This is a genomic window from Qipengyuania sp. (assembly GCF_965277845.1).
Classification (GTDB): domain Bacteria; phylum Pseudomonadota; class Alphaproteobacteria; order Sphingomonadales; family Sphingomonadaceae; genus Qipengyuania.
Genome location: NZ_OZ255844.1, coordinates 2130521 through 2241565, shown reverse-complemented (window position 1 = coordinate 2241565; position 111045 = coordinate 2130521). Strand labels below are relative to the sequence as shown.

General features: G+C 61.5%; 107 protein-coding genes, 3 tRNA genes, 1 other RNA gene and 1 pseudogene (1 of these 112 running past the window's edge). 40 read left to right on the top strand and 72 right to left on the bottom strand.

Annotated elements, in window-relative coordinates; all coding sequences use genetic code 11:
- Positions 1 to 81: 81 nt before the first annotated feature.
- From ACQY4G_RS11030 to ACQY4G_RS11010, 5 genes are all read left to right on the top strand, one after another.
- Positions 82 to 1194 carry a DUF1611 domain-containing protein gene (locus ACQY4G_RS11030; RefSeq protein ID WP_421990932.1) on the top strand — a complete coding sequence of 371 codons (1113 nt, stop codon included), beginning with the start codon at positions 82 to 84 and terminating at the stop codon, positions 1192 to 1194.
- Positions 1160 to 2818, top strand: a complete 1659-nt coding sequence (locus ACQY4G_RS11025) for an ATP-binding cassette domain-containing protein (protein WP_421990930.1) — start codon at positions 1160 to 1162, stop codon at positions 2816 to 2818. The genes ACQY4G_RS11030 and ACQY4G_RS11025 overlap by 35 nt, the downstream gene beginning before the upstream one ends.
- A complete protein-coding gene (locus tag ACQY4G_RS11020; protein WP_421990928.1) occupies positions 2815 to 3684 on the top strand; it encodes an alpha/beta hydrolase in 870 nt (289 codons plus the stop codon). Before ACQY4G_RS11025 ends, ACQY4G_RS11020 begins: the two co-directional genes overlap by 4 nt.
- Complete coding sequence (locus tag ACQY4G_RS11015) at positions 3681 to 4853, top strand: OprO/OprP family phosphate-selective porin (RefSeq protein WP_421990926.1); 1173 nt, start codon at positions 3681 to 3683, stop codon at positions 4851 to 4853. Before ACQY4G_RS11020 ends, ACQY4G_RS11015 begins: the two co-directional genes overlap by 4 nt.
- A gap of 133 nt (positions 4854 to 4986) precedes the next feature.
- A complete protein-coding gene (locus tag ACQY4G_RS11010; RefSeq protein WP_421990924.1) occupies positions 4987 to 5904 on the top strand; it encodes a hypothetical protein in 918 nt (305 codons plus the stop codon).
- Positions 5905 to 5953: 49 nt separating this feature from the next.
- Here the strand turns inward: ACQY4G_RS11010 and ACQY4G_RS11005 are convergent, their stop codons facing one another.
- The 3 genes from ACQY4G_RS11005 to ACQY4G_RS10995 all read right to left on the bottom strand — a co-directional run bounded on the left by ACQY4G_RS11005 (position 5954) and on the right by ACQY4G_RS10995 (position 9030).
- The gene (locus ACQY4G_RS11005; protein ID WP_421990922.1) at positions 5954 to 7114 is read right to left on the bottom strand and encodes a tyrosine-type recombinase/integrase; all 1161 of its coding nucleotides are present in this window, start codon (positions 7112 to 7114) and stop codon (positions 5954 to 5956) included.
- Entirely contained in the window at positions 7111 to 8103 is a 993-nt protein-coding gene (locus tag ACQY4G_RS11000) for a tyrosine-type recombinase/integrase (protein WP_421990920.1), read from the bottom strand. Before ACQY4G_RS11000 ends, ACQY4G_RS11005 begins: the two co-directional genes overlap by 4 nt.
- A 705-nt stretch (positions 8104 to 8808) precedes the next feature.
- Positions 8809 to 9030 (bottom strand): hypothetical protein, encoded by a 222-nt coding sequence (locus tag ACQY4G_RS10995; RefSeq protein ID WP_421990918.1) that lies wholly within the window; start codon positions 9028 to 9030, stop codon positions 8809 to 8811.
- Between the two features lie 343 nt (positions 9031 to 9373).
- Here ACQY4G_RS10995 and ACQY4G_RS10990 point away from each other — a divergent pair, with 343 nt between their 5' ends.
- Positions 9374 to 9637 carry a DUF6437 family protein gene (locus ACQY4G_RS10990; RefSeq protein WP_421990916.1) on the top strand — a complete coding sequence of 88 codons (264 nt, stop codon included), beginning with the start codon at positions 9374 to 9376 and terminating at the stop codon, positions 9635 to 9637.
- Positions 9638 to 9702: 65 nt separating this feature from the next.
- On the opposite strand, the gene ACQY4G_RS10985 is transcribed toward ACQY4G_RS10990, so the two are convergent.
- From ACQY4G_RS10985 to ACQY4G_RS10940, 10 genes are all read right to left on the bottom strand, one after another.
- Positions 9703 to 10101 (bottom strand): single-stranded DNA-binding protein, encoded by a 399-nt coding sequence (locus ACQY4G_RS10985; RefSeq protein WP_421990914.1) that lies wholly within the window; start codon positions 10099 to 10101, stop codon positions 9703 to 9705.
- 269 nt (positions 10102 to 10370) lie between these two features.
- A complete protein-coding gene (locus ACQY4G_RS10980; protein WP_421993636.1) occupies positions 10371 to 10640 on the bottom strand; it encodes a hypothetical protein in 270 nt (89 codons plus the stop codon).
- Positions 10641 to 10963: 323 nt separating this feature from the next.
- Positions 10964 to 11905 (bottom strand): DUF2493 domain-containing protein, encoded by a 942-nt coding sequence (locus ACQY4G_RS10975; protein WP_421990912.1) that lies wholly within the window; start codon positions 11903 to 11905, stop codon positions 10964 to 10966.
- Positions 11906 to 12176: 271 nt separating this feature from the next.
- On the bottom strand, positions 12177 to 12905 hold the full coding sequence (locus tag ACQY4G_RS10970; RefSeq protein ID WP_421990910.1) for an RES family NAD+ phosphorylase: 729 nt from the start codon (positions 12903 to 12905) through the stop codon (positions 12177 to 12179).
- On the bottom strand, positions 12877 to 13254 hold the full coding sequence (locus ACQY4G_RS10965; protein ID WP_054588554.1) for an MbcA/ParS/Xre antitoxin family protein: 378 nt from the start codon (positions 13252 to 13254) through the stop codon (positions 12877 to 12879). The genes ACQY4G_RS10970 and ACQY4G_RS10965 overlap by 29 nt, the downstream gene beginning before the upstream one ends.
- A 39-nt stretch (positions 13255 to 13293) precedes the next feature.
- Positions 13294 to 13722: a hypothetical protein gene (locus tag ACQY4G_RS10960; RefSeq protein WP_421990909.1), complete on the bottom strand. Its 429-nt coding sequence runs from the start codon at positions 13720 to 13722 to the stop codon at positions 13294 to 13296.
- An 11-nt stretch (positions 13723 to 13733) separates the two neighbouring features.
- Positions 13734 to 14663, bottom strand: coding sequence for an ArdC family protein (locus ACQY4G_RS10955; protein WP_421990907.1), 930 nt, complete (start codon positions 14661 to 14663; stop codon positions 13734 to 13736).
- 169 nt (positions 14664 to 14832) lie between these two features.
- Positions 14833 to 16803: a ParB/RepB/Spo0J family partition protein gene (locus tag ACQY4G_RS10950; protein ID WP_421990905.1), complete on the bottom strand. Its 1971-nt coding sequence runs from the start codon at positions 16801 to 16803 to the stop codon at positions 14833 to 14835.
- A gap of 99 nt (positions 16804 to 16902) precedes the next feature.
- Positions 16903 to 21138 carry a strawberry notch-like NTP hydrolase domain-containing protein gene (locus ACQY4G_RS10945; protein ID WP_421990903.1) on the bottom strand — a complete coding sequence of 1412 codons (4236 nt, stop codon included), beginning with the start codon at positions 21136 to 21138 and terminating at the stop codon, positions 16903 to 16905.
- 78 nt (positions 21139 to 21216) lie between these two features.
- Positions 21217 to 22032, bottom strand: coding sequence for a DUF7146 domain-containing protein (locus ACQY4G_RS10940; protein ID WP_428483109.1), 816 nt, complete (start codon positions 22030 to 22032; stop codon positions 21217 to 21219).
- 232 nt (positions 22033 to 22264) lie between these two features.
- Between ACQY4G_RS10940 and ACQY4G_RS10935 the strand changes: the two genes are divergently transcribed.
- Both ACQY4G_RS10935 and ACQY4G_RS10930 read left to right on the top strand, forming a co-directional pair.
- On the top strand, positions 22265 to 22855 hold the full coding sequence (locus tag ACQY4G_RS10935) for a lytic transglycosylase domain-containing protein (protein WP_421990899.1): 591 nt from the start codon (positions 22265 to 22267) through the stop codon (positions 22853 to 22855).
- Positions 22831 to 23055 (top strand): DUF5818 domain-containing protein, encoded by a 225-nt coding sequence (locus ACQY4G_RS10930; protein WP_421990897.1) that lies wholly within the window; start codon positions 22831 to 22833, stop codon positions 23053 to 23055. Before ACQY4G_RS10935 ends, ACQY4G_RS10930 begins: the two co-directional genes overlap by 25 nt.
- Positions 23056 to 23064: 9 nt before the next feature.
- Here ACQY4G_RS10930 and ACQY4G_RS10925 read toward each other — a convergent pair whose 3' ends face one another.
- From ACQY4G_RS10925 to ACQY4G_RS10885, 9 genes are all read right to left on the bottom strand, one after another.
- Positions 23065 to 24318, bottom strand: coding sequence for a tyrosine-type recombinase/integrase (locus tag ACQY4G_RS10925; RefSeq protein WP_421990895.1), 1254 nt, complete (start codon positions 24316 to 24318; stop codon positions 23065 to 23067).
- Between the two features lie 178 nt (positions 24319 to 24496).
- Positions 24497 to 24573, bottom strand: a tRNA-Met gene (locus tag ACQY4G_RS10920).
- An 80-nt stretch (positions 24574 to 24653) separates the two neighbouring features.
- On the bottom strand, positions 24654 to 25337 hold the full coding sequence (locus tag ACQY4G_RS10915; protein WP_421990893.1) for a Crp/Fnr family transcriptional regulator: 684 nt from the start codon (positions 25335 to 25337) through the stop codon (positions 24654 to 24656).
- A gap of 27 nt (positions 25338 to 25364) precedes the next feature.
- The gene (locus ACQY4G_RS10910; protein ID WP_067688243.1) at positions 25365 to 25895 is read right to left on the bottom strand and encodes a 2'-5' RNA ligase family protein; all 531 of its coding nucleotides are present in this window, start codon (positions 25893 to 25895) and stop codon (positions 25365 to 25367) included.
- A complete protein-coding gene (gene mltG / locus ACQY4G_RS10905) occupies positions 25892 to 26863 on the bottom strand; it encodes an endolytic transglycosylase MltG (protein WP_421990891.1) in 972 nt (323 codons plus the stop codon). The genes ACQY4G_RS10910 and mltG overlap by 4 nt, the downstream gene beginning before the upstream one ends.
- 1 nt (position 26864) lies before the next feature.
- A complete protein-coding gene (gene fabF, locus ACQY4G_RS10900; protein ID WP_421990889.1) occupies positions 26865 to 28124 on the bottom strand; it encodes a beta-ketoacyl-ACP synthase II in 1260 nt (419 codons plus the stop codon).
- 92 nt (positions 28125 to 28216) lie between these two features.
- Positions 28217 to 28453: an acyl carrier protein gene (locus tag ACQY4G_RS10895; protein ID WP_006834437.1), complete on the bottom strand. Its 237-nt coding sequence runs from the start codon at positions 28451 to 28453 to the stop codon at positions 28217 to 28219.
- Positions 28454 to 28577: 124 nt separating this feature from the next.
- On the bottom strand, positions 28578 to 30395 hold the full coding sequence (gene aspS, locus ACQY4G_RS10890) for an aspartate--tRNA ligase (protein WP_421990887.1): 1818 nt from the start codon (positions 30393 to 30395) through the stop codon (positions 28578 to 28580).
- A 120-nt stretch (positions 30396 to 30515) separates the two neighbouring features.
- Positions 30516 to 31421: a cupin-like domain-containing protein gene (locus ACQY4G_RS10885; protein WP_421990885.1), complete on the bottom strand. Its 906-nt coding sequence runs from the start codon at positions 31419 to 31421 to the stop codon at positions 30516 to 30518.
- A gap of 164 nt (positions 31422 to 31585) precedes the next feature.
- Between ACQY4G_RS10885 and rnd the strand changes: the two genes are divergently transcribed.
- Positions 31586 to 32788, top strand: coding sequence for a ribonuclease D (rnd, locus tag ACQY4G_RS10880; protein WP_421990883.1), 1203 nt, complete (start codon positions 31586 to 31588; stop codon positions 32786 to 32788).
- Positions 32789 to 32795: 7 nt separating this feature from the next.
- The gene (locus ACQY4G_RS10875; protein WP_421990881.1) at positions 32796 to 33692 is read left to right on the top strand and encodes a LysR substrate-binding domain-containing protein; all 897 of its coding nucleotides are present in this window, start codon (positions 32796 to 32798) and stop codon (positions 33690 to 33692) included.
- A 13-nt stretch (positions 33693 to 33705) separates the two neighbouring features.
- Here ACQY4G_RS10875 and ACQY4G_RS10870 read toward each other — a convergent pair whose 3' ends face one another.
- Together ACQY4G_RS10870 and pgsA are read right to left on the bottom strand one after the other, a co-directional pair.
- Complete coding sequence (locus ACQY4G_RS10870; RefSeq protein ID WP_421990879.1) at positions 33706 to 34683, bottom strand: hypothetical protein; 978 nt, start codon at positions 34681 to 34683, stop codon at positions 33706 to 33708.
- Positions 34684 to 34996: 313 nt separating this feature from the next.
- Positions 34997 to 35590, bottom strand: a complete 594-nt coding sequence (gene pgsA, locus ACQY4G_RS10865) for a CDP-diacylglycerol--glycerol-3-phosphate 3-phosphatidyltransferase (RefSeq protein ID WP_067688223.1) — start codon at positions 35588 to 35590, stop codon at positions 34997 to 34999.
- 114 nt (positions 35591 to 35704) lie between these two features.
- Between pgsA and ACQY4G_RS10860 the strand changes: the two genes are divergently transcribed.
- Positions 35705 to 37042, top strand: a complete 1338-nt coding sequence (locus tag ACQY4G_RS10860) for an MFS transporter (protein WP_421990877.1) — start codon at positions 35705 to 35707, stop codon at positions 37040 to 37042.
- 19 nt (positions 37043 to 37061) lie between these two features.
- Here ACQY4G_RS10860 and ACQY4G_RS10855 read toward each other — a convergent pair whose 3' ends face one another.
- Complete coding sequence (locus ACQY4G_RS10855; protein WP_421990875.1) at positions 37062 to 37256, bottom strand: hypothetical protein; 195 nt, start codon at positions 37254 to 37256, stop codon at positions 37062 to 37064.
- A gap of 136 nt (positions 37257 to 37392) precedes the next feature.
- Between ACQY4G_RS10855 and ACQY4G_RS10850 the strand changes: the two genes are divergently transcribed.
- Positions 37393 to 39060 (top strand): thiamine pyrophosphate-binding protein, encoded by a 1668-nt coding sequence (locus tag ACQY4G_RS10850; protein ID WP_421990873.1) that lies wholly within the window; start codon positions 37393 to 37395, stop codon positions 39058 to 39060.
- 3 nt (positions 39061 to 39063) lie between these two features.
- On the opposite strand, the gene ACQY4G_RS10845 is transcribed toward ACQY4G_RS10850, so the two are convergent.
- Positions 39064 to 39813: an SDR family oxidoreductase gene (locus tag ACQY4G_RS10845; protein ID WP_421990871.1), complete on the bottom strand. Its 750-nt coding sequence runs from the start codon at positions 39811 to 39813 to the stop codon at positions 39064 to 39066.
- 71 nt (positions 39814 to 39884) lie between these two features.
- A complete protein-coding gene (locus ACQY4G_RS10840) occupies positions 39885 to 40292 on the bottom strand; it encodes an EVE domain-containing protein (RefSeq protein ID WP_421990869.1) in 408 nt (135 codons plus the stop codon).
- Positions 40293 to 40523: 231 nt separating this feature from the next.
- Here ACQY4G_RS10840 and ACQY4G_RS10835 point away from each other — a divergent pair, with 231 nt between their 5' ends.
- The 7 genes and pseudogenes from ACQY4G_RS10835 to ACQY4G_RS10805 all read left to right on the top strand — a co-directional run bounded on the left by ACQY4G_RS10835 (position 40524) and on the right by ACQY4G_RS10805 (position 46732).
- On the top strand, positions 40524 to 42134 hold the full coding sequence (locus ACQY4G_RS10835) for a putative bifunctional diguanylate cyclase/phosphodiesterase (RefSeq protein WP_421990867.1): 1611 nt from the start codon (positions 40524 to 40526) through the stop codon (positions 42132 to 42134).
- A gap of 47 nt (positions 42135 to 42181) precedes the next feature.
- Positions 42182 to 42991: a diaminopimelate epimerase gene (gene dapF / locus ACQY4G_RS10830; RefSeq protein WP_421993634.1), complete on the top strand. Its 810-nt coding sequence runs from the start codon at positions 42182 to 42184 to the stop codon at positions 42989 to 42991.
- Positions 42988 to 44163 carry a MiaB/RimO family radical SAM methylthiotransferase gene (locus ACQY4G_RS10825; RefSeq protein WP_421990865.1) on the top strand — a complete coding sequence of 392 codons (1176 nt, stop codon included), beginning with the start codon at positions 42988 to 42990 and terminating at the stop codon, positions 44161 to 44163. Before dapF ends, ACQY4G_RS10825 begins: the two co-directional genes overlap by 4 nt.
- Positions 44160 to 45086: a signal recognition particle-docking protein FtsY gene (ftsY, locus tag ACQY4G_RS10820; protein WP_067688202.1), complete on the top strand. Its 927-nt coding sequence runs from the start codon at positions 44160 to 44162 to the stop codon at positions 45084 to 45086. The genes ACQY4G_RS10825 and ftsY overlap by 4 nt, the downstream gene beginning before the upstream one ends.
- Complete coding sequence (locus ACQY4G_RS10815; RefSeq protein WP_421990863.1) at positions 45086 to 45733, top strand: inner membrane-spanning protein YciB; 648 nt, start codon at positions 45086 to 45088, stop codon at positions 45731 to 45733. Before ftsY ends, ACQY4G_RS10815 begins: the two co-directional genes overlap by 1 nt.
- A 68-nt stretch (positions 45734 to 45801) precedes the next feature.
- Positions 45802 to 45990: pseudogene (locus ACQY4G_RS10810) on the top strand (hypothetical protein); the annotation flags it as partial.
- 292 nt (positions 45991 to 46282) lie between these two features.
- A complete protein-coding gene (locus tag ACQY4G_RS10805) occupies positions 46283 to 46732 on the top strand; it encodes an SRPBCC family protein (protein ID WP_421990861.1) in 450 nt (149 codons plus the stop codon).
- Here the strand turns inward: ACQY4G_RS10805 and ACQY4G_RS10800 are convergent.
- The 10 genes from ACQY4G_RS10800 to ACQY4G_RS10755 form a co-directional block, all read right to left on the bottom strand.
- Positions 46729 to 48675 carry a potassium transporter Kup gene (locus ACQY4G_RS10800; protein ID WP_421990859.1) on the bottom strand — a complete coding sequence of 649 codons (1947 nt, stop codon included), beginning with the start codon at positions 48673 to 48675 and terminating at the stop codon, positions 46729 to 46731. The two genes, ACQY4G_RS10805 and ACQY4G_RS10800, sit on opposite strands and share 4 nt — an antisense overlap.
- Positions 48676 to 48778: 103 nt before the next feature.
- The gene (locus ACQY4G_RS10795; protein WP_421990857.1) at positions 48779 to 49435 is read right to left on the bottom strand and encodes a tetratricopeptide repeat protein; all 657 of its coding nucleotides are present in this window, start codon (positions 49433 to 49435) and stop codon (positions 48779 to 48781) included.
- Entirely contained in the window at positions 49432 to 49806 is a 375-nt protein-coding gene (locus ACQY4G_RS10790) for a cytochrome c-type biogenesis protein (protein ID WP_421993632.1), read from the bottom strand. Before ACQY4G_RS10790 ends, ACQY4G_RS10795 begins: the two co-directional genes overlap by 4 nt.
- A gap of 29 nt (positions 49807 to 49835) precedes the next feature.
- Positions 49836 to 50360, bottom strand: coding sequence for a DsbE family thiol:disulfide interchange protein (locus tag ACQY4G_RS10785; protein WP_067688192.1), 525 nt, complete (start codon positions 50358 to 50360; stop codon positions 49836 to 49838).
- The gene (locus tag ACQY4G_RS10780) at positions 50357 to 52312 is read right to left on the bottom strand and encodes a heme lyase CcmF/NrfE family subunit (RefSeq protein ID WP_421990855.1); all 1956 of its coding nucleotides are present in this window, start codon (positions 52310 to 52312) and stop codon (positions 50357 to 50359) included. Before ACQY4G_RS10780 ends, ACQY4G_RS10785 begins: the two co-directional genes overlap by 4 nt.
- Entirely contained in the window at positions 52309 to 52779 is a 471-nt protein-coding gene (ccmE, locus tag ACQY4G_RS10775; RefSeq protein WP_421990853.1) for a cytochrome c maturation protein CcmE, read from the bottom strand. Before ccmE ends, ACQY4G_RS10780 begins: the two co-directional genes overlap by 4 nt.
- Positions 52776 to 52919, bottom strand: a complete 144-nt coding sequence (locus tag ACQY4G_RS10770; protein ID WP_421990851.1) for a hypothetical protein — start codon at positions 52917 to 52919, stop codon at positions 52776 to 52778. Before ACQY4G_RS10770 ends, ccmE begins: the two co-directional genes overlap by 4 nt.
- The gene (gene ccmC, locus ACQY4G_RS10765; RefSeq protein WP_067688184.1) at positions 52916 to 53638 is read right to left on the bottom strand and encodes a heme ABC transporter permease CcmC; all 723 of its coding nucleotides are present in this window, start codon (positions 53636 to 53638) and stop codon (positions 52916 to 52918) included. Before ccmC ends, ACQY4G_RS10770 begins: the two co-directional genes overlap by 4 nt.
- 59 nt (positions 53639 to 53697) lie before the next feature.
- Positions 53698 to 54762: a Leu/Phe/Val dehydrogenase gene (locus tag ACQY4G_RS10760; RefSeq protein WP_421990849.1), complete on the bottom strand. Its 1065-nt coding sequence runs from the start codon at positions 54760 to 54762 to the stop codon at positions 53698 to 53700.
- A 52-nt stretch (positions 54763 to 54814) separates the two neighbouring features.
- A tRNA-His gene (locus ACQY4G_RS10755) sits at positions 54815 to 54891 on the bottom strand.
- A 194-nt stretch (positions 54892 to 55085) separates the two neighbouring features.
- On the opposite strand from ACQY4G_RS10755, the gene ACQY4G_RS10750 reads away from it, so the two are divergent.
- From ACQY4G_RS10750 to ACQY4G_RS10740, 3 genes are all read left to right on the top strand, one after another.
- Positions 55086 to 55721 carry a prolyl hydroxylase family protein gene (locus ACQY4G_RS10750; protein WP_421990847.1) on the top strand — a complete coding sequence of 212 codons (636 nt, stop codon included), beginning with the start codon at positions 55086 to 55088 and terminating at the stop codon, positions 55719 to 55721.
- A gap of 67 nt (positions 55722 to 55788) precedes the next feature.
- Complete coding sequence (locus tag ACQY4G_RS10745) at positions 55789 to 56145, top strand: GFA family protein (protein ID WP_428483067.1); 357 nt, start codon at positions 55789 to 55791, stop codon at positions 56143 to 56145.
- Positions 56146 to 56213: 68 nt separating this feature from the next.
- The gene (locus ACQY4G_RS10740; RefSeq protein ID WP_421990843.1) at positions 56214 to 56531 is read left to right on the top strand and encodes a TraR/DksA family transcriptional regulator; all 318 of its coding nucleotides are present in this window, start codon (positions 56214 to 56216) and stop codon (positions 56529 to 56531) included.
- A 65-nt stretch (positions 56532 to 56596) separates the two neighbouring features.
- Here ACQY4G_RS10740 and rpmE read toward each other — a convergent pair whose 3' ends face one another.
- The 12 genes from rpmE to rpsB form a co-directional block, all read right to left on the bottom strand.
- The gene (gene rpmE / locus ACQY4G_RS10735; RefSeq protein WP_067688169.1) at positions 56597 to 56824 is read right to left on the bottom strand and encodes a 50S ribosomal protein L31; all 228 of its coding nucleotides are present in this window, start codon (positions 56822 to 56824) and stop codon (positions 56597 to 56599) included.
- Between the two features lie 95 nt (positions 56825 to 56919).
- The gene (gene fabZ, locus ACQY4G_RS10730) at positions 56920 to 57372 is read right to left on the bottom strand and encodes a 3-hydroxyacyl-ACP dehydratase FabZ (RefSeq protein WP_421990841.1); all 453 of its coding nucleotides are present in this window, start codon (positions 57370 to 57372) and stop codon (positions 56920 to 56922) included.
- Positions 57373 to 57394: 22 nt separating this feature from the next.
- On the bottom strand, positions 57395 to 58081 hold the full coding sequence (locus ACQY4G_RS10725; RefSeq protein ID WP_421990839.1) for an OmpH family outer membrane protein: 687 nt from the start codon (positions 58079 to 58081) through the stop codon (positions 57395 to 57397).
- Positions 58081 to 60780 (bottom strand): outer membrane protein assembly factor BamA, encoded by a 2700-nt coding sequence (bamA, locus tag ACQY4G_RS10720; RefSeq protein ID WP_425061750.1) that lies wholly within the window; start codon positions 60778 to 60780, stop codon positions 58081 to 58083. Before bamA ends, ACQY4G_RS10725 begins: the two co-directional genes overlap by 1 nt.
- Before the next feature lie 171 nt (positions 60781 to 60951).
- A complete protein-coding gene (rseP, locus tag ACQY4G_RS10715; protein ID WP_421993630.1) occupies positions 60952 to 62097 on the bottom strand; it encodes an RIP metalloprotease RseP in 1146 nt (381 codons plus the stop codon).
- Positions 62097 to 63245, bottom strand: coding sequence for a 1-deoxy-D-xylulose-5-phosphate reductoisomerase (gene dxr / locus ACQY4G_RS10710; RefSeq protein ID WP_421990837.1), 1149 nt, complete (start codon positions 63243 to 63245; stop codon positions 62097 to 62099). The genes rseP and dxr overlap by 1 nt, the downstream gene beginning before the upstream one ends.
- Positions 63245 to 63958 carry a phosphatidate cytidylyltransferase gene (locus ACQY4G_RS10705; RefSeq protein ID WP_067688150.1) on the bottom strand — a complete coding sequence of 238 codons (714 nt, stop codon included), beginning with the start codon at positions 63956 to 63958 and terminating at the stop codon, positions 63245 to 63247. Before ACQY4G_RS10705 ends, dxr begins: the two co-directional genes overlap by 1 nt.
- Positions 63945 to 64628, bottom strand: coding sequence for a polyprenyl diphosphate synthase (gene uppS / locus ACQY4G_RS10700; RefSeq protein WP_067688147.1), 684 nt, complete (start codon positions 64626 to 64628; stop codon positions 63945 to 63947). The genes ACQY4G_RS10705 and uppS overlap by 14 nt, the downstream gene beginning before the upstream one ends.
- Before the next feature lie 24 nt (positions 64629 to 64652).
- Positions 64653 to 65210, bottom strand: a complete 558-nt coding sequence (gene frr / locus ACQY4G_RS10695; protein ID WP_421990835.1) for a ribosome recycling factor — start codon at positions 65208 to 65210, stop codon at positions 64653 to 64655.
- A 12-nt stretch (positions 65211 to 65222) separates the two neighbouring features.
- Positions 65223 to 65948, bottom strand: a complete 726-nt coding sequence (pyrH, locus tag ACQY4G_RS10690; protein WP_067688141.1) for a UMP kinase — start codon at positions 65946 to 65948, stop codon at positions 65223 to 65225.
- A gap of 326 nt (positions 65949 to 66274) precedes the next feature.
- Positions 66275 to 67201 (bottom strand): translation elongation factor Ts, encoded by a 927-nt coding sequence (gene tsf / locus ACQY4G_RS10685; RefSeq protein WP_421990833.1) that lies wholly within the window; start codon positions 67199 to 67201, stop codon positions 66275 to 66277.
- A gap of 110 nt (positions 67202 to 67311) precedes the next feature.
- Complete coding sequence (rpsB, locus tag ACQY4G_RS10680; protein WP_067688135.1) at positions 67312 to 68064, bottom strand: 30S ribosomal protein S2; 753 nt, start codon at positions 68062 to 68064, stop codon at positions 67312 to 67314.
- A gap of 230 nt (positions 68065 to 68294) precedes the next feature.
- On the opposite strand from rpsB, the gene ACQY4G_RS10675 reads away from it, so the two are divergent.
- Positions 68295 to 68654, top strand: a complete 360-nt coding sequence (locus ACQY4G_RS10675) for a hypothetical protein (RefSeq protein WP_421990831.1) — start codon at positions 68295 to 68297, stop codon at positions 68652 to 68654.
- On the opposite strand, the gene ACQY4G_RS10670 is transcribed toward ACQY4G_RS10675, so the two are convergent.
- From ACQY4G_RS10670 to ACQY4G_RS10660, 3 genes are read right to left on the bottom strand one after another with little or no spacing between them, the layout of a single operon-like run.
- Complete coding sequence (locus ACQY4G_RS10670) at positions 68638 to 69450, bottom strand: CDP-alcohol phosphatidyltransferase family protein (protein ID WP_421990829.1); 813 nt, start codon at positions 69448 to 69450, stop codon at positions 68638 to 68640. The genes ACQY4G_RS10675 and ACQY4G_RS10670 overlap by 17 nt on opposite strands.
- Positions 69447 to 70199, bottom strand: coding sequence for a phosphatidylserine decarboxylase (locus ACQY4G_RS10665; protein WP_421990827.1), 753 nt, complete (start codon positions 70197 to 70199; stop codon positions 69447 to 69449). Before ACQY4G_RS10665 ends, ACQY4G_RS10670 begins: the two co-directional genes overlap by 4 nt.
- A 39-nt stretch (positions 70200 to 70238) precedes the next feature.
- Positions 70239 to 71381 (bottom strand): beta-ketoacyl-ACP synthase III, encoded by a 1143-nt coding sequence (locus tag ACQY4G_RS10660; RefSeq protein ID WP_421990825.1) that lies wholly within the window; start codon positions 71379 to 71381, stop codon positions 70239 to 70241.
- A 111-nt stretch (positions 71382 to 71492) separates the two neighbouring features.
- Here ACQY4G_RS10660 and ACQY4G_RS10655 point away from each other — a divergent pair, with 111 nt between their 5' ends.
- Entirely contained in the window at positions 71493 to 72203 is a 711-nt protein-coding gene (locus ACQY4G_RS10655; RefSeq protein ID WP_421990823.1) for a Crp/Fnr family transcriptional regulator, read from the top strand.
- A 157-nt stretch (positions 72204 to 72360) separates the two neighbouring features.
- Positions 72361 to 73326: a hypothetical protein gene (locus ACQY4G_RS10650; RefSeq protein WP_421990821.1), complete on the top strand. Its 966-nt coding sequence runs from the start codon at positions 72361 to 72363 to the stop codon at positions 73324 to 73326.
- Between the two features lie 345 nt (positions 73327 to 73671).
- Here the strand turns inward: ACQY4G_RS10650 and ACQY4G_RS10645 are convergent, their stop codons facing one another.
- A complete protein-coding gene (locus ACQY4G_RS10645; protein ID WP_421990819.1) occupies positions 73672 to 74802 on the bottom strand; it encodes a CaiB/BaiF CoA transferase family protein in 1131 nt (376 codons plus the stop codon).
- 177 nt (positions 74803 to 74979) lie between these two features.
- On the opposite strand from ACQY4G_RS10645, the gene ACQY4G_RS10640 reads away from it, so the two are divergent.
- From ACQY4G_RS10640 to ACQY4G_RS10620, 5 genes are all read left to right on the top strand, one after another.
- Entirely contained in the window at positions 74980 to 76104 is a 1125-nt protein-coding gene (locus tag ACQY4G_RS10640; protein WP_421990817.1) for an iron-containing alcohol dehydrogenase, read from the top strand.
- Positions 76105 to 76117: 13 nt separating this feature from the next.
- On the top strand, positions 76118 to 77743 hold the full coding sequence (locus tag ACQY4G_RS10635; RefSeq protein WP_421990815.1) for an AMP-binding protein: 1626 nt from the start codon (positions 76118 to 76120) through the stop codon (positions 77741 to 77743).
- A gap of 63 nt (positions 77744 to 77806) precedes the next feature.
- Positions 77807 to 79765 carry a flavin-containing monooxygenase gene (locus tag ACQY4G_RS10630; protein ID WP_421990813.1) on the top strand — a complete coding sequence of 653 codons (1959 nt, stop codon included), beginning with the start codon at positions 77807 to 77809 and terminating at the stop codon, positions 79763 to 79765.
- A gap of 9 nt (positions 79766 to 79774) precedes the next feature.
- Positions 79775 to 80299 (top strand): alcohol dehydrogenase catalytic domain-containing protein, encoded by a 525-nt coding sequence (locus ACQY4G_RS10625; RefSeq protein ID WP_421990811.1) that lies wholly within the window; start codon positions 79775 to 79777, stop codon positions 80297 to 80299.
- Complete coding sequence (locus ACQY4G_RS10620) at positions 80229 to 80750, top strand: zinc-binding dehydrogenase (RefSeq protein WP_421993628.1); 522 nt, start codon at positions 80229 to 80231, stop codon at positions 80748 to 80750. Before ACQY4G_RS10625 ends, ACQY4G_RS10620 begins: the two co-directional genes overlap by 71 nt.
- A gap of 13 nt (positions 80751 to 80763) precedes the next feature.
- Here ACQY4G_RS10620 and ACQY4G_RS10615 read toward each other — a convergent pair whose 3' ends face one another.
- The 4 genes from ACQY4G_RS10615 to ACQY4G_RS10600 form a co-directional block, all read right to left on the bottom strand.
- Positions 80764 to 81999 carry a cytochrome P450 gene (locus ACQY4G_RS10615; RefSeq protein ID WP_421990809.1) on the bottom strand — a complete coding sequence of 412 codons (1236 nt, stop codon included), beginning with the start codon at positions 81997 to 81999 and terminating at the stop codon, positions 80764 to 80766.
- Positions 82000 to 82004: 5 nt separating this feature from the next.
- Positions 82005 to 82907, bottom strand: coding sequence for an MBL fold metallo-hydrolase (locus ACQY4G_RS10610; RefSeq protein WP_421990807.1), 903 nt, complete (start codon positions 82905 to 82907; stop codon positions 82005 to 82007).
- Positions 82908 to 82924: 17 nt separating this feature from the next.
- Entirely contained in the window at positions 82925 to 85222 is a 2298-nt protein-coding gene (locus tag ACQY4G_RS10605) for a TonB-dependent receptor (protein WP_421990805.1), read from the bottom strand.
- Between the two features lie 101 nt (positions 85223 to 85323).
- Complete coding sequence (locus ACQY4G_RS10600; RefSeq protein WP_067688069.1) at positions 85324 to 85965, bottom strand: TetR/AcrR family transcriptional regulator; 642 nt, start codon at positions 85963 to 85965, stop codon at positions 85324 to 85326.
- A gap of 177 nt (positions 85966 to 86142) precedes the next feature.
- On the opposite strand from ACQY4G_RS10600, the gene ACQY4G_RS10595 reads away from it, so the two are divergent.
- Entirely contained in the window at positions 86143 to 87354 is a 1212-nt protein-coding gene (locus tag ACQY4G_RS10595; protein ID WP_421990803.1) for an alpha-hydroxy-acid oxidizing protein, read from the top strand.
- A gap of 256 nt (positions 87355 to 87610) precedes the next feature.
- Here the strand turns inward: ACQY4G_RS10595 and ACQY4G_RS10590 are convergent, their stop codons facing one another.
- Together ACQY4G_RS10590 and ACQY4G_RS10585 are read right to left on the bottom strand one after the other, a co-directional pair.
- On the bottom strand, positions 87611 to 88822 hold the full coding sequence (locus ACQY4G_RS10590; RefSeq protein ID WP_421990801.1) for a tyrosine-type recombinase/integrase: 1212 nt from the start codon (positions 88820 to 88822) through the stop codon (positions 87611 to 87613).
- 208 nt (positions 88823 to 89030) lie between these two features.
- Positions 89031 to 89116, bottom strand: a tRNA-Tyr gene (locus ACQY4G_RS10585).
- 190 nt (positions 89117 to 89306) lie between these two features.
- On the opposite strand from ACQY4G_RS10585, the gene rlmB reads away from it, so the two are divergent.
- A complete protein-coding gene (rlmB, locus tag ACQY4G_RS10580; RefSeq protein ID WP_428483066.1) occupies positions 89307 to 90047 on the top strand; it encodes a 23S rRNA (guanosine(2251)-2'-O)-methyltransferase RlmB in 741 nt (246 codons plus the stop codon).
- A gap of 52 nt (positions 90048 to 90099) precedes the next feature.
- Positions 90100 to 90909 carry a hypothetical protein gene (locus tag ACQY4G_RS10575; protein WP_421990799.1) on the top strand — a complete coding sequence of 270 codons (810 nt, stop codon included), beginning with the start codon at positions 90100 to 90102 and terminating at the stop codon, positions 90907 to 90909.
- Positions 90910 to 91009: 100 nt separating this feature from the next.
- Here the strand turns inward: ACQY4G_RS10575 and ACQY4G_RS10570 are convergent, their stop codons facing one another.
- The 8 genes from ACQY4G_RS10570 to ACQY4G_RS10535 all read right to left on the bottom strand — a co-directional run bounded on the left by ACQY4G_RS10570 (position 91010) and on the right by ACQY4G_RS10535 (position 100696).
- Positions 91010 to 91282, bottom strand: coding sequence for an HU family DNA-binding protein (locus ACQY4G_RS10570; protein ID WP_067688059.1), 273 nt, complete (start codon positions 91280 to 91282; stop codon positions 91010 to 91012).
- 254 nt (positions 91283 to 91536) lie between these two features.
- Positions 91537 to 93924, bottom strand: a complete 2388-nt coding sequence (gene lon, locus ACQY4G_RS10565; RefSeq protein WP_421990797.1) for an endopeptidase La — start codon at positions 93922 to 93924, stop codon at positions 91537 to 91539.
- A gap of 503 nt (positions 93925 to 94427) precedes the next feature.
- Positions 94428 to 94763, bottom strand: a complete 336-nt coding sequence (locus ACQY4G_RS10560) for a YbaB/EbfC family nucleoid-associated protein (protein WP_067688050.1) — start codon at positions 94761 to 94763, stop codon at positions 94428 to 94430.
- Positions 94760 to 96574: a DNA polymerase III subunit gamma/tau gene (locus tag ACQY4G_RS10555; RefSeq protein ID WP_421990793.1), complete on the bottom strand. Its 1815-nt coding sequence runs from the start codon at positions 96572 to 96574 to the stop codon at positions 94760 to 94762. Before ACQY4G_RS10555 ends, ACQY4G_RS10560 begins: the two co-directional genes overlap by 4 nt.
- 61 nt (positions 96575 to 96635) lie before the next feature.
- Positions 96636 to 96730, bottom strand: an RNA gene (gene ffs, locus ACQY4G_RS10550) — signal recognition particle sRNA small type.
- 124 nt (positions 96731 to 96854) lie between these two features.
- Entirely contained in the window at positions 96855 to 97133 is a 279-nt protein-coding gene (locus tag ACQY4G_RS10545; RefSeq protein WP_067688040.1) for an ETC complex I subunit, read from the bottom strand.
- Positions 97134 to 97149: 16 nt separating this feature from the next.
- On the bottom strand, positions 97150 to 99576 hold the full coding sequence (gene hrpB / locus ACQY4G_RS10540) for an ATP-dependent helicase HrpB (RefSeq protein WP_421993624.1): 2427 nt from the start codon (positions 99574 to 99576) through the stop codon (positions 97150 to 97152).
- Between the two features lie 103 nt (positions 99577 to 99679).
- Positions 99680 to 100696, bottom strand: a complete 1017-nt coding sequence (locus tag ACQY4G_RS10535; protein WP_291170761.1) for a polyprenyl synthetase family protein — start codon at positions 100694 to 100696, stop codon at positions 99680 to 99682.
- 65 nt (positions 100697 to 100761) lie between these two features.
- On the opposite strand from ACQY4G_RS10535, the gene ACQY4G_RS10530 reads away from it, so the two are divergent.
- Entirely contained in the window at positions 100762 to 101055 is a 294-nt protein-coding gene (locus ACQY4G_RS10530) for a chorismate mutase (protein WP_067688031.1), read from the top strand.
- A gap of 183 nt (positions 101056 to 101238) precedes the next feature.
- Here the strand turns inward: ACQY4G_RS10530 and ACQY4G_RS10525 are convergent, their stop codons facing one another.
- From ACQY4G_RS10525 to ACQY4G_RS10510, 4 genes are all read right to left on the bottom strand, one after another.
- Complete coding sequence (locus tag ACQY4G_RS10525) at positions 101239 to 102708, bottom strand: ATP-binding protein (RefSeq protein ID WP_421990791.1); 1470 nt, start codon at positions 102706 to 102708, stop codon at positions 101239 to 101241.
- Positions 102665 to 103342, bottom strand: a complete 678-nt coding sequence (locus tag ACQY4G_RS10520) for a response regulator transcription factor (RefSeq protein WP_115416396.1) — start codon at positions 103340 to 103342, stop codon at positions 102665 to 102667. Before ACQY4G_RS10520 ends, ACQY4G_RS10525 begins: the two co-directional genes overlap by 44 nt.
- A gap of 84 nt (positions 103343 to 103426) precedes the next feature.
- Positions 103427 to 103732: a PepSY domain-containing protein gene (locus tag ACQY4G_RS10515; protein WP_421990789.1), complete on the bottom strand. Its 306-nt coding sequence runs from the start codon at positions 103730 to 103732 to the stop codon at positions 103427 to 103429.
- 67 nt (positions 103733 to 103799) lie between these two features.
- Positions 103800 to 104516: an SIMPL domain-containing protein gene (locus ACQY4G_RS10510; RefSeq protein WP_291170755.1), complete on the bottom strand. Its 717-nt coding sequence runs from the start codon at positions 104514 to 104516 to the stop codon at positions 103800 to 103802.
- Between the two features lie 127 nt (positions 104517 to 104643).
- Between ACQY4G_RS10510 and ACQY4G_RS10505 the strand changes: the two genes are divergently transcribed.
- The 4 genes from ACQY4G_RS10505 (at position 104644) to ACQY4G_RS10490 (ending at position 109038) form a co-directional block, all read left to right on the top strand.
- Entirely contained in the window at positions 104644 to 106206 is a 1563-nt protein-coding gene (locus tag ACQY4G_RS10505; RefSeq protein WP_421990787.1) for an amidohydrolase family protein, read from the top strand.
- Between the two features lie 42 nt (positions 106207 to 106248).
- Positions 106249 to 108054: an ABC-F family ATP-binding cassette domain-containing protein gene (locus tag ACQY4G_RS10500; RefSeq protein ID WP_421990785.1), complete on the top strand. Its 1806-nt coding sequence runs from the start codon at positions 106249 to 106251 to the stop codon at positions 108052 to 108054.
- On the top strand, positions 108051 to 108620 hold the full coding sequence (locus ACQY4G_RS10495) for a uracil-DNA glycosylase family protein (RefSeq protein WP_421990783.1): 570 nt from the start codon (positions 108051 to 108053) through the stop codon (positions 108618 to 108620). Before ACQY4G_RS10500 ends, ACQY4G_RS10495 begins: the two co-directional genes overlap by 4 nt.
- Before the next feature lie 64 nt (positions 108621 to 108684).
- Positions 108685 to 109038, top strand: a complete 354-nt coding sequence (locus tag ACQY4G_RS10490) for a SnoaL-like domain-containing protein (protein ID WP_421990781.1) — start codon at positions 108685 to 108687, stop codon at positions 109036 to 109038.
- 84 nt (positions 109039 to 109122) lie between these two features.
- On the opposite strand, the gene ACQY4G_RS10485 is transcribed toward ACQY4G_RS10490, so the two are convergent.
- Positions 109123 to 109599, bottom strand: coding sequence for a DUF6456 domain-containing protein (locus tag ACQY4G_RS10485; RefSeq protein WP_421990779.1), 477 nt, complete (start codon positions 109597 to 109599; stop codon positions 109123 to 109125).
- Positions 109600 to 109695: 96 nt separating this feature from the next.
- Here ACQY4G_RS10485 and ACQY4G_RS10480 point away from each other — a divergent pair, with 96 nt between their 5' ends.
- Complete coding sequence (locus tag ACQY4G_RS10480; protein WP_421990777.1) at positions 109696 to 110268, top strand: helix-turn-helix transcriptional regulator; 573 nt, start codon at positions 109696 to 109698, stop codon at positions 110266 to 110268.
- Positions 110265 to 111045 carry the 5' portion of a glycosyltransferase gene (locus ACQY4G_RS10475; protein WP_421990775.1) on the top strand. The gene runs 413 nt beyond the window's last position, so 781 of the gene's 1194 nt are visible here — the first part of the coding sequence; it begins with the start codon at positions 110265 to 110267; its stop codon lies off the right edge, out of view. Before ACQY4G_RS10480 ends, ACQY4G_RS10475 begins: the two co-directional genes overlap by 4 nt.

Below are 111045 nucleotides of genomic sequence, written 5' to 3'. Positions count from 1 at the left end.
CTGATCGCAAACCTGACATCGCGCACAGTTGTCAGTTTGATGACAGAATACGGCTCTAGGTCGAGCCTAGGAGAAGAATAGATGTATGTTGATCCGCAACTGAAAGCGGTGGTGTCCGATGTGTGCACCCTCCCCCTCAACCACGCCCGGATTTCTGCGGCGAAGCGTGCGTTCGTCACGCGCCGGGTCGACTTGTCGGATGCCAAGAGGATCGATCCGGGGGCTACGCCGCGTGCTGGCGATCTATGCCTCGCTCGGCTGGTGCGTAAAGGACACCATCAGCGCCTCGAATTGACGACTGGCCGCAGGGCAAGAATGGAGCCGGGTGACGAGATCATCGTCGCTTTCGGCAATCGTTACGCCACAGATCAGTTTCACGGGGTCGTCCCGAGCCAGATGGGACCGTGCCATCTGGTCGCAGCAGGCGGGATTGCGGCCCAGATGCTCGATCGTCATGCTTCAACCCGTAAGCCTACCGAGATCGAAACAATTGGAACGCTTTGCCGCGCGGACGGCTCCCCGATCAATCTGGCCGACTACGCCATGGAAGCGCCGACGCCGCGGATTGCAGATCACAGCTTTGTCATTGCTGTTTTCGGGTCAGGCATGAATGCCGGCAAGACCACCAGCGTTTGCGAGATCGTGCGGACCCTGTCGCGTTCAAATCTCAGCACGGCAGCGGTGAAGATCACCGGCACCGGGGCTGGCGGCGATATCTGGCAGTATCAGGATTGCGGCGCGCAGCACGTGCTCGACTTCACCGATGCTGGTCACGCATCGACTATGGGTCTGGAAGCGGAAGCACTAGAACGCATCGCAGACCATTTGATCGGACAGGTTGATGGCAAAGTCGACTGCATTGTTGTTGAGATCGCCGATGGGCTGCTGCAACGCGAAACCCAGATGTTGCTGCGATCTGAGAAGTTTCGCAGCAAAGTTGGCAGCCTGGTTCTGGCCACGCCAGATCCTCTGTCTGCGCTGGGTGGCCAGCAGTTCCTCGACACGTTAGGATATCGGGTTGCAGCTTATACCGGCCGGATCAGTGCATCCCCGCTGTTCGTGAACGAATTGCGCGAAGCGACGCATGTTCCTGTGCTCACAAGCAGAGACCTGGAATCCATGGACAGCGCGCCGCTGATCCTGATGCAGCAATCGGTTTTTGATCAGCACGAAAGAATGGTCGGCGTTGCCTGATCTTTTCACACCTCATCGCCTGCGCTTGCTATTGGCCTTGATAGGCAATGGGTTGGTGCAGGTCGGGGCAATGGCCGGGATCGCGTTCCTTATCCGGGCGATGATCGATGGTGTTCGCTCCGCCGAACCGTTCAGTCCAGGTTGGATTGTTGCGGCAATTCTGCTCGCCAACCTATTGCTCGGCGTGTTCAAATGGCACGAAATGATCGCCGCGCAGCGACTGGGTGAAGACTACGCCATGGATATGCGCCAAAACGCGTTCCATCACCTGAGCACGCTGTCGGTCCATGCCCAGTCAAGTCTTCGCGGCGGAAGCCTGCAGCTGCGCTTTGTCAACGATCTGACTGCAATTCGCAGCTGGATCAGCAACGGGTTGGCGCGGCTGATAATATCGGCAACCATCAGTTTCGGAGCCATCGCCGCACTGTGGTTTATGGAACCGATGCTGGCAGGTGTGCTCAGCGTAGTTATCCTGGTCGCCGTGTCGGGCGCGCTCGTGATCGGACGGTCATTTGACGAGAAGATCCGCATGGCGCGCAAACGGCGCGGCCAGATTGCTGCGAACATCTCCGAAAAGATCACAAATATGCCTGTGATACAGGCGTTTGCGCATCTCAATCTGGAGCGTCGCAAGCTCAAACGGCAATCTCGCCGCCTTGCCGATGCGCAGGTCGGAAAGGCAGCAGTTACAGGCGTCTTTCGTGGCTTCATGATCTTTGTGGTGGGATCAGGGATCGCGCTCATGGTGCTGGCTGCCAGTTGGTCAGCGGGACCTCAGGGACCGGATGTCGGCTCGCTCGTCTCTGCCATTGGATTGTTTTCGCTGGTTTCGCCAAACCTGTTCAGGCTCGGCAAAGTATACGAGTATTGGAAAAGCTCCCGCATCGCACAGGAGAAGCTGGCTCGGTTATTCGACCTCGGGCCGTCGATCGAATCAGCGCCAGACCCCAAGAAGCCGCGCAAACGCTTTGCGGGAGTGCGATTGCATAACGTGTCTGTTGGTGACGCGCTTAAGAAGATCAATTGTGAGATCGGTCCTACCGACAGGGTGGTCCTCAAAGGCGGCAACGGTGCCGGCAAGACCACTTTGCTCAACCTGATCTTGCGTCTGATCGAGCCTGACAAGGGCCAGGTCCAGCTGAGCGGCAAGGACATTCGCGGGATCAGGACAGGCGATTTGCGGCGACAAATTTCGATTATCTCCCCCAGCCTGGGCGTTATGAAAGGAACGGTCGCCACTAACATAGCCTATGGCAGTTCCAAGGCTGATGCTGATGCAGTGGCACTTGCCGCATCGCGATGCGGCATGGAAGCGCACAACCCGGATTCCCCGTTCTACTTGGACCGACCAGTGAAGGAAGGTGGCCGTAATCTAAGCGCAGGCGAACGGATGCGGGTCATCATGGCGCGGGCGCTGGTCGCGTCGCCCAAAATGCTTTTGCTAGACGAACCAGAGACCCATTTAGATGCTGAGTCGCTCAAGATTTTGATCGAGTTGCTCGAAGGATATGAGGGTGCCTGGCTGGCGACAAGCCACAGCGACACTCTGGATGACATTGCCACCCGCCACTGGGTTCTTCGTCAGGGCACGATGAGCGAAACCAGCGGAGCTATGGCAGCATGAAGGCAGTATCAAACCACGACGCGCTGGCCAGTCGGTCAAAGGCCACCGAAAACAAACCGCCGCTCGCGCGTTCGCGCCCCTTGTCAATTATTGGATCTGACGAAGGGGTGATCGACTATGTCGCCTATGTTCCCGAAAAAGCGGGACCGGGTGCCCCGCTGCTCGTTTGCGTTCACGGTCTTCGGCGTAATCCTCAGGAACAGATATTTCGTCTTGCCAGATACGCAGAGGACACAGGAATAGTGTTGCTGGCACCGCATTTCTCCAAATCGCGGTTCAAGCGCTTCCAAACGCTGGCACCCGACACAAATGGAATCTGCCCCGAGGATGCGTTCGACCGAGTAGTTTTAGATTGGACAGAGCGATCCGGTTTAGGGGCTAAGAAATTTCTTATGTCCGGCTTTTCCGGTGGAGGCCAATTCGCACACCGCTATGCCATGCTTGGAAGGCGCAAGATTGACGCTTTGTCGATCACGTCACCGGGGTGGTACACCCTCCCCGATCCTGACCTGCCATTTCCCTTCGGAATTGGGGCGAGTGAAAGGCTCGGTGGTCGCAAGTTAAATCCTGAACATCTGCTCGAGATGCCGTCGCTTCTTATGATTGGGTCGCGCGATACGGCGCGTGAGGCCTCGCTCAACACCGATCCCTTGATCGACAAGACACAGGGCCTGAACAGGGTCGAGCGCGCCAGATGCTTTATCGACCACATGGAACAACTCGCTTGCAAACACGGGCGCGCGGATCCCTGGCAGTTTCGAGAGATTAAAGGCGCCCGGCACAATTTTTCGCGGTTGGTCGAGAAGCACAAAGCAGGAGAAATGCTTTTCAACTGGCTGAGCCAATCAACTCAACAAATTCGATGATGGGGTTAATCATGAAGAGAATTGCTACACTTTCCGCAGCGGCCTGCGTATTCGCCGCCCCTTCGGCTGCGTTCGCACAGGTCACTGCCGACCAAGATGGGATAACCATTGGCGATGAAGAAACCAACCTGAATATCGGTGGCCGTATCCATCTGGATGGCGTTTCTGTCAGTGAAGACGTTACGCCTTTCACCGACGATGTAGACTTCCGCCGCATCAGGGTCGACGCGACGCTGACTGTCGCCAAGGATTTCCGCGTCAAAGTGGACGCCGATATCGGCGGCACCAGTACTGGTTTCCGAAACGTTTGGGCGGCCTATACCGGCATCGAAAACGTCACTATCAAAGGTGGCAACTTTATCGCTCCCATGTTTGGCGAAAACATGATGAGCTCGAACAACATCAAACTGATGGAGCGTTCGCTTGGATCAACGCTTGCACCAAACTTCCTTATGGGCGGAGCAGTTACCTATCGCGGCGAAAACTGGTCTGCCAGCACGGGGTATTTCTTCGATCCGCTGGAGCAGAACCCCTTGCGTCCCGCCGATGTTGGAGAAAGCTTTGCCGGGCGCCTTGTGGTGGCGCCGATCAGAGAGCGCCGCGAAGTGGTTCATCTGGCTATTGGCGTAGAGCGCCGTGACCTCGATCCAGGTGCGATTTCGCGCAGCTCGGCCAGGCCGGAATTCGGGCTAAACGGGACAACATTGATCAGCACCGGAACGCTTGTCGGTGTAAACTCATACACCAACTACAATTTCGAAGCGGCCTATATGAATGGTCCTTTCCTTGTGAAGGGCAACTACATCATGCGCGACAACGACGCCCCGACGCTGGGCGACCCAAAGTTCAACGGTGGCAGCGTTGAGGCGGCATGGGTCATCACTGGCGAACGCCAGCGTTACGGGATGACCAACGGTACCTTCGGCGGCATCCGTCCTCGCGGCAAGCTGGGTGCTGTCGAAGTAGCGGCACGCTACAGTTTTCTGGACCTGACCGATGGTGCAGTGGCCGGTGGCGAGCAGGAAAATTGGTCACTCGGTCTGAACTGGTACATTACCCGCAACTTTAGATTGATGGGGAACTACATCAACGCCAAGACAAGTCCGGGCCGCAACGGCCTGAACGAATCTGTAGATGTTGTGATGACCCGCTTCCAGATTGCGTTCTGACGCATAGAATTGGCTTGCGGTAAGTCGAAGGGGCTGGCTTGATCGGCACAAAAGTTAGGGGCAGAAATTGATGCGGAGGACATTCTGGGACAAAGGTTTGGTTATCAGCACTCTCGCGATTACCGCTCTTTTCATGCCGTTCGAACATCTACGCGCCGAGCCGGTCCAGTCACCATCTACAGCCGAACCCGAACCGGAAGAAGAATCAAGTTTCGCAGATGGGCTCTTCGCCGAAGTCGAAGTGGGCCTGCGCTACGATTCGGAAGTTGCGGTCGACGAGCTTGATCTTGCGAGCCGACAATCTGACGAAGCGCTGCGTGCTCGGATAAGGCTGGGTTACGAGGCCGATATTGGCGAAGACACGGATGCCCGTGTTTCTTATGGCATATCGCAGACATGGTATGAAGAATTCACCACATTCGATCTGCAGACGCACACATTAGCTGCCTCGGTTTCACATGATTTAGGTCCCGCTCGGGCGGGACTTTCCTACCGCTATATCCATGCGAGACTAGATCGAGACGGTCTGTTGGACGTCCACCGGGTTGCCCCTTCACTGAGTGGTTTTGTCTCAAAAGGTGTTTTCGTCCGCGCCGAGGCGCTCTATCGCGACACCGACTTCGCAGGGCGTGTCGACCGTGACAATGAAGCCATGGGTGGTGGTTTCAATTTGTACTTCTTCATGGATGGGAACAAGCGATACTTTGCCGCGGGTTATGATTTCACGGACGTCGATGCTGTCGATGATCAATTCGATTACGTAGGCCATGCGTTTCAACTACGGTTTTCGCAGAAGTTTCCGATTGGATCGGGTAAAGGTCGACTAAGGGCTGGCTGGCGCTATCAACTGCGCGACTACCAAGCCGTCACCCCAGCGATTGGAATGGAGCGCGAAGACGATCGTCATCGTTTGAGAGCAGAATTGGAATTGCCAATTACGGACTTGCTCGGCGTTTCAACTCGCTATTCATACTACGACTATGAATCAAACTTGCCGAGCGCGGACTATCAGCAGCACCTGGTCGACATCGCTCTTCGGGCTGAATTTTGAACAGATATAGAAGGCACCGTCATCGCTTGATTCTGATGGCTCGCCCAATTCAATAGCCAATTTTCAACATAAGGTTCGCGCCGGTCGCATTTGAGGCATCGACCAGATACTGGTCATCCAAATGAGCATATTGTGAGGTCGTGCGGATATCTCTGTGTCCTAGCAGTTCAGCGATCATCGGAAGTGTCTCGGATGAACGAGCAGCGAGGCTAGCATAGTTGTGCCGCAGATCGTGCAATCTAACGTCCTCGATGCCGGCTTCGACCCTCAGCATGCGCCAGAACCATTCGATTGCAGAGACGGGCAGCACATCGAACTGGAAGACGCGCTCATGGCTCCCTTTGCGCGGCAAGCGATCAATGATTGCCCTCGCCTCTTTGCCGAGCCATACGACACGTGGTCCAGTCTTTGAATCGATCAGCTTGAGTTTGCGCCCCTGAACTTCGCCCCAGGTGAGGTTGAGAATTTCGCCGCGCCGACATCCGGTCAAAGCTAGAAGCGAAATGACCGCGACCTCGTTCGGTTTGGCAGCGCGATGCCGTGATAGCGCTTCTCCAAGACGGCCCATTTCGGCATGGCTCAGGAAGCGTTCGATCTTCCGTCCCTTGTTGCGCTTCACACCGCGAAGGGGATTTGAGTGCTCGGGCAGATAACCCCATGCCTCCGCCTTGCCGAACATGGCTTTCAGGATTTCCATAGCGCGGTTGGCAGCGCCCGGCCCTGCCGAGCGCGTTAGCGTCGCATGCCAGCGCACGGCATCAGCATGGCTAATCTCGTCGATGAACTTTCCGGCGAACGCATGTTCCAAGTGCGTTCGCCGGTAGATGTCGTGTATCTCAAGCGTGGATGGCTTCCAGGTCGGCGCCGCCACCTTCCAATAGTGCCGAAGAAAAGATGCATAGGTCGGCGTCTTCTTCCCGCGTTGCTTCTTGTCTGCCGGGTTCTGGCCCAGTTCGATCCTCAGGATAAGGCGGCGAGCAACATCCTTGGCGATCCGCTCGGAGAGGATGGCAGCATCGCCAATGGTGATGAGTCTCTGCTTTCCGCCGATCGTGCGCTGCAGGACGTAACTCTTCCTGCCAGACGGATGGATACGCTCGCCAAAACCGGGAAGGACGTAGTCGAACTTCGTGCGGCGCTTTCCAGCATCGCCCGGCACGACGCGCGCGAGCTCTTCGGCAAGGATACGCTTGAGGTCATAGCTGGTCATGAGGTCATTCCCATCGAATGTGCGAGGGTTGAACAGATGCGGTCGGCGCTTTCCGAAATCACCTCGTCCGCGAGATGCGCGTACCGCGCCGTCGTTTCGGGCAGCGCGTGACCAAGAAGCTTGCCGATAATCGCCAGCGGAATGTGCTGTGTGATGGCGACCGAGGCAAAGCTGTGGCGCAGATCGTGGAGCCGCACTTCGGGCAGCGCCGCCTTGCGCCTGATGCGGTCCCAGTATTGGCCGAGATTGATTGGAGCTTCGCGACGCATAGCAGGAAAGACCAGAAGTTCGTCGCCACGACGTTCCAGTCCATCAAGCACTGCGATGGCTTGCGGGTTGAGATAGATCGTCTTCGGGCCGGTCTTGCTGTCCGGCAGTTGCAGCCGAGGCGGCTGCACATAACGCCAGCGCAAGGTTGCGATCTCGGAGACCCGCGCACCAGTGTAGATGAGCATGAGCAGCGCCGGAATCACGAATGGATTGACCCCATCGTGTTCCGCCAGAACGCGTCCCAGCCTGCGATATTCATCGGCGGAGAGGTAGCGCTCGGGAAGATCGCGTTTGAAACGTGAGACGCCGCGGCACGGGTTTGTATTCTTCGCCCGGTAGCCGAGCTTTTCGGCATACTGCATCATCACCGACATGATGGGGATGGCGCGATTGAAGGACCCGCCCCGCTCCGCCATGCTGTCACGCCAGCGGTTGATGTCTCCTCGTTCGATCATATCGACCGGCAGGTCACCGAACCTTGGCACGAGCAGTTGATCGATACGCGAACGCGACGATCGCTGGGTCGCAGGCTTCCAATGCGGCGAATAGTCGAGCCAGAACTCTTCGGCATAATCAGCGAACAGTGGCACTCGCCTCTTCTCGGGCGCGGTCGGCAGGTCGGCAAGCGTTGCGTTGATAAGTAAACTGCGCGCGGCAGCGCGCGCGGCGGGCGCGCTCAGCGCACCTGCCGCCATACCCGCGCAACCAAGTGTCACCATGCGCTGCACACCTCTCGGCCTGTGCTTCACAATCCAGGTGAGATGTCCTGACTTACGCTTGCGAAGTCCGAAGCCGGGTAGCTCCGTATCCCAAGTAATACCGATCGGAAGCGACTTGCGGCGGGCAACGTGGCCGGTCAGTTTGAGACGGAGGGACTGCCTGCGACGGGCTACTGCTGCGCCTTGGCCTCCACCTGATCGCTCGCCCCTTCGGACAAGCAATGCCTCTGTTTCTTCGCGCTTTTTTGCCATTCCATGCAGCTACCGCTGCGTACGGTGTGCCTCAGTCTCCAATTGCGCGGGTGGTGACCAGCGATCCTGGCCGTTCCTTATCAATGGTCATTCCCAAACTTTGCCGCACGAGCGTGAGCAACCCTTTGCATTGGCCAATGCCAGGAAGCGGTCTTCTTGATGCTCCAACCTCAACAAGAGACCGTGCCAGCGCAAAAGGGACCGGCCAAGGACCATGTGTGAAGCGGGAGGAACGGGACGTGTCGGTCCTACCGCGCACGCTGGTCCGACCCGGTCGCGGTGCGCAAGTGCGTGCGGGGCCCGGAACAAAAACACCGCGCCCGCAGGAGCACCGCCGCAGGTGGTGCGGGACCGAGCGCGTCAACAGCCCCGCTCCACATCACGCCCAGGTCTTCCGCCAGCGAACACGAAAAAAGGGCAGGAACCGTCACCGGCTCCCGCCCTATTTGATGCTCAGTACTCGTCGAGCATGCCGCCATGCACCGTATGCACCACACGGCTCGCCAAGTGTGCTGGCAAGGCGTTGTAGTCACCTTCGTCTAGAGCGAAGTATCCAAGGTCGTCATCCTCGACGACGTGCTGGTCGAAGAAGCTGTGCAAGGCCCGCCGTTCGGCCGTGGCGAGTGCTTCGAAGTAGCTGTTCGAGTTCGATTCAAGATTGCCAAGTGTAGTCATGATTTCCTCCTGATGTCTGTCGGTGAGACGACAGGAGGAAGGCGGATGGGCGCGGTGCCGGCGGGTCAGGGATCGCCCGAACGGGCGACCGCGAAGCGGCGGTGGGGGCAACGATTTTGTCGAACCGCAGCGCAAGCGTAGGGGAGGCAAAATGGTGGGGCCCCGCCGTCCTTGACGCGCCGGTGCCGGGCCCGTCATCCTTGAAAGTCCGTGGGCCAGGCCCCTCCCCCGCCCGATGAAGAGCGCCCGCGCCAGTCATCTGCAAAAGGACTTTCCTACAGGGTCTTGCCTGCTCCATTGGGCCCCCGGGAGGAACGTAGAAGGGGAGTAAGGACGAACTCCAATGCCATCGAAACGAAGCGCTGTAGCTGCACTCCAGAAGCTGGAGGCCGACCGGCTGGCACTCGACCAGCGTCAGAAAGAACTCGAGAAACAGGCTGCACTTGAACTGGGCAGCGTAATCCTCGGAACGGGCCTCGAAACGTTCTCGAAGAAGGGCTTGGCAAGAGTGGCTGTAGAGCTTGCAAAGCTGGGGGAGGACGAGGCGTTGAAGCGGCTGGGCGCCTCCACACCTTCTCCTCGCTCTCAACAAATACCTGTGAAGTAGAACGAGGAAAGGGGCCCTGTCCGGCTTGGACAGGACCCCTTCGGGAGAGAGATCGACGGGAGAGTTCAGTCGATCTCGGGAGCATCCTTGTTGTCGTCGTTCTCGCCGGAGCCGTTGCCGCGGGAGAGGAAGTCGACCTTGTCGGCGAGGATCTCGGTACCGTATCGCGTGACCCCGTCCTTGTCTTCCCACTGGGTATAGTGGATGCGGCCTTGGACGGAAACCAGCTGGCCCTTGGTGCAGTACTGCCCGACGGTCTTTGCGAGGCCGTTGAAGCAGGTCACCCGGTGGAACTCGCTTTCCTTGGCGGTGTAGCCGTTCTCGTCCTTGTAGGTCTTGCCGTCCTTGTCCCGCGCTGGGCGATCGGTGACGACGGTGATCCCGGTGACATTGGTGCCGCCCTTGGTCTCGCGGGTGTCCGGATCGCGCGCGATGCGGCCGGTGAGGATTGTGATATTGGTCATGATGTAAGTTCCTTCAGTTCCTCAAACCGGAGACCATCTCCGGCTTGCGAACATCTGAAAGAAGCAGGGCATGGGAGGACTGCACCGCAGGAGCAAAGCTCCAAGGGGAACCGGTTCATGACGGGTGGTGCGGGCAGGCAGCGCAGCTGCCAACACGGCCGGAAAGGAACGGGTTGCGGCTCCTCAGCTGACCTGGTTCAGGACTGTTCGCGAAGAAAGCCGGATGGGTATCGGGTGTGGGTCTGAAGGTTGACGTGATCCCGCTGCAATCAGCCTTCGCCGTCGCTTTCCGATGCCGCCAGGAGATCCATGAAGTTGCGTGCTGCTTCCCGGTCTTCCTCGCTCTTGAACGCCACATCGAGATCGGGGGCGGACCCGAACATGTGCAGGAATGACCACAGTGCAAAGCGCTTGCCCCGGTCCTGCTCGAGGCCAAGGTCGACCCGGCAATGCTCAATGCCCGCCGCGAAAGTGTCAGGTGCTATCTCAGCCAGATTGGTCGAGGCAAAGTAGCGCAGGAGAAAATCATCGAGTTGCATCATTGGTCTTGTAGCTTGGAAAACCAAGTGCGGGAACGATAAGTGCCGCACCGAAGAAGCCAGCAAACACGTCCCTCCCAAACGACAGGGCTGCACCGGCGCTCAGGTCACTAGAGATGAGCAACAGAATTGTTCCAAAGCGTATCTATTCGGGCCTGTCGTTACTCTACAATCGACTCAATGGCATCAAGTGCTATGAAAGCTTCGCGACCCGAAGGGCTCGGAGCAGCAATGCAATGAGTTCTCTCCTTATGGGCGGCCTCACTTGAGGTCGCCCTTTTTTCGGCGATGGAGATGAAACCGGCCGAAATTAGGGTAAACCCCTAGGCTGTGCTTGCCGGGCTGGAACCCAGCGGTCCGCGACGATCAACAACCGTGATACGCTGCTTCTTGGCCTCGATCACCAGGCGCTCGGTCACGCCATTGCCCGGAAATGCCACAACGTAGCGAGGGCTAAGACCGAGCATTTGCTCGTTGCGCTTGAACCCCGCGCGAGCACCGAGACGGCGCTCAAGCCCAAATGTCAGCTGCTGTACTTCGTGGCGCTCAGCCCAGGATGCGGCGAGTCTGTCGGCTCCTTTGCCGTCGCCGCCGTGCACGAGAAACAGGTCCGGAACGACCTCGCGCACCTTGTCGAGCGTAGCCCAGATGTTGCCAGCGTAGGTCTTGGCATCGGCCTCGCTTTCGAAGCTATTGCGGCCACCAGCAAAGACGACGGGCGTACCCTCGGGCGAATGTGCAGCCTGACGACGTTCCTTGCGCATGCGCAGGAAATCGCGGGCATCGATCACAGCGGAAGTCATGGTCTTCGAATGGCGCGCACGCGATCCCGATACGGGCTTCCAGGAGGAACCGGTTTCATCGCGATAGAGAGCCGCCGCAACCTCGCGCATCTGCTCGAACAGCTGCATGCTGGCTTCGGCCGACTGGGCACGCAGGGTCTGCTCCTCGAGGTTCGACGAATGCACTTCGGAGCCGTCGGCGGATGCCAGAAGGGCACGGATTTCATCCGAGGCCCGGTCCACCTGGGTCGACTTGCGGCTGGCGGCGCGGTGGAAGAGATTGACGAAGCCCCAGGCGATATCCTCGGCGTCGGCTTCGAGTGCGGTGTCGGAAAACAGCGCGAAGAGATCCGACCAGACCGCTCCGAGCGTGTGAGCCATGGCGTCCTCGCAAGGGAAGTCAGCTTCGTTGAAAGGGGCAGGCGTGATCGAGAAACCGGATAGATCGAGGCCGGCAAGCTGGCTGGCGAAACTGTCGTACATATCGGTAGTCCTCCTGAAACCGGCGAATGCCGACAGAAGAATTTCCGCGCGGGCCTGTTCGCCGTGCCCAATGAGGACCGGGACAAGGGAACGCCGCACCGCGGCAGCGGGAAACCCCGCAAGGCAAGGCTGGCGCGGGCCACACGGGCCGCAGCCTTGCGCGGGTTGCGGTGGGACCTGACCGGTCCAGGGCACAAGGGCCAGCGAACAGGCTCGCGCGGGATAGCGTCGGGGTGGTGCTGGAGTTGTCTGGGAGAAATCCCGGATCGGGTCAGGAGCGCTCCGGGAGACCGAACTGCCCCGGCCTGAAGGCGAGCATTTCCACATGCGGAAAAGCCGCGATCGCGGTTAGTCGATCTCCCTCGTGGCGCAAGTGCCACCCCCGACCGTGATCCGGTTCCGATTTCGCAAAACCGGCGGGGTCGAGCAGTGCGAGGTTGATACCGTCCGGGTCACGCGCGGAACGCGCGCGGATGGCCTGACCACCCGCTTCGCGCACCGACGCAGCAAGGTCCTGGCAATGCGAATAGTTATCCGGGTCAAGCCAACGTGCGGAATCGGCCTCAAGCGGCGATCTGGTCGTATCGGTCAACCGCGTGACCGATACGGGTACGGAAAAGCTCAGATGCTCGCTTGTCCGGTTGCCCGGAACGAACCCCGGCGAGCGGCTGTAGAATTTGAGCCGCCAGTAGGCGGTCTCGGTGATAGCGGTGCCTTCGGCTTCGCTAGCGTAGAAAATCCCGGGTCGCTCGTTTGCCCGGCGAAAGCGACTGGCAACCGTGTGGCCATAGCGAAAGGGTGAAGCGAGGAGATAATGCAACCCGTGCGCGGTCTTCGGCAGATCCGGCTTTGCAGCATCGGCCAGTTCCTCAAGCCGCTGTTGCTCGGCAAGATCGGAGGTCAGACGATTGGTCGAGATGCGGTGCTGCGCTTCAACTACCCGCCACACGGTTCGGCGGTAGCGGCGGAACTCAGACGCGAGCGCGGTGGGCGTCCACATAGTCGCAAACGGTGATGAGACCCTTAAAGCTGTCGACGAGATCGATCGGGCGCGCATCGAGATCGAGATTGGCGGTCGTCAGCCATGCGCGCGCAGACATGTCATCGCTCCCGAGCAGAGCGTCGAGCGAGCGGAAAAGCCGCAGGAGGAACTGAGCGGCTTCGAATGACTTCGATGCAGGGTCGAGCTCCGCCTTGCCCGAGCGCAGGCGCGAGGCGGTCGATTCCGACACACCAAGGATTGCACCAAGCTTGGGGTTGGTGAGGCCCCAGAACTCCGCAATGCGCGCGATAGCAGAGGTGAGAACCTTGCCATCATCGGGCTGCAATTCGAGAGGCTTCGTCGCCATAACCTTCCCTTTCAAATGCAAGATATACACAATCTGCTTTCAAATGCAAGGTTGTTGGCGTTCGAAAATCGCCTCTCCATTCGAGAAGCGCCCGACCAGTCTGAGCTCGCCGAACATTCGTTCGAAACGCGGCGCCACCTGGGCGATCCAGTGGCGCGCGCGTGCCGCGCGCGGGTGATGGAAGTCGGCTTCCCAAAAGCGAGCGTCATCGCGAGGGGCGAGCCAGATCGCGGCAAGCCCGCAATAGGTCGATATCCCGCAATCGGCGAAGGCGTTGCGCAGAAGGATACGGTCCTCGCGACCGCGCAATCCATCGAAGGTCTCGAAGGAAGGAAAGGCTACCTTTGTGGTATCGATGATTTCGTCGACGAGGCACTCATAAACCCAGTCCGCATCGTCGTCTTCGCAGTCATCGAGCAGGCGAAAGGCTACCACGGAGCCGGTCGGATAGCTGACAGAACGTCCCATTTAGCCGCTCCTCAAGCTGCACTAGCAAGATCGACATCGATCTCGTCTTCAGTTGATTGGAATCCACCCAGTTCGAGCAGCAAGGTGGCTGCCTCCTCGGCCTTTGCTGCGGCGGTCAGGATCGCGCGCTCGTCCGATTTGAGGATCTTGAGCCAGGACGCGATATAACTCGCGTGATGATCGAGGTGGGTGACCGGGAGGCCCAGTTCGGCACCCAGAATGGCTGAGGACAGTTCGGCGATCAGTTCTTCGGCAGCATAGGCGTCGCTGCCGAAACGGTTCTTGAGATCGCGATCGAGCCGCGAGGAATGGCCCGTCCAGTGCGACAGCTCATGCGCGAGTGTCGCATAGTAGTGGTCATAGGCTTCGAAGAGTTCAACAGGCGGCATGGTGACGCGGTCGCGCAGCGGCTCGTAGTATGCTTGCGCGCCGTGATGCCGCAGGTTTGCCTCGATCCGGGCGAAGAAGGCATCGAGCCGCTCTTCGCGGCCTTCGGGCTCAAGCGCGGCAACCACTGGCTTGGGATGGTAGAACTCGGGAAGGCCATCGCACTGGTCGGCGTTGAATACCGAATAGGCCTTCAGCACGCGGCGGTTCTCCGTGTCCTGCCCGCCTTCAGCGGTTTCGACCTCCTTGGTGTAGCTCTTGTAGAAGATCGCGATGGTTGACTTCTCGCCTTTGCGGACCTGACCGCCGAGCTTCTGGCACTGGCGGTATGTCATCCAGTAGGGAGAGGCGTATCCGCAGGCATCGCCCACCATCCAGAGCCAGAAGGTATTCATGCCGCGATACGGCGTTCCGCAGGATCGTAGCGGACGAGAAACCGGCAGGCCACGCCACGGCTTGACCCAGGGCTTGGTGCCCTCTTCGAGTTTTTCAATGATGGCGGCAGTAATGCGCCCGGCTGGAGAAACTGAAGCGGTGCGGCGGGACTTGGTCATGGATCGTCTCCTGATCGCCGGAACGGACATGTCCGGGTTCAGGATGAACAAAGCGCCCTCCCCTCTGGGTCTCACCATCGTAGGCGACCTTCGGAAGGAAACGTGAAAAGGCGGCCCGTCCCGAGAGGGACGGACCGCCCGCCGAGTGACCTGGACCTGTCAGGAGGGGTCAGGCAGCCTGCTCGGCAATTTCGTTCGCGTTCTCGTCCTCAGCCGGGTCCGCGGCTTCATTCTCGACCGGTTCCTCAGGTGAACCGAAGCGCATGATCTCGGGCACCCAAGCTCCCGCTCGCGTTTTCACATCCGCCTCGCCGATGAAATTGCCGGAAAAGATACGCTCGGCTGCGCTCGCCAGTTCTGCCTTCTTCGAGCCTGCATACCGGCTGACGAGTTCGGGGCCGCCTGCTGCATCAAGCGCTTCGAGCGTGCGTGCCTTCGCCACGCGATCGAAATAGTTCGCCGCAGTTGGCCGCCACCAATGCGCCGTCTCGATCTCGAGCAGCGACCCGAGGATCTCGTGCAGCGGCGCCGAGCGATCGCCTTCACACGCAAGGCTTGCGACCAGCGTGCGGGATACGACATGGCCGAGCCAGGCCGAACGTGCTTCATCGCTCAATGCGCGGAAGCGTTCGAACCGCTCGACGTCGGTCTCACCGGAGCGCCAACTTTCGTCGAGCGAAGCGGCAAATTCGGCAAGCGCAGCGCTCGCTGGGGCGTCCTTCGCCTCGAAGCCGGCCACTGGTCCCGATGCAACCGAGCCGACCAGCGTCGATGCCTTCTTCGCGCGCCAGTCATGCCCATCGGCATCCGCGAGCGTGAAGACCATGAAGTCGAGCGCAAGCGCGGGATCGTTGGCCAGGTGGATCGCCAGGATATCGCGGCGCTGCATCGCAAGCTCGTCGAGCAGACGGTGCGAAAGCGCGCCGCTCTTGCGCTTGGTATCAGCCCCAGCATCCACTGGTTCGACTGCTCCGTCATCAGCGTTGACGACTTCAACTTCGGTGTAGAATTGCGGCACCAATGCCGGTTCGCCATTGCGAGATAGCACGAGGAACGCTCCAGCCTCCGACTTCAGCTCGTCGGCAAGCACCGGCGGTCGGTCGTTGAGATCACGCATCGCGCGGTCGATCGAGACCAGTTCCTCTTCCGCCTTGGCGATCTCGCTTTCGTCGCTGTCCTCATCCTCAAGGATGGCGGCCGTCCGATCGTAGTCGGCTTCAAGGTCGCTGAGCTCGCGAGCCTCGTCTTCGGTTAGCGGAGCCGGTTCGCATGGGAGCCGATTTAGGCCCTCGATGAGATCGTGGCTGACATAGTTGCCAAGCGTGGGTCGCACCCAGGCAAGTCCGTGTTCTTCCGCGACCTTCTTCGCAGCGTCATCCATCGCTTTCTGGGCGAGGTTTTCGAGCAGCGCGACATCGATCCAGCTCTCGCTGGCTTCGTCGTCGAACAGTTCGCGTTCGATGCGGCCACCTGCAGCAAGGTAGTTATCGCGCCCGACCAGAACCGCGCGCGGATCGGAGCCACGAACAGTGGCATCAAGCACCATGCGGCGGATCGTATCAGGCGTGATCTGATACCAGGCATCCTGCAGCTCGGCATAGACGTGTGCCTGGCGGTCGATGTCTGAAATCGCCCCATAGGCCTTGGCCATGTCGAGCGTGATCGCGCCTTCGGCGAGCGCTTCAAAGACACAAGGTGCGAGACCCGCCAGTCGCAGACGACCCTCGACAAAGCGGACCGTGAGACCAAACCGGCGGGCCACGTCTTCGGTGCTGGCTCCCGCCTCGATGATCGCAGCGAAAGCCTGCGCCTCGTCGGCCGGATTCATTGCGAGACGCTGGAAGTTCTCGGCGAGGCTCGCTTCGCGCACTTCGCTTTCTTCGCCTTCGATGACAAGGCAAGTGACCTCGTGGTTCTTGGGAAGCGTACCTTCCTCGGCCAGTGCCTGGAGCTGAGCCAGACGGCGACCACCGGCCTCGACTTCGAACTTGCCGCGCTTGGCTTTTCGCACGACGAGGTTCTGCAACAGGCCTCGGGTGGCGATGTCCGCACGCAATTGCAGATCGGCAAGGACGTCGCTCGACTTGCGCACATTGCGAGGGCTTGGGACGAGCTTCTTCAAGGGAATAGACTGAATCATGGATTGTCTCCTGATGGGTTGAAGAGCCACGCGAAGGTGCATGGCTCGACAAGCCACCGGCTCCCTCCCCTCTCTCTCACTTGGTCGTGGATTTGCCCTTCAGGCAACAATGGCCGGGAGAACAGAGGATGCCTTCGACACGGGGACGAAGAGGCGCGTGCGGTAACGAATGATCTCGGTGAAACAGCCCTTGGTCTTGTACCAGTCGAGGCGCTCAGGCGCGTAACCGGTGAGTTCGAGGCGCTGCTCGCCGCCGACCAGAGAGCGCTTGATGGTCAGTGCGTCATGACTGGTAAGCGGCTGGGGCGTCCCGCTTGCCAGAACCAGTCTTCCGAGCTCAGCCGGAGCCGGACCGGACACACCCTTCAGGCCGAACGTCTCGGCAATCTTGGCCAAGTCGATATCGAGGACTTCGCGCCCGATGATCGATCTGCCATCCTCGGCGACAAGTCGCGTCACCCGGACATGGTCGCCAGGCAGCCGCTTCCAGACCGGGAGTAATAGCCCCGTCGCCAGATGCGCTCGTTCGGTCACTGGCGAAGCCGCCGCGGCGCTTTCTTCCTGTGCCCAGAGTTGGGAGAACTCGGTCACGCCGACCTCTTCCCACAAGCTTTCACCGAGCGCGTCGAGCGTCCAGTTGGCGGACTTGAGCGGGCGGAGAAGGCGGCGACGTTCGATCACCGCGCCATCATCGGCAATGAGGCGCCGCGCCGGAACTGACAGGGCCACCTTGCCCGAACGCGCATTGCGCAGGGGGGTAGCCTGGGGTGATCCGATCTCGTGCATCCTCACGAGACGTTTCAAGCACAGCGGACGCAATTGGCGTTTCACTTCGAGCGAAACGAGGCGGGTTTCGGCCCCCGAAACAGGATCGGTGCGGAGAACTTCATCAGACAGCACCGCGAACCTGTCGACACGGACCGTTTCGAGCCCCAGATCGAGCGTGCCAGCCTCGCGTGCGGCCTCGATCCGCGCTTCAACAAGTCCAAGATACTCTTCGAAAATGCCGTTCTGCAGTGCGATCGGGAGCGCAAGTATGCGGTTGAGCCAGCGTTGGATGGACGGAAGGTTGTCGCTCAGGCCGCCATCAGGGTTCTCGAGCTTGAGTCCCGTCCTCTCGACGAATTCCCCGAAACGGGCCGCCTCGAGCTTTCCGTCGTAAAGCAGGTGGAACCAGCGCGAGAGCGCGTCCTTCGCATAATCGCTTTCGAGATTGTCGGCAGGGTCGAACAGGTTCTGTCCCCCCGTCTGACGCTGGCCGCGTGTGAGAGCGCCCAATGCATCGAGCCTGCGCGCGATGGTCGAGATGAACCGGCGTTCGCCCTTCACATCGGTAGTGACTGGGCGGAACAGCGGCGCAGAAGCCTGGTTGGTGCGGTTGGTGCGACCGAGACCCTGGATCGCGTTGTCCGCCCGCCAGCCCGGTTCGAGGAGGAAATGGACGCGCCGCTGCTGGTTCTGGGCATCGAGATCGGCATGGTAGGAGCGGCCCGTGCCCCCTGCGTCCGAGAAGACAAGAATACGTTTCGCTCCATCCATGAAGCACTGTGCTTCAGCGACGTTGGCGCTTGCGCTTCGACGTTCAAGCCGCTGCTGACCGTCGTGCCCCAAGACCAATCTGCGGGTGCGACCCGTGACTTCCGCCACGGCCTCGGTCCCGAAGTGCTCAATGATTGCATCGAGTGCGGTGGCGATGGGGGGCAAGGCACAGAGTCGCTCGATCAGCGCGTCGCGCGCGGCGATGGCCCGCGAGCAGAGAACGGGCTTGCCGTGCTCGTCGCTCATCGCTTCGGATCGCAGATTGCCTTCCTCGTCAGTGAAGACCTGCATTAGGCGCACGGGGAAGCTCTTCGCGAGATAGTCGATGACATATTCGCGCGGAGAGAGATCGATATCGAGCGCTTCTCGCTCCTCGTCCGAGAGATCGGCCAGGCGCCGGTCGAGCATCGCTTCGGCGGTCGAGACCAGCTGCACGACCACCGAATGGTCATCGCCAAGCGATGCTTCCATGGCAGGGATCAGGCTTGGCAGTTTCATCGAGAGCAGAAGCTGCGCAAAGAAGCGCTGCTTGGTACCTTCGAAGATTGAGAGCGCCGCGGCTTTGGCGTTGCGGTTGAGCGTATCACCGCTGTCCTCGTCGACCACCCTTGTGGCTTCGAGCGCTTCATCGAGATTGCGGTGAATGATCGCCCAGGCCTTGGCATAGGCATCGTAGTTCCGCACCTGCGCTTCTGTGAGCTGATGTTCGAGGATCTCGTATTCGACCCCCGCAAACGACAACGCACGGGCAAGGTAGAGTCCCTGGGCCTTGAGATCGCGGGCGACAAGTTCCATCGCTGCCACGCCGCCGGCGCGGATCTCGGTCATGAATGCCTCATGCGTTGGAAACGAGGTTTCGGGCCCCCATAGCCCAAGGCGGGCCGTGTAGCCGAGATTAGCAATGTCCGATGCGCCGGTCGCGGAAGCGTACAGAACACGTGCTCGCGGCAGATGGTTCTGAAGCCTGAGACCTGCCATCCCTTGCTCCGATCCTTTGACATTGCCGCGGGTCGAGGAAGAGCCAAGCGCATTGGCCATGGCATGCGCTTCGTCGAAGGCAATCACGCCTTCGAATTGCTCGGCGGCCCAGTCGAGGATCTGATCGAGCCTTGTGTCCTCGGCGCGTCCCGAGCGAAGCGTTGGATAGGTTACGAACAGGATACCCTCGGCCATCGTCACCGGACTTCCGAGCTTCCATCGGGAGAGCGGCTGGATGTCGAGTGGGAGTCCCCCGAGTGCTTCCCAGTCGCGGCGCGCGTCTTCGAGCAGTGCCTCGTTCTTGGTGATCCAGATGTGACGGCGTTCGCCCGAGAGCCAGCGATCCATAATGACGCCCGCGATTTGGCGCCCCTTGCCTGCGCCCGTGCCGTCACCGAGAAAAAAGCCTTGGCGGTAGAAGTGTCCGTCCTCCGCGAGTTCGACCGTCGTTCCATGTTGGCTCGGTCGAAACTGCCCGGGAAGGTCGCGGGCGAATGCCTCGCAAGCGTAGATCAGTGTTTCGCACTGTGCGGCCGAGAGCAGTTTGCCCTCCTGCCAGTTTGCGGGAAGCAAAGGGCGCGCATTTGGCACCGGCGCTGAGACAGAACCCATTGCCACCGACTCAACCAATGGCGTCGGGTGAACGGGTGCATCCTGCATGATGACGCGGCTCGGTCGGTAAGGCAGGTAGATACCCGCCTGCTCGGGAACGGGTGCGGGCTCTTCCAGGACTTGATAGTCGAGCGGGACCGCCGCGCTTGTTTCGACGGCTCTGGTCACGAAAGGAGCGACCGGCTTGCGCGAGGCAGAGCCGCTCACCGAAGTTGCGACCGAACGTACCGGAAGCCGATGGACCTTGGCCTGCAAGGGCACACGATTTGGCAAATGCACCAGGCAGGAATGGAGTTCGGCGAGATCGGCGAACTCTCCCGAAATCGTGGAACTGTCCTGAAGATCCGCCTTCTCGATCACGACCATTCTGACCGCGATCCCGGTTCCGCTTCGCGAGAATGCGCCCGACAGCCGGACGTTGAGGAGCAGCGAAGCCTGTTCCTGGTCTTCGACAAAGGTCGCGGCGTCAAAGCCTTCCGGGAGAATGGCCACGAGGCGACCTCCCACTGCGCATTTGCAGAGCGCACTGCGCAGGTGGCGTAATGCCGTACGGCCATCGACGCCCCGCTCGCGGCTTCGGGCGAAGGGAGGGTTCATCAAGATGACGCTGGGGCTCAAACCATGGGCTAGGTCGGCGATCAACTCGCCATCATGAGCGGATAGTTTGGCTCGAGGGTAGATATGCGCGAGCGCTTCGCGGCGCGTGCGATCGATTTCGTTGAGCGTCATATAGCAATCTCGAACGTCGCCCCAGAGCGCAAGTGCGCCATTCCCCGCTGACGGTTCGAGAATGTGATCGCGCGTGCCAAGGGACGCGGCCTTGGCCATCAGCCAGGCAAGGATCGGCGGTGTCGAAAACTGCTGCAGCTCGACTTGGCCCTCGCTGCGCACGTGGCGAGGCGGCAAGGCTGCCTCGAGCCAGTCGAACCGCGCTGCAGCCTCGTGGAAACCTGTCTCGAGGTCGATCCGCGAGAATTCGCGCAGCCAGAGCAAGGTCCCGATCTCGACCGCATTGTTGTAGTCGTCGATCGTCCAAGCACTGCCCCAGTCCTGCGCGCCGGTCTGAGCGGCGAAGAACTCGGCAATGTCAGGTCGGGTGAGGTGGCAACCATTCGCAAGTCGCCGGGAAATTTGTTCACCGATTGCGAAAGCGAGCGGAATTCTGCTCGATGTCTCGCGGCCTGGGAAAAAGTCTGACTGAAACATGGCTTGTCGTCCTCCTGATTGAGGCATCGGGACATGCGCCCTCTGCCGGGTCAGGAATTCGGGAAGCTCTCTCTCCTCTTATCGACACGCCTTTCGGCGCAGCCATGACTGGAGCTCGTCGTTCCAGTCGGTCCCGCGCGAATTGGGCCGTCGGATCTGGATGTTTCGCCCTTCACGGAGATAGGTATCGCGCCCTCGCTCAGCCGCGAGGTCGCCACCGGCGTCGTGATCGACGAAGAGATGGAGGTCGCTCACGCTCTCAGGGATGGCAACCAGGCCGAAGCGTTCATTGCCGAGCGTTGCCCACGTCGGGATACCGGTGAGCGCATAGGCCGACATCGCGCTCTCAATGCCTTCGGCGAGACCGAGCCTTCCCTCGGCGGGTGCGAACAGACGTACTGCCGCCTCGCCGAGTGACCCCAGTGCGCGTTTCGGCTTGGCAAACGATGCTTGGGTATGGCCGGAATGCGACAGGAAGGTCCGGTGAACAGCAATCGGACCTTCGTCGAGCCTGACTGCAGCGATCATCGCTGGCAGGAAGCGGGCGCGCCCCTTCGGTCCAAGCGGTGTGCGTGGATGAAACCTCAGCGCATGGGACGTTGCTAGGATGCCGCGTTCCTCGAGGTATGCCTTGGCAGGACCTCGGTGCAACGGTCGAGCATCTCGCCAGATGCGGAGCGCTGCAGCCGATGGCTTGGTAGAATAGCTCGGTTGGATCGGAAATTCGTCCGAGGAGCCTGAGAATAGCGCTGAAGTCTCAATCCCCTCTCGAGCGAGGGAAACGAGCACGCTCGCCTGATCGCAGCCGGCGAAACAATGTAGGAGGATCGCCTTTCGGCCAAGCGTGACACCGAGCGAAGGCGTGCGGTCATCGTGCGCTGGACAACGGGCCATGCCCTTGGTGCCAGACCACTTCCCGCCGCGGCTCTCGCAGAGCTTGCGAGCAGTTTCCTCTAGCGAAGGTCGGGAAAGGGTTGAGTTCGAAACGGACATACTGGCTCCATCGCCGCACAATTGCCCCTGCCGATTGTCCCCTCTCCTCTTGCCGGACGCGCACGGCGCTTTCCTACACCCCAATGTTCTTTTTATGTTCTGTCATCGGTCTAGGCAAGATAGAGAGAGCGAAATGAGGCAAATTTGGGTAACTGGCGTGTGTTGTGGGCTTGCAATTGCAATCCCCGCCATTGCCCAGGCGCAGGAGTTCCGGGTTTTTGATCACCGACTTAGCGAGGTCGAAAAACCGGCAGACATAGAATTCACGCACGATCCTTCATTGGCGTTCGTTGGGAACGGAAGAGAGATTTCATCCCCAGCCCATCGAAGTTTCAAAGAGACTCTCTACGAACCCCTCATCCGGCAAGCTGAAGTGCGGTATCGATTGCCTCCTCGCCTGCTTCAGGCATTGGTCTGGCAGGAATCCCGGTTCAATCCGATGGCGATCAGTCCGGCTGGTGCAGCCGGACTTGCGCAACTTATGCCTGCAACCGCACGAGAACTCGGCGTAACCAATCGGCACGATCCAGCTCAGAATATCGACGGTGGCGCGCGATATCTTAGGCAGATGCTCGACCGGTTTGGTGCGATCCATCTCGCACTGGCGGCCTATAATGCGGGGCCCGGCGCGGTATCGCGTGCAGGCGGAATACCAAGAAATCGAGAAACGCCGGGATATGTGAGGAGCGTTATCCAAAAATGGATGGCATACGGAGCACTATGAACACGAATCGGAAAAGGATCAGCGGACGGCTCGAGCATCTCCCGCGCGGGGCAGCGATCGTTACAGATGCAGGCGACCACTGGGTTCTGGAAGGCTACGAGCCATCGAACGATGACTTCGGTTTCGAGGTCACTGCCGAGGGTATCGTTGTGGGCTTTGATCGCCTTCGAGTTGAGTGGCTAGGCCAAGTGCCAGCGTAGCTCGCTAGATCACGCAGCTCTCAAAATCGCGACGTTGTCTGTGTTTCCGCGCATCGCATCGAGGAAGTTGGCCCAATCTTGAAGCATCGCGCGACGGGGCGCCAGATACTCTGCGGCATTATAGGCCCCGCGAACTTCGTTCTCCTCGCTATGAGCCAACTGAAGCTCGACCCAGTCTTCATGGTACTTTCGGATCCACATTGGCGGTTGGCCGACTTCGACAAGCTGTTCATTGGCCCATGTGCTCGCAAGACCTCTGAAGCCATGAACAGTCTGCCGACCGTGATAGCCCAGACGATACAAACCATAGATCATGGTGTTTTCGGATAGCGGCACTCCACGCTTCTGGCCGGGAAACACATAGTCACTTTGAGAACATGCGATCATGTCCTTGGCGAGCGAAGCGGCTTGCATTGACAATGGTACGATATGTTCACGGTGCATCTTCATTCGATCAGGGCCGATGCGCCAAAGCGGAGAGTTTCCGTCTAGATCCTCAAACTCGTGCTTCTTGGCGAAACGAAGTTCTTTCGTTCTAACCCATGTCAGAAGTGCGAAGGTGAGCGCTGCGCGAGTGATTTCGGAGCGTCGCTCCCCTTCTTCGTTGTATTGATCCAGCTTGTTTATGAACTCTGGCAACTGAGCGAGCGGCAGTTTGGCCATATGCTTTACTCGAGGGCGCGGCTTCAGAGCGCCGCGAAGATGAGCCGTGGGGTCCCCTTCGCAAAGGCCGCTCGCGATGGCGAACTGAAAAACTTGGCCAATGCTCTGCTTCGCACGCCGACTGATATCCAGAGCGCCCCGTTCTTCAATATTGCGGATCACGCCTAAAACTTCAGGCGGGGTGATCTCGTGCATCAACCTTTCGCCCAATACCGGAAACACGTCCCGTTCCATTCGAGACCAGACACGCTTCGCATGAGCTGGATCGAGGCTGCTCTTTCGATTCTTGTGCCACATCTCAGCAACAGCTTTGAAGGTTCTCTCTGGCTCGAAATCTCGACCAGGCTTGTGGACCATCGGATCCTTGCCTTCGGCCAAGGCAGCCTTTGCAAGCGTCTTCAACTCACGCGCAGCCGCGATTCCGACGTCAGGGTAAGCACCAAAGGAAAGCAGCTTCTCCTTCCCGCGATAGCGGTATTTTAAGCGCCAAAGCTTCGAACCGTTCCCTTTTACGAGGAGGAATAGCCCTTCACCGTCGGCAAGCTTGTAGGGTCGTTCTGCCGCCTTCGCATTCTTGATCTGAATCTCACTCAAAGCCATTGGGGGTATCGCTCCTTTTCGGTACTCCCCGAAAGTACCCCCAAAATACCCCCACTCCAAATCCGGCTTCAAGCGCATGCAAGCGAACGCAAGCGGACGCGAATCAGCCACATGACTTTGATTTCATTATTTTTTTCGGATCTATACGGAAGAATGCGAACCCATGCGGATTCGAGAATGGTAGCGGAGGAGGGACTCGAACCCCCGACACGCGGATTATGATTCCGCTGCTCTAACCACCTGAGCTACTCCGCCCCAAAGAGGCATGCCGGGGCAGACGCCCGCACGGCAGGCGGCGCATTTAGGGCGGTCGGCACGCATGGTCAACCGCGCAATTACGCCTTACGCGCGTTTTCCGCCGAGCCTTGCGCAGCCACCTCGTTCATACGCCTTACCTTGGCCGCGAGACCGCGATTGAGGGCGTGGGTGAGCGCCGTGTCGACCTCGGGCACGGCGCGTGCGTAATGGGCCAGCGCGTCGCGGTCGAAGGTCGCCACACGGGAGCGCTTGGCGACGATCACGGTGGCCGAAGCAGTCTGACCGGACACAAGGCTCATTTCCCCGAGAAACTCTTCCGGACCGCAGGTGCCGACGATCTTACCATCGCATTCGACATGCACCCCGCCGCGCGCAACATAGATCAGCGGCGGGTCGGGCTGGTGCTGGCGCATCAGCACCTCGCCCTCCTCGACATCGCGCCATTGCATAAGATCGCGCAGGTGCTGCTGGCGACCGGGATCGTCGATGCCGAGCAGCCGGTCGAACAGGCTGACTTCTTCCTCAAGCATCGCCCCGCGCCGGGCCCGGCGGCGCAGCACCCAGATCTGTACACCGTTCACCGCAACGAAAACAAAGCAGACGATCGCCCAGCCGATCTGGTCGGTGAGTGCAAAATGCCCGAGCGCCGCCAGCCCGGCAGTCAGCATCGCGTAACGCAACTGCCTGATAGTTGTCGTGGCCATGGCGACGACGGCCAGCAGGGCCGCGCCATAGGCCAAGATCGTGGTAAGTCCGGCCATGTTCCGGTCCCCCTGACTATGCGGCCCTTATGCCGCGCCGCGGCCCCTGAATGCAAATTCCTTTACCGGCTCCCACGGTCCGCCGCGATAACGGAACAGCGCGAGGCCGCGGAAGGCAAAGGGCCGCGGCTCGATCAATCCAGCCAGCGCCGATTGCAGCGCCTTGGCCTCCTTGCCGCTGACCTTGTTCTGGATGGTGACATGGAGCCGCGGGCGATGCTGGTCCTGCAGGGTGAGCATGCCGCGAAAATGCTCTGCGATCATGTCGCGCAGCGAGAGCATGTCGGGGCTCGACAGCTTGATAGCCGTGCCACGCCCTAGCGACATCAACCCCTCTACCCGCCCCTCGACCGGCGCAAATTCCGCGGCGATGCTCTTGAGGTAGGTGCCGGCTTCCCCCTCGCACATCGGCGGTAGCGCGTGGAACAGCGTGACATGCGCCTCGAGATAGTTGCGCTCGGGCGGAAAATGCTCGTTGCGCAGAGCGGTGAAGCGCGCGTGGAGATCGTGCGGCAATTGCGCGGTCACGATCAGTGGGGCGTCGGTGGCTCCGCTCACATTTCCCCGCGTTCGCGGCGGATTTCGAACCACTCGGCGACGTTGCGATTGTGCTCTTCCAGCGTTTCCGCAAAGGCGTGTCCACCGGTGCCGTCGGCGACCATGTAGCGCGCGCTGGTCTCGGCGGGATCGAGCACGGCAGCAATCGCCTCGCGCCCCGGATTGGTGATCGGTCCCTTGGGGAGGCCGACCATCGTGTAAGTGTTGTAGTCGTTGATTGCGGCAATTTCGGACTGGCGGATGCGGCGCCCAAGCGGCTTGCCCTTGGTGATCGGGTAGATGATCGTCGGATCGGCCTGCAGCAGCATACCGTCTTTCACCCGATTCGAATAAAGTCCGGCGACCATTCGTCGCTCGCTCGCCTTGCCGGTCTCCTTCTCGACGATCGAAGCTAGGATCACCGCGTCCCTGACATTGTCGACTGCGATATCGGGCGCGCGCTTGGGCCAAGCCTCTGCAAGGTAATTCTGCATCGCCGCCTGCATGCGGGCAAGCACCGCGCTACGGGCTTCGCCGCGCTCGAAATCATAGGTGTCGGGCAGGACAGAGCCTTCGACCGGAACGGGAATCTCGCCCGTCAAATGCTCTTCCGCCATCAACCGCTCGTGTACCAGGATCGAGGGCAGCCCCTCGGGAATGGTTACGAAGCGGCGGATGACCTCGCCGTGCTGGAAGGTGTCGAGAATGGCTGCATTGCTGGCACCGGCCGGTAGAAGGAACTCGCCCGCCATGATCGGGTCGGACGAGCCGAAGATTTTCGCCCGCAGCAGGAACCCGTCGGCATCGGAGATCAGACCTTCGTCGGCGAGTTTCTCCGCGACCGAAGTGAGGCTCGCGCCAGAGGGGACGATGAAGCTCGTGTCCTCCTCCACTTCGGCACTGCCCCACCAGCCGGAGAGGAACCAGATCGCCCCAATGGCGAGGGCCAGCGAAAGGACGCCTGCGAGGAGGCACCCGGCCTTCTTCACCTCAGTCGACCTTCTTGACGATCAGCGATGCGTTGGTGCCGCCGAAGCCGAAACTGTTGTTGAGGGCTGCTTTCACCTCGCGCTGCCGGGCTTTGAGCGGGACCAGGTCCACGCCCTCGGTGCCCTCATCGGGGTTGTGAAGGTTGAGCGTGGGCGGAACCACCTGATCGCGGATCGCGAGGATGCAGAAGATCGCTTCCACCGCGCCTGCCCCCCCGAGCAAGTGGCCGATTGCCGACTTGGTCGAACTCATCGACGCGCCGCCAAGGTCGTCCCCCATAACGCGCTTGACCGCGCCCAGCTCGATCGTGTCGGCCATGGTCGACGTGCCGTGCGCATTGACGTAATCGATGTCGCCCGGGGCCATCCCCGCTTTCTTGAGTGCCATGCGCATCGCCAGCTCGGCGCCCTTGCCTTCGGGGTGCGGCGCGGTGACGTGATAGGCATCGCCCGACAGGCCATAGCCGACCACTTCGGCATAGATCGTCGCGCCGCGTGCCTTGGCATGCTCGTATTCCTCGAGCACTACCACGCCTGCGCCCTCGCCCATGACGAAGCCGTCGCGATCCTTGTCATAGGGGCGGCTCGCCTCGGCCGGGCGATCGTTCATGCTCATGTTGAGTGCGCGCGCCTGTGCGAAACCGGCGACGCCCAGCGGGTTGATAGTGCTTTCCGCACCGCCCGCCAGCATCACATCGGCATCGTCGAGCGCGATCATGCGCGCTGCATCGCCAATCGAGTGTGCTCCGGTCGAGCAGGCAGTAACGACCGCATGGTTCGGGCCCATCAGGCCATATTTGATCGAAACCTGGCCGCTGATGAGGTTGATCAGGCGGCCATGGACGAAGTGTGGGGACACCCGGCCCGGTCCGCGCTCATGCAGGACGATCGATTCGCTTTCGATGCCCGGCAATCCACCGATACCCGAGCCGATTGAAACGCCGGTCCGCTGTTTGAGGTCGTCGTCCATCTCGGTGAGGCCGGCGTCTTCGAGCGCCTGTCCGGCGGCATCGATCCCGTATACGATGAACGGATCGACCTGGCGCTGCACCTTGTGGTCGACGCGCTTGTCGGGATCGAAGCCCCATTCGTGGTCCTTCGGCTTCACCTCGCAGGCGATGGTCGCCTTCTGGTTCGAGGCATCGAAGCGGGTGATCGGTCCCGCCCCGCTCTCGCTCGCAATCAGGTTCTTCCACGAGGTTTCGACATCGCCGCCCAGCGGGGTGACGAGGCCAAGTCCGGTTACGACCACACGACGCATGCTATTCTCCGCAAAAAGACAACAGGCCCGGCCCTGTTAGCGGGTCGGGCCTGTCCGAACCCGCACTGTAGCGGGCATGAAGGCAGCAGGGCTTAGCCCTTGTGCTCTTCGATGTACTTGGTCGCGTCGCCGACCGTGGTGATCTTCTCGGCAGCATCGTCGGGGATTTCCACGCCGAATTCTTCCTCGAAGGCCATGACCAGCTCGACGATGTCGAGGCTGTCCGCACCGAGATCGTCGATGAAGCTTGCTTCCTGGGTGACCTTGTCGGCCTCGACGCCGAGGTGCTCGACGACAATCTTCTGCACGCGGTCGGCAGTATCGCTCATTTTTGTCCCTCTCGAATTTGGGGGTTTATGAATTGCCTGTCGCCCTAATGAACGGCGCAGGCTTAGGCAAGGGCCACTGATTTTCCGCTGTATGGGGAGCGCTCAATGAATTTGATAGCTACCCTCAGTTCCCGGACCGATCGACCCGAGTCGCTTCGGCCCCATCGGGCTTGGGCGCATCGACCGTGCGGATGTGCACGTCACGCAACTGGCGCGGGCTGACGAGCGAGGGCGCGCCCATCATCAGGTCCTGCGCTTTCTGATTGAGCGGGAAGGCAATCACTTCGCGGATGTTCGGCTCGTCGGCGAGCAGCATCACGATGCGGTCGATGCCCGGGGCCGACCCACCGTGCGGCGGTGCGCCCAGCTTGAAAGCCTCGATCATGCCCGAGAAGTTTTCGTCGACATCCGCCTGGCTGTAACCGGCCATCTCGAAAGCCTTGTACATGATGTCCGGGCGGTGGTTACGGATGGCGCCCGAGGATAGCTCATAGCCATTGCAGACGATGTCGTACTGCCAGGCGAGAATTTCGAGCGGGTCTTTCGTTTCCAGCGCTTCCATCTCGCCCTGCGGCATCGAAAAGGGGTTGTGGCTGAAATCGACCTTCTTCAATTCTTCGTCGTACTCGAACATCGGGAAATCGACGATCCAGCAGAACTTGAAGCAATCTTCCTCAATCAGGCCCAGCTCTTCGGCAACGCGGGTGCGTGCGGCGCCCGCGAGCTTGGCGGCTTCCTTTTCCTTGCCCGCGGCGAAGAACAGGCCGTCGTTTTCGCCGAGGCCGAGTTCGGCGTAGAGCTTTTCCATGCCTTCGGTGCCGTGATTCTTGGCGATCGGGCCGCCGAACTCGCCGCCCTTGCGGGTGACGTAACCGAGGCCGGCAAAACCTTCGCGGCGGGCCCACTCGTTCATTTCGTCGAAGAACTTGCGGCTTTTCTCGTGCGTTTTCGGGGCGGGAACCACGCGAACCTTGCCACCCGTGCCGACAATCTTCTCGAACAGGCCGAAACCGCTCTTCTCGAAGTGACTGGTGACGTCGGAGATGATCAACGGGTTGCGCAGGTCGGGCTTGTCGGTGCCGTATTTCAGCATCGCTTCGGCATAGGGGATGCGCGGGAATTCACCGGCCGGAGTCACGCTCTTGCCGTTCGCGAACTCCTCGAACACACCCGCGAGCACGGGCTCGATCGCCTGGAAGACGTCTTCCTGCGTCACGAAGCTCATCTCGAAGTCGAGCTGGTAGAATTCCGGGCTGCGATCGGCGCGCAGGTCTTCGTCACGGAAACAGGGCGCGATCTGGAAATAACGATCGAACCCGGCGACCATCAGCAACTGCTTGAACATCTGCGGTGCCTGCGGGAGCGCGTAGAAACGGCCCGGGTGGAGGCGGCTGGGTACGAGGTAGTCGCGCGCGCCTTCGGGCGACGATGCGCCGAGGATCGGCGTCTGGAATTCGCTGAAACCCTGGTCGGTCATGCGGCGGCGCAGGCTCGTGATGACCTGGTTGCGCAGCATGATGTTGTTGTGAACGCGCTCGCGGCGCAGGTCGACGAACCGGTATTTTAGGCGCGTCTCTTCCGGATAGTCTTCGGCCGAGTTGACGATCAGCGGCAGGTCGTCCGCGCGGCTCTGCACGCTCACCTCGCGCGCGAACACCTCGATTTCGCCGGTCGGCAGGTTCGGGTTCACAGCCACATCGGCGCGCGCTTTCACTGTGCCATCGATCGTGACGACCGATTCCAGCTTGATCTTGTCGAGAACGGGGAGCGCCGGGCTGTCCTCGTCCGCGACGATCTGGGTGATGCCGTAATGGTCGCGCAGGTCGACGAACAGCACGCCGCCATGGTCGCGCTTGTTATGCACCCAGCCGGAAAGGCGGACGGTTTCGCCGACATTGTCCTTGGTCAGCGCAGCACAGGTATGGGTACGGTAGGCGTGCATGAAAAGCTCGATCTTTCTGCCGGAAATTGATTGGGGCCGCGCGCGCATTCGGGCGCCGCGCGAAAGCGCGCCCCTAACAGCCATCGGGGGCCGATTTGTCAAGATTCGTCTGGTTGGCGCCTAAGCCAGTCGGGCGCGGCGCAGGGCCCTAAGCGTACCCGCACGGACCCAGGGTCGGTCGCCCGGCTTCGGCGCCCTCACTCCGCATCGCGCGAGCAACCCGTTCATTGCCCAGGCATCGTCCTGCAGCAGGCTGTCGCGCGATCGCCAGGTAACCGACAGCGAAATCGACGGGCTGTCGCCTACCGTGACCGTATGCGCCGCCTTGAACGGCACGTAGAGCGCATCGCCCGGGCCCATGTCGAAGTGCAGGGCATGTTCGGCCAGCTGCGGCGTCCAGGGCAGGAGGTTGTCGCCGGTGCGATGAAAGCGTTCATTGTCTGCCGCCGAAGGCAGGCCGCATGCCTGCGGCAGCACGGTGAAACGCTTTTTTCCGGCGATCTGGAACAGAATATTGTATTCGGGATCGAAATGCAGCGGGGTTAGCAAACCCGGCGAGCTGGCGAAGAGGAAGGCGACGGGCTTGAGCAGTTCGCCCGTGTGCGGCGCGGCCACCGGCGCGATGCCGGCAAGGATCTCCGCGACAACCCGCTCGAATTCGGGCCAGCGTGCAAGATCGCGCAACATGATCCAGCGCTTCGTTTCGCTCAGCGAAGCAACCAGCGGCCCGAGCTTGGTGGGCAGATCGGAAAGCGGACGGAAGCGACCTTCGACACCATCCTCGCGCGCTTCGATCAGCGAGCGGTCACCACAATCGAAGATGTCCTCCAGCCGCGCCCACGCGAAGCAGCGCTCGGCCTCCAGCGCATGGTCGAGTGGCTGCGCCGTGTGCGGATAGGCAGCGCGCAGGCGTGCGCGATCGAACGGCCAGTCTGCCGCTTGCGCGTCGAATTGCTCGCGTGGATCGATCCGCCCCATGCGCAGCAGCGATAGCGCGCAAGCGTTAAGACTCGCTTGACCGCGCATGTGGCAGGTCTAAAGCGGCGCGCGTCGCGGCGGTGCATAGCCCCGCTCGCGCGATTGCAGGTCCGGCGGCAAACCCGCTAACCTGCGCCTGCGGGATGACCCCGCACTACCGATGGGCCTCGCCCGGGGGCGGCACTCCGCCCGACTGAACACGAAAAGACACGATGAAAATACACGATCTGATTACCGAGACCGAACCGCTCGCCGAATTGTGCGAGCGTCTGGCGAAAAGCGATTTCGTCTGCGTCGACACCGAATTCATGCGCGAGAACACCTATTGGCCCGAGCTGTGCCTGGTGCAGATCGGCAATGAGGAAGAGGCCGCGGCGATCGACCCGCTGGCCGAGGGTATCGACCTTACCCCGCTGTGGGACCTGATGTGCGACAATGACGACGTGCTAAAAGTCTTCCATGCCGGCGGGCAGGATGTCGAAATCGTCTACAATTTCACCGGTAAGACCCCCCAGCCGATCTTCGACACGCAAATCGCGATGATGGCGATCAGCCAGTCGGAACAGATCGGCTATGCCAATCTTGTCGAGAGCTGGCTCGGCCTGACGATCGACAAGGGTGCGCGCTTCACCGACTGGAGCCGCCGTCCGCTGACCGACCGCCAGATCGAATATGCGATCGGCGACGTGACCCATCTGGCGCAGATCTTCCCGCGCATCCTCAAGAAGCTGATCAAGACCGGTCGCGGAGCCTGGCTCGATGCCGAGATGGAAAAGCTCGCCGATCCGGAAAACTACGCCAACGACGCGGGCAAGGCTTGGCAGCGCATCCGCTCGCCGGGACGCAACCCTGCCGTGCTTGGCAGACTCAAGGCGCTCGCTGCCTGGCGCGAAAGCGAGGCGCAGCACAAGAACATTCCGCGCGGACGCATTATGCGCGACGAGACGCTGGCAGATATCGCCAGCCACCCACCCAAGAAACAGGCCGAACTTACAAAGGTTCGTGGCCTGTCGAATGCGTGGAAAGACAACGACATTGGCAAGCGTCTTATGAAAGTGCTCGAAAAGGCAGAGCCGCTGCCGAAGGACGAAATGCCCGACAAGCCTAAGCGCGGCGCGCCGCTGGGCAAGGAAGGCGCGCTGGTCGCAGACCTGCTCAAGCTACTGCTCAAGATCCGCGCGCGCGAGATCGACGTCGCCGCGCGGCTGCTGACCAAAGCCGACGAGATGGAAGCGCTTGCCGCCGGTGTGCGCGATCTCAAGATCCTCGAGGGTTGGCGCTACGACGTGTTCGGCAAGGATGCGCTCGAACTGGTCGAGGGCCGGCTCGCCTTCGCGGTCAAGGATGGGCGCCTGCTAATGACCCATGTCGACGAGGTTCACGCCGGCATGGTCGAAGCGCAGGCGGCGGAATAAGCAGGCAATGAGCACGTACCTCCCCACGCTCAAGCAGCTGCAATATCTCGTCGCGCTGCACGAGCACGGCCATTTCGGCCGCGCGGCGGAGGCCAGCTTTGTCTCGCAATCGACGCTGTCGGCGGGAATTCGCGAGCTTGAATCGCTGCTTGGCGTGACTCTGGTAGAGCGTAGCCGCCGCGTGGTGCGCTTCACGGCGCTGGGCAATCAGGTCGTCGACAAGGCGCACCGCATTCTGCGCGAGGCCGAGGAATTGGCGGACCTGGTCCAGGCCGCGGGCAAGCCGCTGGCCGGGCAGCTCCGCATGAGCGTCATCCCGACTATCGCCCCTTTCCTGCTGCCCCGTTTTCTGCCGCGCCTGCGCAAGGAACGCCCCGACCTCGAGCTGTTCCTGCGCGAGGAAACCAGCCAGGACGCGGTCGAATCGCTCCAGCACGGGCGCGTCGATTGCGTTCTGCTCGCCCTCCCCTTCGCGACCGGCGAGGTCGAGAAGGCGCATATCTCCGACGACGAACTCTACGTCGCGTTTCCCAAGGATGACCCGCGCGATCCGCCCGATCTCATACCGCCGAGCATGATAGACGAAGGCCGTCTGTTGTTGCTCGAGGACGGGCACTGTCTCAAGGACCACGCACTGGGCGCCTGCAACCGCCCGGAATTGCGCGCCTCTGCCACCATGATTGGCACCAGCCTGCACACGCTGGTGCAAATGGTCGACAACGACCTCGGCCTCACCATGCTGCCCAAAATGGCGGTAGATGCGGGCATATTGACCGGGACCGAGGTGGTCGCCCGCCCGCTCAAATCGAAAAGCGCCACGCGCGAGATCGCGCTGATCTGGCGCAAGAACTCGCCCCGGCGGGACGATTTCGAATTGCTGGCCGAAGAACTGCGTGCGGGATGAGCTTGCTATTGCCCTAACGAAAGGGCTGAACCTCTTCGCCAGCACCCAATAGCGGCTCGGTCGATCCCCTGAGCGACAGCCGCCACCCGGCCACGCTTTGGATCGCGAAGAGTGCCGATACGAGAAACTCGAGCATCTCGTCGTCATAGTGCGGCAGGAACTCGGACCAGTTGATGGGAAGCGGCGTGGGACTTCCGAGCGTGAGCCCAACTATGCCATAACATACGACCGATAAGCCGAAGAGCCACGCGCAGCTCACAGATGCCACCGGAAACTCCAGCGCATCGAGAAGGCGCCGACAGAGCGGCTGATGGGCGTGCAGCAATGGTAAAACAAAAAGCAGTGCTGCCGTCACCGCCAGGCCGGGGTAAACAAACAGCGAGTTGGAATAGACATTATGCAGGGTGAATTCCCCCTGCACGTTGATCGCGGCAAGCTCCTCGGGCGTGTCGAAGCCGAATAAGCGCTGGCCCCAGCTGATCTCTTCCCCACCCACGAACAGGAACAATAAGGCGAGGCCAATCAGCCAGCTACGCAACCTCGTACGTCCGCTCGCCCGAGCGGCGAGGACGAGGCAGGATGCGCTGGCAATCCCGTAAAGGATTGCCGAGCCGTACTCGAACGGTCCGTCCTCGTAAAAAAGTACCGTGAACGCTTGCGCATCGAGCATGGCGAAAACGGTGAGCAGCAATGCCGACATGACGAATAAGGCGTTCAAAGTCCGTTCGGCCAAGCTGGCCCTGGAAATTCGATCGAGGGCTGCGACCTGTCTGGATTCGAGCCGTTCGGCCACGCGCCACAACATCGCCGCGACGCGATCCCGGAAGATCCAGCCTGCGATTGCACCGGCCAGCGAGCACCAGATCACCAACCGACCGATCACCAACTTGGCGCCGTCCGCGCCAGTAAGCGCCATGACCGAGCTCTCGATCCAGAGACCGAGGACAACGGCTGCCGCCGAAACGGCCAAATTCGATGCGATGGTTCTCATCGGGTCTCCGGAAAACTTGCCCAGCAAGCAGGATCATCCGACAATACATAGCCGCACCCGGTGAATGTAGGGTAAATCCCGGATTTACCTATCTACAGGACTTCAGGTGTATTCGATAATGGGATGGCAGTACTCATCGAGACATACTTCTTCTTCGTTCTCACCCATTCCCAGCAACCGGTCTGAACCTGGGTTCTTCCACCTTTCCATCTTTCTGCTTCGCCACGGAAATGTCCCCGCCCCTCGACCATCGGATAGTACCGAAGGACCATCTTGCTCGCGATCGACGATCTTGGCGCGCGAGGATGGGGCTCTAGTCCATGTGCTTAAGACCGACGCGCAGATAGTCCCATCCGGTAATCACCGTCAGAACCGCAGCGGCCCATAGCGTCGTGAGGCCAACGGTGTGCGGGATATTCGCTTCGACTTCGCCGATCATCACCGTCCAGCGCGGCAGCCCTTGGCCGAGGATCAGCGAGCCCAGGGCGACCATCTGGAAGGTCGTCTTCCACTTGGCCAGCTTGGAGACCGGCACCGAGACCTGCAGCGGCCCGAGGAACTCGCGCAGACCGGACACGGCAATCTCGCGCATCAGGATGATAAGTCCTGCAATCACGTGCATGTCGCCCACATAGGGGCCGCGCAACACGCCTTGAGCGGCCAGCACCAGGATCACCGCGGCAACCATGATCTTGTCGGCGATCGGATCCAGGAAGATGCCGAGCTTCGATACGGTCCCGCTGGTGCGCGCCAGATAACCATCGAAATAATCGGTAATTCCCATCAGGCAGTAAAGCCCGAAAGCCAGCAGGTAGCCCGCCTCCCATCCCGGCCACCAGAGAAACCAGGCGAGCAATGGAATGGCGAAAATGCGCGAAAGGGTGAGGATGTTGGGCAGGTTCAGCATCTTGGCCGCATGCCCTAGCGGCAATCGTCCCGTCGCAAAAGCCGCTCTGTGCCCTTGTCCGCCACCACGTTGGCACTAGAGTCGGGCGCACGATTGGGTTTCGCCCGGGGGGTCATGCTTACATCCACTCATCTGCTGCGTCGCAGGCGGTTCCTGCCGCTGTTCGTGACGCAGCTGTTCAACGCCTTCAACGACAATCTCTACAAGACCACCATGGTCCTGTTCGTCGTTTACGCAGTGTATAATGACGAGAGTACCGAGGCGAGCTTCAGCGGGCTCGCCAGCGCGCTGTTCATCCTGCCTTTCTTCATTCTCTCCGCGCTGGCCGGGCAGCTGGCCGACATGCGCGACAAGGCCAAGATCATCCGTGTGGTGAAGGCCTGCGAGATCGGACTGATGGTGATCGGTGCGACAGGCCTATACATGGCCTGGCAGGGTATTCTGGTGCATGCGGTAGCGATCCCGCTGCTGCTGCTCGCGCTGTTCCTGACCGGGGTGCAGTCGACCTTTCTCGGCCCGATCAAATACGCAATCCTGCCGCAACATCTGAAGAAAGAAGAGGTACTTGCCGGGACCGGGCTGGTCGAGGCGGGCACGTACATAGCGATCCTTGCCGGTACCATTCTCGCCGGACCGCTGGCGGTCGACCATACCGGCTGGGCTGCGATCGGCATCATCGTGACCGCCTGCATCGGCTATCTCGTCAGCCGTCAGGTGCCCCCTGCCCCGCCGCTGGGCAAGGTCGAGCAGCTCGACTGGCACATTCTGCGCGCTTCGGTAAAGCTGGTACGCGACACGATGCACAATGCCGAAGTCTATTACGCCATTCTCGCGATCAGCTTCTTCTGGACCATCGGCGCGGTGCTGTTCATTCAATTCCCGCCGCTGGCCAAGAACACGATCATGGCCAGCCCCGAAGTCGCGAGCCTGTTTCTGGTGGTATTCTCCGTGGGTGTCGCGATCGGATCGGTGGCGGTGAATGCGTTGCTCAAGGGTCGTGTCTCGGCCCGCTTTGCGCCCGTTTCGGTAATTGCAATGGGATTGTTCGTGGTCGCATTCTACATCGTTGCCAAGATGTGGGAGGCGGACCAGCCCGCCAGCCTGCTCGGCGTTAGCGAATTCATCGCCTGGCCGATGGCCACGGTACTGTTGCTGTGCCTGCTGGGAATTTCGGTGGCGGGCGGCATGTTCGTGGTACCGCTTTATGCATTTCTCACCACGCGGGTCTCGCCCGACACGGCTTCGCGCACGATCGCGGCAAACAATATCGTCAATTCGGGGGCGATGGTGGCCGGCTCGCTGATCGCCATGGCACTGAGCGCGGCAGGCGTGCCGATCACCGAGCAGGTATTGCTCTGCGCGGCGATGTGCCTGTTCTCGGCCTGGCTGGCGAAGCGGCTGATCGCGGCGGAGAACGCAGCTGCCGAACTGGCCGCCGCCGCCGGAGCCTGAAGCCTGAAGCCTAAATCATCTAGATTATGAAGGCGAAGACCGCCGCGACGGTGGCAAAATATGTCGTTGCCGCACCGCGCACGTCGTCGGCGGTGAGGCGCCAGTCGGTCATGCCGCCAGCGGGCAGGTCGGCAAAGCCGCTGCGGCGTTGCGGGAGGCTTGCCCGGAACCAGTGGCGATGGGCTTCGCTCGTCAGAACCAATGCGCGTCTCATGATGTTGCGTTAACTAATTTTTAACCATTTGGTATCCTTTGGACTCGAAGCTGTCCCCCTTTGGCACGGATTGGGAAGAATTAACCATGATTGTCGTGATTGCGCCGCTCCGATTGCCGGGCTAACCGCCGCTGACATGACTGCGCCCGACACACCGCAAGCCGCCCAGCTCCTCGTCGACTGCCTGATCGCGCAGGGTTGCGACCGTATCTTCACCGTTCCCGGCGAGAGCTTCCTGCAAGTGCTCGACGGGCTCTGTCGGCAAGACACGATCGATATGGTTACCTGCCGACAGGAGGGCGGCGTCGCCTTCATGGCCTGTGCCGACGGAGCGATGACCGGGCGGCCAGGCGTGGCTTTCGTCACGCGTGGGCCAGGCGCCACCAATGCCAGCATCGGCGTGCATGTCGCGATGCAGGATTCACAGCCGATGATTCTATTCGTCGGCGACGTCGACAGCGAAATGCGCGACCGTGAAGGCTTCCAGGAAGTCGATTTTGCCGCCTTCTTCGGTCCGATAGCCAAATGGGCCGCACGAATCGACAGCGCCGACCGCATTCCGGAATACATCGCACGAGCATACGCGACCGCGATCTCGGGGCGTCCGGGCCCCGTTGTCCTGGCGCTGCCCGAGGACATGCTCAGCCGCGCGACCAACGCAACCCCGCGCGCGCGCGTCGAGCGGCCCGCACAGGCTCCCTGCCCCGACGCGATGCAGGCCATGATGGCGCTGCTTGCGGACGCCGCCTCGCCCATCGCAATCATCGGCGGCGCGGGCTGGAATGCCAAGGCCCGCGCGCATTTCCAGCTATTTGCCGAACGGCTCGGCATTCCCGTCGCGACGGCCTTCCGGCGGCAGGACGCAATTTCGCCGTCGAGCCCGGTCTACGCAGGCAATTTGGGCTACGGGCCCAATCCCAAGCTGATCGAGCGCGTAAAACAGGCCGATCTGATCCTGGCCATCGGCGCGCGGCTGGGCGAGGCGACGACCGATGGCTACACAGTGCCACCTCCGACTGCTACCGAGCGCAAGCTGGTGCATGTGCACCCGGATCCGAACGAGCTGGGCAGTGTCTATCCCGCCAATCTCGCGATCTGTGCCAGTATGGACGAATTCGCCGAAAGCGCCGCGCTGTGGGACGAAGGCGCGGTGATCGATTTCGACGCCGGGGCCGAAGCGCATGCGGAATGGCAGGCCTGGGCGACCGCACATCCCAATGATCACGCGCTCGACATGGGCCAGGCGGTGCAATTGATGCGCGACACGCTGCCCGCCGACACGATCATCTGCAACGGCGCGGGCAATTTCTCGAGCTGGTGGCATCGCTACTGGCGCTACGAAGGATTTCCTACTCAGCTAGCTCCTACCTGCGGGGCTATGGGCTACGGCGTTCCGGCAGCGGTCTCCGCCGCACTTCGCTTTCCCCAACGCACTGTCGTCGCCGTGGCGGGTGACGGCGATTTCCTGATGAACGGACAGGAACTCGCCACTGCCGTCCAGCACGATGCCGATCTGATCGTAATCCTGGTAGACAACTCGGCCTATGGCACGATCCGCATGCACCAGGAACGCGAGTTCCCGGGCGAAGACCGGATCAGCGCGACCCGTCTTGCAAATCCCGATTTTGCGGCCTTGGCGGAAGCCTTTGGCGGCTGGTCGGCTCGCGCCTCCACGACCGAGGAGTTCACGCAGGCGCTCGTTGCCGCCCAAGGACGCAGCGGCTTGCGACTGATCCACTGCACGATCGATATCGAACAGCTCGCCGCCAGCGGCGCGAGTGTGAGCAGGTTACGCGATCGCTAGGCGTCAGCGCATCGTCATTCCGCCATCGACCACATATTGCGAACCAGTGACGTAACTTGCTTGGTCGGACAGCAGGAACAGCGCCACCTGCGCCGCCTCGTCGGCCGACCCAAAACGGCCCAACGGTACCTGCTTCTCGATCTGCTCGGTTAGTTCTTCGACCTGTTCGTCGGGAATGCCCATGCCGTCGAAGAAATTGGTCTCGATCGGCCCGGGGGCAATCGAGTTCACGCGAATGCCGCGACCGGCGAGATCGGCCGCCCAGCTCCGCGCCAATGCAGTCACGGCACCCTTGGTAGCGGCATAGACGGCACCCTGTGGCTGGCCGAGATACGGCGAGACCGAAGCCGTCACTACCACCGAGCCGCCGTCTGCGACTACCGGAATCAACTCGGCCATCTGCAACACGGGCCCGCGCACATTCACGTTGGTCATACCATCGAACATCTTGGCATCGACACTCTCGTTGTCGCCGAACCTGCCGAACCCGGCATTCAGCCACACGCCGTCGATCGTGCCCATCTGCTCCTTGACCTTCGCACCCAACTCCTTGGCCGCCTGGGGATCGGACGCGTCGTTTCGCAATACCAGCGATCCTGACGGCAGCGCCGCGCCAGCCTCGTCGAGATGATCCTGGCTCGTGCCGGTCACGGCGACTTCGCCACCCTCATCGACGATCATCTTCGCACCGGCCAGGCCCATGCCGCTGGTGCCGCCGGTAATGAGGATACGCTTGCCTTCGAACCGCTTCATGTCTGGTCTCCGTTGCTGGGGTCATCTCGGCAACGGTGGACTGCACCAAGGCGTTCCTTCGGTCTGCCCGATCAAATGCCCGCCATGGCACAGATTACCGACCATTCGTCGGGCTTGATCTCCGCCACCGACAGGCGCGAGAGCTTGACCAGTTCGCAATCGGCAAGCTTCGGCTCGGCCTTGATCTGCTTGAGCGTAACCGGATGTGGCAACTTGCTCTTGGGCTTGACCTTCACCGCGGCCCACTTGCCTTCGGGATCGGTGGGATCGGTGATGCCCGCCACGCTCACTTCGCAGATGCCGACGATTTCGAGGCCCTCGCGCGAGTGGTAGAAGAAGGCCTGGTCGCCCACCTCCATCGCGGCGAGATTGTTTTTGGCGCGGTGGTTGCGCACGCCGTCCCATGTACCCTCGTTCTCGGCGACGAGATCGTCCCAGCTGTACTTGAAGGGTTCGGATTTCATCAGCCAATAACGCATCGCGGAATCTGCTCCGTCGGTTACTCCTCGGTACCGGTTCGGGTAGACCGATGCGCGCGCGCTGGCCACCCCGGCAAGACCCACGATTAACGTGTTTTTAGTCCTATTGCGGCTATCGCAGGGCAGTCCAAATACTCCAAGGGGGCGGGATTGGTCCGGAAAAGTTCAGATGCGACTGGAAATCGGACCGCGCGCCGAGGCAAAGAGGCTGCCCGCAGCGATCACGATATCGTGACTCTTGGGATCGCCTTTGCTGCGATTATCCTCTTCGTCGGCACGGCTGGCGTGGTCCTGCCCAACCTGCTTTTGGCATGGAACGGCGATGCACCCTCGCTCGATGTCGCGCTGACCAACGCTCTGCTCCTCAATATCGCGCTGATCCTCTTGGGCTGGCACCGCTACAAGGCGCTCAGCGAAGAGCTTAAGAGCCGCCGTGAGTCCGAAGAAGAGGCGCGCCGCCTAGCCGATATCGACCATCTGACCGGATGCCATAACCGCCGCAGTTTCACCGCCGTACTGGGACAATTGCTGGCCGAGCTCGAGCGTCGGGAAAACGCGCTCGCGGCAATTGCAATCGATCTCGACAGCTTCAAGCAGGTCAACGATCTGCACGGCCACCAGGCTGGCGACGAAGTCTTGCGGACAACTGCCGCGCGCATCCAGCGCCTGCTACCCGACGGGGGCGCACTGGCACGGCTTGGCGGGGACGAATTCGTTTGCGTCGTGCCCTATCCTCCCCAGGTTCCCGACCGCGTTGACCAATTGGCGACGCGAATGATCGAGCAGGTCGCACGGCCGGTGGAATATGCCGATTCCGCGATCGAGGTAACCATGTCGATCGGCATTGCCTCGAGCACCCAGATGGACGGTGTACGCAACGGCACGCCTTCCGCGCAAAAGCTGATGCATAAGGCGGATATCGCCATGTATCACGCCAAGAAGCAGGGAAAGAACCGGTTCTACTGGTTCGAACCGTCGATGGAGAACGAGCTGCGTTTCCGCAACGAGCTCGAGGCAGGCATCCGCCGCGGCATCGCCAATGGCGAATTTAGGCCCTATTACGAACAACAGATCGATATCGAGAGTGGCGAGCTGGTCGGTTTTGAAATGCTGGCGCGCTGGGAATCGCCCGAAATGGGCGTTGTCGGCCCGGATATCTTCATTCCCATAGCCGAAGAAATCGGTGTGATCGGAGAGATGAGCGAAGCGCTGATCGAGCAGGCGTTCGAGGATGCCAAACAGTGGGATTCTCAGCTCACGCTCTCGGTCAACATCTCGCCTGTGCAGATGCGCGATCCGTGGTTTGCGCAAAAGCTGCTCAAATTGCTCGTACGGCACAATTTCCCGCCCAACAGGTTGGATATCGAAATTACCGAGAGCTGTTTGCACGACAATGTCGGCATGGTCCGCTCAATGATCAGCAGCCTGCGCAATCAGGGCGTCTGCGTCAGCCTCGACGATTTCGGAACCGGTTACTCAAGCCTGGCACAGCTCCGCAGCTTGCCATTCGACAGGCTCAAGATAGACCGGGCCTTCATCGCCGAACTCAAGGAAGACGAACACGGCGCCAAGCTGGTGGACGCAATCCTCGCCATGAGCGACGGCCTGAAACTTCCCGTGACCGCCGAAGGGATCGAAAACGAATTCGTGCTCGAAGCGCTGAAGCGTATGGGCACGATGAAGGGCCAAGGCTATCACTATGGTCGCCCCGAGCCGGCGGCGCAGGTGCTCGAACGCCTGAACCAAAAGGGCCTTCTCTCCAAGGACAAGCTCGACAACGTGACCGAAGTCGACTTCACCGCACAGGAGACCAAGCGCGGCGAAGGCAAGCGCGCGGGCTGATACGCACACTGGACGCTGCCGCGTCGAGTGCATAGATGCGCCGCAGGATGCGCGTCGATTTCACCAAGATGCATGGGCTGGGCAACGATTTCGTCGTGCTCGATGCGCGTGCGCGCGCTGTTCCTGCAATCGATGCCGCGATTGCGCGGGCCCTGGCGGATCGGCGCACCGGCATCGGCTGCGACCAGCTGATCCTTCTCGAACTCAGCGAAACCGCCGATTTTCGCATGCGGATCTTCAATCATGACGGCGGCGAAGTAGAGGCTTGCGGTAATGCGAGCCGCGCGGTCGCGTTGCTGCATGGAGCTGACGCCAGCGTGGAGACGTCGGGTGGAGTGATCCATGTCGAACCGGCAAGCGGTGGAGCGAGCGTCGACATGGGCAAACCGCGCTTCGACTGGGACGCGATTCCCCTCGCCTACGCCATGGACACTGCGACGATGCCCGTCGGCTGGGACGGGCTCGACCAGCCCGGTGCGGTCAATGTCGGTAATCCGCATGTGGTCTTCTTCGTCGAAAATACCGACGCGGTTCCGCTCGACGAGGTCGGACCCGAGATCGAAAACGATCCGCTCTTTCCCGAACGCGTCAACGTCAATGTCGCTACCATCGAGAACCGGGAACACATCCGCTTGCGCGTGTGGGAGCGTGGCGTCGGCCTCACCCGCGCCTGCGGTACCGGGGCCTGCGCCACAGCGATCCACGCCATGCGCAGAGGACTGGCCGATCGCGAGGTGACCGTGACCCTGCCCGGTGGGGACCTCGTGATCGCATGGGGCGACGATAACCGCATTCGCATGACCGGCCCGGCGACCGAAATCTATCGCGGCAGCTTCGAATGGGACGACTTCGCATGAGCGAGGCACAGGTCATCTCGCTCGGCTGCCGGTTGAACATATCCGAAAGTGAGCAAATCCGCGCCATGCTTGCAAAGGAGCGCGACCTCGTGGTGGTGAACAGCTGTGCGGTGACCAGCGAGGCCGTGCGCCAGACCCGCCAGACGATCCGCCGCGCACGCCGTGCCAATCCCGATGCGCGCCTGCTGGTGACCGGCTGCGCTGCCGATATCGAGCGCGATCAGCTCGCCGCCATGCCCGAAGTCGACGGGCTGATCGCCAACACTTCCAAGCTCGACGCCCGTGCCTGGAACGTCCCGCCCGAGGCGCCCTCCGCCCCGCAGGACCGCACCCGCGCCTTTATCGCGGTGCAGAACGGGTGCGACCATGCCTGCACCTTTTGCGTCATCCCGCAAGGGCGCGGCCCCAGTCGCTCGCTGACCATCGCGCAGGTTCTGGCCGAGGTGGAACGTCATCTCGACCATGGCGCGCCCGAAGTGGTGCTGACCGGCGTCGATGTGACGTCATGGGGCCACGATCTGCCTGGCGCGCCTCCGCTCGGCGAGCTGGTGCGCGCGGTGCTCGACACTTTCCCCCAGCTCCGGCGGCTGCGGATGTCCTCGCTCGACGGGTTCGAAATCGACCCGCTGCTGTTCGAGCTTTTCGCCCATGAGCAGCGGCTGATGCCGCACCTGCACCTGTCGCTGCAGCATGGTCACGATCTGATTCTCAAGCGCATGAAGCGGCGGCATCTGCGCGGCGATGCAGTGGATCTAATCACCCGTCTGGCGGCGCTTCGCTCCGATCTGGCGGTGGGCGCGGACCTGATCGCGGGCTTTCCGACCGAAACCGACGAGCATCATGCGGCCAATCTCTCGATTATTCGCGAACTCAAAATAGTCCACGGGCACATTTTTCCCTATTCGCCTCGCCCCGGCACCCCCGCCGCGCGCATGCCGCAGGTCGAACGCGCCGAGATCAAACGCCGTGCGGCCCAACTGCGCACGGCCACAACGCAGGCGCGCGACGAGTGGCTGACGACGCTCGTCGATAAGCCGCACACTGTCCTCGCCGAGCGTGACGGGACCGGCTACACGCCGCATTTCGCCCGTGTTTCCGTACCCGAAGGCACGCCCGCCGGGTCGATCATCGCGGTCACGCCGACCAAGCACGAGAATGGCCTTCTAGAATGACAGAGAAGCAAAGCTGGACCGACCGGCTGTTCGGAGGATTTCGCAAAACCTCCGAAAAACTGACCAGCAACCTCACCGAAGTGGTGGGCACGGCCAAGCTAGACGATGCAACACTGGACGATGTCGAGGATGCGCTGATCCTGTCGGATCTCGGCCCGTCTGCTGCTGCGCGCATTCGCGAAAAGCTGCGCGCCAAGCGTTTCGGTCTCGAAATCAGCGAGTCCGAGCTGAAGGAAGCGGTGGCCGAGGAAATCGCCGCCATCCTGCGTCCCGTCGCCAAGCCGCTCGAGATCACTGCCTTCCCGCGCCCGCAGGTGCTGCTGGTGATCGGCGTCAACGGCAGCGGCAAGACCACCACCATCGCCAAGCTGGCGCATCTCTTCCAGGAAGACGATTACGCCGTGATGCTGGCGGCAGGCGATACCTTCCGTGCGGCGGCCATCGGCCAGCTCGCCACCTGGGCCGACCGCATCGACGTGCCGATCGTGCGCGGCCCCGAGGGCGGCGATCCGGCCAGCATCGTGTTCGATGCCGTCAAGAAAGCGACCGAGATCGGCACCGATGTGCTCATCGTCGACACGGCAGGCCGCCTCCAGAACAAGCGCGAGTTGATGGACGAGCTGGCCAAGATCCGCAAAGTTCTTGGCCGCCTCAATCCCGAAGCACCGCACGACGTGGTGCTGGTACTTGATGCGACCAATGGCCAGAACGCGCTCAACCAGATCGACGTGTTCAAGGAAGTCGCGGGGGTCACCGGCCTTGTCATGACCAAGCTCGACGGCACAGCGCGCGGCGGCGTGCTGGTGCAGGCGGCCGAGCAATACGGCCTGCCGATCCATGCGATCGGCGTGGGCGAGAAGATCGACGATCTGCGTCCCTTCGACCCCGACCTCGTCGCGCGCGTCATCGCGGGAGTGGCTTGATGACCGAAGACACCGCACCCAAATCCAAATCCGGCTGGCTCAACATCCTCGTCGACTATGGCCCGCTGCTGGTCTTCCTCGGGGTCTACAAGTTCTACCAGCCGCCCGAGACCTCGACCTTCGGCGAGATCGCGGCGGTGATCTACGGCACCATCGCCTTCATGATCGCGGCGGTGGTGGCACTCGTCTTCAGCAAGTTCAAGTTCGGCCATGTCAGCCCGATGCTGATCCTCTCAACCGCGCTGATTGTGGGGTTCGGCGGGCTGACCATCTGGCTGCAGGACGAGAAGTTCATCCAGATCAAGCCGACCGCGATCTATTTGCTGTTCGGCGCGCTGCTGATCGGCGGCTGGCTGCGCGGCAAGGCGCTACTCCAGATCCTGTTAGAGGCGGCCTTCGAAGGCCTGAACCGCGAAGGCTGGCTCAAACTGTCGCGCAATTGGGGCCTGTTCTTCGTGTTCATGGCCGGCCTCAACGAGATACTACGCCTGCAACTGAGCTTCGAAAGCTGGCTCTGGGCCAAGCTGTGGGTGTTCATGCCGCTCAGCTTCCTGTTCACCTTCACCCAGATTCCGATGCTGCTGAAGCATGGCCTGGCGCTGGAGGAAAAGGACGAGGTGATTAAGGACGAACCGCCGACGGCGTGAGACCCGTCGGGTCATACTTGAATGTCGATTGAAGTTCACCTGATCCCACACGAGGGGGCGCCAAAGCGTTGAGCGACGGCATTGCCAGCTTCAATCGTACCACGACCCCCGACCTCGAACCCGACGAAGACGAGGTCCGTTTCCACGTCGTAGCATCGGACGACGCGGAGCGGATCGTCGGGGGCTTGTCCGGGACGTGCTACTGGAACACGCTGCACATCGAATTGCTCTGGCTTTCTGAGGATTCACTTGGTTCGGGGATCGGCGCGCAACTGATCGAGCGAGCCGAAGCTCTTGCCCCTGGCGCAGGGCTACGAGCTCGCCCCGGTCGAGACAACCAGCTGGCAGGCCAAGCCGTTCTACGAGAAGAATGTCTATCAGCTCACTGCCACACTGTAAGGCAGACTGGCGGGTCATCCATGCCATTACCTGCGTAAGAGGCTTGGCCAGTCCGACGAAGTATTGACCTGAGAGCCCCCGGCGGCTCCATAACGAACCCCGTCGGTAAAACGGGCGATCAAACGCCGCAATCGGCGCATGGAGGCACATATGGCCGCAATACCTCGCCCCGATCACTCGGACCGTCCCTTCCGGATGTCATGCGAGCACGTTGTTCAGGCTACACCCGAACTGGTGTTCGCCGCCTTCACCAACCGTCTCGATCGCTGGTTCGCCCAGCCCGGCACGCTATTCCTGACGGCCGAACCGGGCCAACCCTATTTCTTCTACAATCGCGAAGATTGGGGACGCCATCCGCACTACGGCCGCGTTCTAGACTTGGTTGAAGGACGTCTGGTCGAAATGACGTGGATCACGGGCAATGGAACCGAGGTCGGTACTCAAGGAGCCGAGACCATCCTACGCGTCGAGCTTGAGCCAGTGGGCGATGCAACGCGCGTGCTGCTGACGCATGAAGGCTTCGTGACGCAGGCATCGTGCGACGGCCACGCGGAAAACTGGCCGCTTGCGCTCGATATCCTCGACGAGGCCTTGGCCTAGATTTCCACCTGGCTCCCGAGCTCGACCACCCGGTTGGTTGGCAGCCGGAAGAAGTCCATCGCGGTTGCGGCATTCCTCAGCATCCAGGCAAACACCTTCTCGCGCCAGATCGGCATCCCGGGCTTGTCGCTGGCGAGCAGCGTCTGGCGGCTGAGGAAGAAGCTGGTGTGCATCATGTCGAATTCACCGCCACACCGCTGCATCTTCTTGAGCCCCTGCGGCACGTCGGTTTCTTCCATAAAACCGTAGTGAAGAATGGCGCGATAGAAACCATCGCCGAGGTCGTGATATTCGCAGCGCTCTTCGGGATCGACATAGGGCGCATCGGCGATCAGAACGGTCAGGATCACCACGCGTTCGTGCAGCACCTTATTGTGCTTGATGTTGTGCAGCAGCGCGGAAGGCACGCCCGCCGTCTGGCTGGCCATGAAGATGGCGGTGCCGGGCACGCGAGTGGCAGAGTTTTTGGCGCTTTTGGCGAAAATCTCGATCGGCAGCGCTGTCTCGCTCATCCGGTCGCGCATCAGCTTGCGACCGCGCGCCCAGGTCGTCAGCAGAGTGAAGGCGATCAGGCCCACCACCAGCGGGAACCAGCCACCATCGGGCACCTTGAACAGGTTTGCGGCGAAATAGGCACCGTCGATGATCAGGAAGAAGATCACCACGGGCGCGGCGTACCACCACTTCCACTTCCACACGCCGACGAACAGCACGCCCATCAGCAGCGTGTCGATCGTCACCGCGCCCGTCACCGCGATGCCGTATGCGCTGGCAAGGTTGGAGGAGGTCTGGAAGGTCAGCACCAGGATGATGACCGCCACCATCAGCGCCCAGTTGACGACCGGGATGTAGATCTGGCCCGCTTCGGTTTCGCTGGTGTGGCGGATCGACAGGCGTGGCATGAAGCCCAGCTGCATCGCCTGATGTGTTATGCTGAAGGCGCCGGAGATAACCGCCTGGCTGGCGATGAAGGTCGCCACGGTAGCAAGGATCACCAGCGGGAGGCGGAATTCCTCGCTCGCCAGCAGGAAGAAGGGGTTCTTGACGACTTCCGCCGCCTGCTCCGACGGGAGCCCTGCGATCATCGCGCCCTGCCCGAAATAGTTGAGCAGCAGGCACGGCATGACGAAGCCGAACCACGAAAGGCGCATTGGCCCACGTCCGAAGTGCCCCATGTCCGAATAAAGCGCCTCGGAACCCGTTACCGCCAGCACCACCGCGCCCATCGCAAGGAAGGCGATGAAGCCGTCGGTCACGAAGAACATCACCGCGTAATAGGGGTTGAGCGCCCAGAGGATGTCCGGGTTCTGGATGATCTGGTTGAGGCCGAGGCCAGCCAGCGTCAGGAACCAGACGATCATAACCGGGGCGAACAGCGCCCCGACCTTGGCAGTGCCCCGTCGTTGAAGAACGAACAGGAAGACCAGCAGCACAAGCGCGATGGGTATGACGTAGGAGGACAATCCTTCGTCGACCACGGTCAGCCCCTCTACAGCCGAAAGGACCGAAATGGCCGGCGTGATCATGCTGTCGCCATAGAATAGCGACGTGGCGAACACGCCCAGCAGAACCACGAGCCAGGCGTATTTCGTCTTGCCGACATGGCGCGATAGCAGTGCGACGAGAGCAAGGCTGCCGCCCTGCCCTTTGTTGTCCGCACGCATCAGGATGGTGACGTACTGGATCGCAACCACCAGCAGCATCGACCAAAATATCAGGCTGACCACGCCCAGCACATGCATCCGGTCGATGGCAATGCTCGCCGCCCCGGAAAAGGTCTCCCGAAACGCATAGAGCGGGCTTGTCCCGATATCGCCGAAGACGATACCGATCGCACCCACGGCCAGAGCCGCGCGCGAACCGCTGCGGCCGTGCCCGCCATGCGAATTCACAGGCGGCACACCTTCGTTCAGCGGGGATGACGCGGGAGCGTTTTCTGTCATGCGGGAATGGGTTCCGACAACATCGTGTCTCTCGGCCTAAGTGGCGAAGTCGCGGGCGTTAGCAGCAAGGCTTCGCACTCGCAACAAATCGCGTATGGGGCTGTTATCCTTCGGTTTCTTCCGTGGAAGAAACGGGGCCTACCCCCAGCATCGCTTCCAGACGTTCGAGTCGCGCGGCAAGCGGCCCGCGCCAATCGGTGCCTTCGGGCGCATTTTCGAGCAATTCACGCCACAGTGCGAGGGTCCGTCCCGGCTCGCCTGCGCGAAGATAAGCGAGGCCAAGAAAATAGGTCGGTGCGGGATTGGCGGGAGCGACCTGCTCGGAGCGCGAATATGCATAAAGTGCGGCCGCAGTAAGCTGGCCGTTCGCATGCTCGACCAGCGCATTGCCCAGTGCCAGCCAGGCCTCGCTGTCTTGCGGATTCTCAGCCACGGCATTGCGGAGGAAATTGGCTGCCTGCGCGTGCTGGCCGCGCCGGGTAAAGGCATCGGCTGTGACGACGAAGCGCGAGGGCAGACGACCCTCGGGATAGAACTCGCGCCGCGCCTCGACCAGGAGTTCGCCGGTCTGCGAAGCCTCCTCGGCAACCGGCGCGGTAGGCGCGGCAGGCTGGCCGGGGTTTCCTTGCATCGCATAGCCTGCCAAACCGAACAGCAGAGCCGATCCGAACAGCATCCACAGACTGCGCGGGAGCTTGAGCAGATACACCGCAAGGCCGAATATCAGTGCCGCCAGCGCCAGGATCGGCAGCCAACTCATGCGCGCCTCCGGTACCTGCTGACGAGCACCCCGCCCGCGAGCGCCAAAAGCAGGATGGGTATGGCAAACAGCGGCCAGGTCGTCGCACTGACTACCGGCTTATAGCTCACATAGTCGCCATAGCGCTGCGTCAGCCAGCCGCGTATCTGGTCCGGGCTCTCGCCCGCGGCGATCCGGATGCGGACCTGGTGACGCATATCGCCCGCCATCGGCGCATCGCTATCGGCGATCGATTGCGACTGGCATTTCAGGCAGCGCAGCGTCTCCATGAGGTCCTGCGCGGCAGCCTCTTGCGCCGGATCGTCAAGCTGGCGGTAGGCATAGGGTGCCGGCGGCATGCTCTGCTGGGCGGCAAGCGGGAAGGCGAGCATCAAGATGAACGAAACGACGAGAGGGCGGATCACCGGGCCTTCTCCAACTCTGCCAGCAAACGTGGCACGTCATCGGCCCGGATATCGCCGATGTGCTGGTGACGGATCACCCCACTGCCATCGATGACGAAGGTTTCGGGCACGCCCGACGATCCGATGGCGAGTTGTACTTCGGACAGATCGTCACGTCCTATCCTGCTGTAGGGATTGCCGTGCTGCGCGAGGAAACGCGCGACGTCCTCGGGCCGGTCACGGATAGCGACGCCGACGATTTCGGCGCCCTGCTCCTTCAGACTTTCGAGATGCGGGGCCTCGGCGATGCATGGCAGACACCAGCTCGCCCAGATATTGAGCAGCCGCGGCTGGCCGTCTGCGAAACTTGCATTGGACACGCCCTCGACACCGTCCATCGCGGGCGGAAGCTCGAAATAGGGCAATTCCTCGCCGACCATGCGGCTCTGGACGAATTCGTCCTTGGGCTGCGTGAGCTGGTAGGCGGCAAGGCCGACGAACAGCGCGAAAGCGAACAGCGGGACCCAAAGACGCCAGCTCATGCGACCGCCTCCCGGTCGGCGCGCCGTTCAGCGATGCGCGAAGCGAGGCGCCGGTGTCGCAGATCGCTCAGGACCCGGCCGACCAACGCAAGGACACCCCCCAGCGCAATCAGCAGTCCGCCATACCAGATCAGCGTCACGAAGGGCTTCCACCATAGCCGCAATTGCCAGCGCCCATCGGGCGCGCGGTCGCCGACCACGGCATAGAGCTGGCCGTTCCAGCGGGTAGAGAGCGCGCTTTCGGTGGTTTGCTGCAGCGGCGCCCAAAAATTTCGCGATTGCGGGGTGAGGACCCGAGCCTCGCCTCCGCCATAGCTTGCCGCAAGCCGTCCTTCGATCGCGGTCCAGTTTGGACCGGCGACGGGTTCGACTCCCTGTAGGACCACCGTCCACGGCCCGACTGTGGCGCTGCCGCCTTCCTCGACCGCGGCCAGCCGTTCCTCGGTGAAGGCACTTTCGCTCGCCATGCCGAGCAGCGCAACGGCGACACCGAAATGCGCCACGATCATCCCCCAGGTGGACAGCGGCGTGCGCGAAAGCTTGCGCCCGCGCAGCGGCATCAGGCTCGCGACGGCCAGGCCGAGCCCGAATGCAAGACCCAGCAGCGGCAGGATGGCAATCTCGGAAAGCAGGCTCACCAGGACCAGCGCGGCCAGCACCAGCGCGGCAAACAGGGCGACTTCCTTGCCGATCCGGTCGATCCGGTCCTGCCGCCAACGCAGCAGCGGTCCCACCGCCATGACGGCGAACATCGGGATGGTGAAGATCGCCCCTACGGGATTGAAGTAAGGCGGACCGACCGAAACGCGCACGTCGAACGCCTCGGTCAACAATGGGTACAGCGTGCCGAGTAAGACGATGGCGAGAATCGCGCTCAACATGACGTTGTTGAACACCAGCGCCCCCTCACGGCTGGCCAGCGCGAACCGCTCCCCCTCCCTGATCGTATTCGCGCGCAGGGCGAATAGCAGCAGCGCCCCGCCGATGAAAATGCCGAGCAAGACGAGGATGAAGGTGCCGCGTTCCGGGTCGACCGCGAAGGCATGCACGCTGGTGAGGATGCCCGAACGCACGAGGAAGGTGCCCACCATGCTCATCGAAAATGCGACCACGCCGAGCATGATGGTCCAGGTGCGCAAGGCGTCGCGGCTGGCAAGGACGCTCGCCGAATGGAGTAGCGCAGTCGCGGCGAGCCATGGCATGAGCGAGGCGTTTTCCACCGGGTCCCAGAACCACCAGCCACCCCAGCCGAGTTCGTAATAGGCCCAATAACTTCCCGCGGTGATCCCGATAGTCAGCATCACCCAGGCGCCCAGGACCCAGGGTCGCATCGCGCGCGCGAAATTCGGCGTCACCTGTCGTGTAAGCAATGCGCCCACTGCGAAGCTGAAGGCAACCGACAGGCCGACATAGCCCAGATAGAGCGTAGGCGGATGGAAGACGAGGCCGATATCCTGCAGCAGCGGGTTTAAGCCCATGCCTTCCGCTGCCGGTGTCGGAAGGCGCTCGAAGGGGTTCGAACTCAGCAGCAGGAAGGCGTAGAAACCAAGCGAAACTACGCCCTGCGCTGCCAGCGTCGCATTCATCGTATTTTCCGGCAGGCGCTTTTCGACCGCGGCGATCAGTGCGCCGGCAAGGCCCATCACCATCACCCACAGCAGCATCGAGCCCTCATGATTTCCGAAACTACCCGAGAGCTTGAAGATCAGCGGTTTCATGGAATGGGAATTCGAGGCCACCAGCTTCACCGAGAGATCGGTGATCGCGAACAACCACACCAGCATGGCGAAGGAGAAAGTCACCAACACGCCCTGCACCACCGCGGCAGGGCGGATCAGGCTGGCAAGCTCGCTCGAAGCGCCCTGACGCACCGCCATGAAGCCCGCGATCATCTGCAATGCGGCTAGCGCCGCGGCAAGCCACAGGGCTGCAAGGCCGAGTTCTGCAATCATTCGAGACCGACCGTCGTTTCCTCGGCCATCTTAGCGGCCTGGTGCTGCTCCATTCCCTGCAGCTCGCGCGGGACGTAGTTCTCGTCATGCTTCGCGAGGAGGTTGTCGGCCACGAAAGTGCCATCGGCGCCGAGGCGCCCCTCGGCCACCACGCCCGAACCTTCGACGAAGAGGTCGGGCGCGATGCCGCTGAAACGGACCGGCACGCGCGAACCGTCATTGCCCGTAACGGCAAAGGTCAGCGTGATTCCGTCGGCGGCGGTGTGCAGCGAGCCTTCCTCGACCATGCCGCCAAGCCGTACTGCCTGACCCACTTCGGGCGGGTCGGCCAACATCTGCTCGGGGAGGTAGAAGTAGCTCGCCTGGTTGCGCAGCGCATAGGCCGCCAGAAGGCCCGCCCCGACCAGTGCGACCAAGGCAAGGACGACCAGAACGAGCCGCTGGTGCTTGGGTTTCAATGCGTTCATTTACGCCTGCTGTCCGCGCGGCGCCTTTCCGCACGCTTCATGTCGATCCACGCCCAAGCCACCATGGCAAGCGTGCCGACGATACCCACCGCATAGGCTGCGATAACGAAATCCCACTGGTCGAGCGCTTCCCTCATCATGCAGACTCCATCGCCCGGCGACGGAGGCGCGCCTCGGCCTGGATATCGGCAAGCAATGCGCGCATGCGGGCGAGGACCACGCCTCCGAACACAAGCGAGAAGCCCAGCACCGCGACCAGCAGCGGCGCCAGAAATTCGCCGTCGATGGCGCTCTTACCCATCGTTATGCTCGGAGGCTGGTGGAGCGAGTTCCACCACACAACGCTGCGGTTGATGATCGGGATGTTGATTGCGCCGAGCAGGCCGAAGATCGCCGGAATGCGCGCGGATACACCCTCACGCTCGGCTGCCTGTGCCAGCGCGATATAGGCGAGATAAAGAAAGGCCAGCACCAGCATGCTCGTCAGTCGGCCGTCCCACACCCACCACGTGCCCCAGGTCGGGCGCCCCCAGATCGAACCGGTGGCAAGGCAGATCACTGTAAAGACGAGCCCCGGCACCGCCGCGGCGCGGGCGGCAAGCGCGGCCAGTGGGTGCCGCCAGACGAGGAAGACGAGGCTGGCAATCGCAATCGCGCTCCATCCCCCCATCCCCAGCCATGCGGCTGGAACGTGAAGGAACAGAATTCGTACCGTTTCGCCCATCAATCGATCGGGCGGGACGTGAAACAGGCCCCAATAGAGCGCCGCAGCGCTCACCAGCAGGCCGCCGACCAACAACAGTGGGGTCAGCAAGCTGGCGAGCGTGAGGAAGCGTTTGGGGTTCGCGAAGCCGTGCATCGAAAATTACCGTTCCGCCCCGCTTTGACAGCGCTCACCCGGCGTCGCAAGAGCGCAGTTCAGCGACCGATCAGTTCCTGCGCCATGCGGTCGGCAACCTGATCCGGCGAGGCGCCGCTTCTGTCGCTTTCGTGCCAGATCTGCTCGAGCCGTCCCGGGATCAGCGCGATGCGCTTGCGCACTTCGTTGATGTCGCAAGGCGCCTTGTCCTTGCGGCACAGATATTCGAGCGTAACCGAGATGATTCCGCCTGCATTGATAACGTAATCGGGCGCATAGAGGATACCGCGCTCGGCCAGCATGGGCCCATGCTCGGGGCGGCGCAGCTGGTTGTTCGCACCGCCTGCCACGATCTGGCAATCTAGCCGCGCGATGCCTTCGTCATCGAGAATCGCGCCCAGCGCGTTGGGACTGAAGACATCGCATGCGACCGACATTATCGCATCGGACGCGGCCGTTTCCGCGCCGAGCTCGGCGGCCAGGGCTTCGGCGCGGTCGTGATGGATGTCCGACAGGGTCAGCTTGGCGCCGTCGCGGGCCAGCAAGCGGGCGACACCGCCGCCAACGCTGCCGGTACCCTGGAGCGCAACATGCACGCCTTCTACGCTGTCCTTGCCCAACTTATGTCGAATCGCAGCCTTGATGCCGAGGAAGATCCCAAGGGCGGTAAAGGGTCCCGGATCCCCGCCAGCCGCATCCTCACCCTCGACCGGTAGGCCCGAAACATACTGCGTGCGCTCGGCCACCGCTGCCATGTCGGCTTCACATATGCCGACGTCCTCGGCGGTCACATATTGCCCGCCCAGCGCTTCGACGGCATCGGCGAAGGCGGCGAGCATTTCAGGCGTCTTGGTCTTGTCCTTCCCGGCGAGAATGACTGCCTTGCCACCACCCATCGGCAGGCCGGCCATGGCGTTCTTGTAGCTCATGCCGCGCGACAGGCGCAGCGCATCGCGCATGGCATCGGCGGGTTCGGTATAGTGCCAGAAGCGCGTACCGCCCGCGCCTGGGCCGAGATGGGTGGAGTGCAGCGCGATGATCGCAGTCAGGCCGCGTTTCGCATCGCGAACCACCTGGACCAGTTCGTGGTCGTCGAAATCCGCTTCGGTCCAGAACGCCGTCATGCCTGCTTGCCCCCTAAGAGCGTTGAAGGACGGCCATCAAAAGGGGAGAAAATGGGGCGATCGACGGGGTTCGAACCCGCGACCTCCGGTACCACAAACCGGCGCTCTAACCAACTGAGCTACGATCGCCACATGCCCCCGGAACCGCCCGGGAAAGGGGGGCCTGATACGCTTGCGCGCGGCAGCGTCAACCCGCCCAACGCAACGGCGCGTGCCTGTTGCACAATGAGGGTCGATTGGGAAGCGAAAATCGCAATCACCCGGGCTCTGCGCAACATTCTTTCGTAGTTGCCGGAGGCTGCAAGCACGCTATCCTCGCTCTGATGAAGGGTCCCGGCGAATCTTCGAGCGAGCGCTTGCTGATGGTCGAAGGAATGCAGCGCGTGCCGAGCGACAAACTTGAACTGTTTCAACTGCGTGACTTCGTGCCTCACGATCTGCGCGAAGAACTGATTCGCCTGATCGAACAGGATCGCCGTCCCTCGACGCTCGCCGATGCGGGCGATGATCGCTATTTTCGCACCAGTGAGACATGCGATCTCGAAACGGACGAGTCCGCCGTGCGATCGCTGGAAGAGCGGCTTAGCGCACTGAACGGAATCGATCCGGCGCATGGCGAACCGCTGCAAGGCCAGCGCTACGAGGTTGGACAGGAATTCAAGCCGCATTGCGACTATTTCAATCCGGGCGGTTCCGACTGGGCCAAATACTGCTCGGTTGCCGGGCAGCGAACCTGGACATTCATGATCTATCTTAACGACGTCGAGGCCGGCGGCGCGACGCGGTTCAAGACGGTGGGAAAAACCTTCCAGCCCGAGGCGGGCAAGCTGATCTGCTGGAACAACCGTCGCCCCGATCTCAGCGAGAATCCCAATACGCTCCACCACGGCATGAAGGTGCGCAAAGGGCTCAAATACGTCATCACCAAGTGGTATCGCGAAAAGCCCTGGGGATGGTGAGGTGATCGAGGGCGGCAAGATCTACGAAGGCGGCTGTCATTGCAGGACGGTTCGGTTCCGCTTCACCATGCCCGATGAGCCCGTAATCCGGAGGTGCAATTGCACGATCTGCGCGATGAAGGGGGTGGTGATGCTCGATGTACCCATGGCCAGCCTCAAGATCACGGCGGGGCGAGATGCCCTTGTGCTATATACCTTCGGCAGCGGGCAGGCGAAGCACCGGTTCTGTTCGAAGTGCGGCATACACCCGTTCCACCAACTGCGCTCCGAACCCGACCATTACGGTCTCAATCTCGCTTGCGTAGACGGGTTGACGGTTTACGATCTGCCCGAGGTCCCCGTATTCGATGGCCAAAGCCATCCCGGTGATGGCGGCGACTACAGCTACGTCGGCATCATGCGGTTCGAACGCAGCGAAAATTGACGCAAGACAAATTTCGCTCGTGGCATTCGTGGTAGTCAGCGAGAATTGGACCAATCGGGAGTGTGGTAATGATCGACTACAGCGATATTCGCGCCAAGCTGCAAACACGCCTCGCAGATCTGCTCGCACGCGCCGAGGTCATCGAAGATGACCTGCGCCACCCGCTCGACGCAGATTCGAGCGAACAGGCGGTCGATCTCGCGGACGACGAGGCATTGGAAGGAATTGACGATGTCCTGCGGCAGGAGATCGGACAAGTGCGCATGGCGCTGTTGCGGATCGAGAACGGGACCTATGGCACCTGCAGCCGCTGCGGGAAGCAGATCGCACGCGCCCGCCTCGAGGCGCGACCGATCGCGACGCGCTGCATCGAGTGTGCTGACTGATCGGTCGAAACAAAAAGGGCGGCCTCGCAGGACCGCCCTTCCCAAAACTTCGAGGCTCGCCGCGCTCAGTTCTTCTTGAGCGACAGGCCGCCGAAACGCTTGTTGAAGGCTGCGACGCGGCCGCCTTCCTGAATCTGTTTGGTGCCACCGGTCCATGCCGGGTGGCTGGTCGGGTCGATATCGAGCGTCAGCGTATCGCCCTCGCTGCCCCAGGTGGAGCGCGTCTGGAATTCGGTACCATCGGTCATCTTGACCGTGATCATGTGGTAATCGGGGTGACCTTCGGCCTTCATTGTAAACGTCCTTTTAGCCTCGGAACGGTTCCGACCGGTCCAGCTGTGTTGTGGAGAAGGCGCGCGCATAGCCGCGAGCGCCGAATTTGGCAACCTTATTCGGGTGCGTCGGCGATCATCGCGGTAAACTGCACTTCACAGGTCACCTTGCCATCGACCGAAGCCTCGCCCGCAAATTTGCACACGCGAGAGCGCTTCTGGACGAATTCGGCCTTGAGATCGAGCAGCACGCCGGGCGTCACCGGCGCACGGAACTTCGCATTCTCGATCGCCATGAAATAGACGAGCTTGCCCGAACCGGCGAGGCCGAGGCTTTCGACGGCGAGCACACCCGCAGCCTGCGCCAGCGCCTCGATCTGGAGCACACCGGGCATGATCGGCGCGCCGGGGAAATGCCCCTGGAAGAAATCCTCGTTGAAGCTGACCGCCTTGACCGCATGAATGCGCTCGTCGACGGCCAGTTCCTTGACCCGATCGACCAGCAGCAGGGGATAGCGATGCGGCAGGCGCTTCAGCACCCCGACGACGTCGAAACCGGTTTCGCTCATTCCCCTGCTCCTGCTGCTACGATCAGCGACCGGTCGGCTGCGTCGCCGGCTGCTGCTGTTGCTGCTGTTGCGCGGCTTGCTGCGCCGCCTGTTGCTGCGCGACGCCAATCAAGACTTGCGAAACGGTCTGCTGCGTCTGGAGCGATTCCTGGCGTGGACGCCAGCCCTGCGGCGGAGTGATCTGGACGCTCGGTACGCGCTGATTCATTGCGGCGACCAAGTCGTTGGTTACATTGAACGTCTCGGGTGCCCACTGGACCGCATCAGGATTCAACAGGATCTGAATGTTCTTCTGTTGCACGACCTGCTGCTGAACGTTCGGGTAGTCGTTGATCAGTTGTTCAATGGCATAGGTCTGCGCCAGCACAATCGGCTGCGAGATCTGAGCGAGCTGTTGCTCTTTCTGCTGAAGCTGCTGCACAACCGAAGGGTTGGCCTCTGCTTCCGCCTGGGTAAGCTGGCCATTATTGTCAGTGTCGAGGCTCTGCTGAAGTGTCTGCATTTCCTGACGCAGAGTGCGCAGTTGTGTGATTTGGGCCGAGTACTGCTGGTCGATCTGCTGGTAAGCGTTGATGCGTGCCTGGCTGCGCACGATCACAGCTTCGGGGCTGCTCGTCGCGATACCGCTGACCTGCGCGGTAGCCGGCGTCGAGATGACTGCGGTACCTGCAAGAGCGGCAACAGCGATGGTCTTGGGAAAAAGTTTCATCAGAATTGCGTTCCTACGTTGAAGGAGAAGGTCTTTGTATCGTCTCCGACCTGCTTCTTGAGCACGTGAGATAAATCGATCCGGAAGGGACCGAAGGGCGAGTTCCAGTTGACTCCGAAACCAACCGAAATGCGTGGCGATGGGCTATCACCTACGAATACTTCCCTGAAAGCCGGGAAAACGATGTTCGGCTCGTTAGCGGTGCCATCGGGTGCGACGGGATCTGTTACGACGGTGACAACCGTGTTTCCGTCCGCGTCAACCGATCTCTGCAGGAACTCCAGATTGCCGCTGGCATCGGTGTTCTGCACCCCGTTGGGGAAATCCTGCAGGATGGGACGAGTGACGCTGAACAGCGAGCCCACGTCGAGGAAGATCGAAGGTCGAATGCCCATCTCGCGCGCACCGCTTCCCAACGGAATCTCGAGCTCTGCCCTACCGAGGTAGTAGGCCTTGCCACCCAATGAATCGTCGATGCGGTTGTTGCCCGCCAGTGCGTCCTCGACCGACTCGGGCACGGTCGGCGTCGTCGGATCGTCATCGTCATCGATATAGGACAGGCGTACGATGCGGGGGCCAACACCGCGAATATCGAAACCCCGAAACTGCGGTTCGCCAAGGAAGAATCGATCGGTCAGCAGGACATCGTCGCGACCAGCGACGTCGTTGTCTTCCAAACTGCGTATCCACCCCCCTTCGCCAGTGACCGAGAAGATGAAACCACTCCCGACCGGCCAGAACTTACCCGCCTGGGCGCGCGAACGGACATATTTCACGTCACCGCCGAGCCCGGCAAACTCGGTCGTCCAACTCACCCTTTCACCGCGAGTCGGTCGAAGGCGACTGTCGAGCGTATTGTAGGTAAGCGTTAGCCCGACAATCGAACTCGTCCGTTCACCGATGGCTTCACAAAGGAAGCGGCTGGCCCGCAAAGGGTCGCAGGTCGCCACTCCATCGCCATCGCGATCGGAGAAATAGATCGACTCGTCGAGACTTACATCCTCATATTCGAAAGTGTAGCTGCCAATCGCACTTACATATTCGGTCAACGGGACGCCGGCACGGATCGAGATGCCTGTTTGCGACTGCTCGTACGTCGTATTGCGTTCGTTGTTGCGGAAGTTGAAGCTGTTGAGATCGCGGCGATAAATGTCCACGCCGGCGGAAATGTTCCGGTCGAACACGTAGGGTTCGCTGAAGCTTACCTGCGCCGATTGCGAGAAGCGCGAATAGTTCAGGCTCAAGCCGACCGTCTGGCCGCGGCCACGGAAATTGCGCTGCCGGATGGAGCCAGCAAGGATGAAACTCTCAAGGCTCGAAAAGCCCGCAGACAGCTGCAATTCGCCGGTTGCCTGTTCTTCGACATTGGCTTCGAGCACGATCCGATCGGGTGCACTGCCCTCGACCTGGTTGATCTCGAAGTTTTCCTGGAAATAGCCGAGCGAATTGATACGCGCGGTCGAACGCGCGACCGACAGCGAATTGAAGGCATCCCCTTCGGCAAGCCGGAATTCGCGGCGCACGACCTTGTCCTGCGTCAGCGTATTGCCGTTCACATCGATCCGCTCGACATAGACGCGCGGCGCTTCGCGAAGCACGAAGGTCACGTTCATCGTCAAGTCGTCGGGGTTGCGGCGGAACTGCGGCTGCACATCGGCAAAGGCGTAGCCGAAAGTGCCGGCCAGCTCGCTCAACTGCTCCACCGTGTCTTCTACGAGCTTGGCGTCGTACCAGTCCCCTCCCTGCATTGGCAGGCGCGCGGTCATCGCGTCATTGTCGAAGTCGCGGATCTGAGAGTCGACCGACACATCGCCGAATTTGTAGCGCTCGCCCTCCTCGACCACATAGGTAATGATGAAATCGCGCTTGTCCGGCGTCAGTTCGGCGACTGCGGAGACAACGCGAAAATCGGCGTAGCCTTCGGTCAGATAGAATTGGCGCAGTTTCTGCTGGTCGAAGGCCAACCGATCGGGATCGTAGCTGGTGTTCGAGCTGAGGAAGCTGGTGAGGCGCGCCTGCTTGGTCACCATCTCGCCGCGCAGCTCGCCGTCGGAGAAGGCCTCATTGCCAATGATGTTGATCTGGCGGACCTTGGATTTGGGGCCCTCGCTTATCTCGAAGACGATATCGACGCGGTTCTGCGACAGTTCGACCATCTTCGGTTCGACGGTAGCGGCGAAGCGGCCCTGGCGCTTGTAGAGTTCGATAATGCGCGCCACGTCGGCGCGGACTTTCGAACGAGTGAATATCTGGCGCGGCGAAAGTTTGATCTCGGGCAGGATCTTGTCGTTCTTGATCCGCCGGTTACCCTCCAGGATAATCCGATTGATCACCGGGTTCTCGACGATCGTGATCACCACATTGCCATCATTGTTCACAACGCTGGCGGTGGAAAAGAGTTCGGTCGCGTAAAGGTCCTTGAGGACCTCGTCGCCGGCCGCCTGCGTCCAGACATCGCCAGGGCGCAGTTTGATGTAGGACAGGATCGTCTGCGGCTCGAGACGCTGGGCGCCGCTCACGGCGATGGTCTGCACAACATCCTGCTGTACGACCGGCGCCGGGGCCGGCGCTTCCGCGCCCTCTTCCTGTGCGAAGGCCATAGCGGGCATCCCTGCAAGCATGGTGCCGGCCAACAGGCCGATCGCCAGCCGCGCGGCAGGGTTCTTGCGTCGCGTGGCGGCAAAAGCAAAATCAGTCATCGACAAGGAGATTCCCGTCCTCGTTGCACTTACAGCAGACCCGGCTGTCGCAGCCCCGATCCGGCGTCAGGCCGCACTGAGCGGGGCAGCCCTGCCGTCCCCTGCCCGATGCGCCTTCGCCGATCAAGCGTTGCTGCGGTAAATTGCCGGTATCCCGCTCCCTTTCCCCGGCTAATTCCCGAAAACGGGAAGCGTCGCCAGATCGTTGATCGTGACGAACACCATCAGCATCAGCACGAGGGCTACGCCGGCGCGGTACGCCACTTCCTGACCGCGGGGCCCGACCGGCTTACGGCGGACCGCTTCTGCCGCGTAGAAAGCCAGGTGCCCGCCGTCGAGGGCCGGGATTGGCAGGAGGTTGATGAATGCCAAGTTAAGCGAAATCAGCGCGGCGAAATTGATGAAGGCCATCGCGCCGAGACTGAGCTGCTCGCCGGAGAACTTGGCGATCTTCACCGGCCCGCCGAGTTCCTGAACCGACCGTTCACCGGTGAAGATCTGACCGATTCCCGTCACCATCATGTCGACGATGCCGATCGAATGATCGACCGCGAGGCCCAGCGAAGACCCCAGCCCCTGAGGCACGAATTCAAGCTCCGACCCGCCCGACGCGACACCTATCATGCCGATTTTCGAGGCATTGCCGAACCGATCGGTCATCTCGACACTGCGCACGGGCACGGCGAAAGTCCGTTCCGCGCCGTCACGCACGACGGTGATGTCCAGCGTGCGCCCGGGATAAAGCATCACCGAATCCTGCACGTCGCGGAAATCCTCGACGCGCTCGCCCTCGACAGCGACAATCCGGTCGCCGACTGCCATACCGGCTTCACGTGCAGTCGAGATTTCTGCGAATTCGGCCACCGTCATCTGCTGATCGACATCGGCGGGCACGGGCTTGCCGTAGAACGCGAAGAAGCTCGCGAAAATGCCGAGAGTCAGCAAGATATTGGTCGCCGGACCGGCGAAGACGATCAGCGCGCGCTTCCACAGGGCGGCGTGATGGAAGCTGCCCGTGCGCTCCTCTGCGCTGGCACGCGCGGTCGCTTCAGCATCGGGAATGCTGGCGGGGTTCATGTCGCCCTTGAACTGGACATAGCCGCCAAGTGGCAGCGCGCTAAGCTTCCAGCGCGTGCCACGTTTGTCGGTGAAGCCCCAGATTTCCTTGCCGAAACCGACCGAGAAAGCCTCTGCGTGCACGCCAAACCAGCGGCCGACGAGATAGTGGCCGAGTTCGTGAAAGGTGACCAGCGGCCCCAACAACAGCGGGAAGCCGATTACGTAATAAAGCCAAAGGGGCAGGTCGAATTCCAAGATCAGGCGGGCTCCAGCAAGTGGGTGGCACGGATACGTGCGTCCTCGTCAACGCGCATCACCTCTTCGAGGGTCCGCGGCGCATTAGGCAAGTCGCCTTGCTGGAGGACGCTTTCCACCACTACCGCAATCCTGCTGAACGCAATCTTACGCGTCAGGAAGGCTGCAACCGCAACTTCGTTTGCGGCATTGAGCATCGCTGGCGCCGCCCCGCCCGCTTCCGCGGCCTCGCGGGCCAGCTTCGTCGCGGGGAAACGCACTTCGTCAGGGGCGAAGAAGGTCATCTCGCCGATGGCGGGCAGGTCGAGCGGAGCCATCGGCGTATCCATCCGCGCCGGCCAGGCGAGGCAGGAGGCGATCGGCACCCGCATGTCGGATGGTCCGAGCTGAGCCAAAGTCGACCCGTCGCGATACTCGACCATAGAATGGATCACGCTTTGCGGGTGAACCACGATCCGGATGCGATCGAGATCGATCGGGAACAGGTGGTGTGCCTCGATCAGTTCGAGACCCTTGTTGAACATGGTCGCGGAATCGACGCTGATCTTGGCGCCCATGTCCCAGTTGGGATGCGCGATGGCCTGCTCGGGCGTCACCGCGGAAAGATCCGCAACAGTGCGCAGAGGCCCACCGCTGGCCGTCAGCGTGATCGAACGTACATCCTCGATCCGGCCGCCCTGCAGGCACTGGAAGATAGCGTTGTGCTCGCTATCTACCGGCAACAGCGTCGCGCCGTGCTTCGCGACCGCCGCGGTCATGACTTCTCCGGCGGACACCAGCGCCTCTTTGTTGGCCAATGCGATGGTGCCGCCTTGCTCGATCGCAGCCATGACCGGGCCGAGGCCGGCGCAGCCGACAATGGCGGCGACGGTGATGTCGACCGGGCGCGAAGCAGCTTCGCACAATGCCGCGCGACCCGCCGCCGCTTCGATTCCGGTTCCCGCAAGCGCATCGCGCAGCTCGCCAAGGCGACGCTCATCGGCCACCACCGCAATGCGCGCTCCGAACTCGCGCGCGGCCTTCGCCAGGCCATCGACATTCGAATTTGCAGTCAAGGCGACCACATTCCAGTCCCCGGAATTGCGGCGGACGAGGTCGAGCGTCTGCTCGCCGACCGAGCCGGTCGCGCCGAGGATGGAGATCGAGCGCATCAGCGCGCCGCGCCGAGCAAGACGCCCGCCAGCAATATGACCGGGATCATTCCGTCGGTGCGATCAAAAACACCGCCGTGTCCGGGAATCAGCCGAGAGCTGTCTTTTACTCCCGCCTTTCGCTTGAGCCAGCTTTCGAAGAGGTCGCCTGCCTGCGCCGCGACCGCGGTCAAGGCACCGAGAGCCAGGATCTGCCCCGCCTCGGCGAGGTCGAAGAACATCGTCGTTTCGCCCGACACGGCACGGGCCGCGACATAAATCCAGCCGCCGATCCACACCGTTGCGCCGACAATTCCGCCGAACAGGCCCGCCCAGGTCTTCGACGGGCTGATCGAGGGCGCAAGTTTCGGCCCCCCGAGAGTGCGACCGAAGAAATAGGCGAAGGTATCCACCGCAATGACCGAGCCAACCACACCGACGACGATCGGCAGCGGAAAGCGCGAAATCATATATCCCGCAATGCCGATATAGATCGCCCCGGCAAGTATGCCGGCAAGGCGATAAGGTATGTTTTGCGTCGCTTTGACGACCAGCAGCACGAATTCGATCATCGTGGCCAGCACAACCGCCAGGATGAACCAGCCGAACCACGGATCGCCTGCTACCAGCGCTCCAGCGGCGACGACGATCATCACCGCGGCCGAGATGATCCGCACCGGCAGGTCCGGGTTTTTCGGTGCGGGTTGATCCGTCACTGCTTCAGCGTCCGCCAAATCGCCTCTCCCTCTCCGCGAAATCGGCCAAGGCGTGCTTCAGATGATCCGGCGTAAAGTCCGGCCACAGCACGTCGACGAACAGCATCTCCGCGTATGCCGCCTGCCACAAGAGAAAATTGGACAGGCGTATCTCGCCGCTGGTGCGGATCAGAAGGTCGAGCGGTGGTAATGGCGCGCTGTAGAGATGGCGCTCGATCGACTCCTCGGTCACTTCGCCCTCCTCCGCCGCCTTCCGCGCAGCCTGCGCAATTTCGGCGTGCGAGCCGTAGTTGAGCGCCACAGCCAGCGTCCGCGAGCCGTGAGAAGTCTTCTCCAGGGCATCCTCGAGCATTGCGACGATATCGGGCGCAAGTCCTTGCCAATCGCCGAGGATATGGAGCTTGACGTCATTGGCGATAAATTCGGGCAAGTCCGATTTGATGAACCTGCGCATCAGATTCATCAGATCGTCGACCTCGTCTTCGGGCCGTTTCCAGTTCTCGCTGCTGAAAGCGTAGAGCGTCAGACACTCGATACGCGTATCCTTGAGGCTACGTACGAGTTCGCGCACGGCCTCCACGCCCCTGCGATGCCCCATGGCGCGGGGCAGGTGCTTGCGTTTCGCCCAGCGGCCATTGCCATCCATGATGATGGCCACATGCCGGGCGTGCCGCCCTTCCCCACTCATCCTCTCGCTCCGCGTCCCGCCGCCTTACTGCGTCAGGATTTCCTTTTCCTTCTGCGCGGCGGCAACATCGGCCTCACCGACATACTTGTCGGTCAACTTCTGGACCTCGTCCGCACCGCGCTTTTGCTCGTCCTCGGAGATTTCCTTCTTCTTCTCGTCTTCCTTGAGCGCCTCCATGCCGTCGCGGCGAACATTGCGGATCGCGATCTTCGCCTGTTCGGCATATTGTCCGGCAAGCTTGGCGAGTTCCTTGCGGCGCTCCTCGGTCAAGTCGGGCATCGGCAGGCGGACATTCTGCCCGTCGACCATCGGGTTGAGCCCGAGGTTGGCCTTGGCAATGCCCTTTTCGACCGCGGTGACATTGGCCTTGTCCCATACCTGCACGCTCAGCATGCGCGGTTCGGGCGCGCTCACGGTGGCAACCTGATTCAGCGGCATCATCGCGCCATAGACCTCGACCATCACTGGATCGAGCAGGCTGGTATTGGCCCGGCCGGTGCGCAGACCCGCCAGATCGCTCTTGAGGCTTTCGATGGCACCTTTCATGCGGCGCTCGATATCGGCTTTGTCGTACTTGGCCATGGCGGATTCCTCTTACTTTTCTGTGTTCGTGACGATCGTCTGCGTGCCCTCGCCGCTCAGCACGCGGGCGAGATTGCCCTTTTCGCGAATCGAGAAGACGACGATCGGGATATTGTTGTCGCGGCACAGGGCCACGGCGCTGGCATCCATGACCTTGAGATCGTCGGCCAGAACCTTACCGTAACTTACGGTTTCGAAGCGCTTTGCGTCCGCATTCTTCTTGGGGTCGCTGTCATATACCCCGTCGACGCTGGTACCCTTCAACAGCGCGTCGCATCTCATTTCCGCCGCGCGCAGCGCCGCACCGCTGTCGGTGGTGAAATAGGGCGCGCCGACGCCGGCGGCAAAGATCACCACGCGGCCCTTTTCGAGGTGGCGTTCGGCCCGCCTGCGGATCACCGGCTCACAGACCTGGTCCATCTGCACCGCACTCTGCACGCGTGTTTGCACCCCGAGCTGTTCGAGCGCGCTTTGCATCGCCAGCGCGTTCATCACCGTCGCGAGCATGCCCATGTAGTCGGCCTGCGCGCGGTCCATCCCCTGCGCCGCCCCGGCCATCCCGCGAAAGATATTGCCGCCGCCGATAACCAAGCAGATTTCGAGCCCGGTTTCCTTGGCAGTCTTCACCTCCTTGGCCAGTTCCATGACGAAGGCCGGATCGATCCCGAACTGCTGGTCGCCCATCAGGACTTCGCCCGAGAGCTTCAGGAGGACACGTTTCATCGTCGATAGAGGCATGGATTCTCGCTTGGCAGAAGTTTGCGCGGCCTTAGAGCGCCAACAGGCCGCTGCCAAGTGCGCGGATTGTGGCGGAATTCGCGATCGGCCGTTTTCCAACGTCGGAGCGAGCGCCCGCTTCGCCATGGCGTCACGACCAGAAATCCGGTCGCAGCCGGTCGGAGCCGAAGGGATTCGACCGAATCGGCGTTCCTTACGAAAACGGCCGCCGAACCGAAGTCCGACGACCGTTCCCGAATACGAGCGACCCGAATAACTACGGGCTTCGCCAATTGCTCATAGAAGGAACTGCTTTGCCAGTTCTTTATTTTGCGAAATACACAGAATCAGCCCGCGACGGCAGCAGCGACTTCCGCGGCGAAGTCGGCTTCTTCCTTCTCGATGCCTTCGCCCAGCTGAAAACGGACGTAATCCACCAGCTCGACCTTGGCACCGACATCCTTGTCGGCCTGCTCGACGACCTGCGCGATGGGGGTCTTGTTATCCATCACGAAAATCTGGCTGAGCAGCGCGTTTTCCTTGGCGTATTTGTTGATCGCGCCTTCGACCATCTTTTCCTGGACGTTTTCGGGCTTGCCGCTTTCGGCAGCCTTTTCCTTGGCGATCGCGCGCTCGCGCTCGATCACGGCCGGATCCAGACCTTCGGCGGTCAGCGCTTGCGGGAAGGCCGCGGCGATGTGCATGGCGAGCTTCTTGCCGAGCTCTTCGAGCTTGGCGGCATCGCCTTCGCTCTCGAGCGCCACCAGCACGCCGATCTTGCCGAGGTCGGGCGCGACGGCATTGTGCATGTAGGGCACGATCACGCCATTGGTGACCGAAACGCTCTTCATGCGGCGAACCTGCTGGTTCTCGCCGATGGTCGCAACATTGTCGGTCAGCTTGTCGGCAACGGTTCCGCCATCGGGATAGGCAGCGGCCTTGAGCGCTTCGACGTCGTCATTCGATGCGTTGAGCGCGACCTGCGTGGTCTTGCGCACGAAATCCTGGAACTTGTCGTTCTTGGCGACGAAGTCGGTTTCCGAGTTCACCTCGACGGCAACGCCCTTGGTGCCTTCGACGGCAACGCCGACGAGACCTTCGGCGGCGGTACGGCTCGACTTTTTCTGAGCGGTGGCGAGGCCCTTGGCGCGCAGGGCGTCGACAGCGGCTTCGATATCGCCATTGGCGCCTTCGAGGGCCTTCTTGGCGTCCATCATGCCCGCGCCGGTCTTTTCGCGCAGGGCCTTAACGTCAGCGGCAGTGAATGCAGCCATGATAGTTTCCTTCTTCGTATGATACGCGGACACCGGGCCAACTGGGGGGCGGCCCGGCGCTTAACTCCGCTTTGTGACGGGCGCGTGATGGCACCCGGTCAATGGAGGGCTCAAGCCGCCGCGGTTTCTTCCGGCGGATTTTCCATCGCGCCGACATCGGCACCCGAATCCTGCACGCCTTCGCCCTTGCCGCTCTTCGCAGCTTCGGCGACGGCTTCGCAGTACAGGCGGATAGCGCGCGCAGCGTCGTCATTGCCCGGGATCGGGAAGGCGATGCCTTCAGGATCGACATTGGTGTCGAGCACGGCGACGACCGGGATGCCGAGCACGTTGGCTTCCTTGATCGCCAGGTCTTCCATGTTGGCGTCGATCACGAACATAACGTCAGGAATGCCGCCCATGTTGCGGATACCGCCGAGCGACAGCTCGAGCTTGTCGCGCTTGCGGGTCAGGTCGAGGACTTCCTTCTTGGTCAGACCTGCGGTGTCGCCGGCAAGGCGCTCGTCGAGCGACTTGAGGAACTTGATGCGTTCGCTGATGGTCTTCCAGTTGGTCAGCATGCCGCCCAGCCAGCGGTGGTTGACGTAGTGCTGGCCCGAAGCGAGCGCGGCTTCGCGGATCGCGTCCTGCGCCTGGCGCTTGGTGCCGACGAACAGCACCTTGCCGCCCGAACGCGCGGTCTGCTGGATAAAGTCGAGCGCGCGTGCGAACAGCGGCACGGTCTGCGACAGGTCGATGATGTGGATGCCGTTCCGCGCGCCGAAGATATACGGCTTCATGCGCGGGTTCCAACGGTGGGTCTGGTGGCCGAAGTGCGAGCCGGCCTCGATCAATTGCTGCATCGTGACGGTAGGAGCCGCCATAGTTATATTCCTTTCCGGTTATGCCTCTGGAAAGCTGGAACCCGAATGCGGTCATGTCCCGCGGCGGGCACCGGTATGTGCGCCTTCCATGTGGATTTGCCCGCTTGGTTGCAGCCGGGAATCGACCGAAACCTGTGCGGACGGCGCGCCCTTAGCGCTGCCGGGCGCAGAAATCCAGACTCAATTCGTCAATCGAAAAGAGCATCCGGACGCAAATAGCGCTTGACAGGTTGGAACAAAAAGAGAACATTGCCTCCATCGTCGGAACAACCTACGTGCAAGGCGGGTTTTCCACCCAATATCCCCGACTTGTCAACAACGCTGTCGACAGCCGGGAAGGAGACTTTGAGATGTTCGCACTGTTCCTGTTTGCCCTGCTGGTTGCCATAGCCGTGGCAACGGTATGTGTGCTTGCCGATAGCGGACTGCGCTGGTGGTCCGCTTTCGGCATTCTTCGGCGTGAACTGAACAACGGGGCAGCACCTGCCGTGCCGTTGCTGCGCCGGACTGTGACTGCGGGTAGTTGTGCCGCATTCGATCGCTCCGGCACGGATCGCGCTTTGCGCGCGAAAATCAACTGCGCCGCTTGATCCGCGCGTAGCGGACAAGGCTGTAAGGCAGAAGCAAGAAGTAGCCCGCGCAGATTGCGCTCAGCGTCCACCAGGGTTCGACCAGCAAGGCTGCGAACAGCAATCCGACGAATGCCAGCACCTCGAGACGAATGCCGCGTCGCGGACGCAGCGAGGTCCAGCTCGGCGTCGCCATGTTCGAAATCATCAGCAGCGCGATGACGGCAAGCCAGATGCCGACGAACAGCGGATAGCGGAACTCTTCTAGACCCGTCGCCATCCAGAGGTAGAAGGGTGCAAAGGCAAGTCCGGCACCGATCGGCGCCGGGACACCGGTCAGGAACCCGAGCGATTTATGCGGCTGGTCGGACACGTCGATCTGCGCGTTGAATCGCGCGAGGCGAAGGGCACAGCAGATGGCGAAAGCCAACGCGGCAAACCAACCCAGCCGCGGCTCGGCCGACAGCGACCAGAGAAAAACGATGATTGCAGGCGCCGTTCCGAAACTGAGCGAATCGGCGAGGCTGTCGAGCTCCGCCCCGAAACGCGACTGCGCCTTCAGCGCCCTGGCGACCCGGCCATCCATGCCGTCGAGAATTCCGGCCACGATCACCGCGACGACGGCCGCCCCCCAGTTCGCGTCGATAGCGAAGCGAATGCCGGTGAGGCCCGCGCATAATGCCGCGGCGGTTATTGCATTGGGAATCATCGCTCGAAGCGTCAGCGCGCGGGTCCGAACGACCGGCGGCTGCTCGTCCTCCGAAGCCTTCGGCCCGAGGCGTGCGCCTTCTTCGTATTCGTGTTGCGGCCCGGTCACTGCGAAACTCCCTCGATCAGTTTCTGGCTGCCGATTTCCGCAAGGACGGTTTCGCCGCCAATACAGCGCTGGCCCAGCAGGACCTTTGAATCGGTTCCCGCCGGCAGATAGACATCGACCCGGCTACCGAACCGGATCAGGCCGATGCGCTGCCCCACGCCGACCGCATCGCCCGGCTTGACGAAAGGTACGATCCTGCGTGCCACCAGCCCGGCAATCTGCGTGAAGCCGATTTTAAGCCCATCGGTGCGCTCGATCAGGATATGCTGGCGCTCGTTCTCTTCGCTCGCCTTGTCGAGACCCGCATCGAGGAAGCTGCCCGGAATATAGATGACCCGGCGCACCGTACCCGCGATAGGGGCGCGATTGATATGCACGTCGAAGACCGACATGAAAATCGAGATACGCGTGACCTTGCCCGGTTCGAGACCGGCATGCCCGCTGCCATCGTCGACGATCATTTCGGACGGCGGATCGACTTCGGCGATCAGGGATACCAGACCGTCGGCCGGTGCGACGATCGCCTTGTCGTCCTGCGGCACCACACGTTCGGGATCGCGGAAGAAGGCGAAGACGCCGAGCGAGAGTGCCAGCAAGGGCCAGCCGACTATTTCCCAATCGAGCCCGACCAGGAACACCAGGCTGACAACCACCGCGATGACGCCGAACTTGCGCCCCTCGGGATGGATAGGGGGCCACGACCAGCGGACATCCCCGCGGCCGCGATTGTCGAGAAGATCACCTGCCATTGACGCCACCTAGGCCCTGGGACGAAGCGTCACAAGGTGTCATGCCACCTTGCGCAGGAAGACCGCACCCGCCGAATAACCCGCGCCGAAACTGCAGATCAGGCCTGTATCGCCCTCGGCAAGGTCCTCGTTATGCTTGTGAAAGGCGATGATCGAGCCTGCGCTCGAGGTATTGGCATAGGTGTCGAGCACAGTCGGGCTTTCATCGGCGTTGGCCTCGTGCCCCAGCACCCGGTGCGCGATCAGGCGGTTCATCCCGGCATTGGCCTGGTGCAGCCACAGGCGCCGCAACGCCTGCGGATCGAGCCCCAGTTTTCCCGCTTCGGTGACGATCATCTCAGCGACCATCGGCACCACTTCCTTGAACACCTTACGCCCTTCCTGGACGAACAGCTTGTCGGCCGTGCCCTCCCCTTCTGGAGACGCGCGGTTGAGAAAGCCGAAATTGTTGCGGATGTTGTTCGAGAACACGGTCTTCAGCTTGGTGCCGAGTATGTCCCAATGCTGCTGCGGTGCGACAGCCGCATCCTCGACCAGCACCGCGGTCGCGACGTCGCCGAAAATGAAATGGCTGTCGCGATCGCGCCAGTTCAGATGGCCGCTGGTAATCTCCGGGCTCACCACGAGAACGCTCCTGGCGTTGCCCGAGCGGATGTAATCGGCAGCGGTCTGGATCCCGAAAGTGGCGGAAGAACACGCAACATTCATGTCGAACCCGAATCCGTCGATTCCCAGTTCCTGCTGTATCTCGATCGCCATTGCCGGATACGGCCGCTCCATGTTGGACGCGGCGCATAATACCGCGTCGACATCGCCCGCCTCACGCCCTGCCCGCTCCAGCGCCTGACGCGCAGCCTTCACGCCGATCTCCGCCAGTATGGAGAGCTCCTCGTTCGACCGTTCCGGCCAGCGCGGTGCCATGATCGCGGGGTCGAGAATCGGCTCTTTCGCCATGACGTGGCGCGCCTTGATGCCGCTGGCCTTCTCGATGAATTCTACCGAACTCGGTTGCAACGGCTCGATCTCGCCGGTCTCGATCGCCTTGGCATGCTCGGTATTGAACCGCTCGACATAGCGGTTGAAGCTTTCGACGAGTTCCTCATTGGTGATGGTCTCGTCGGGCGTGAACAACCCGGTGGAGGAAATGACGGGGCGCCCGGTCAGGTTCTGGTCGTGACTCATGTCGGCTGACTAGGCCGACGCCGCCTTGCCTGCAAGCATCTGCAATCATCCGCATGCGCGGGCGCGAAACACCACTTCACATCGCTACGGCCACCCGATAGTGCGGAGCCCATGCATGATATGCCGTCATCTCGACCGACGAACTTTTGCGACGCCTGTGCCATTCGCAATCGCGCCATTTGTGCCGACCTCGATGATCGCGAGATCGGGCTTCTCAATGGTATTGGCCGTCGGCGCAAACTGTCGGCGGGCGAGCAACTCATGTGGGAAGGCGATGAAGCGGTACTGGTCGCCAATGTGATCGAGGGCGTCCTCAAGCTATCGTCGCATTCGGCAGACGGAAAGGAACAGATCCTCGGCCTCGTCTACCCCTCGGACTTCCTCGGTCGCCCGTTCGGCGAGACCTCGCCCTACGGTGTCGAGGCCCTGACCGAAGCCAACATCTGCGTATTCGAACGGGCGGATTTCGATCGCTTCGCCCGCGAACACCCCCGCCTCGAGCACAAATTGCTCGAGCGGACGCTGAGCGAACTCGACCGCACACGGCGCTGGATGCTGCTTCTGGGACGCATGAACGCGGAGCAGAAGGTAGCGAGCTTCCTGCTCGAAATGGCAGAGCGGCTCGGGACGACGGTTGCCGGCGCGGGAACCAGCGTCGCGCTGCCCCTGTCGCGGCAACAGATCGCCGATGTGCTCGGACTCACGATCGAGACGGTCAGTCGGCAATTGACCCGCCTGCGCAACGACGGCTTGATCGACCTGCCCTCGCGACGCGAGATCGTGCTGCACAACCACGCAGATCTCCAAGCCCGTGCCAGCTAGACGCACGACAGCCGCTCGCGCGGCCGGGTGACATTGCTCTGAATTGGTGAGTGGCGGGGTCGCGTGAATTGAACTGTTTCTCTGTTTGTAAGGAAAGGTCGCTATCCGGCGTAGAACGGAGTGAGGCCAAGACAGGCATGGAAAGGCGGGAGGTTCAATGGCATCGCGGCAATTTCGATCAGCGGAGAGCATCGCAGGCGAAAAGCAAACCCGCGACGCAGTCATTTCTCTTCTCGCGCGCCACGGGTTCACTGAGCTGCGCGAAGACAGGACACAACGCGGAACGGCTATCACCCAGGTTATCGCTGGGAATTCTCCGGACGGGGAGTCCGTTAGCCTCCATGTTCGACTTTGCTGGCGACGCGATGGGCGCAATGCGCGTGAGGATAGCTATTCTGCGGCGCAGCTGCGTGCCAAGCTGATCGATGATGACTGGGAGCGCACCTTAGCTTTCATCGTAGAACGCGCAGAAGAGGGAGAGATCACTCACACACTTTTCGTCCAGGGCGGGCGTGACGGGATTACAATGATGGCCATGGTCCCGGTCGCTGAAATCCCGGCAATTTGGCAGCGGCAGCGAGAAGTGAGCGCGGAGGTCATCGCTGCGGGACAAACCGGGCGTTGGCGCAAGAACCACGCGGAGAACGGGTCAAGCCCGACGATCTGGCTTCAGGATGACCGCTGGCCAGCAACCCACGTCGTCGCCGACGTGCTTTGGCAATGGCCGGGCGTGGTGAACGTGCTGGCTTTGGCTGCTTTAGAAGGCGAAACTGTCGTCGACGACAGCCTTGACGATCTTCCGTTCGATTTCGGCCAGCTCGGCAGGGATCAAGCTAGTCGGCTGGAAATATCGCGCTCAGGCTATCCCCGAGATCCGAACGTTCGCGCCGCGGTATTGACAAGAGCGGGCGGCGCCTGCGAGCGCGAGGGATGCGGTGAGGGTCGTCCATATCCGGGCTTTCTCGATGTACATCACATCCTTGGGGTCAGCTTAAGTGACCGAACTTGGAGTTGCGTCGCCCTTTGTCCGAATTGTCACCGAGAAGCGCACTTCTCGCCTGATCGGGACGAGATGAACCGGCGGCTTCAGGAATTCGCCGCAAGCTTCGAGTCCCAAAGTTGAGGGCTCCCGAAGTGCGGTCGCGATGCAAATCGCGCCGAATTTCTACGAACGAAGCTGGACGAATGAGGACGATCTTGGCTTCAAATCAACGCTGAAAAATCGTCCTGGGGCAAGCTTTGGGGGCAAATTTTTGAGCGCTTGAAACCTGAAAAAATATAACAATCACATGCACTTGAAGTGCGAGTTTTCTTCTGCAGCGATTGCCTCTAGAGACTATTGCGCGGGCTCGCCTCGAACTGCTCGCCGGACAGCGCCTAGGAATTCAATCGCCTGACTGCCTACTTCCAGTCAGGCAGTAAGACCGAAGTCATTCACCGACCTACCACCCAATTAAATAGGCAGTGATCACCAATCGGGAGGCCAACCGTTTGCTGGGGAAGCAGTCACCGTTTCGTCGGGATATCGCAAACTTGAGGAGCTGAAACGCGGCGCGGGCCGTGGTTGGAAGGACAAGTCTGTCGCGATGATGGAACCGCGCGTTCGGTTGGTCTCGCTTCGGGACGCCTCTTCCAAGGTTAGAACGGGTGTAACGCATGCGTCCAATCCCGCGAAGGCAACTTCCCACTCGGTCATGGTCTTTGTCTTGATCACGGGTCCCAGCAATTCAGCGCGCGAAGCCCAGTGCTCGGGGTTGAGGTAGTCGTCGAAGTCCAAAGGATCGAAACCAAGGCCGGTGAGGAAGGCGTCGTGGAACTGTCTCTCGAGCGCCCCCACCGCAATATGGCGTCCGTCGGCGGTTTCATAGCACCGATAGAAGTAGGCGCTGCCGTCTAGCAGGTTGCCTCCACGCCCAGGATTCCACTGGCCCATCTGCATCCAACCGGACAGCTGAGTTAAGAGAACACTGATCCCGTCGATCATGGCGACATCGAGGACCTGCCCCCTGCCCGAGCGTTGCCTCTCGTGTAGAGCGGCCAGTACTCCAACCACCATGAACATCCCGCCACCCCCGAAATTGCCGACGAGGTTCAGAGGTGGGGTCGGCGCACCATCGAAAGGCCCGATAGGGTTAAGTCCGCCACTCAATGCCAGATAGTTTATGTCATGACCGGCCTTCTGGCTTAGCGGGCCTTCCTGACCCCACCCACTCATCCGAGTGTAGACCAGCCGTTCGTTGAGCTCGCAGAGCCGGTCCGGCCCCAGACCAAGCCGCTCCATCGTACCGGGCCGGTATCCTTCGATCAGCACGTCCGCTTCTTGGACCATGTAAAGGATTTTCTCCAATCCATCCTGCGACTTGATATCCAGTTCGAGCGAAGGCCTACCCCGGAAAAGAAAGTCGAACTTCGGATCCCCTCCAAGCGGATTTGTCGCTCCAGCCCGTTCGATCCGAATGCCGCTGGCCCCGAGGTCGCAGAGCATCATTGCACCGAACGGGGTTGGCCCGAGGCCTGTAAACTCTAGCACCTTGACGCCTTCCAGCGGCATCTGCCGCCGCACCTCATTGCTATCTGTATCAGCGTCGCCAGCACCCATGCCGTTCTCCAAAATTATTCCCGCAAGTTAAAAAATATACTAGCCAGTAGACGGTTCGGATGTCACTATCGAAAACATGATCCGCCTCAAGGCGGACATGGGCACAACTGAGAGGATGCGAGAATGGGAACCGTCACACCTAGTGAACTGCGTTTTACGCGGACGGAGCGGGTAACAATGGGCCAGCCCGCCGGCGAAGCACTGCTGGACCAGGCTGAAGCCATGGGATGCAACAAGGTCTTTCTCCTCGCATCCAGCACCCTCAGGGAGAAGACTGACGAGATTTCGAAGATCGAAAACGCGCTTGGCAAACGACACGCGGCGACCTTCAGTGGCGTTGCGCCGCACGCGCCGCGGGCCGATGTGCTTAAGACGGCGAATGCTGCACGTGAAGCGGGCGCCGATCTGATCGTATCGATTGGCGGGGGATCGGCAACCGATGCAGCCAAGATCGTCAGTCTGCTCATCAAACACGACGTTCGCACGGTCGAGGATTTCGAGCCGCTCCGTACTTACGTCACCGACGACGGTGAGGTCATCAATCCAATTACGGTTGGGCCGGATATTCCCGTAATATGTGTGCCGACCACGTTGTCTGGCGGCGAATTCAATGCACTTTCAGGCGCTACCGACGAGGAAACGCAGCACAAGCAGGGATACGAGCACCGCAACATGGCTCCGGTCATGGTGGTTCTCGATCCTGAGATCACCGTGCACACGCCTGAATGGCTATGGCTGTCCACAGGGGTGCGGTCTGTCGATCATGCCGTCGAGACGCTTTCGTCCGATAAATCGAACGATTTCGCCGATGGCCTTGCAGAAAGCGCGCTAAAGCTGCTGGTCGAAGGACTACCCCGAGTGAAGGCTGACCCCAACGACCTGGAAGGTCGTCTCAAATGCCAGATCGGCGCATGGCAATCCATGATCAGCATCATTGGGGGAGTGCCGATGGGCGCCAGTCACGCGATCGGCCACATCCTGGGAGGGACCTGTGACGTGCCGCACGGCTACTGCTCGTGCGTGATGGCGCCTTACGTGCTTCAGTGGAACGCTGAGTACGACGACAGTCGGCAAAAACGAACACTATCTGTTCTCGGTAACACCCATCCAACTGCGGCAGAGGCACTCGACGCATTCATCCGAAATCTTGGGATGCCGCGCACCCTCGGGGAGGTCGGGGTCGATGAAGCGCGCTTCCAGCAGGTATCCGAATATACGCTTCTCGACATCTGGGGGAGAACCAACCCCAGGCCTGTCAAGACGGCCGACGATATCATGGAAATACTGCGTCTGGCAGCTTGAGGGAGGGAACGACGTGGCCAAAGAAGATGATTTCACCGATCCGCGTATTCCGAACCGCGATGTATGCGTCCTGCGCTATCTTGTCGACAGATGGGCAGCCGAGCGACCGGAAAAGGCGCATGTGGTTTTTGCCGATGGCGATGAATGGACTTTCGCTGAATTGCAGAAGAAAGTCCGGGCCAAAGCTGCGGGGCTCCGCGACCTCGGAATTCGCCAGGGTGAGCATGTAGCCGTATGGTTGCCGAATGGGCCCGACGCTCTGCTCGCTTTCTACGCTATCAATTACATTGGCGCGGTTTTCGTTCCCTTCAATACTGCATACCGGGGCAGCCTACTGCAGCACGTGATTGCGAATTCTGGAGCGCGTTTTCTGCTGGTGCATCCAGACCTGCTGCCACGCTTGTCGGAAATCGATCTGGCGAAGGTGGAGCAGTTGGTCGTCACAACGAACGGGGACGCGGATTGCGCGCCATTGCCGGTCACCCGTTTCGATTCGCTATCTGGCGACGAGAACGATCCGCTTCCTCTCGATCGACCGATCGAGCCCTGGGACATTCAATCGATTATCTACACGTCGGGTACGACTGGCCCGTCGAAGGGGGTGCTGTCCTCCTATCTGCACATGTTCTCCAACGCCGGGCCGGTATCCTGGCCGATGGTGGGCGAAGACGACAGGTACATGTGCGTTGCTCCAATCTTCCATATCGGTGGCATGGGTCCTCCGTTCGTCATGCTGGCGCGCGGTGCATCAGTGGCAATGATCGACAATTTCTCGACTGATGAGTTCTGGTCTGTCGCGAAAGCCACCCAGTCAACCGTCGTGTTTCTGCTCGGCGTAATGGCAACATTCCTGCTCAAGGCGGAACCAGGACCTGGAGACCGGGATCATACGGTGAAGAAGGCCTTCATGGTTCCCTTAACCGGCGATGCCCCTGCATTCACGGAACGCTTCGGCGTCGACATCTACACGATCTTCAACATGACGGAGATTTCTTCCCCGATCGTATCGGAAGCAAATCCGATCAAGATCGGAACCTGCGGAACCGTTCGCGACGGAGTTGAGGTCCGTCTGGTGGATACGAACGATTGCGAGGTGTCGATCGGCGAAATCGGCGAGATGCTGGTGCGGACCGACAGACCCTGGGCGATGAACAGCGGCTACAATGCCAATCCTGAAGCGACTGCTGAAGCCTGGCGCAATGGCTGGTTTCATACGGGCGATGCATTCCGCCGGGACGAGGACGGATACTTCTATTTTGTTGACCGGGTAAAGGATGCCATCCGGAGGCGCGGCGAGAATATCTCGTCCTTCGAGGTAGAAGCTGACGTCTGCCGCCATCCCGCTGTGCGCGAAGCTGCGGCCATCGCTGTTCCCAGCGAGTATTCCGAAGATGAAGTCATGGTCGTTGCGGCGCCAGTACCCGGAAAGTCGATCGACCCGCAAAACCTTGCAGAGTTTCTTATCGAGACCATGCCCTACTTCATGGTCCCTCGTTACGTGAGAATCCTCGAGGAGTTGCCCAAAACGCCTTCCGCAAAGGTGATGAAGGCAGAGCTGCGCAGCGAGGGAATTACCGACGATACGTGGGACCGCGAGGCTGCGGGCCTGCGCGTCCGCAGGGAGAGCTTCAATTCATGAAGCCAACACCTTTCAAACAGGCGGTCGCTGCAGGGCGCCCCCAATGCCGGGAATACATAAGCAATGAGCCAGCCCTTCTCCGAACGACCGGTCCGCGCGGAAGAGATTGATCGCGATCTCCTCAAGCAGGGAATTGCCAAGGCGAACATTCCGGCACTGTTGATGGTTCTCTACCAGATGACCGGCGAACAGCACTGGCTTGAGGAACCTTATGCTCCGAAGCGTTCGCCGGGCCTCGATGACAACGACAGCGGGCAGTTGCCCGAAGATGTGCAGGACGAAATCCGTGCATCGGCAGCCAAGGCGATCGACCGGTGGCTGGGCGGAGCGCCACTGGCGGTTCCTCGTCCCGGCAACGCCGAGCTGGCGCAGATGCTGAGTGTTGCGATGACCGAGGAGGTGCCCGAGGAATATGGCGACATCATTGCGGCCGGAATGGACTACGATAAGGTATCGGGCCTGGACAGTATCGAGAGTGTGGGAAAAACCGCGATCGTCATTGGTGGTGGTGTGTCGGGTATCTGTGCAGGTATCGAACTCAACAATCTTGGAATCCCTTACACGCTGTTCGAAAAGAACGAGGATTTCGGCGGCACCTGGTTTGAAAATCGCTACCCTGGCTGTGGGGTCGATACCCCGTCGCTCACTTACACATTCTCCTGTCGACCGAACGACTGGTCGATGTATTTTCCATTGCGTGATGAGATCGAGAACTATCTGCTCGATACCGCGCGAGAGTTCGGCCTTTACGAATGCGCGCGGTTCAACACGCATGTGGAAGAGGCGCGCTGGAATGATACCAGCGAGAGATGGGACGTCACGGTCACCGCACCGGACGGCAAGCGCGAGACTCACAGTGCAGACTATCTCTTCAGCGCAGTCGGCATTCTCAATATTCCCAAATACCCCAAGATAGAGGGTCTCGATCGCTTCGCCGGAGAAGTTTATCATACCAGTCGCTGGCCGAGTGATGTCGACCTTGCCGGGAAACGGGTCGCCGTGATCGGCAACGGCGCCTCGGGTATGCAGGTCGCGCCTGCCATTGCCGACGAAGTCGAGAGTCTGACTCTCTTTGCACGATCGAAGCAATGGGCTGCGCCTTTCCCGCAGTTCAGAAAGACAATCCCAGACGGCGTGCGCTATCTTATGCAAGTGGTGCCGCTCTACCGTGCCTGGCTTGAACAACGCCTGTCTTGGACCTTCAACGACAGGGTGCACGGCACACTGTTCCGGGATCCGCAATGGAAACATCCGGAGCGCGCGGTAAACAAGATCAACGATGGCCATCGCCGGGCCTTCACGCGCTATGTGCATGAAGAGCTGGAAGATAGACCCGACCTGATCGAGCACGTGTTGCCTGACTATCCGCCTTTCGCGAAACGGATGCTACTCGACAACGGCTGGTATCGCACGATCAAGAAGCCGAATGTCAAACTCATCCCCGAGCATTTGGCTCGAGTGGAAGGAAGCACGCTCTATTCCTCCTCGGGAGAGACCGTAGAGGCTGATGTCATCATCCTGGCGACAGGATTTCAAACGACGAATGTCCTAGGCTCCTATGACATCATCGGTCTCGGTGGAGAGGTCCTGCGCGAGAAATGGGGCGAAGATGACGCTGCGGCGTATCTGGGGACGCTGGTGCCAGGTTTCCCCAATTTCTTCATCCTCCTTGGACCGAATGTCGGCTCGGGCCACGGCGGCAGCATGATTCGCAATATTGAGAACCAGATGCATTTCGCTGGTGAGGTAATTCTTTCGGCCAGCAACAGGGGCGCACAAACTGTGGAAGTGCGCGACAAGGTCTACGAAGACTATCTGCGCAAAATTGATGAGGCACACGATAAGCTGGTCTGGACCCACCCGGGAACGGAGAACTGGTATCGCAATTCGAAGGGCAGAGTGGTGGCCATCACTCCCTGGCGCAACGACGCTTTCTGGCGAATGACACGCAAGCCGGACGTGAACGATCTGAAGTTCGAACAGGATCGGGAAGAAATCGTCAAGAAAGCCCAGTCGAGCTGAGCTATCGGTATGCGCGCATATTGCGGTCACGAACTCGGCAATCTCGAAGCGTTCGCGCTTGAGAGCGTCGATACTCCGACCCCAGCCGATGGCGAACTGCTGATATCCGTCGAGGTGACGGCGTTGGGGTTCGTCGACCAGCTCGTCATGCGCGGGTTGTATCAAATCAAGCCGCCCACGCCTTTTGTACCGGGCGGCGAGATTGTCGGTACAGTCGAAGCTGTCGGGCAAGAGGTTTCTGGCTTTGCCCCAGGCCAGCGGATTGCGGCCTGGCAATTCGGTGGCGGGCTGGCCGAGATGGCGATAGTTCGCCAGGATCATGCAGTGCCGGTACCGGCAGATCTCGAACCTGCAGCGGCCGCCTCCCTGCTGCTTGATTATCTGACCGCCCTTTTACGGGTTGTTCGATCGCGGGGGCCTCAAACCGGGGCAATTGCTCTTGGTCACCGGAGCATCAGGCGGCGTGGGCGCGGCGGCGGTCCAGCTTGCCAGTGCCGCGTCAGCGAGCGTGATTGGCTTGGCTTCAACCGATGAGAAGCGAGAGATGGTTTCCCGCGCGGGTGCATCACAGGTGATCGATTATCGCGACGAAGACTGGCGCGACAAGCTCAAGCGCGCATATCCATCAGGCGTCGATCTGGTGTTCGACCCGGTGGGCGGCGGGTTGTTCGAGCCGTGCTTCCGCTCGCTCGCAAAGCGTGGTCTCCATCTTGTTGTCGGCTTCGCGTCCGCAGATGGCATTCCGAGCCTTCCGGCGAATCTCCCATTGTTAAAATCGGGAGAGCTGGTCGGTGTCGACGCGCGCTATCTCTGGGAGACTGATCCCGCGCGAGTGCGCCAGATCCTGTCGATAGTGCTGCAGCTCGCGGCGTCAGGACGGCTCGCCCCTGCGATCGGCCGAACCTTTGCTCTTGACGATGCGGCTTCGGCGATCGCCTATGTGAACGACGAGAAGCGCATCGGAAAAGTCGTCGTCAGACCCTGAGGGCGGGTGCCGCTTACCAGCTGACCGGCAGGGCAGAAAGTCCGCGAAAGAGGAAACCTTCGCGCCATTGCGGATTGCTCGCATCTCCTTTCAGGGTCGGCAATCGGCGGGCGAGCTGCTCGAATGCGATCCGGCCTTCCAGTCGCGCGAGTTCCGCGCCCGCGCAGAAGTGTATGCCGCCGCCAAAGCTGAGGTGCTTTTTCGCATCACGAGAGATGTTGTAGCTGTCGGGATCATCGAACACCCGAGGATCGCGGTTGCCCGCCCCGATCAGCGTCAGCACCTTGGCACCGGGATCGATCGTCTCCCCGCGTATCTCCGTTTCGCGAAGAGCCGTGCGGTAGGTGGCTATGAGGGAACTTTCATAGCGCAGGGTTTCGTCTACCGCCCCAGCTGCAAGCTTATCCGGTTCTGCGACCAATGCCGCCCACTGCTCGGGATAACGAGCGAAGGACAGCAGGGCGTTGCCAATCATGTGTGCCGTCGTCTCGAAGCCTGCCCCGAAAAGCCCGATGGCAACCGTAACGAGCTCGTCATGCGACAGCGAGTCCTCCTGCCCACCTGACTGAACGAGCGCTGTCGCGAGGTCATCGCGCGGCTCGCGCATCCGCTCGGCGAAGAGCTCTTCGAAAAACTCCTGCAATACTCCAATCTGTTCGTTGGCGGTGGCGAGCTCATGCGGGCTCAGCGCTCGTGCCTCGAACACAATAAAACTTTGAGCGATGGCTGCCATGACTGCCGGCAGGCGCGAGTCCTCGGCATCAATCCCAAGCATATCACACATGACACGGACGGGAAGCTGGTAAGCGAAGTCAGCAATGACGTCGCCCGTCCCCCGCTCGACCATTGCGTCGACCAGGCTGTCGGTAATCTCTCGGATGCGCGGTTCCATCGCTCGTACCCGTCGCGCATTCAGCGCGCCTGTAACCAGACCACGGACCCTAGTGTGATGCGGAGGGTCCTGCATCAGAAAGACTTCGGAAAGCCATTTGTATGACCGCTGTCCTAGGACATCGAAGTGGGGTCCATAGAACAGCCGGATATTTTCAACGAAATCGCCCTGACCGAAATTTTCCCGATCCATCAATACCGAGCGAACATCCTCATGCCGACTCACTACCCAATATCCCAAATCCGATCGATGTATCGGGTCATGTTCGCGCAGTTCGGCAAAAATGGGATAGGGATCCTGTCTTATCTCCGGCGCGTCGGGGGCAAAGGAAGCTACTTTGGCGGAACTGCTGGCCATTAGCGTTACTCCGCTATCTGGTCTGGAAATACGGGACGGAATCCCTCGCTCGCACGCTCGACGAAGACGAAGTGTGGCGCCCCGAAATGCGCCGGGACGATCCTTGCACCGGTGCTTGCGGCCTGTTCTAGGATACGGCGCCTGGTACTGGCGGCCTGGGGGCGGCTTTCGCAGTAAACATTGTTCCAGTCGGGTCGATAGACCTGCATCGGATGATGAAGGATGTCGCCGGTAAACAGTGCAATCTGTCCGCCGTAGGTTACTTCAAGGACCATGTGACCCGGTGTGTGGCCCGGAGAATAGTGAGCGGACATCCCATTGGCGATCGAAGCTCCGTCATTCACCAGCTCGGCGAGACCTGCTTCAATGATCGGGGCTACGCTATCCTCGAAAACATTCGAGTTGACCACCGCTCCGGTCATGGATGAGAATCGGTCTTTCTGCGGATTCCAGGCCTCTTCGTCGAGTCGTGGGAGGAAATAGGTGGCATTCGGGAATGTAGCTTCCCAACGATCGCCGACCAGACGGGTGTTCCAGCCGACGTGATCGATGTGGAGGTGAGTGCAGAAGACCTTGTCGATATCGTCCGGGGCAAAGCCTGCCTCGCCCAGCTTTTCAAGAAAATCGCCGTCGAGATTGCCAAAGACCGGGATGCCCGGCCGCTCCTTTGCGTTACCTGCACCAGTATCGATCAGGATACGCTCTTCACCGGTGTCAATCAGCCAACTCTGAAGGTAGGCGTAAAGCATCCCGTCGCGCATGAAGTCTGGCTCAAAGCCTGACGCTCTTTGTGAAAAGGCGTCAGGCTCGAATTCCGCGAAGAGATCTTCGGGCGGACTGAAACCGCCCTGCCACTCTTCTATCCGGTAGACCTTGAACGATCCGATGCGAAACGCTTCTTCCGCCATGGTGCGTCCTTGCCGCTTTAAAAGTCCACTCCAAGCGTGACACCGTAGGTCCGGGGCGGCCTCAGCGACCCAACCGAAACGAACCCATAGAGTGGCGCGGTGATGATTGTGTTCGCAAGGGCATATTTGTCGAACAGGTTCTTGCCCCACAGGGCCACCGAGTACCGCTTGTTGGGCGAATGGTAGGTGATGCTCGCATTGACCAGGGCAAAGGCTTCCTGTCGAGCATCCCGATTATTGAACTCTGTGAAAAAGATCTCGTCCTGAAAGTTCATGTCCGCGGAAAGATCGATCGATCCGGTATCGCCAAGATCGATGGTCTGATCAGCGAAGATCGCCACGGTGAACTCTGGCGCATTGGCCAAACGATTGCCCGACAGGTCCGATAGCGCAGGGTTATCAGGGCAGGCTGGAAACTGCCTGCGTGTCGGATCGCCGGCTGCATAGTAGCCGTTGCAGAAGTCGGTGTACTTAGCATTGAGGTAGGTCCCGAAGATACGGAACGTGGTATTGCGCGCTGGGCGGAGCGTCGCTTCCAATTCGAGTCCGTAATTGCGAGCCGACGCAGCGTTGATGGTTTCGACGATGCTGTTCTCGTTGACGAAGCCCACCTGCAGGTTGGTGTAGTCATAATAGAAAGCTGCAGCGCTGTATCCGAAGGTACCGTCCCTCGTTTCGCCACGCAGGCCCACCTCGTAACTCCACACATTCTCAGGCTCGATCACGTCATTTACGCTACCGATGTTCACCACACCTGATTTAAACCCTTTTGTTACCTTTCCGTACAGCAGCGTTCCGCCTGGAGTCTGGTACTCGAGAACAAACTTCGGCGTGATCGAATCCCAGTCCCCAGTCTTGTCGGTCGGGATATCCAAGCCTTGCGCTTCGAAGGTAAAACGGCCGGTCCCCGAGCGCTTTTCCCAGTTGTATCGGGCCCCGGCTGTGAAGGTCAGGTCGGGAACAATCTCAAGCGATCCTTCCAGATATGCTCCGACGGCCTCTGTCTTGACCGTTCCGCGTTGCAGGTAGTTCCCTTGGTCGAACAGGTCCGGCGGGAGATTGGTACCTAGAAGGACGTTGAAATACTGGGCGAGATTGACGGTCGGCACGCGGACTTCACCGAAGAGATCCTCCTCGAAATACATCGCTCCTCCGAGCAGATCGAATCCGCCAAGGTCGGCCGTAAAGGTGAACTCCTGGCTGAAGGATTCGCTGTCTTCAGTGTAGTTGTTCTGACCGAACGCATTGATGTCAGAAACGTCGAGGTCGTCCCGATTGAAGCGCTCGAACTTGCGATAGGCCGTGGTAGAGGTGAGCGTAAAGTCGCCCTTATCCAGCGTTGCGATTGCCTGGATGCTTGAGCCTTTGCGATCATTGATCGCGTCTTCGTCGGAATAAATGTTGCGCGCATTTACCGGCTCGCCGCGGTCCGCGTAGTAATCGAAGATGGTGTCGCCGCCCAGGAGCGGCCCGGGAAGGAAAGCTTCCGGCACGACCGTGGGGCCGAAATAGTGAAAGGCGTAGTTGAAGTCGTCTTCCCTGAAGTGGTCCGCCACGACAAGAAGCTCGAGATCAGGCGTTAGGTTTGCCTGCAGTGATCCGCGAAAAGCGTAGGCATCGCGGTCGTCGACGGGATTGCCGGTGAAGAGGTTTTCGCCGTAGCCATCGCGCTGTTCGTACTTGCCGGCCACGCGGAAGGCGAGCGTTTTGCCGGCGATCGGCCCGCCAACCGCCCCTTCAAGGGTCAGAGCGTCGTAATTGCCATAGGTAGCCCTGGCATATCCCTCGAAATAAGGAGTGGGCCGTGCAGTGACAATGTTGATGACACCTGCTGTAGCCCCTCGCCCATAGGTCGTTCCCTGAGGCCCGCGCAGAACTTCGATCTGCTCAATATCGTAGAAACCGCTGAGCTGCGCTGCTGGGCGGCTGTTGATCGCACCATTTTGCAGAAATGCGACTGCGCCATCTGCACCCAAATCAATGCTCGTCAGACCAATACCGCGGATGAAGGTGCGGTTCACCCCGAACTGGTCACCAACTGAAACATTGGGAACGGCGGCCGACAGATCGCCCGCGTTTTCGATCCCTCCCGGTCCAATAGCATCTGCATCGAGCACCGAGATCGCTGCTGCGGTATCCTCAAGGGACTGATTGGACTTTGTGGCCGTGACAATGATGACTGGATTTCGCTCTTCCTCAGCGGCGGCCGGCGCCGTGGGCTCTTCGGCTGCCTGCGCACTGGCCTGGCTGGCGCACTGAATGGATGCGATGGCGGTAGCTGAAAGCAGCACGCGCCTGGTGCTCTTAAGTTTCATACTCTCTCCCCTTCATACCAGGCCTCTGATTTTCTACTTGCCGGTATCGTTAAATAAAAAAATGCAACCCCGAGTTGCTCCTCAAACAAATTGATTCTGCGCTATTCAGCGCCTGCAAGCCGCAGGGCGGCAGAGACGAGCTGATCGACCACTTCTTCGGCCGAACGCTGGCCATCTGGCGAATACCAGGTCGGTATCCAGCTTATGAGGCCGCCGATCCAGACGGCGACAAAGGAGTCCGTGTCCTGCCGAAATTCGCCCGCTTCGATACCTTCACGGATGAGCTCAGCGATCTGGTGATCGAATGAGTGCCTCAGGCGCAGGATGCGTTCGTGGTCCGTTGCGCTGAGATGCTTCATCTCGCGCAAGTAGACCACGACGTATTCCTGCCGATCAATGACGATCCTGCCGACCTGCCGCACGACTTCGGCAAGAAGCTCCCGGTGATTCTTGTGCTCTCCGGCCAATGTGGTTTCAAGAATCGTAAGGGCTTCGCTAATGCCGACTTCGCAAATGGCAGCGAGAATGGCTTCCTTGTTCTTGAAGTAGGAATATAGGAAGGGTTTGGTTACGCCCAGGTTGTCAGCGACGTTGTCAAGCGTACAACTGCTATACCCACGCTGGTAGAACAGGTGGCTGGCCACTTCGACAATGCGATTGGTCTTGAAGGCAACGAACTCGCTCTTCAGCGATGCTCCTCGACCTGCCGCAGGCTTGGCAAGCGGCTTGGCTACAGCTGACATGGCGAAACCGCAGGATTTGGGGCGCGTCTTGGCAATTCCATCTCCGGTTGGTGGACGCTTTCTCCACCTTCGAATCCAAGGATGCCAAAAAACGCATCTACTGGCCAGTAGTTTTTTTCAGGGCTTGGTACAGCCGCGCATCTGACCTAGACCTAAGGGCTGTTGCAAGAGCCTTGCATGCTCGAAGACGAGGCCGAGAACAAGAGCCAGGAGAAAGATGAAATGACGCACTTCGGCGACATGCAAAACGCGATCTACAATGCCGGTCTTTCAGGCATCCTGCCTGACTATCCGGTCGATTTCGCCTCGCTCCAGACGCGGGCGGAAAAGGCCCTCTCGCCGATGCTTCTGAACTATGTCCAGGGCGGATGTGGTGATGAGCATACGCAGGACAGCAATGCCAGCGCCTTCCACCATTGGGGGATGGTGCCGCGGATGCTTGTCGATTGCGGCGAGCGTGATCTCTCGATCGAATTGTTCGGCAGCAGATACCATTCGCCCATCTTCATGGCGCCGATCGGTCTTAACGGAGAAATCACCCAGGACCGGAAGGGCGATATCGCCGCCGCGCAGGCTTCGGCCGAAACGGGCGTGCCGTTCTGCGCCTCAACTCTGTCGAACACGCCACTAGAGGAAGTCGCGGCGGCCGGCGGAGACACCCCGGGTTTCTTCCAGCTCTACACGCCCAAGCATGATGGTGTCGCCGAAAGCCTTGTGCATCGGGCCGAGACGGCCGGCTACCGGGCGCTTGTGATCACGCTCGACACCTGGCTCACTGGCTGGCGTCCCCGCGACCTCAACACGGCTAACTTTCCGCAGCTGCGCGGCAAGGTACTGGAAAACTATTTTAGCGATCCTGTCTTTCGCAGCCTGCTGAACAAGCCCCCCGAGGAAGATCTGGCAGCCGCAGTCGGCACTTGGGCGGCGACCTTCGGAAAGGTCCTGACATGGGATCACATAGCTTGGTTCCGGGACATGACCAGTCTTCCGATTGTCCTCAAGGGCATCTGCCATGAGGACGATGCACGTCGCGCCGCGGATCTTGGCGTTGACGCGATCTATTGTTCGAACCACGGCGGGCGGCAGGCGAACGGTGGAATCGCTGCAATCGACATGCTGCCCGCAGTGGTTAAGGGAGCTGGCAGCACACCAGTGCTGTTCGATAGCGGCGTGCGTTCGGGCAGCGATGTCATCAAGGCCATCGCTCTGGGAGCGACAGCGGTAGGGATCGGACGCCCTTATCTTTACGGTCTTGCGATCGGAGGCGCTGCAGGCGCCGCACATGTCCTTCATTCGATCCTCGCGGAAGCCGATCTTTTGATGGCCGTCAACGGCTACCCGACACTCGATGCGGTGCGTTCGGCTGGTGCCCAATCCACAAGGCAATAGGGCTTGCGGGACCCGAACCTTTCTAGCGCTCGAGTCCTGAGGCAAATATGGGGCATCGAGGTCGGGACGCAAAAATAGTCACGTGAAAACAGCTGAATGATCGTGAAACGGGATGCCTTTTCTGACGCCCGCTGGCCCGCGCCAAGGCATCGATTGGCGGTTTTCCCTCCCCATCCCATCCTCGCAGGAAGGCAGGCGGCATGGCGAGGCCATGCGCGCCTTTTGTGGCGGCGGGCTGCTTGCGGTGAGCAGTGCGCTAGTCGTGCGCGGCGAGAGCTTCGCTGACTGTGACTGTACCGGAGCAATAGGCTCCCCATGCATCCATCAGCTTCACGCGCATACCGGGGTCTTCTTTGGTACCAAGGTAGGTAGTGCGGCGATACGCGGCTTGAACCGCGTCTGGCGTCTTGTGGGCCAGCGCGGCCTCGACAACCGCGTTCGGATAGCCTGCGTTCGCTGCCCAATCCGTGAAGGCCGAGCGGAAGCCGTGGACGTGGAAAGGCTCCTGCATGTCGCGCAGCACCTTGAGCAGCGTCATGTCGGACATCGCCTTGCCGGTCGCGCCTGAGAAGACCACTTCGGCACCTTCGATCCGGAATGCATCCGCTTTTGCTAGCACGCCCAGTGCAGCCTCCGAGAGCGGGACCACATGTGCCTTGCTTCGCTTCATATGTTCTGCAGGGATGGTCCAGAGCCGTTCCTCCAGATCGAATTCCTCCCATGTCGCAAGTCGGACCTCCTGCGAGCGCGTGCCGGTCAGGATGAGGAGATCGAGCGCAAAACGTCCGAAGGATGGCCTGCGTCTCAGGGCGGTCAGAAACGCTGGAATGGCGACATAGGGCATCGCCTTCCGATTCTGGGTTTTCTTGATTTGCCGTGGCAGACCCCTACCCGCTTTCAGGCTGCTGTTGCCCGATGGCGATTCGGTCGACCGCCAGCCCTTGGCGTGCGCATAGTCCAGCACCGCGCAAATCCGGTTGCGTACCTGGCGGGCGGTTTCCGGAATTTCCTGCCAGATCGGCGTGAGCACATCGATGATGTCAGCTGCCGTGATGCTGCCGGTCGGCATGTCACCGAGCTTGGGGAAAGCGTAGTTCTCCAGACTGGCTAGCCACTGGCGGGTGTAGACAGCACTCTTCCAGCCCGCCTCGTTGTCGGAGTGATACTTTGTGGCGGCTTCGCGGAAGGTCACCTTGGCGGCAGCCTCGTCCTTGCGCTCCGTGAGAATATCGCGCTTTTCGACCTTCACGGCCTTGCGCATTTCAGCCGCCTTTTCGCGTGCTTCGGCAAGCGTTACGAGTTTAGCGCTGCCCAACCCCAGGTCTTGTCGCTTGCCATCTCGCTGGAGTCGCAAATTCCAGTATGCGCCGCCGCGCTTGTCCACCTTGAGGAATAGCCCATCCCCGTCCTGATAGGTCCCCGGATTCGCCAAAGCTGCCTTGACCGCTACCGCCGATAGTTTGCCCATGATTCTACCCCCACACTTTTTCGCACGAGATCACCAATCCGAAGTGTGGGGGTAAGCACCCTCACCCCCACATTACCCCCACACTTGGCCTCGGATGCAGGTGGATCGCGATGGCCATAAGCGGACGAAATAGGGGCAATATATCGCAGAAATCCAAGGGTTTCCATGGATTTCTGGGGATACGGATAGATGCTGAAAGAAAGGGTGGTGGTGGACAGGGCTGGATTCGAACCAGCGTACGCTTGCGCGGGCAGATTTACAGTCTGCTGCCTTTAACCACTCGGCCACCTGTCCACACGGGCCATTTCGCTTAGGAAATCGAGGGATCGCAGTGGCGACCCCGTGCCGAGAGGCGCCCCTTTGGCGAAGCGAGCCTTGCCTGTCAATGCCCTCGCTGGCACAGGCTGCAACCAATACAGAAAACTGGACGAATATGATGGCAAAAGGCGAACGCAAACGGGCTCTGCGAGGACGGGCAGGCCGGATGAAGGGCGGGCGCGGCAGCGGCCGCGCCAGTGCCGGCCAGGTGAGGCTGTGGGGCCGCCATGCGGTCGAGGCAGCGCTCAAGAACCCGGACCGGGTGCACCGAAAATTGTGGGCAACCCGCGAGGCCATCGACACGCTCGATGGCGAACTGCCATCCGATTTCCCGGTCGAATATGCCGATGTCACCGATCTTGCGCGGCTTGTGGCCAAAGATGCGCCACATCAGGGCCTCGTGCTCGAATGCGCCGCATTGGAAGACATTCACCTCGACGAGGTCCTCGACGGCGATCCAGAACGCCCGATCGTCGTACTCGACCAGGTAACCGACCCGCACAATGTCGGGGCGATCATGCGATCGGCCGCAGCGTTCGGCGCCAGAGCCTTGGTCACCCAAGATCGCCATGCGCCACCCGAAGGCGGAGTCATCGGCAAGGCGGCCTCCGGCGCGCTCGAAGTATTGCCCTGGGTGCGCGTGGTCAATCTTGCCCGTGCGCTGGAGCAGATGGCCGAAGCCGGTTACTGGCGGATCGGACTGACCGGCGCCGCGGACGCCACACTCGCCGAAGCGCTACCCGCAGGTCCCGTCGCGCTCGTGCTGGGTGCGGAAGGCGAAGGCATGCGGCATAATATCGAGTCGCATTGCGACGCGCTCGCCAAACTGCCGATCGGCGAGCGGATCGAAAGTCTGAACGTATCCAATGCCGGCGCAATCGCGCTCTACGCGGTAGCGACGCGATAGCCGGCATCGTCGACTTGGGGGAAAACGCATGACACGCTTGCTCACCATCCTGATGGCGCCGCTGCTGCTGACCGGCTGTATGCTCTCGCCAGGGAAGTTCACCAGCGAACTGCAACTGCTAGCCGACGATACCTTCGCCTTCTCCTACACTGGAGAGATCCAGATGCTCGCACTCAGCAAGCTCGCCGATCTTGCCGAAAACAGCGATGAGAGCTTCGAGGCGGAATGTTACGACGACGATTTCGACGTTCGCGAATGCTCGGCGGTTGAAATCGCTAAACAGCGTGAAGAATGGGATGCGAACGCTCAAGAGCGCCGCGAGAAGCAGGCACGCGAGGCAGAGCAGATGCGCGCCTTCCTCGGTGGCATAGACCCGTCGGATCCCGAAGCGGCCAAGGAACTGGCCAACCGGCTCGAACGCCAGCGCGGGTGGCAGCGGGTCGAATACCGGGGCGACGGCCTTTTCGACGTGGAATTCGCAATCTCCGGCACGTTGGGTCACGACTTCGTCTTCCCCACCATCGAGCGCATACAAGGTTTCAACGCCTTCGTCGGCGTGCACCTGCGCGATGGCGACCAGATACGTATCGATGCACCCGGGTTTGTCGGTCAGAAAGACACCAACCCAATGTTGGGCGGCGCCCCGCTTGCGGCGATGGCAGCCATGTCGGAGGCCGACGACGGCGGTGAGATGCCGCGGATCGTCATCCCGGAAGGCACCTTCACCATTGTGACCGACGGCCGGATTCTGGCGAACAACACTGACGAGGGACCGGCTCCCCACGCCCTCGGGCAATCTCTATCGTGGAGAATCGGACCGGCAACCAGCCAGGCGCCGACCGCGCTCATCGCGTTCGACTGAGCAAACGAAAACGCCGCGCTTTCCGGGAAGGAAAGCACGGCGAAATTCAGTCCCATTGTCGCTCCGCGAGGCGTGCGGAGCGCCGGTCAGACAAGACCGTTTAGTTGACGGCGTCCTTGAGACCCTTGCCGGCCTTGAATTTCGGCTGGTTCGAAGCCTTGATGGTCATCGGTTCGCCAGTGCGCGGGTTACGACCGGTCGAGGCCTTGCGCTTGGCAACCGAGAAGGTGCCGAAGCCGACCAGGCGCACTTCGTCACCGCTCGACAGGGCCTTGCTGATGGAATCGAAGACACCTTCGACGGCGCTCGAAGCATCGCTCTTGGACAGGCCGCTGGAATCGGCAACCGCGCTGATCAGGTCGTTCTTGTTCATAGGTGAAAACCCCCTTGTTCTTATAATCGAATGGTGTTGGCTGAATCGCCTCGGTGAAGGCGGACGAATTGAGAGTTTTTTGTCGGCAGTGTCAAAGATAAAATCGGCCAAAACCGGCGGATTTCGGGGCCAGAGCAGCGAAAATTGAGGTGAAGCGCGAATTCACCATCCCGTGATCTGCCAAGCGCGGGCGAAGCCCCCCGGTCAAGGCGCCGGGGGGCGATCCGAGTCGCTGCAGCGCAGCATGCCTTTTGTTAATGCGCGGTCGGTGACGGAGCCCCATGGGAATGGTCCGGCTGGCTCGCCAGATCGTCCGCCTCGGTCCATTCGACCGGCTCCGGTACACTACAGAGTGCGTGGACCAGTACCTCATCGACATGGGCGACCGGCACGATTTCCAGGCCATCCTTCACATTGTCGGGAATCTCGGCAAGGTCTTTTACATTTTCCTCGGGGATGAGGACCTTCTTGATCCCGCCCCGCAGCGCCGCGAGCAGTTTCTCCTTGAGACCGCCGATCGCAAGAACGCGACCGCGCAAGGTCACCTCGCCGGTCATGGCCACCTCGGCGCGAACCGGAACGCCCGAAAGGGTGGACACAATCGACGTTACCATGCCCACGCCTGCACTCGGCCCATCCTTGGGCACCGCACCTTCGGGCAAGTGGATATGAATATTGCGGCGCTGGATCAGGCTCGGCTTGATCCCGTAATGCGGCGCGCGTGCCTTCACGAAACTGAAGGCGGCCGCGACGCTTTCGTTCATCACTTCGCCGAGCTTGCCGGTCGTTTTGATCTCGCCCTTGCCCGGGGTGGTCACACTTTCGATGGTCAGCAACTCGCCGCCCACCTCGGTCCAGGCCAGTCCGGTCACGGCACCGACCTGCGGTTCTTCCTCGCTCATCCCGTGCTTGAACTTGCGTACGCCGGCAAAGTCGCTGAGGTTCTCGGGCGTGATCGTCACACTCTCGACCTCGTTTTCGAGGATCTTGCGCAGGGATTTGCGCGCCAAGCGGGCAAGTTCGCGTTCGAGCGTGCGGACGCCCGCTTCGCGCGTGTAGTAACGAATGAGATCGCGCAGGCCCTCTTCGGTGAGTTCGAATTCACCCTTCTTGAGCCCATGCTCCTTGACTTGCTTGGGCAGCAAATGGCGCGTGGCGATTTCGACCTTTTCGTCCTCGGTATAGCCTTCCAGACGGATGATCTCCATCCGGTCGAGCAGCGGCTGCGGCAGGTTGAGGCTGTTCGCAGTGGTCACGAACATGATGTCCGACAAGTCGAGATCGAGTTCGAGATAGTGATCCTGGAACTTGCTGTTCTGCTCGGGATCGAGGACTTCGAGCAATGCCGAGGCGGGATCGCCACGAAAATCCTGGCCGAGCTTGTCGATTTCGTCGAGCAGGAACAACGGATTGATCTTGCCCGCCTTCTTGAGGTTGCTGACGATCTTGCCGGGCAGTGAGCCGATATAGGTACGCCGGTGACCGCGGATTTCCGCCTCGTCGCGCACGCCGCCCAATGACTGGCGCACGAACTCGCGGCCGGTCGCCTTGGCGATGCTTTTTCCAAGCGACGTCTTGCCGACGCCCGGCGGGCCGACGAGACACAGAATCGGCCCCTTCAGCTTGCGCGTGCGCGCCTGCACGGCGAGATACTCGATGATGCGGTCCTTGACCTTCTTGAGTCCATAGTGATCGGCATCGAGCACTTCCTGTGCCTTGCCGATGTCCTTCTTGACCCTGCTCTTCTTGCCCCACGGCAAGCCGAGCAACACGTCGAGATAGTTGCGAATGACGGTGGCCTCGGCGCTCATCGGCTGCATGGCCTTGAGCTTCTTCAGTTCCGCTTCCGCTTTCTCGCGCGCTTCCTTGGACAGCTTGGTCTTGGCAATCTTCTCGGTCAGCTCGGCAATTTCGTTACTGCCGTCATCGTCGCCGCCCAACTCGTTCTGGATCGCCTTCAATTGCTCGTTGAGGTAGTATTCGCGCTGGGTCTTTTCCATCTGGCGCTTCACACGGCCACGAATGCGACGCTCGACCTGCAGCACCGATAGCTCGCCTTCCATGAAGGACATGACCATTTCGAGCCGCTTGAGTGGATCCTTCTCGACCAGCAGAGCCTGCTTGTCCGACACCTTGGCATTGATCGCCGCTGCGATCGTGTCGGCCAGTTCGCCGGCATCGTCGATATCGCCCAGCTGCTCGGCGGCCTCTTCGCCCAGCTTCTTGTTGAGCTTGGCATACTCGCCGAACTGCTCGATTACCTGGCGCATCATCGCGACGACTTCACTGCCCGACGCGGTCACCGCATCGGTCACGCTCACCGACGCCTCGACATAGTCGCCGCGCGGGGCGAGCTGCTCGAGCGCCGCTCTTGCGCTGCCCTGCACCAGCACGCGTACCGTGCCGTCGGGCAGCTTGAGCAATTGCAGAACCTGAGCGACAACGCCGACGTCGAACAGATCGTCGCGCTCGGGATCGTCGCAACCGGGATCGAGCTGAGCGAGCAGGAAGATATCCTTACTGCCTTCCATCGCCGCTTCGAGCGCCGCCACCGATTTGTCGCGACCGACGAACAGGGGCACCACCATGCCGGGAAACACCACGATGTCGCGCAAGGGGAGGAGGGGGAAAGTCTGGGTCATCAATCAATTCCAATCAGGGCCGCCAACGGCCGTTCGATAGGAATATGGTGAGGCCTGTCCCACTGCGCAACGCTGCATTCAAAAGTCATGTGGATGGCGCAGTATTACAATCAACCTGTCATTAACCTAAGCTATGAACCCGAACGGGGGCAAAGAGGAAATTTAATTTCTCCTTTGGAGTCAAAGCCATGCTGAGTTCGGTCATCTGCAAGGTGGGAAGTCATAACGTCAACCGGCGCCGCGTCTGACATGACGGAATCAACTTTCGCACCAAATGCACGCGCTGCAGCGCGCCACTGATCCGCGACCACCAGAAAGGCTGGCGGCCGTTCGACGAAGAACGCGATCTGCGTGCAGATCGGCTGCCTCATCCGCGACATGCATAGGTAGCTGCACGCTCAGGCGGTTGCAGCCTCCGGGAACCGCGACGACCGTGCCGCTCGGGGCAACCGGGAGGATGGCGCAGTAGGGCGGGTCAGGTCATGCTCGGCCTGACATCATCGTCACATGCCGGGCAGCTTGAAGCCCGGGGGCAGGCCGACGCCTTGCTGGATCTTGCCCATTTCCTCCGCCGAGACGCGATCCGCACGGTCGCGGGCGTCGTTGAAAGCCGCGGTCACGAGATCCTCGACCATCTGCTTCTCTTCCGGTTTCATCAGACTCTCGTCGATCGTCACTCCGAGAATACGGCCCCGTGCGGTCGCCCGCACCTTGACCAGGCCGCCGCCAGCCGATCCCTCGACCTCGATCTCGTCGAGCTTGGCCTGGGCATCGCCCATCTGCTTCTGGATCGTTTCGGCGGCCTTTTGGGCCTGCGCGAGCATTTCTTCCATATTCATGCTTTTCTACTCCAGGGTATTTCGCGGCGCTGGGGGGATACGCCGCCTTCATCGATAAGTTCGGCGTCGGGAAAGGCATCGAATGCCGCCTTTACCAACGGGTGGGCGCGCGTAGCCGCTGCAGCAGCGTCACGCTCGGCCTGCTGCACCTCGACCAGCGACGGGGCGCCTGTTCCGCCTGCCACCTCTTCCACAGTCCAGCGCTTGCCCGTGTGGCGGTGCAAGGCATCGCGCAGAACCGGCGCGATATCGTCCGAAAACTTGGCATCGCGGCCGTAGCGCAGGACACCGTCGGCAAGGTCTACAACCCGCACCTGCAGGCGCATGATGCTCGCCTCCTGCAGCAGGCCGGATGCGTCGATCCCATCGACCAGTTCCTGCCAGTCTAGAGAGGCTTGCGGCGCAGCGGCAGTTGTCTCACCGGAAGCAGCAGGGGCCGGTGCGGGACCCGCTTCCGCGAACTTCTCGATCTTCTTTGCCAACTTGCCCGGATCGGGCATCTGCCCCGCATGCAGCGTGCGAAGCAATGCCATACGCAGCGCGACCAGCGGATCGGGCGCAAGCCGGACCTCCTCGTGCCCCTTGAGCAGCAATTGCCAGAGGCGGTGGAGCTGTCCGGCGGGCAAGCGCCCGGCCCAATCGGCGAGTTGCTCGCGCTCGTCCGCGCTGGCGCCTTCGGGTTCACTGCCAGAGACCTGGGCAACTGTGATGCGATGGGCGAGATCCATCTGCGCGCGCATCAGTGCCAGCGGCTCGACGCCGAGCGCATATTGTTCGTCCACCGCCTCGAGCAGCGCCCTGCCCTCGCCTTCGAGGATATGCGCGAAGAGCCTGCGCTGTGCACTCTTGTCGGCAAGGCCGAGCATGTCACGCACGCGTTCCGCGGTGACCTTGCCCTCCGTATCCAGATCGGCATGGGCGATCGCCTGGTCGAGGATCGAAAGCCCGTCGCGCACCGAGCCTTCGGCCGCGTTGGCGACGATATGCAGCGCCTCAGGATCGGCCTCGACGCCTTCCTTGCGGCAGATCTCGGCGAAGTGCGTTTCGAGCAGTTCGACCGGGATACGCCGCAGGTCGAACCGTTGGGTGCGGCTGAGAACCGTGACCGGCAGCTTCTCGACCTCGGTAGTCGCAAATAGGAACTTCACATGCGCGGGCGGTTCTTCCAGCGTTTTGAGCAGCGCGTTGAAAGCGTTGCGCGAGAGCATGTGGACTTCGTCGATGATGTAGATCTTGTAGCGCGCCGAGACCGCGGCATAGCGGACCGCCTCGATGATTTCGCGCACGTCGTCGACGCCGGTGTGAGATGCCGCGTCCATCTCGATCACGTCGATATGGCGGCCTTCGGCGATCGCCTGGCATGGTTCGCACACACCGCAGGGGCTGATCGTCGGACCGCCCTGGCCATCGGGCCCGATGCAGTTGAGCGCTTTGGCGATCAGGCGCGCGGTCGAGGTTTTCCCGACCCCGCGGACACCGGTCATCAGGAAGGCGTGCGCCAGCCGGTCGCGGGCGATAGCATTGGCCAGCGTGCGCACCATCGCTTCCTGACCGATCAGCTCGGCAAAGGTCTGCGGGCGGTATTTGCGCGCCAGCACGCGATAGGGCTGCGCCGGATCGGCTTTGGGCGGTGCGGACGCCGAAGGAGCGGGAAGGGCTTCCTCGGCTGCGGGCGTGGGTTCGGAAGCGGACGGTGCGCCGAACATCGATTCCTGCCCAGCTTCTTCAAGCTCCGCAGCGCTCGGCGCGTCGACCTCCTCGCTCCCGGTTTCCCAAGGCAGGCCGTCTGGATTGTCCGGTGAATCACCCATGCCCGACTAGGTAGGCACTGGCGCGGCAAAAGTCATGCCGCAGCCATCACGAATTGTGGGTGAAAAAGGAGCCGGCCGACCCGCCGCAATCCACCTGGGCTGCTTCCTTCCGGACCTGACCCGGTGAGCGAACGCTAACGTCCGACCGACTCCCGACGCGCCATATGGCGGTATGTTGGCGCAGTTTCAAGCTCTCAGTCATTGCGAGCATAGCGAAGCAATCCAGTCCTGTGCTTACTGGATTGCCGCGTCGCCTGCGGCTCCTCACAATGACTATAAGCTACCGAAAATTATCGGCGTAAGCCTGAAGCTTGAGCCCCTTCGGAGGCGTGGCGTGAACGCGGGCGACGATGCCGTATTTCTCGGCATAGGCCTTGGCCTCGTCCTTGCTCGGAAAGGTCAGCTGCACCTGTGCCTGGGTATCGCCGCTGCCGGTCCAACCCATCAGCGGGTCGGCCTGGCGTGCCTCGGACTGCTCGAATTCGAGCACCCACTCATCGGTGCGGGCCTTGCCCGACTGCATGGCGTTTTTCGGTCGCTGGTAGATTCTCGCGGTCATGGAGCTGCCCTGTAATTCAACCTTCCGAGCGTGAAAAGGCGTTCTTGGTCTTCAAACTGGGCTTTTCCGCCCAAGGTTCCTCGGGCCAGCGATGTTTCGGATAGCGCCCCTTCATGTCCTTGCGCACATCCGCCCAGCTTCCGCGCCAGAAACCCGCCAAGTCTCGGGTCGACTGGATCGGGCGCCCGGCAGGGCTCGTCAGCTTGAGCAGAAGCGGCGTCTCACCGACCATCGGGTGCCGTTCCAGTCCGAACAGCGCCTGCACGCGCACCTCGACGCTGGGGGCATCGTCGCCTGTATAGTCGATCCGGTGGGTCGTACCGGCCGGCGACGTAAACTCGCGCGGGGCCAGCCGGTCGAGGCGCTGCCGGCTGTCCCAGTCGAGCTGGCCCAGCAGAGCATCGACAAGCTTCCCCCTGGGGACATCGAGATCGCGCCTGCCCTGCAACATGGGAGCGAGCCAAATCTCCGCGGTCTCGGCCAATCCCGTGCTCGTCAGCTGCTCGATCCCGGCGAAGCTCACGCGGGCGAGCAGCTCTGCCGGAAGCGGTTTTGCCGGGTTCTGCAGAGCCTTTTCCACAAGCATATCCACAATCGCCTGTGGGTCGGGCTTGGGGTCGGGACCGCGCGCCAATGTGATCGCCCCAAGCCGCCGCTCGAGCAGGGCCTCGACCCGCTCGCCGGTCCACCGCAGCACCTGCCTGCGCTCGAGCCGTTCGGGCAACCATCGCTCGATATCGCTCTCTTCGAGCGCGATGGCCGAGGTGATCCGCGCGCCCCTGGCCTGCCCCTGCGCGTCCCCGACGACGAGGAACTCCGATCGCGCCAGTGGCGATGCAGGATCGAGCACGAAGCCACGCCCTCCCGCGGCGACCCAATGCTCCCCTGCCTTGTCGCGCCGCTTGGCGATAAACTCCGGTCGTCCGGCAGCAAGCAGAATGCCCGGTGGGGGGAGCGTGGTCGAAGCCTCTTCATCGGCAAGAGCCCGGGCCCGTTTCACCCAGCGCCCCGCAAGCTTGCGGCTGGCTTCGGCCCTGGCCCCGCGATCGCCATTCCAGCGCGACTGGCGCGCCTCGAGATCCTCGCCGCGCCCGCCAAGTCCGCGTTCCTGCAAGAGCAAGGCAAGCCGCGCGGCCTCTTTGGCTGCGCCATGCTCGGCACCGAAAAGCACCGTCGCAGCTCCCTGTGGGTCGAGCGGAAGTTTCGCCAGCTTGCCGCCCCGCTCGGTAATCCGGCCTTCCGCATCGAGCGCATCCAACGCCTTGAGGGTCTGCCGCGCCGCGCTGATCGATGCCGGCGGAGGCGGCTCGAGCCACGCCAGCTCCCTTGGATCGGTGCTTCCCCATTGCGCGAGCGCCAGCACCAGCGGCGCGAGATCCGAGGTGAGCATTTCGGGTGGATCGTAAGGCGGACGTCCGCCGTGCCCCGCCTCCTCCCACAGACGATAGGCGACACCCGGCCCTTGCCGTGCCGCGCGGCCTGCGCGCTGCGCCGCTGCCGCCTGACTTGCGCGATGTGTAACGAGATGCGTCGTTCCTGCGGCGCGGTCGAACTCGGCCCGACGCGAGAGTCCTGCATCCACCACGACCGAAACCCCGTCGAGCGTCAGCGAGGTTTCGGCAATGGCGGTCGCCAGCAGGATCCTGCGGCGCCCCTCGCGATCGCGTTGGATCGCAGCGCGCTGTCCTGCCGGATCGACCTGCCCGTGAAGCGGCAGCACGATTGCCGCAGGCAGGCGCGCCTCCAATCGCTCACGCGTCCGCTCGATCTCGCGCACGCCGGGCAGAAAGGCCAGTATATCGCCAGCCTCTTCGCGCCAGGCAGTCGCGATGGCCTGCGCCATCGCATCCTCCACCGGAATCTGCGGAGACGACCCAAGCCATTCCACCCGCAGCGGATGCGCCCGTCCTTCGCTTTCGATGACCTGAGTGCCGTTGCCGAGCAATTCGGCGAAGCGCGCGCCGTCGATCGTGGCCGACATGACCAGCACGCGCAGGTCCTCGCGCAGCACGGCGCGGCTCTCCAGCGCAAGCGCAAGACCGAGGTCGCTGTCGAGATGTCGTTCATGCGCCTCGTCGAACAGCACCGCCGAGACCCCTGTGAGCTCCGGATCGGCCAGGATCGTGTTCACGAAGATCGCCTCGGTCATTACCAGAACTCGCGTTTTTGCCGAGCGCTTGCTGTCGAGGCGGGTGAGGTAGCCGATCGTCTCGCCCGGCTTCTCGCCCAGCATTTGCGCCATCCGTTCGGCAGCCGCCCGCGCAGCAACCCTTCGCGGCGAGGTGAGGATGATGGTGCCCGTACACCAGTCTTCATCCAGCAATGCGGGCGCCACGGCAGTCGTCTTGCCCGCCCCGGGCGGCGCGACAAGCACTGCCCCGGTCTGCTGGCGCAGCACGCCGAGCAGCTCGGGCAATACGGTGGCGATAGGGAGGTCGCTAATCACTCAGTCGCCCTACCCGTTCGTGGCGAGGATAGTCGAGACACATCGCTGCGATACCTCGACTGCGCGCTACGCGCTCCGCTCGATACGAACGGGGGAGTGTCTAGTATCCCCGCGCGACCGCAAACAGCGCAGCCTGGGTCATTGCCTGGCGTGCCTTGCAGTCGGGGAAGATCGACAGCGCATCGATCGCGCGCTGCGCGAAATGGCGAGCACGGGCCTTGGTATCGGCCACGGCGTCGTGGCTCTCGATCAAGGCGGTGGCGTGATCGAGGTCCTCGTCCCCGGTCCGGAAACCGCCGATGGCGGACTTCCAGAAATCGCGTTCTTCCTGATCGCCGCGGGCATAGGCGAGGATCACCGGCAGGGTCATCTTGCCTTCGCGGAAATCGTCGCCGCGATCCTTGCCCATGGCGGCCGCATTGGAGTCGTAATCGAGCGCATCGTCGACCAGCTGGAAGGCGACGCCGAGATTGCGGCCATATTCGTCGAGCGCCTGCTCCTGCTCGTCGCTGCATTCCGCAACAACGGCGGAGATGCGGCTTGCAGCGGCGAACAGCGCCGCAGTCTTCGCCTGAATGATGTGGAGGTAACGCTCCTCGCTGGTGTCGATCTTGCGCTGCGCGGTCAGCTGGTCGACCTCGCCCTCGGCGATGATCGCGCTGGCGCCCGACAAGATCTTGAGCACCTTGAGACTGCCGTCCTCGGTCATCAGCTCGAACGAACGGCTGAAGAGGAAGTCGCCAACCAGCACGGTCGCCGGATTGCCGTAGATGATGTTGGCCGCCGCCTTGCCGCGTCGCAGATCGCTCCCATCGACGACATCGTCATGCAGCAGCGTGGCGGTGTGGATGAACTCGACCGCGGCAGCGAGCTTGTGATGGCGCGTTCCGCTATAACCGACCAGTTCGGCCCCGGCGAGCGTCAGCATGGGACGCAGCCGCTTGCCGCCGCCCGAAATCAGGTGGCCGGCGAGCGCGGGGATGAGCGGCACTTCGCTCTGCATCCGGTCCAGGATGACCTGGTTGACCTGGTTCATGCCATTGGCGGTCAGCGCCAGCATGGGTTCGATCGAGCCCTCGGGCTCCGCACGCTTCAAGGGGATTACGTCGGCAGACATTTCGCCTTGGCCATGGTCTGCCCAAGCTTTCTTGGCAAGACGGGATTTCTTGTTAGCCTGATCGCATGAATGACGCACCCCAGAACGATCCCGTCCTCGCCGGCTTCCGCAAGAGCATCGACAATATCGATGCAGCCCTGATCCACATACTGGCCGAGCGTTTCCGGATCACCCAGGCGGTGGGCGAATACAAGGCCAAGGTCACGCTACCCCCGGCCGACCCGGCGCGCGAGCAGCAACAGATCGCACGGCTGCGCAGGCTGGCGGAAGAGAGCGAGCTCGATCCGGAATTCAGCGAAAAATTCCTGCGCTTCATCATCGACGAAGTCATTCGCCACCACGAGCAGGCCAGACGGTAGCCGAGATTAGGGCCCTGGCGGCTCCGGCGGACCGAGAAATGGCCATTCCGAAGGCGATGACGGCGTTCTCGCCTGACGGCCCGCGGCACGGTCAAATTCCATCGCGACTGTGCCGTCTTGGTCCCGGCCATTCTTTTCCTTCATCGCCAGGACAAAGTGCCGTCGAGCACTGGGGCGGGAGTCCTACGGGGCCCGTGGCAGGCGGAGCTTGACCAACAGGCCTCCCAGATCCTCGCTGGCGTCTAGAGCCACCGATCCGCCGTAGATCTCCGCCACGTCGCGGACGATCGACAGGCCGAGGCCGGTTCCCGGCTTGCCCGTGTCCAGCCGCGCGCCGCGATCGAAAATCCGCGCGCGTTCGCCCTCGGGAATGCCCACACCATCGTCCTCGATCCAGATTTCGCATTCCCTCGCGTCGCGGTCCGCATCGATCGTCACGAAAACGCTGCCTCCGCCATATTTGGCGGCGTTTTCGATGAGGTTGCCCAGGATTTCGTCGAGATCCTGGCGTTCGACGCAAACGGCCGCAGCGCGATTGCCGTCGAGGTCGAAGCGCGTCTCCTCATAGATCCGGGTCACTGCGCGCAGCACGCTTTCCGCGCTGGGCCAGACTTCCGCGCGCGCATGACCGCTGGCACGCCTGCCAACGGCGCGAGCCCGGGCGAGATGATGTTCGACATGGCGCTGCATGGTCTTGGTCTCGCGGAAGACCAGCTCGGCCAGTTTGGGATCGTGCGCGGTTGCCGCATTGGTGAGCACCGTCAGCGGCGTCTTGAGCGCGTGGGCGAGATTGCCCGCATGCATGCGCGCCTCTTCGGCCTGCTGTTCGCTATGTGCAAGCAATGCGTTGATCTCTTCGACCAATGGCTCGACTTCGAGCGGCAGAGGCTCGGTAATCCGGTTGGTCCCTTCGCTTCGCATTGCCTGAATGGCGTTGCGCACGCGGCGCAGCGGGGAAAGGCCATACCAGCTTTGCAGCACGGCCAGTGTCATCAGGCCGATACCCAGTGCGGCGAAACTCCACACGAGGATCGAACGAATACGGCTTATCTGGAAATCCAATTCATCGCGCGCCGAAGCTACGGTGAAGGTCCACCGCGTATCGCTGTCGGGCAGAATGACCGTACGCTCGACCATTCGCAATGGCTCGCCACGGAACTGGTCGGAATCGTAAAAATGGGGCTCGTTGTCGATGTGATCGCCCTCGACCTCGAGGCTGCGATCCCACAGGCTCCGGCTCGGGAAGGGATCATGTCCCTCGCCGCTGATCTGCCAGTAGACCCCGCTGTTGGGCTCGAGAAACCGCTGGTCGCCCAAAGAGCGGTAGAGCCGCACTTCACCGTCCATGTCGATCTCGGCCGAGGCAATCAACGCCGTTTGGACATATTCGAGCTGCTCGTCGAAATTGTCCTGCACCAGTCGTACCAGCGTGCGATCGAGCGCGAAGCCGCCACCCAGGAGCAGCACGCCGATCCACACCGCGGCAATCGCTATCATGCGCCGCGCGAGACTGCGCTTCGCGGGCGGTGTGGCGATGGTTACCGGGTCATCGGCGGACGCAGCGGCGGCCCGGTCGTCACCGACCGCCGCCGCCACGCCGGGCTCCTCTTCAGGCGCGCGGCTGGTCGGCGGGGTCGTCGAGGCTGTACCCAAGTCCACGGATCGTCGTGATCACTTCCGCACCCAGCTTCTTGCGGATACGGGTAACGAAGACCTCGATCGTATTGGAATCGCGGTCGAAATCCTGATCGTAGATATGTTCGATCAGTTCGGTGCGGCTGACCACCTTGCCCTTGTGGTGCATGAGGTAGCTCAACAGCTTGTATTCCTGCGCGGTCAGCTTGACCGGTTCGCCCTTCAGCGTGACGCGGCCCGAACGCGTGTCGAGACGCACATCGCCCGCGGTCAGTTCGCTGGAGGTGTTACCCGAGGCGCGACGGATCAGCGCGCGCAGGCGGGCTATCAGTTCTTCGGTCTGGAAGGGTTTGGCGAGATAATCGTCCGCGCCTGCGTCGAGGCCTGCCACCTTGTCCGACCAACTGTCGCGTGCGGTCAGCACCAGTACGGGGAACTTGCGCCCTTCCTTGCGCCACATGCCGAGCACGGTCAGCCCGTCGATCTCGGGCAGGCCGAGGTCGAGAATGACCGCGTCGTAATCCTCGGTGCTTCCGAGGAAATGGCCGTCCTCGCCATCGGTGGACAGGTCCACCGCATAGCCATTCTGCTCGAGCGTCGATTTGAGTTGCTGGCCCAGCGTGGGCTCGTCCTCGACGATCAGGATCCTCATGAATGTCCGTCCTTGAATGATTTGTGTCGCGTTTCGTTCATGTAGATGAACGCGTCAACCTGAACGGAGTTTCGCTGCGGCAAATCAGCGGCTGCGGCGCAGCACCTTGCCGGTGCGCGCATCGACATCGACATACATCACGCGGCCGTTCTTGATGAACTTGAGGCGGTAGGCCATCGCGGTCGAGTCATAAGCCGGACCGAGATACTCCGCGCCGCGCATGGTCGGCAGGATACGCGCCTCGATATCGCGCAACTGCATGATATTACCCGCACTCATCTCGCGCCGCGCCTCGCCCTGTTCGGAGCGGGGCTGCGCAAAGGCGGGGCCGGCCATGATCGGGCCGGCGACCAGCCCGAAGGCGAGAAGGGAGGCGAATAGGCGTTTCATGATGCGACCCTGCCTAGGCGAAGCGCATTGAACAAGGTGTGAATGTTCGCAAGCCTCACCATTCAGGCTAGCGCGTCATCTCATATTTGACAGTAATGGTAACGCCCGTACCTACTTCACCCGGCTCGATCGGTGTCGCAGCATCGCCGGACGGCGCGCTGGCAGTGCGCACCATCGCTTCGGGACGCGGACCGAAGCGCTGGAAACTTTCCGAGACTTCGAGCAGGCGAACCTCCGTGTAGCCGGCCATCCGGGCGTAATCCTCGGCCATCGTCCTGCCGCTTTCGAAAGCATTGGCCCGCGCCTCGGCCTTGGCGGCGACATCGTCCTCGAGCATGAAGTTCGGGCCGTAGATATTGTTCGCACCCGCAGCGACCAACGCGTCGAGGACTTCGCCCGTACGTTCGAGGTCGCGCAGTTTCACATTCACCTGATTATTGACGGTATAGCCGGTAAAGGTCTGCTCACCGGTTTCGCGATTGTAATTGAAACTTGGATTGAGGTTGAAGTTCGACGTCTGGATATCGCGGCGATCGATACCCAGCGTGCGCAGCCGTGCAACGACTCGATCCATAGCTTCGGCATTCATCCGGACCGCCGCCTCGGCCGTGGCGGCGCGGGACATCACCCCTGCACCTATCTGCGCAACATCGGGGGCGCGGCGAACGATCTCGCTTACGGTCAATTCGACCACCGGCCCGGGCGACTGGATCTGGATTTCGGCTGCCTGCGCGCTCGACGCCATGGCGGCAGCGGCAAGGGTGGGAATTGCGAAACGGATCATCGGTTTGCTCCTTGTCGATTGCGCAGACTGTCCGTCTTGCAGCGTTACGGCTTGCTGAACACATCCGTTCCCACTTTCCTCCGCCTACGCTTAGCGCTAGCCCACCGGGCCGAATGAGGGGAAGATAATGAAAAGCTGGAAAATCGCGCTGGCCGCGCTGGCCGCCATGGGAGCGCAGCCGCTCGCCGCACAGATGCAGGCGGTACCCGACCGCACCATCGACGAGGGAGAAGGACCCTTCGGCACGCTGCTGATCCGCGGCGCAACGGTGATCGAAGGCACCGGTGCCCCACCCGCCGGCCCCATCGACATCATGGTCGAAGGAAACCGCATCGCCGCGCTCTATCCCGGCGGCGCTCCGGCGGAGCAGGCGCAATCCGCGCAGCGCGTGATCGAGGCACAGGGCATGTATGTGCTGCCCGGCTTCGTCGATACGCACGGCCACAATGGCGATCCCGGCAAGGCGGCTCAGCCTTCCTACGGCTACAAGCTGTGGCTTGCGCATGGCGTGACGACGGTGCGCGGCGTCAGCTTCTATTTCGGCTCCGGCACACCCGACATTTCCGATGCCGAGCGCAGCGCGGCCAACACAATCACCGCGCCGCGCCTGATCCCCTATGCGGTGTTCGGCGACAAATGGTCGCGCGGTGCGCCCGATACACCGGCCAAGGCGCGCGAATGGGTGCGCTGGGCAAAGGCGCAGGGATTCTGGGGGATCAAGTTCTTCAACTCGGCCACGCCGCAGGTGCTCGCCGCAGCCCTCGACGAGGCGGAATTGCAGCAGATGGGCACCGTCGCGCATCTCGCGCAGACCGGCGTCGCCGAAGTCAATGCGCGCACGGCAGTCGAAAGCGGGCTCGACGGGGTCACCCATTTCTACGGTCATTTCGAAAGCCTGCTGAAAGACAGCGCGCTTCCCTATTACCCCGAAGACTACAACTATTTCGACGAGCAATCGCGCTTTGGCTGGGTCGCGCGCCTGGCCCCGCAGGCGGTCGAGCCAGGCAGCGAAAAGTGGGAGGACTATGTCGATCTTCTCGTCGCCAGCGACGTGACGCTCAGCCCCACCTTCAACATCTATTCGGCCAGCCGCGATGTGATGGCCGCGCGCAGCCGTGACTGGCATGCCGCCTACACGCTGCCATCGCTGATGGACTTCTATGCCCCCAGCGCAACCAATCACGGCAGTTACTACAAGGACTGGTCGAGCGAGGACGAGGTCGCCTGGCGAAACTTCTACGCCAAATGGTTCGACCTCACGAAAGATTTCCATGACCGCGGCGGTCGCGTCACGGCAGGTTCGGATCCCGGTTACATCTACCAGACCTGGGGCTTTGCCTACATCGGCGAACTCGAAATGCTGCGCGAGGCGGGCCTTTCGCCGCTCGCGGTGATCCGCGCCGCCACGATAGACGGCGCGCGAGAAATCTACGAACCGCGAGGGGTGGAACCGCCGATGGGGCGGATCGCCGTAGGCCAGCTCGCCGACCTGGTGATCGTGCCCGAAAACCCGCTCGCAAACTTGAAGGTACTCTACGGCACCGGGCATACGCGGCTCAATTACGAAACCGGGGCAATCGAGCAGGTCGGTGGCGTGCGCTGGACCATCAAGGATGGCATTGTTTACGATGCACCCGCCCTGCTTGCCGACGTCGCGCGAATGGTCGAGGAGCAGCGCGCGGGACGCTAGGCGCTTGCAGCCGGGCCCGCGCGCGCCTACCTCGCGCGGCCTATGGCACAGCCCCCGATCCTCAGCCTCGAAGGCATGGCCCTGCAGCAGGGCGGCAAATGGCTGTTCGGCGGGCCCGATCACGACCCGCTTGACCTCCATATCGGCCCGCGCGACCGCATCGCGCTGATCGGTCGCAACGGCGTGGGCAAGACCACGCTGTTCCGTATGATCGACGGACAGATCGAAACCGATGCGGGCACGCGCAAGACGAAGCCCGCGATGCGGATCGTGCTGCTCGAACAGGACCCCGACCTCTCCGGCCATGCCACGCTGATGAACTGGGCACTGGCGGGCGAACACGCGCCGCAGGAACATGAGGTAGAGGCCATCGCGGGCCAGCTTGGTATCGACATGAGCCGCGAGACCAAGGGCGCGAGCGGCGGCGAGAAGCGCCGCGCCGCTATCGCGCGCGCACTGGCGCAAGACCCCGACCTGCTGCTGATGGACGAGCCGACCAACCATCTGGACCTTAGCGCCATCGACTGGCTCGAAGGGTGGCTCGAGCGCTATCGCGGCGCCTTCCTCGTCATCAGCCACGACCGGACCTTCCTCAAGCGTCTGACCCGCACCACGCTGTGGCTCGATCGCGGGAACCTGCGCCGCAAGGAAGTCGGCTTCGGCGGCTACGAGGCCTGGGAAGAGCAGGTTTATGCCGAGGAAGCGCGCGCGGCGGAAAAGCTCGACGCAAAGCTCAAGATCGAGGCGCACTGGCTCGAGCGCGGCGTGACCGCGCGGCGCAAGCGCAATCAGGGCCGGCTCGAGAAGCTGTGGCAGATGCGCGCCCAGCGGGCCTCCATGATCTCCGCCGGCGGCACCGCCAAACTCAAGCTCGCGACCGAAGAGGATTTCAAGTCGAAGTCGGTCATCGTCGCCGAGAACATCACCAAGAGCTACGGTGATCGCACGATCATCAAGCCATTTTCCCTACGCATCCAGCGCGGCGACCGGATCGGTATCGTCGGCGCGAACGGTGCGGGCAAGACCACGCTGCTCAAGATGCTCACCGGCGAACTGGCGCCCGACAGCGGCACGGTTGAGATCGCCAAGACGCTGACCGGCGTGATGATCGACCAGCAGCGCCAGTTGCTCACCGCCGACAAGACCGTGCGCCAGGTGCTGGCCGAGGGCGGCGACTGGCTCGACGTGCGCGGCAATCGCAAGCACGTGCAGGCTTATCTCAAGGACTTCCTCTTCGATCCCAAGATCGTCGACATGAAGGTCGCGGTGCTGTCGGGCGGAGAACGCTCGCGCCTGCTGCTGGCGCGCGAATTCGCCAAGGCTTCGAACCTGCTGGTGCTCGACGAACCGACCAACGATCTCGATCTCGAGACGCTCGACCTGCTGCAGGAAGTCATCGCCGATTACGAAGGCACGGTTCTGATCGTCAGCCACGACCGCGACTTCCTCGACCGCACCGTCACCCTGACGCTCGGGCTCGACGGCACGGGCAAGGTCGATGTGGTCGCCGGCGGCTATGAAGACTGGGAGCGCAAGCGGCGCCAGCCTGTCGCGGGGAAAGCCAAGGCGGCCAAGCAGACCGGCAAGCCCGCGCCGCCTCCGGCCCCCGCTCCCAAGTCGAGCAAGCTCTCCTACAAGGATCAGCGCGATTACGAGTTGCTCCCGGCACGAATCGAGGAGCTCGAGGCGGCGATTACCAAGGGCGAGGCTATCCTTGCCGACCCCGATCTCTACACCTCCGACCCGCAGCGTTTTGCTAATATCTCCAAGGGTTTGGAGAATGCGCGCGCCGAGAAAGACGCGGCCGAAGAGCGCTGGCTGGAGCTTGCCGAGCAAGTCGAGGCATGAGCCTCCAGGCCGAAATCGCGGCCTGCCGGATCTGTGCCGAACACCTGCCGCATGGCGTGCGCCCCGTTGCCAGTTTCTCGCCCACCGCGCGGCTGCTCATCATCGGCCAGGCTCCCGGATCGAAGGTCCACGAAAGCGGCATCCCCTGGGACGATGCCAGCGGTGATCGCCTACGCGACTGGACCGGGCTGACCAAGGAGCAGATGTACGATCACGCGCAGGTCGCCCTCGTGCCGATGGGGTTCTGCTATCCGGGCAAGGCCAGCGGCGGGGACAAGCCCCCTCGTCCCGAATGCGCGCCGCAATGGCATGGCCGCGTACTCGACCTGCTTCCCGATGACCGGCTGACCCTGCTCGTCGGCACCTATGCGCAGGCGCACTATCTGCCCGCGGCGCGCAAGCTTTCCATGACCGACCGTGTGCGCGCCTTCCGCGACTACCTGCCGCGCTTTCTGCCCCTGCCACACCCCGCCTGGCGTTCGACCATCTGGATGCGCAAGAACCCGTGGTTCGAGGCCGAGGTCCTGCCCGAGCTCCGGCGACGCGTTTCCGACACCCTCGATTAGTCGGCTCCGACTCGCACCATGTGTGATACCCTCCCTTGCGGACGGGCAGCGAGAGGAGTGCAGCATGGCAATCGAGCAGATGGCGAAGGATTTCACCCAGGCCGTGGCGGAAGAGCGGGCCGACGATTACCAGGCCTATTGGGCCGACGATATCGTCAGCCTCGAGCCCAATGACGGACCGATGTCGCGCGTCGAGGGACGCGAGCAATTGCTGCAGAAACACGCCTGGTGGAACGAGAACGCCGAAGTTCATTCGAGCACCACCGACGGCCCCTATGTCTTCGGCGACCAGTTCGCGGTGAATTACGAGATGGACGTGACCATCGACGGCGAACGCAGCCAGATGAAGGAAGTCGGCCTCTATACCGTGAAGGACGGCAAGATTGCCGAGGAACGCTTCATGTACGGGCAGCAATAGACCGCAGCTCGAATAGAGGATTCGCCGAAAGCGTTTCCACAGACATGGACCGCATGGACCACTGTCCTGGCGCAAAAATCGGCCTCACCCGAGCCGGTAGAAACCGGCCACCCGGTCGAGCGCCAGTTTGAGCACCAGCTTGCCGCTGCGAGCGGGCCACTCCAGCGCCTTTTCGGCCGCAGGCACCCCCTCCCCGGCGCAGGCCACGCGCCACAGGATGTCGGAAAGCCCCGGCCCCGCTTCGGCCATGGCGGCATCGAAGCGCTCCTTCGCCGCGATCTGACGTTCCGAAGGCGTCAGGCCGGTCGCGCGCGATCCTCCGTCTACGCGCACCGGATCCCAGCGCATGGTCACCGATGGCGCAAGCTGCGCGCGTTCGTAATCGGCGCGCAGCCGCTCGCCCGCATCGAACTGGCGATCGGTCAGATGGCCGCGCGCATGCAGCCAGGTGAGCGGGCTTTCGGCGAGATTGACGGTGACGCTGCGACGTTTGGTAACGGCGTCGCTTCTGCGGCGCGGGCCTTCTTCGGTCAGTTCGCGTTCGACGAGCTTGCGGCGCATAGACTTCTCCTCGGTGGGTGAAGAATTCCCTTGCGCCGGAGCGGTTCATGTAGGAAAGACATAAAACCAAATCGGTTATCGGTGGGGAGGGACCGAGTGATCAATCGCGTCCGCGACATCCGCAAGCAGAAGGGCTGGACGCTTGCCGACCTCGCCGAAGCTTGCGAACCGCCGACCACTCCACAAACCGTCGGTCGGCTCGAAACCGGCATGCGCAATCTCTCGCTCAAATGGATGGAACGGATCGCCGCCGCGCTCGAGGTCGATCCCGAAATGCTGGTACGCAGCGAGAAAGCGGGCCATCCGCAGCTTGTCGCCACTCTGGCCAAGGACGGGCCGGAAGCCCTGCCCGCGACACGCGATGCGCTGCTTGCCACCGACCTCGGCGGCGATGGCGCGCTGATGGTGCTCGATATCGACTACCCCCATGGCGAATACCGCCCCGGCGACCAGCTCTGGCTGCGCCAGCTCGATCCCGCCGAGGCGGGGCGTGCGGTCAATCGCGATGTTCTGGTTCCCAAAAAGGGCGGCCGGTTCGCCTTCGGGCGCCTGATCGACCGACGGGGCTCGCTTGTCGGCATCCTGCCCCCCGGCCATGGAGAGAAACAGCAGGTGGTCGACAATCCGGCCTGGATCGCCGTCGCCGAAATGCTGGTGCGGCGCCTGTGAACGTACGGAAAAGCCGCCGCGTCCTGTCGCTTTCGACACTGTTCCCCAATTCGGTCCATCCGCGCTTCGGTATCTTCGTGGCGAAATCGCTCGAAGCGCTGCAGCGCGATACGCATTGGGATGCGACCGTCATCAATCCCATCGGGCTGCCGCCAGTCGCCTTGGGGCGGTACAAGCCGCTCGCGGCGGCTGCGCGGGAAGGCCACGAATTCGGCATGGATGTCCACCGTCCCGTCTTCCGACTGCTCCCCAAGGTCGGCGGTCGCCTCAATCCGAAACTGATTGCGAAGTCGGTCCTTCCCCTCGCTCGCGGACTGCACGCCGAACGGCCCTTCGACCTCGTCGATTCGCAGTTCTTCTATCCCGACGGGCCGGCCGCGATGATGATCGCCCGCGATCTGGGCCTGCCCTTCTCGGTCAAGGCGCGCGGCGCGGACATCCATCACTGGGGTGCGCGCGGGTACGGGCGCGAGGCATTGCTGGAAACGGCTCGCGAAGCGGCAGGTGTGCTGGCTGTATCCGAAGCGCTGGCCGACGACATGGCAATGCTCGGAATGGTGCGCGATGCCATCACCGTTCATTACACCGGTCTCGATCGCGACCTGTTCCGCCCGCTCGACCACGTCGGATTGCGCGCACGACTGGCGAGCACTTTCTCGATTCCGCTGGATTCCGACGACACGCTGCTCGTCACCGTCGGTGCGCTGATCGAGCGCAAGGGCCAGGCGCTGGTCATCAAGGCGCTCGCCGACCTGCCCAAGGGCCGGCTGCTACTCG

What these genes read in the sequence shown, in the direction of transcription:
- ACQY4G_RS11030 (WP_421990932.1), top strand. Translation starts at nt 82, where the DNA reads ATGTATGTTGATCCGCAACTGAAAGCGGTGGTGTCCGATGTGTGCACC.
- ACQY4G_RS11020 (WP_421990928.1), top strand. Translation starts at nt 2,815, where the DNA reads ATGAAGGCAGTATCAAACCACGACGCGCTGGCCAGTCGGTCAAAGGCC.
- ACQY4G_RS11015 (WP_421990926.1), top strand. Translation starts at nt 3,681, where the DNA reads ATGATGGGGTTAATCATGAAGAGAATTGCTACACTTTCCGCAGCGGCC.
- ACQY4G_RS11010 (WP_421990924.1), top strand. Translation starts at nt 4,987, where the DNA reads ATGCCGTTCGAACATCTACGCGCCGAGCCGGTCCAGTCACCATCTACA.
- ACQY4G_RS11005 (WP_421990922.1), bottom strand. Translation starts at nt 7,114, where the DNA reads ATGACCAGCTATGACCTCAAGCGTATCCTTGCCGAAGAGCTCGCGCGC.
- ACQY4G_RS11000 (WP_421990920.1), bottom strand. Translation starts at nt 8,103, where the DNA reads ATGGTGACACTTGGTTGCGCGGGTATGGCGGCAGGTGCGCTGAGCGCG.
- ACQY4G_RS10995 (WP_421990918.1), bottom strand. Translation starts at nt 9,030, where the DNA reads ATGACTACACTTGGCAATCTTGAATCGAACTCGAACAGCTACTTCGAA.
- ACQY4G_RS10990 (WP_421990916.1), top strand. Translation starts at nt 9,374, where the DNA reads ATGCCATCGAAACGAAGCGCTGTAGCTGCACTCCAGAAGCTGGAGGCC.
- ACQY4G_RS10985 (WP_421990914.1), bottom strand. Translation starts at nt 10,101, where the DNA reads ATGACCAATATCACAATCCTCACCGGCCGCATCGCGCGCGATCCGGAC.
- ACQY4G_RS10980 (WP_421993636.1), bottom strand. Translation starts at nt 10,640, where the DNA reads ATGCAACTCGATGATTTTCTCCTGCGCTACTTTGCCTCGACCAATCTG.
- ACQY4G_RS10975 (WP_421990912.1), bottom strand. Translation starts at nt 11,905, where the DNA reads ATGTACGACAGTTTCGCCAGCCAGCTTGCCGGCCTCGATCTATCCGGT.
- ACQY4G_RS10970 (WP_421990910.1), bottom strand. Translation starts at nt 12,905, where the DNA reads ATGTGGACGCCCACCGCGCTCGCGTCTGAGTTCCGCCGCTACCGCCGA.
- ACQY4G_RS10965 (WP_054588554.1), bottom strand. Translation starts at nt 13,254, where the DNA reads ATGGCGACGAAGCCTCTCGAATTGCAGCCCGATGATGGCAAGGTTCTC.
- ACQY4G_RS10960 (WP_421990909.1), bottom strand. Translation starts at nt 13,722, where the DNA reads ATGGGACGTTCTGTCAGCTATCCGACCGGCTCCGTGGTAGCCTTTCGC.
- ACQY4G_RS10955 (WP_421990907.1), bottom strand. Translation starts at nt 14,663, where the DNA reads ATGACCAAGTCCCGCCGCACCGCTTCAGTTTCTCCAGCCGGGCGCATT.
- ACQY4G_RS10950 (WP_421990905.1), bottom strand. Translation starts at nt 16,803, where the DNA reads ATGATTCAGTCTATTCCCTTGAAGAAGCTCGTCCCAAGCCCTCGCAAT.
- ACQY4G_RS10945 (WP_421990903.1), bottom strand. Translation starts at nt 21,138, where the DNA reads ATGTTTCAGTCAGACTTTTTCCCAGGCCGCGAGACATCGAGCAGAATT.
- ACQY4G_RS10940 (WP_428483109.1), bottom strand. Translation starts at nt 22,032, where the DNA reads ATGGCCCGTTGTCCAGCGCACGATGACCGCACGCCTTCGCTCGGTGTC.
- ACQY4G_RS10935 (WP_421990899.1), top strand. Translation starts at nt 22,265, where the DNA reads ATGAGGCAAATTTGGGTAACTGGCGTGTGTTGTGGGCTTGCAATTGCA.
- ACQY4G_RS10930 (WP_421990897.1), top strand. Translation starts at nt 22,831, where the DNA reads ATGGATGGCATACGGAGCACTATGAACACGAATCGGAAAAGGATCAGC.
- ACQY4G_RS10925 (WP_421990895.1), bottom strand. Translation starts at nt 24,318, where the DNA reads ATGGCTTTGAGTGAGATTCAGATCAAGAATGCGAAGGCGGCAGAACGA.
- ACQY4G_RS10915 (WP_421990893.1), bottom strand. Translation starts at nt 25,337, where the DNA reads ATGGCCGGACTTACCACGATCTTGGCCTATGGCGCGGCCCTGCTGGCC.
- fabF (WP_421990889.1), bottom strand. Translation starts at nt 28,124, where the DNA reads ATGCGTCGTGTGGTCGTAACCGGACTTGGCCTCGTCACCCCGCTGGGC.
- ACQY4G_RS10895 (WP_006834437.1), bottom strand. Translation starts at nt 28,453, where the DNA reads ATGAGCGATACTGCCGACCGCGTGCAGAAGATTGTCGTCGAGCACCTC.
- aspS (WP_421990887.1), bottom strand. Translation starts at nt 30,395, where the DNA reads ATGCACGCCTACCGTACCCATACCTGTGCTGCGCTGACCAAGGACAAT.
- ACQY4G_RS10885 (WP_421990885.1), bottom strand. Translation starts at nt 31,421, where the DNA reads ATGCGCGGTCAAGCGAGTCTTAACGCTTGCGCGCTATCGCTGCTGCGC.
- rnd (WP_421990883.1), top strand. Translation starts at nt 31,586, where the DNA reads ATGAAAATACACGATCTGATTACCGAGACCGAACCGCTCGCCGAATTG.
- ACQY4G_RS10875 (WP_421990881.1), top strand. Translation starts at nt 32,796, where the DNA reads ATGAGCACGTACCTCCCCACGCTCAAGCAGCTGCAATATCTCGTCGCG.
- ACQY4G_RS10870 (WP_421990879.1), bottom strand. Translation starts at nt 34,683, where the DNA reads ATGAGAACCATCGCATCGAATTTGGCCGTTTCGGCGGCAGCCGTTGTC.
- pgsA (WP_067688223.1), bottom strand. Translation starts at nt 35,590, where the DNA reads ATGCTGAACCTGCCCAACATCCTCACCCTTTCGCGCATTTTCGCCATT.
- ACQY4G_RS10860 (WP_421990877.1), top strand. Translation starts at nt 35,705, where the DNA reads ATGCTTACATCCACTCATCTGCTGCGTCGCAGGCGGTTCCTGCCGCTG.
- ACQY4G_RS10855 (WP_421990875.1), bottom strand. Translation starts at nt 37,256, where the DNA reads ATGAGACGCGCATTGGTTCTGACGAGCGAAGCCCATCGCCACTGGTTC.
- ACQY4G_RS10850 (WP_421990873.1), top strand. Translation starts at nt 37,393, where the DNA reads ATGACTGCGCCCGACACACCGCAAGCCGCCCAGCTCCTCGTCGACTGC.
- ACQY4G_RS10845 (WP_421990871.1), bottom strand. Translation starts at nt 39,813, where the DNA reads ATGAAGCGGTTCGAAGGCAAGCGTATCCTCATTACCGGCGGCACCAGC.
- ACQY4G_RS10840 (WP_421990869.1), bottom strand. Translation starts at nt 40,292, where the DNA reads ATGCGTTATTGGCTGATGAAATCCGAACCCTTCAAGTACAGCTGGGAC.
- dapF (WP_421993634.1), top strand. Translation starts at nt 42,182, where the DNA reads ATGCGCGTCGATTTCACCAAGATGCATGGGCTGGGCAACGATTTCGTC.
- ACQY4G_RS10825 (WP_421990865.1), top strand. Translation starts at nt 42,988, where the DNA reads ATGAGCGAGGCACAGGTCATCTCGCTCGGCTGCCGGTTGAACATATCC.
- ftsY (WP_067688202.1), top strand. Translation starts at nt 44,160, where the DNA reads ATGACAGAGAAGCAAAGCTGGACCGACCGGCTGTTCGGAGGATTTCGC.
- ACQY4G_RS10815 (WP_421990863.1), top strand. Translation starts at nt 45,086, where the DNA reads ATGACCGAAGACACCGCACCCAAATCCAAATCCGGCTGGCTCAACATC.
- ACQY4G_RS10805 (WP_421990861.1), top strand. Translation starts at nt 46,283, where the DNA reads ATGGCCGCAATACCTCGCCCCGATCACTCGGACCGTCCCTTCCGGATG.
- ACQY4G_RS10800 (WP_421990859.1), bottom strand. Translation starts at nt 48,675, where the DNA reads ATGACAGAAAACGCTCCCGCGTCATCCCCGCTGAACGAAGGTGTGCCG.
- ACQY4G_RS10795 (WP_421990857.1), bottom strand. Translation starts at nt 49,435, where the DNA reads ATGAGTTGGCTGCCGATCCTGGCGCTGGCGGCACTGATATTCGGCCTT.
- ACQY4G_RS10790 (WP_421993632.1), bottom strand. Translation starts at nt 49,806, where the DNA reads ATGCTCGCCTTCCCGCTTGCCGCCCAGCAGAGCATGCCGCCGGCACCC.
- ACQY4G_RS10785 (WP_067688192.1), bottom strand. Translation starts at nt 50,360, where the DNA reads ATGAGCTGGCGTCTTTGGGTCCCGCTGTTCGCTTTCGCGCTGTTCGTC.
- ACQY4G_RS10780 (WP_421990855.1), bottom strand. Translation starts at nt 52,312, where the DNA reads ATGATTGCAGAACTCGGCCTTGCAGCCCTGTGGCTTGCCGCGGCGCTA.
- ccmE (WP_421990853.1), bottom strand. Translation starts at nt 52,779, where the DNA reads ATGAACGCATTGAAACCCAAGCACCAGCGGCTCGTTCTGGTCGTCCTT.
- ACQY4G_RS10770 (WP_421990851.1), bottom strand. Translation starts at nt 52,919, where the DNA reads ATGATGAGGGAAGCGCTCGACCAGTGGGATTTCGTTATCGCAGCCTAT.
- ccmC (WP_067688184.1), bottom strand. Translation starts at nt 53,638, where the DNA reads ATGCACGGCTTCGCGAACCCCAAACGCTTCCTCACGCTCGCCAGCTTG.
- ACQY4G_RS10760 (WP_421990849.1), bottom strand. Translation starts at nt 54,762, where the DNA reads ATGACGGCGTTCTGGACCGAAGCGGATTTCGACGACCACGAACTGGTC.
- ACQY4G_RS10750 (WP_421990847.1), top strand. Translation starts at nt 55,086, where the DNA reads ATGAAGGGTCCCGGCGAATCTTCGAGCGAGCGCTTGCTGATGGTCGAA.
- ACQY4G_RS10745 (WP_428483067.1), top strand. Translation starts at nt 55,789, where the DNA reads ATGCCCGATGAGCCCGTAATCCGGAGGTGCAATTGCACGATCTGCGCG.
- ACQY4G_RS10740 (WP_421990843.1), top strand. Translation starts at nt 56,214, where the DNA reads ATGATCGACTACAGCGATATTCGCGCCAAGCTGCAAACACGCCTCGCA.
- rpmE (WP_067688169.1), bottom strand. Translation starts at nt 56,824, where the DNA reads ATGAAGGCCGAAGGTCACCCCGATTACCACATGATCACGGTCAAGATG.
- fabZ (WP_421990841.1), bottom strand. Translation starts at nt 57,372, where the DNA reads ATGAGCGAAACCGGTTTCGACGTCGTCGGGGTGCTGAAGCGCCTGCCG.
- ACQY4G_RS10725 (WP_421990839.1), bottom strand. Translation starts at nt 58,081, where the DNA reads ATGAAACTTTTTCCCAAGACCATCGCTGTTGCCGCTCTTGCAGGTACC.
- bamA (WP_425061750.1), bottom strand. Translation starts at nt 60,780, where the DNA reads ATGACTGATTTTGCTTTTGCCGCCACGCGACGCAAGAACCCTGCCGCG.
- dxr (WP_421990837.1), bottom strand. Translation starts at nt 63,245, where the DNA reads ATGCGCTCGATCTCCATCCTCGGCGCGACCGGCTCGGTCGGCGAGCAG.
- uppS (WP_067688147.1), bottom strand. Translation starts at nt 64,628, where the DNA reads ATGAGTGGGGAAGGGCGGCACGCCCGGCATGTGGCCATCATCATGGAT.
- frr (WP_421990835.1), bottom strand. Translation starts at nt 65,210, where the DNA reads ATGGCCAAGTACGACAAAGCCGATATCGAGCGCCGCATGAAAGGTGCC.
- pyrH (WP_067688141.1), bottom strand. Translation starts at nt 65,948, where the DNA reads ATGCCTCTATCGACGATGAAACGTGTCCTCCTGAAGCTCTCGGGCGAA.
- tsf (WP_421990833.1), bottom strand. Translation starts at nt 67,201, where the DNA reads ATGGCTGCATTCACTGCCGCTGACGTTAAGGCCCTGCGCGAAAAGACC.
- rpsB (WP_067688135.1), bottom strand. Translation starts at nt 68,064, where the DNA reads ATGGCGGCTCCTACCGTCACGATGCAGCAATTGATCGAGGCCGGCTCG.
- ACQY4G_RS10665 (WP_421990827.1), bottom strand. Translation starts at nt 70,199, where the DNA reads ATGGCAGGTGATCTTCTCGACAATCGCGGCCGCGGGGATGTCCGCTGG.
- ACQY4G_RS10660 (WP_421990825.1), bottom strand. Translation starts at nt 71,381, where the DNA reads ATGAGTCACGACCAGAACCTGACCGGGCGCCCCGTCATTTCCTCCACC.
- ACQY4G_RS10655 (WP_421990823.1), top strand. Translation starts at nt 71,493, where the DNA reads ATGCATGATATGCCGTCATCTCGACCGACGAACTTTTGCGACGCCTGT.
- ACQY4G_RS10650 (WP_421990821.1), top strand. Translation starts at nt 72,361, where the DNA reads ATGGCATCGCGGCAATTTCGATCAGCGGAGAGCATCGCAGGCGAAAAG.
- ACQY4G_RS10645 (WP_421990819.1), bottom strand. Translation starts at nt 74,802, where the DNA reads ATGGGTGCTGGCGACGCTGATACAGATAGCAATGAGGTGCGGCGGCAG.
- ACQY4G_RS10640 (WP_421990817.1), top strand. Translation starts at nt 74,980, where the DNA reads ATGGGCCAGCCCGCCGGCGAAGCACTGCTGGACCAGGCTGAAGCCATG.
- ACQY4G_RS10630 (WP_421990813.1), top strand. Translation starts at nt 77,807, where the DNA reads ATGAGCCAGCCCTTCTCCGAACGACCGGTCCGCGCGGAAGAGATTGAT.
- ACQY4G_RS10625 (WP_421990811.1), top strand. Translation starts at nt 79,775, where the DNA reads ATGCGCGCATATTGCGGTCACGAACTCGGCAATCTCGAAGCGTTCGCG.
- ACQY4G_RS10615 (WP_421990809.1), bottom strand. Translation starts at nt 81,999, where the DNA reads ATGGCCAGCAGTTCCGCCAAAGTAGCTTCCTTTGCCCCCGACGCGCCG.
- ACQY4G_RS10610 (WP_421990807.1), bottom strand. Translation starts at nt 82,907, where the DNA reads ATGGCGGAAGAAGCGTTTCGCATCGGATCGTTCAAGGTCTACCGGATA.
- ACQY4G_RS10605 (WP_421990805.1), bottom strand. Translation starts at nt 85,222, where the DNA reads ATGAAACTTAAGAGCACCAGGCGCGTGCTGCTTTCAGCTACCGCCATC.
- ACQY4G_RS10600 (WP_067688069.1), bottom strand. Translation starts at nt 85,965, where the DNA reads ATGTCAGCTGTAGCCAAGCCGCTTGCCAAGCCTGCGGCAGGTCGAGGA.
- ACQY4G_RS10595 (WP_421990803.1), top strand. Translation starts at nt 86,143, where the DNA reads ATGCTCGAAGACGAGGCCGAGAACAAGAGCCAGGAGAAAGATGAAATG.
- ACQY4G_RS10590 (WP_421990801.1), bottom strand. Translation starts at nt 88,822, where the DNA reads ATGGGCAAACTATCGGCGGTAGCGGTCAAGGCAGCTTTGGCGAATCCG.
- rlmB (WP_428483066.1), top strand. Translation starts at nt 89,307, where the DNA reads ATGAAGGGCGGGCGCGGCAGCGGCCGCGCCAGTGCCGGCCAGGTGAGG.
- ACQY4G_RS10575 (WP_421990799.1), top strand. Translation starts at nt 90,100, where the DNA reads ATGGCGCCGCTGCTGCTGACCGGCTGTATGCTCTCGCCAGGGAAGTTC.
- ACQY4G_RS10570 (WP_067688059.1), bottom strand. Translation starts at nt 91,282, where the DNA reads ATGAACAAGAACGACCTGATCAGCGCGGTTGCCGATTCCAGCGGCCTG.
- lon (WP_421990797.1), bottom strand. Translation starts at nt 93,924, where the DNA reads ATGACCCAGACTTTCCCCCTCCTCCCCTTGCGCGACATCGTGGTGTTT.
- ACQY4G_RS10560 (WP_067688050.1), bottom strand. Translation starts at nt 94,763, where the DNA reads ATGAATATGGAAGAAATGCTCGCGCAGGCCCAAAAGGCCGCCGAAACG.
- ACQY4G_RS10555 (WP_421990793.1), bottom strand. Translation starts at nt 96,574, where the DNA reads ATGGGTGATTCACCGGACAATCCAGACGGCCTGCCTTGGGAAACCGGG.
- ACQY4G_RS10545 (WP_067688040.1), bottom strand. Translation starts at nt 97,133, where the DNA reads ATGACCGCGAGAATCTACCAGCGACCGAAAAACGCCATGCAGTCGGGC.
- ACQY4G_RS10535 (WP_291170761.1), bottom strand. Translation starts at nt 100,696, where the DNA reads ATGTCTGCCGACGTAATCCCCTTGAAGCGTGCGGAGCCCGAGGGCTCG.
- ACQY4G_RS10530 (WP_067688031.1), top strand. Translation starts at nt 100,762, where the DNA reads ATGAATGACGCACCCCAGAACGATCCCGTCCTCGCCGGCTTCCGCAAG.
- ACQY4G_RS10520 (WP_115416396.1), bottom strand. Translation starts at nt 103,342, where the DNA reads ATGAGGATCCTGATCGTCGAGGACGAGCCCACGCTGGGCCAGCAACTC.
- ACQY4G_RS10515 (WP_421990789.1), bottom strand. Translation starts at nt 103,732, where the DNA reads ATGAAACGCCTATTCGCCTCCCTTCTCGCCTTCGGGCTGGTCGCCGGC.
- ACQY4G_RS10510 (WP_291170755.1), bottom strand. Translation starts at nt 104,516, where the DNA reads ATGATCCGTTTCGCAATTCCCACCCTTGCCGCTGCCGCCATGGCGTCG.
- ACQY4G_RS10505 (WP_421990787.1), top strand. Translation starts at nt 104,644, where the DNA reads ATGAAAAGCTGGAAAATCGCGCTGGCCGCGCTGGCCGCCATGGGAGCG.
- ACQY4G_RS10500 (WP_421990785.1), top strand. Translation starts at nt 106,249, where the DNA reads ATGGCACAGCCCCCGATCCTCAGCCTCGAAGGCATGGCCCTGCAGCAG.
- ACQY4G_RS10495 (WP_421990783.1), top strand. Translation starts at nt 108,051, where the DNA reads ATGAGCCTCCAGGCCGAAATCGCGGCCTGCCGGATCTGTGCCGAACAC.
- ACQY4G_RS10490 (WP_421990781.1), top strand. Translation starts at nt 108,685, where the DNA reads ATGGCAATCGAGCAGATGGCGAAGGATTTCACCCAGGCCGTGGCGGAA.
- ACQY4G_RS10485 (WP_421990779.1), bottom strand. Translation starts at nt 109,599, where the DNA reads ATGCGCCGCAAGCTCGTCGAACGCGAACTGACCGAAGAAGGCCCGCGC.